We start from the raw sequence: 104464 nt of genomic DNA on the forward strand, positions 1-104464 counted from the left end.
CCCCCCCCCCCCCCCCCCCCCCCCCCCCCCCCCCGATGCTGAGCTATCTAATGACCTCCTGTACCAAGTTGCGTTTATTGCGGATACACTCCGGCCATTAACTGACAAAGGCATTAGTTAACCATACCGCCACATTCCCCGGGACACTCAAACAGCTTTGATCAGGAGACTTGGATTGACCACTTTTACCGGCCGTTCAGGCAATAAACCACTTAAAGGTACTGGGCGTTTCACGGTTGGTTTGATGCCGGCGGTTTTCGTGTGGTTGTGGAGCACCGGCTTTATCGGCGCAAAGTACGGGCTACCGTACGCCGAACCTTTCACATTGTTGTTATACCGAATGCTCTCCACTTTGGTCGTGCTGGGCCTGATTGCGTGGTGGCTAAAACCAAGATGGCCATCAGTAAGCGGCATGGCACACACAGCGATTACTGGTTTGCTGGTACATGGGCTGTATCTGGGCGGCGTGTTCTATGCGATTGACGATGGTATGCCTGCGGGTGTTGTTTCCATTATTGTCGGCCTGCAACCTTTGGTGACTGCGGCAGTGGCCGTTGTTGTCCTGCGGGAAGCCATCACCCTTCGTCAGTGGTCAGGGTTGGTGCTGGGACTGATCGGCGTCAGTTTGGTTGTTTTGGAGAAAATGGGGGAGACGAGCCAGGTTTCAGGCTTTCCAGTCTGGGCATTGCTTTGGGCTTTGATCGCCCTTGCAGGCATTTCGTTCGGTACGGTGTATCAAAAGCGTTTTTGCCAGGGCGTCGATTTGGTGCCGGGTGCCTTTATTCAGTACTGCGCGGCATCGGCCCTTTTTGCATTGGGCGCTTTCGCGTTCGAATCGCGCGAGGTGTCGTGGAACCTGCAGCTCATACTGGCAACAGGCTGGCTGGTCCTGGGCTTATCCGTGGGCGCCATTCTTCTTCTGATGCAATTGATTCGCCGTGGCGCTGCGTCCAACGTTGCGAGTTTGTTTTATCTCGTGCCACCGGTTACCGCCTTGCAGGCCTATTTTCTGTTCGATGAGCGACTGGGGGGGCTCGCACTATGCGGAGGCCTGCTAGCGGTTTTGGGCGTGGCGCTGGTCGTTATTAAGAAAAACAACTAATCACACAACCGAGCTATAAATTCGTAGCCAATATCCACGCACCCACGCCTGCGAGCGTGAGGCCGCCAAAGACTTCAGCCCAATGGCCGAGCAGGGAACCGATGGTCCGTCCCAGCAGAACACCCATGGTCACCATCAGAGTGGTCGCTGCACCGATCAAGCCGGCCGCAAGCCAGATGTTTACGTTGATGAACGCAAGGCCAACACCCACAGCCAAGGCATCAATACTGGTGCCAACTGCGGTCAGGCACACTTTTAATGGAGAGTGGCTGGTGGGTTTTTCGAGGTCTTCAGAACCTGGCTTCAGGCCTTCATAAATCATGTGAGCGCCTAAACCCACGAGCAAGAAGAACGCAATCCAATGGGCCCAAGCTTCAACATAACTGGAGGCAGTGCGACCAATCAGCCAGCCTATAAGTGGCGTGATTGCTTCGATAGTTCCAAAAATCAGACCCATGCGCAGGGCGTCAAAGAATCGCGGATTTCTGAGGGTCGCTCCTTTACCAATAGCAGCGGCAAAGGCATCGGTGGACATGGCAAATGCGAGTAACAGAAGGGCTACTGGATTCATTACTTCACTCCGGCCGGGCTTGTTGAGTCCACGATATAGCCACACGCCCGACCAAAGGCATGGGTATATCGATGGTCTCGCCAACCGAAGTGGTGTCCGCACCATGGCATGTGGCCAAGTATGTTGATGCGAACTCTTCCGAGGAACGGAAGCAGGCTACTCCCCAAAGAGGAGAGTAATCTACCAATGTGTTATTCCGATATCAATCGATAAAAATTCTGAAACCTTTCCCTTGGAACTGCATCTGTTTAATTGCCACATTGATTAATCGCGAAAGGGGAATGGCTATGAAAACGTTACTGATCGGTTTGTTGGGCATGAGCCTGGCGGCGGGCGTGCTGGCTCATGATGAAAGCAAACTTGCGCAAATGCCTCCGGAAGAACCGTACGTGCAGGTGAGCGATGTGTTACCGCTGCCTGAATTTCTGCCGGGCCTTGGGACTCTCTTCGTTTATCCGGATACCTTGCCCGCCGGCCCATTCTTAAGCTACGACCGTGATGGGAAGCTGTCTGCTACGGTTTATATGACACCTCTTGAGGAGCTGAAAAACGGCGTTGCTTACGACGACTTGGCGGTTGGATCTCATGAGGTAACGGCTGTCGATATCTACTACAACGGTGGGCATCCGGGAGTCGAAAGCCCACACGCGCACGTTGTGCTCTTCCACGACAAGGGGGCCAAAGACCGTTTGGCGAAATAGGCACTGCAACTGGCGGATCATACTATGAACTGTTCAAGGCGCAGATTGCTGAGGTTGTCGGGCTCGCTCCTACTTTTAAGCTGTGTAGTGAACGAGGTTCATGGTGATAACGATGTCGTTATCACCATGAAAGGCACACCACGGGGTGAAAGAGTTTGGTTTGAGCCGAAAGGTGTTGCAATAGAGCCGGGCACAACCGTTGTTTTCATTAATCGGGATTCGGGTAATTCCCACACGGTTACTGCCTATCACCCTGAAATTCTTGATCGTGTTCGACGGATTCCAAAGGCAGCTAAACCATTTGATAGCGGCTATTTACTTCCTGGCCAGACGTTTAGCCTAACTCTGACCGCTCCTGGCGTGTATGACTATTACTGTGTACCGCATGAGATGGCGGCTATGGTTGGACGAATTATCGTTGGCTCACCAGCATTAGGTGACTGGGATGATTCCGCGTTGGGTGCGGGGGGAGTGAGGGGAGAAGTCAGCGCGCAATTCCCTTCAGTCCGCGATATCTTCAATGCAAGATGACAAAAGGCATGCTTATGAAAAGCCCTGCTGAGTCTTTATCACCTAATACCAGCGTAGACCCGCAAACTTCTGAAGAAGAGCTCGTCAAACTTGCCCAGCGGGGAGAAGAAGTCGCCGTACGAGAGATTATTCGAAGACTGAATCCTCGTCTGTTTCGTATCGCTCGGGGTATTTTGGATAACAGTGCCGAAGCCGAGGAAATCGTCCAGGAAACCTATCTAGTTGCTTTTACCCGAATTGAAGAGTTTCGCGGTGATTCCAAACTCTCGACGTGGATCACCAAAATTGCGTTGAACGCAGCCAAAATGAGATTGCGCAAACGCCATCCAACTCAGGAATATGATTCGGTTTCGGAGCAACTTCACCAGACAGCGTCTGTGATAGCGTTTCCGAGTGCGTCACAGCGATCGCCGGAAAGTGAGCATGGAGTTACGCAGTTTCGAGAGTGGGTGGAATCAGCCGTCTCTGAGTTGCCAAGCAATCTTCGGATTGTGTTTGTTCTCAGGGAAGCAGAAGGCATGGCGATAGCCGACATTGCAGCGGATCTTGGTCTTACCGTTATGACGGTAAAAACGCGCCTTTTCCGTGCCAGGCGACATCTGAAAAGGTTGTTGGAGTCGCATATACAGGGAGGGTTTGAAAACGTGTATTCATTTGACGGCGCTCGTTGCGCTCATATGGCGGATTCTGTGGTTGAGCTGCTCGCCGATGTTTTCCGGACAACACGATCCGAGTGATAAGAACGACGGAGCTGCGCGAAAATCACGGACACCGTTTATTTACGCTAATACTTAATTTAACATAATATACATTATGCGCAATTGTGCGTAAGCCATAACGATGTATATTCAGAAGTCAGTGGTGGCAAATCGTCACCTTATGGCACTTTCCGGATCAACCAGCCAACACACAGCCAAAAGGAACCTTTGCACCCATGCGCTACTTTTCGGTTTTGTTAGTTCTTTTGCTCGCCGGATGCACATCAACCGGTAACGTGCCGCCAACCGGAACCGCATTTACTCTGGATGATTGTCCGCCGTTCATGAACTGCGTGTCGAGTTCGTCCACGGTCGATCGATACGCAATCGAACCCATTCATTTGGCGCAACCCTTGAACCCGTCGTCCTGGGAAGTCATCAAAGCAGAAGCTTTGGCGCTGCCTGGCGCGTCGCTGAACGAAGCACGATTCGGTTATGCGGATATAACCTGCTACAGCGAATTCTTCCATTTTCCGGATTATCTCGAAGTACTCGTTGATGCAGACAAGCAGCGCTTGAATGTCAGGTCGCAATCGCTGCTTGGATTCTATGACATGGGCGTGAATCGGCGCAGGGTTGAAATGCTACGAAGTCAGCTCATAGAGCGAGGCGTGGCGGTTAAATAGCGGCCAGTGTTTGCAAAAGCACGGCGGAAAATGCTGACCAAACAGAGATTCTTTATACGCTGTAACGCGCCTCCAGACGGGCGCTCCAGGAATGTCCAATATTTAGGTGTATTGGACATTTAAAGGAAGTCGAAACCTTATGAGTCATCAGACAATACAAACTCAACCTCATTTGTTACCGGATGCAGAAATTCGTTCCGTTGCGACCGCTGACTGCGACGGAATACCCCGGATCTGTGTGAACTTATTGTTGATATCCTCTCTTTGCGATTCGAAAATGCCGGCGAATAAGCCATCCCTCATACAAAATCTTTCTTCATAGTCGATAAGACGAGACACAAGATTTTGGTTAAGAACCTTGCCTTTGGATAGAAGCATTAATCCGGCGCGGCCATATAAATCTTCCGACAGCGTCATACCGGATCGCAGATTTCTTGCTCCAAGAATCCAAAATGCATTTGTTGGTGGCTCCGTTTTTCCTGCCATTAAGTGATCTACAAAGCGATTCACCAGCTCAGGGTCGTAGAAATGTCCGGCGGCATCACGCAACCACGCAGCACATTCATTCGTGCTCAGAAACAGCCCCTGCTCGTTATCGTACTGAAGTCTGACAAAATCGATTGCGATTCTCAGTATTCGTGCACCAATAGGGATCTCTTTTCCCTTTTTGCCATGCGGCGAGCCCGACCCATCCCAATTTTCATCAAGGTTGCGCAGAATTCTTAAAACGTTATTCGATGCCCCAGTTAGCTTTGCAAGGGCGGCAGAGTGGAACGCTCTCCGTCGTTTTTGGACAAGTCTCAGTTGGGAGCCGCCCTCAGATATCTCAAGCAAAACACCGAGATCATAAAAGCGTGACGAAATTGAAATGGCTTGCCCGATGGACGGATCAATCTTACAACGTTCGCTGATGAAATCAACCAAGCTCACTACCCTTTCCTGATTGGCGGCCTTCTCCGGATGCTGGTGCTTAAGAATGGCCTGAAGGGTTACGGCATCCGTAGGCTTGCTGAGGCAGAGCTGAGGCGTTCGAGTTGAACGCATATTTTGACTTCTTAAGCGCTCAACACATTGACAGGCTAGCCAGCGCAGCTGGGCACCGGTCAGTGGCTTACTCAACGTTTTTACCGGATTTCCAAACCATTTTCGGTGGACCGTATTATGGGCTCTTGCCAGGAGAGAAACGTAGAAGGTATGGTCTAGTGACTTCCGTAATCTTTCCCACACTTGGTGCGGCAAATGATCGAAGGACTCCAAATCAACAAGCGTGACTATCGCCGCTCGTTCTAGCTCGCCGTCAATAAAAATACTCGGTGATACCGGGTCAATCTCTATGCCGATGGGCTTAAAGGCCTTGGAAATAAGATTTATGAGACTGCTGTCTGAAGAAATAATGCATAAGTGGTTCTTCATAAATACATCCCCCAATCGTCGATACTCTAATAATCCCTGTCCAAAATCGTGCCAGCAATTGAAAGTTCTTTTATTTCAAGCCAGTAAGCTTACTTTTGACAATAAAAAATGTATACGCCTCGGACGTTTTGCGTTATGCAAAGCATTATTGTTACAAGTTAGGCACGGTGGAATGCATAAAGCAGTAAAACGGTCGGCTTGGTTCATATCAAACGGGCCTTGATGATAGGGTTTAACAGGTACGATATAATGCTGCGTTCACCGGTCTTAATATCCACTTCAGCCATCATGCCTGGTTTAATTGGCAATCCTTGACGGACCGTTCCGAGGAACTCCCGGTCGAGACTGACAAGAACTCGATAGAACGACTCCTTCCCCCTGATGGTTTCTTCCTGGATCGAATCAGCACTTATCTTAATCACCTTTCCTTCCACACTGCCGTAAACGGAAAAATCGTAAGCCGTCAGTTTGATGGTTGCCGGCATTCCTGGCGCCAGAAAGGCAACATCTCTGGGCTTGATTCGCGTTTCCACTAAAAGCGTGTCGTCCAACGGCATGATGTCCATGATCAGTTCGCCCTGCCCGATCACGGCACCTGCGGTTGTCACATTGATGGTATTGACTTTGCCCCGCACGGGAGAGGTCACACGGGTTCGCTGCAACTGGTCGGAACGCTGCGCTGCGACTTGGAGTAACCGGCTCAGTTCACCCTTTTTCTGAACCAGCTCGCCATAGGCATCTTCCGAGTAGGATCTTGATACGCCCAGCATTTCTCCTTGCAGGGCTGCTATGTCTCTCTGGACCTGTATCAGTTCGATTTCACTGACCGCCTGAGACTGCCGCAGCGGAGTCAAAAGCTTGAGCTGCTTTACAGCCAGCGCTTTTTTTTCTGCGAACGAATTGAGCATTTCCTTCAATCGCCCCTGACGAGCAAAAAACAACTCTTGCTCGGTTTCCATAAGCGAAGTAGTCAATGAATACTGATCGGGGAAGCTGATCGTTTGAGCACCGGACACTTCGGCCTCAAGACGAGCGATAGCTGCAATGAGCACATGTATCTGCTCTTCTGTTTCCCGGTAGGCGGCAAGATATCGGGTTTCATCCAGCACCATCAGCGTTTGCCCCACGGCAACTTCATCACCTTCGGATACCAGCAGGTGTGACAATAAGCCGCCGTCAAGGCTCTGAATTGACTGCAGGCGCCCGGACGGCACCACTCGACCCTCTCCCCTAGTTACGTCGTCTAATGTGGCCCACCAGGCCCAACCGATGAAGGTAACCACGGTCAAAACACAACACCAAAGGAGCAGTCGCGCCGCCCGCATTTCTCGATCAATTGTGATATTCAACAGCGCCATGACTTTGTTTCTCCGTGTGATTAGGCAGCTTTGGGCCTGGCAACCTGATGAGCGGGTGTATCCATGACTAACTGTCCCTCTTTCAGCACCAACAGCCGATCAGCCAGTTCTAAGAGGGCTCTTTTATGGGTTGAAATAATCAAGGTTTTTTCGGTACTCCAGCGTTTTAGAACGGAAATCACCCGTTTTTCCGTTTCCTGATCGAGAGCGGCCGTTGGCTCGTCCATCAGAACGATCTTGGGATCACTTACAAAAATTCGTGCGATACCAATAAGCTGCCGTTGGCCGCCGAAAACACCCCAGCCCCATGGCACGGCTTTGAATGAATGGCCCCAGGCTGATGGATTCGCAGAGTTTAAGAAGTTCGCCATCCGATAACGGCTTCTGGCTTGGGTTGAGATTGTCTCGGAGCGTTCCGTGGAATAGAGCAACAGTCTGTGGCAGGTAACCGATCTGGTCACATCGATCGATCGGATCAACATGGTGCAGGTTCATGTTGTCGACATGAATCAACCCCTCGGATGGGCTGAGCAAACCCGAAAGGAGTTTAATCAAGGTCGATTTACCCGACCCACTTGCACCCAGTAAAGCAATATTTTCACCGGTTTTCACCGCAAGCTTTTCAACTTTCACGATAGGTGACTGATCTGAGGATGGCGCCCAGGACACCTTCTCTGCGGAAATCGCACCTGACAAATCAGGTGTTTCTATGAACTGCCTGTCTTCTGGCCGCTCCACGGGCGATGCCATCAGATTGTCCAGGCTGGCCAGAGCTGATTTGACATGTTGCCAGCGAGCCAGAAGACCACTGGTCTGTGATAAGGGCGCGATAACCCTGGAAACAAGAATGCTGCAGGCAACGAGCCCACCCACAGACAGATTCCCTGCATAGATTTGATAGACCCCAACAACGATGACCCCAACATAAGCGAACTGCTGTACAGCGGCGGTCCATAGAGCCAGCCACTGGCTTAACCTGCGAACCTTGAACGCAGTATCGGAGAGTTGTTCATGCAGATCCGACCAAAGGCTTTCTAACCAGCGTTCCGCACCGGAGGACTTCACATTTTCAATGCCTGAGAAGGACTCCCACAAAAGGCCATTTTTGTGGGCGCTTTCCCGCAGGCTCTCACCCGCAAGCTTCGACATGTAGGGCTGCAGAATCAGTACGGGAAGAATCAGTAGGATCATTGCTGCCACAGGCACAAGCGCCAGCCCCCCACCAATGAAGGCAATGACAGCAACAAAGAAGCAAACGAATGGCAGATCGTTCAGCACGGCCGTGGTTGCAGATGTGAAAAACTCGCGAACCGACTCAAACTCTCTCAGTTGAGTGACCAGGGTACCCGGCGACGGAGACAGGTTGGCCATTCGGATGCTGAGCGCTCGGGCAAACAGAGAACGTCCAATTTGCCGATCTAAACGCTGCCCCGCAGACTCAAGAAGACCGACCCGCGCGACGCGTATTGTCCATTCCAGAATAATCGCCAACGCGGCCCCAATGGCAAGAACCCATAAGGTATCCAGTGCGCCTGTAGGGACTACCCGATCGTAAACCTGCATGGCGAACAGCGCGACCGCAGCTGCAAGACAGTTAGCGACAACGGCCGCTATTCCCCGTCGCGAAAGACCCGCCATTGCTTCGATAAGGGGTGCCAGAACCAATGACCCTCACTATTTTTTGCAAAGTCGCCAACTCTTGCCTGAGTTCTGAATCGGGGCCGACCAATAATGACTGTTACAGCTCCCAGAGACACAAGCTGTTGTATTGAGATGATCCGGTCAGTACCCGCGACATCGCGCAGCACTGCGCCACCTTTAACCACTTTGGTCAATAACTCCCACCGACCGTCTTTTCGCCTGACAAACCAGGGTCCACGTTCTGCCTGCAGCGACTCTAACTCTAACTCTAATGTGTCCGACGAAACTTCAAATCCGTGGCTTGTTAGTGCGCGGATAATTCGATCACCGGCGTTCAGCGAAACGTCGTCATTCAGCCCCAATTTGCGTTGGGACAGGACTCGACCGTGTAGCGCACAAAACTGGGCAACGAGGGGTAGTATCCGATCTTCAGGCAAGACATTTTGATTGTTCATGATCGTCCCCCGTTTGTTCCAGACAGTTTCGCCGTCAGCAGCCCAAGTACTGATGACAGCCTGAGGGTTAACCTCTGTTGTTCATATTTAAGATCGATTGCTGAAAGCTCGGCGTTCAGCCGCTCCCCTTCGGCGCCAATAAGATCAGACATATCCCGCCGCCCGATCCGAAACTGTTGGGTGTAGAGTTCCATGGTTGCCCGTGATGCTTGCACCTGTCGGTCGATAAGAGGCCTCCGGTTAGTCTGCAGGCGAATGGAGTTGGTGAGGCGTTGCACTGTGCGGCGGACATTCGAAAGTTCGCGGTCGCGCTGTCTGATTGCGGTGGTCAACGCATGTTCGGCTGCTTTGGGCCGTCGGAAAGCAGCCAGGCCCTGGAAAATAGGAGTTTCAATCCGAAGTGCAATGCGCTGGTCAGTGTTGGAGCCAAATCGGTCTTCGGTTCGCTCAGCAATCGCATCCACTGAGAGCGTGGGGCGCCACTCCGAGGTTGCCAGCGTCTTCTCTGGTTCCGCTTTTGCAATGCCTAGTTCGGCGTCTTGAACCGGTGGAGCCAGTGGCATTAACGGGGAAAGGCTGGCCATGCTCAAGCCATCAACAAACCATTGGTCAAAACCAGGAAGGTCACGAAGATGGTTAAGGTTTACCGGCTGTCCGATGCGTTCCTGTACCTGATCTGACGCCTCCCCAATGGCACTTTCAGCAAGTGTTAATTCAATCTGGGCGCCGGCAATGGCCGCCGACACCCGGCTTAGCTCGCCTCGATCTATGACGTTGCCAACCCTGAGAGCGGTCAGGCGCTCAATTTCCCGCAGGCGTTGCAAGTGTGCTTGAAGGACTTCCTTCCGATTGCCGGATGATGACCAATCAAGAATTAACTCAATGAGTTCCTTAGCCTCCTCTTCTTGAACATGCAGGTACTCCAGCTCGATCAGACTGGCTTCAATTTTGGCCAGTTCGATTTTTCCTGAGGTCGTACCCCAGTCGTACACTTTCTGCGAAACTCGAAACTGTTGCCGGGATTCAGATGCTGAGGCCTGCTCAACGTAGCCATTCAAGGTCGGCCAGCGACCGTCACGGGCGATGTCTACTTCAACGTTTTGCTGTCGCAACCTGGATTGCACTGCCTGAAGGCGGGGTGATTGCCTCAGCGTTTTCTCCACCAACTCATTTACTTCGAGCTGCTCAAAAGCCGAAACACTACTACTTGTGGCCAATAAGCCACCGCACACGCAACTGATAAAAATCCGCTTCATACCTGGCCCCTGAGATGATGGCGGCGATTCATTCAACGGCCATCAATCCATGTTTCTTATGGAAACTGTTTCATTAGTAACCAGGACAACGCGAAACTTGTGCCATCTTTTGCACTTTAAAATACGCCATTGAAAACAGCGATCTATGGTTTTTTTTGGTGAGTTTTGCAAAATGGGAAAGGGGGCACTTGCATTTTGCAAAATAAAAAGCGACTGCAGGGCAGTCGCCAAACGATCTCGCCAAGGTTCAGCGATGTGAGTGAGCGAATGTTTAAATGATGACGTTTGTTCCCTCATCAACCAGAACGGTGGCTACACCGAAGTCATAGACGTTGAAGACGGCTCCATCCGCTTCAACGGTCTCTTGAGTACCACCTTCAAGAACATTATCGCCTCCGTCACCCTCCTGTAAGCCTTCTGGTGGGCTCAATAGATTCGCGCCGGCAAGCTCCATCACGGATGACGTTGCGCCGGCATCCAAATCGTCCACCGCGGTGATGGTGGTTGAGTTCAGTACTTCAGCTTGTGCGACGGAGTCCAATAGCGAGAGGTCCTGCTCGAAGGTCACCGTTGCCAGCAGCTCATTAACCTCAAAATTATCAAGCGTACCGCCGTCGGCAGAGGTAATGGTCAACACAGAGCTCGGCTCTACCAGGCCTACCACTCCCGGATCGTTTATGACACTCACCTGCAGACCCAGTTCGTCAGCCAAATCAGAGGAATACTTCAGGCTCGGAACCGATCCCAGGCTCGCGGTGTCGATGGTGGCAATCAGCTCATAGGCAACGGTGACTGTTTGCAGGTTGTTGTCCCGGTCGGAGGCATTTAAGCCCTGTGCCGAAAAATCGACAAGGTTAAGCGCTGAGACGCCGACAAGACCCAAAAGGGCACCTTCGCCTTGCTGAACGTCTGGCGCGGAATTGCCGTCGGTCGTTTGTGCCGGAGTATTGGATTGGTCAAATCGAATATTCACGGTTTCGGAATCCCCATCACCATCGGCTACTTTGATCTGAAGATCTGTGAAACCACCATTTAAAACCGTGTTCTTATCTGCCTGATCAACCACGAGCTGACCACTGGCCAGTAACGACTGGATAACGTCCGCATCAGAAAGGGCCGAGTCGACGAGATTCACGCCCGCAAAGGTAATCTCCTGATCCGTTTGGGCGGGCTGATAGCCGCCGGCATAATGACCGGTTGAACTGATGCTAAGAACCGTATCAGTTCCGGTAAACTCAAAGTGGAGGTAATTGGTCAGATTGCCTACACTGCTGCCAATTGCACCCGCGCCCTGGAGTAAATCTGCAAGATCGATCATGTCGCCGCCATTGGCGAGGGACAGGTCGGTGTAATCAATGACTGTATCCTCAGACGGCGCTCCCGGTGTTGCTGCATCGCCCTCCTCCCAGCGGAACACGTCAGTTCCGGCGCCGCCGCTCAAGGAATCATTGCCCTGCCCTCCAATGACCGTATCATTGCCCTCGCCGCCTTCGAGGGTATCCAGGCCCAGCCCACCCCGTAGAATGTCAGAGCCGGCCCCACCCTGCAGCACATCGTTGCCCGCATGACCATAAAGACGATCATCCAGTGATTCCTGCTGGTCTCCCGTCAGGGTATCGTCATCAGACCCACCCTCCTGAATGGTTGAAGCAGGACTGGTGTCGACTAACTCAAGATTGAGTAAGCTGGCATCAAGCAACCCGGTATTCGACACGCTGCCGCTGGCACCGTCAGCATCTATTGCTGTCAGCGTGACTGTCGATGACAAACCCAATGAAAGCAGGCCGGGATCAAAAGTCACAGTTCCGAGGACTTCATTGATCTTCAAAAGATCCAACTCACCCCCATTTGGCGCCGTGAAGGTGATCGAAGCGTCACTGCTCAGAAAGCCGGTGTTGGAAGTGGTAACAACGGACACGCCCAGCTCACTCGCAAGAGGCTGGGACGCCGAGAAAGCGAGCCCGGTCGTAACGCCTGTTGTCTCATAAATGTAGGTGACGGGTACTAGGTTGTTATCTGCATCATCTACCGAGGCTGCCTGATCAGCGCTCAGGTCGATCAAACCGACAACCTCGCCACCGAGCAGTCCGGGGCTCACACCGCTGGCTGTGGAAGCGGTTGGTGCGTTGTTCGGCTCCGCTGAAATTCGGGAATTCCCCGTTGCCGTATACTCGAAATCACCAGTCAGTAAATTGACGTTCACGGTTTCACCAGTCCAGGCGAGTGCCTCAAGCTCATTGGTGGATGCATCAAAGGAGTAACTTTCAACACTCTGTGAAACTCCCGTTGGTGCAGCAACTGTGTTTGTATCGGCATCGTACTGCCAGGTCAGCCCTCCCAGACTGACAGCTTCCACGGCGCCACCGTCCTCGCCGAATGAGCCAGTGGCCCCAAGGACGTTGCCAGTAGTCGTGGTGGGTAACGGGGTTACGTCAATGTACAGAGAGTTCGACTCAACCACGGGGACGTCATCCAGAATCGAAACCGTCAGAGTACCCTCTGCTTGTGACTGGCCATCAGAAACGGTAATGCCGGCAGCCAGTTCCACATCATCAGCCACATTGGCAACCGGGTGATCAAGCGGCTGGGTCAGCGTTACCGTGTAGTTCCCTGTGTCATCGATGGTGATTCGAATAACTTCGCCTTTGGTATTGCTGCCTATCAGCTCATTCGTGCCTGTCCCCTCCCAGTTAACCGATTCGCCCTCAGACAAAAACTCCTGGTCTGGAGCGACTAAGGTTACGCTGGTCGGATCGCCGTCGAGGTCGCCCAGATCAACAGTGCCAGAGGTTTGAGTGGTTCCACCGCTGAGGTTATCCTCAAGCACAGACGCTTGTTGGTTCTCAACGAAGATGCCTCCGATCCTCCAAAGCTGATCGGTCTCCCCACTGGCACCGGTATTCCCCGCCGCATTCGTTTGCCTGGCTTGAACCGTTCCTGCCGGATAATCTCCGTCGGGCAACAAGAATTTGGCACCCGTTCCTGGGGACCAAGTGGCACCGCCATCCGTGCTGTATTCCCAGGTCGCGCCAGATTCAATACCTGACACCGTTACCAGGCCCTCATTGGTCGCGCCATCCGTTGAACTGATACCTGTGTCAGTTTGAATGGCAAGCGAAGGTGCAATTGGTGCACTGCTGTCCAATGTAAGGGGTATTGGTGCAGAGGCTGCACTCTCATTACCCGCCGCATCGGTATAGGTGACGGCAAGCTCTACGGTGCCTTCGGGCAAATTGGAGTCTGGCGTGACTGACCAGGAACCGTCTTCTGAAATCGTGGCGGACCCCAACACATTGCCAAAGGTATCGTATAGCGTGACTTCATCACCGGGTGCGCCACCGGACCCCGTAAGTGTGGGAGTCGTATTTGAAGTATTGCCATCGCCTTGCGCTCCGGTATCCGACGCTGAATCAAGACCGGGCGCAGAAGCCGGAGCGTCGGGTGCGGTGCTATCTACTATTACGGTCAACGGTGCCGAAGCAATGCTCTCGTTACCCGCCTCGTCGGTATAGGTGACGCTGAGCTCTGTGGTGCTTTCAGGCAAATTGGAGTCCGGCGTGACGGACCAAGAACCGTCTTCTGCAACCGTAGCGGAACCCAACACATTGCCAGCGCCATCGGTTAGCGTAACCTTATCACCAGGAGTTCCATCGGTAGCCGTTAGGGTCGGTGTGGTATTGGAGGTAATGCCATCTCCGGATGTTCCGGTATCTGAGACCGAATCAAGGACCGGTTCAGAGGTTGGAGCGTCGGGCACGGTGCTGTCCACGGTTACAGTTAACGGTGCCGATGCAGCGCTCTCGTTGCCTGCTTCGTCGGTGTAGGTGACGGTGAGCTCTGTGGTGCCTTCGGGTAAATTGGAATCTGGCGTCACCGACCAGGAGCCATCCTCGGCAACGGTGCCCGAGCCCAAGACATTGCCGGAGGCATCGTAAAAAGTAACGGTGTCTCCCGCCGTGCCGCCTTCACTGTTAAACGGCGGGGTTGTATCCGATGTGATGTTATCACCGATAACACCACTGTCAGCCTCGGGATCAATCACCGGCGCTTTAGAGGGGGCACGAGGTGCGGTTCCTTCGGCCTCGTTTAATCCCGAGTCCGGTTGCTCATCAGAAGGCGCTTCGCTACCCGAATTAGAGTCGGAAATTTCCTCAGCATCGCTTGAATCCGATCCAACCGTTGACGCAGTCGAAGCGTCTGAATTAGACGCAAAAACGATGCCGCCGATTGCTGCTGCGGCGCCTAAAAAGCCTACCCCACTTCCAAGTGCCCCCGTAGCAGACGCAGAGCCTGCCACAGCAGCAGCTGAAATGTCCGTGGAGGCCAGGGGAACCAGGTCAATCGGGACAAATCCTGAAGATTGAGCCGGATAAGCCATCAGGTCCATCAATGCACCCGTTTCGGGATTGTAGAATTGAACCTCTACTGACTCGACCGCGTAGAAATTCTCAAGCCTCAGGATTTCACCATCAACCTGCAATAGGAGGTCACTGCCTTCCCGGATTGGGCCTGTCAGCGACTCGGGGGTTGTGTGGAGGATGACCTTAGGCGTGTTTGAAAGATCGATAGATCCGCCGACCGCGGTCTGCACGGATGCTGCTTCAGCATTGCCGGTTAAAGATGTTGAAAATTTGATGGGCATTGGAGAGGCTCCTGAAGCTTGATTTCTTTTATATAAGCAGCTTCTGGGCCAAACCGGTAATTATTTATTATCCTTAAAAAAAACAATGATGTAGAGATGTATTCGGAGGCCATTTAGTGCTATTTGCATTTTGCTTCGCCAAAAATAAGAATCGTCGCAATCTGCGAGTCGAAAGGCCTTTACCAGCCCTCCCCCTCAGTTGGAGGAACAGAATACCAATCATCCGACGCTGTGCTCGGCAGATTTACCCAGAACGGTCCCGAAAAAGTTCCGAGTATATTGTCCTCTGGATTATTTGGGTCAGACACCGAATCAGCTGCCTTGAGAATAAGGGGGCTGGAACAGGATATGTCTCCGGCCAGAGGGGCCAAGGTCGCGTTGATGTTTTGCTGTGCGGCTGGGAACGCGGCAAGATCCAGTTGCGAGACGAGCTCTTCCAGAACGATGTAGACAACACCATTCACGACTTCATCTTCGTTCAGGTTACTGCCAATCGGACAGCAAATTTTTCCGACGTTAACAGCAGGAATCTGTTGGCCAGTGATAAACAACGCAGTGTTCAGGGTTAAGACGATTGAATCGAGCAAGGCTTCGATTTCCACAGTATAAAGGGAAAGAATATTGCCTTGCTCTTGTGTCGACGCCGGGCAGTCACAAGCGGCCAATGGGGCATCTATCAAACACCCAGTGAAAGGCGGTGTTTTTACTTCATCATCAAGTTGAGTGCTTTCACAGGGCTCCCCGGAGACAACTTTCTGAGACATCCAACGCGATTGAATCTGGCTGGGTTCAGCTGGGCACATGAACTCTGATTCCCGAAACAGATTACCGGGCAACCCTTGGTCGCCACGGCCTACTGCGTAATTGGGCCCGCCCTGCAGGGCGTTAAAGTAGCTGACGTTACCGGTTCCTGACAGGTCATCCGTTCCTCTACTGCTGGTCAACTCGTCGCTAGTGGTTTTGATGCAGGGTACACCGGTGCAGTTACTACCACTGTAATAAACGGCCTCACGGGAGGTGAATCGATCATCACGTATGCTAATTAAAGTACGAAACGCGGTTTCCTTAGAGCGATCAACCAGAAATATTCTTGGTGCGTCATGTTCATCGTAATCGACCGCTTCCCCGAGAACTCGGCCAGCGGCGTCGGCTACCAAAGTTTCTGAGGACTGTTTAGACACATAATGCTTCACCAGCGCATCACGGATCATGACGATGCCAACAAGCGTGCCAAATCCTAAAATGGAGATAATGATGATGAGTTCGAGGGTAATCACAAAACCACCCTGGCCCCGGAGTTTACTGGAGCGACACGTCCTTCGATGCAGCATGATAACCAGCCCTTTATAGCGTTATATTATATAGTCCAACAGTTCGAATATCTCAGCGAGTTTGACCGCGGCAGGAAAAAGCACAATCACACCGAACATTGGAAGCCCGACTAGGATCAAAGCAAACAGTAAAGTGATACTTTTTTGACTAATGAGCTTTCGGTTCATCTCTTCCTGTTGTTCCCGAAACGCTTCGGCTTGACGGGACAGGTTTTGCGACATTGAAGCACCTGCAGCATGTCCTACTTCAAAGGATGCCGAAAGTCCCTGTAACTGGCGCACCCCCGTCCGCTCGTAGAGGCGGCCCATCGCACGCTGAAAAGACTCGCCGGATTGAATTTCCATGGCAATCAGTTTGAGTTCAACAGCGAGAGGATGGCTTGGTTCAAATCCGTGTTCACCCGCCTGCTGCACCGATCGAAACAGTGAAATACCGGAGCTGAGATACGCGTTGACCAGATCAACAAAAAAACTGAGATTCGCTTGAACGCGCAGTTTTCGGAGTTTTCTACGCTGCAAAAGAAACAAATCGGTGGAGAACAGCGTCACAAGCAGACTTACGGCCATTACCCAACCGGGCAAATCAGCGGATATTTCCGTAAAAACGAGCGCAGAGCCCGCGAAAAGAAAGATCTTGACTGGCCAGTAAATCCAAACGAAGTCGGTTGGCACAAACCCTGCTTGGCGCATTAGCCTTCCCGGATAAAACAAGTACTTAACAGGTTGCTCCTGCTCAAGGTCCAGTTCCGGCCGCAATTCGGATCGGCTCAAAACAAACACGCCAATTAGTGCGATGGCACAGACCAGAGCAAGAAAAATATCGATACCAACAGAACTCACCATGACTTGCTCCTTAATATCGCGCGCGTCCACAATAAACCAAACACTTGCAGAAATATGGCGAGATAAAGAATGATCGGCCCAACGGGGTGTGTTGTGATGGGAGCCAGCCACTCCGGCTCCTGACTTTGGAAGAATGGGATTAACAGGTACGGAAAGACGGCTGCGAAGATGAGTGCGTACTTGGCTCCGGAAAGTTGTCCTCGAGCCTGCACAAAAAAGGTCTTTCGTTCTCGCAGAACTCTCGCCAGAGCCCTTAGCAAGGCGTCGAAATCAGCCCCGCCGTGCCAACGGGAACGAAGCAAATTCACGAAAAGACGAACACCCTCGGAACGATATCGATCCAAGAGCCGTGCCGTCGCACCTTCTATTGAATCACCAAGTTTGAGCCTCAAAACCAGGTTACTGATTTCGGCCTTAACTTGCGGAGATGAGCCCTGAGAGCCTGCTTCAATAGCCTTAAGCGCAGTCACGCCGCTAGCAGACAGTGATGCGGACAGGTCCAACGCGTCAATCAGTTGCCATTCAAATTCTTGAGCTCGCCACGCCACCAGATCTTTCAGGCCGTAGAATGCGAGCGGGAAAAAGGTTAAACCCGCTGCAATACTGAACCCGACTTCTTCTTCAAACAGGGTTAAAAACAGCAAGCTGATGGTTACCGCGACCAGACACAAGCCAGCCGCAAAAACAAAAGGTTCCAATCGGACGCCCAGTATTCTTAGATAGCGTGTCAACGTGGAGTCTTTGTCTTCTATCAGTGCCCGTAACGCGCCATCAGAACTCACAGCCTCGTTCCTAAAAACAAGCTGAGCAAAGCGCAGCGCAGAAGCCACCAAAACCACAACCGCCAGTCCAACTCCCGCCCACTCCAACATTGTCAGTCCTCCAGGCCTTGCCACAAATCAAGAAGACGCTCAGTAACCGGTAGGCCTTCGCACAAGACGTTGTCAGCAAACCACGGTCTCCTCAAACACGAAAACGCAGCACTGCCCTGTCGCGTGCGCTCCCACCTGAACAGTTCGTTTAATTGCCGATCACTCTCACCAGCTAACAGCTCTACCATACTCAGTACTCTTCGCGATCCTGAGGCGTCTCGACCTACATGGACGATCATGCCAACGGCCGCATCTACCATGTCTCTGATTGCCTGCCGCGGAGCCTGGGTTTCGGATAGTAAGGCCAGCGTTTCCATGCGTTTCAGCGCCTGCTCTGGATTGTTGGCATGAATGGTCGAAAGACTCCCATCATGACCAATGTTCATGGCCTGAAGCATGTCGAAAACCTCTTCTCCCCGAACTTCACCGACGATGATCCGGTCCGCTCTCATTCTGAGGGCGTGCTTTAGCAAAGAACGAAGGTCATGCTTACCTTTCCCTTCGCTGTTCTCTTGTCGACCCTCAAGCGATATGACGTGATGGTGACGAAGCGCTAGTTCAGCAGAATCTTCAATCGTCACAATCCGTTCAGAGTCAGGAATAAATTCCGATACCGCATTCAACAAGGTGGTTTTTCCAGCCCCGGCACCGCCTGCGAAAACAATATTCATCCGGCTTCGGACAGCCAATCTAAGAGTCTCTGACATGGCTTCGGATAGCATCCCATTGGCGACCAGATCATTAAGGCTGGCATGGGATTGCCTGAAGCGCCGGATACTTACAACGGTGCCCACCGGGCTAAGAGGAGGAATAATGGCATGCAAACGACTCCCATCGGGCAACCTTGCGTCGACGGCCGGGTTAGATGAGTCGAGGTGTTTGCCGTGGCTGCCGACAAAACGGTCAACAAATCGCCTCAGGTGTCCCTCGTCGTCAAACTGAACGGTGGACTGTTCAAGCCGACCATCTCTGTCGACCCAAACGCTTGATGGCCCATTGACCAAGATATCGGTAATCGTGGGGTCATCCATGAGAGGCTGCAGTGGGCCCATTCCGGACACCTCGCTGACTACCCCATTGGCGAGGGCTTCTCGCTCATCTTCGGTCAGCCTGAGTCCAACCTGATTCGATACCACACTGATCAATGCCTGTACTCTTGCCGTCACCTCACTTGCGTTCTGAACGTCCAAAGGATCGGAATCCAAAGACGTAATCAAACGTTTGTGAATATGTTGCCTGGCTTTGGCAAGAACGGGCGCTTGTTTCTCATCCAGTCGCTCCATCTCAAATGCCTCCCAGGAATTTAGCAAGCTCAAGGCACGTCGGGTTGTGCGTCAGCCCTAGAATCCGGCCTTCAGGCAAGCCAAAACGTCTGTTGATTGTATACGCTCTGGCGTATTGCTCGCAGGCGGCCGATTCGTTTTTAGCTAACTCATGAAGCAATCCTCGATGATAGGCGACGCGCCAAGCGGGCGCGCCGAGTTGCTCGGCGGCAGACAAAGCGGAAAAGCCCTGTGCCGTTTGATGATTAAGATAGAAGACCGCTGCCAGCGTTTCGTGAATTCCCGGGTGCATTGGATTCATACGTTTCTGAGCTTCCAGTAGAGCCTGTGCTCGGCGCGTGTTGCCCTCTTCCATGGCCAGCTGAGCCGCCAGTATCGCGGCTTCAGGCCTGGGGCGACTTTGCTTGAGCAGGAGGTCCAGATAGTACTGGGCTTCGCGATTTTTTTGCCTTGCGTGGTAAGAAACTGCAAGCGCGAGCTGCAGCCGTTCATAGTCAGGAAAAAGGGTGTACAGCTGGGTCAGTCTTTGTAAAACACCCTCGCACCCGTTGAACGGCGACTGGGGGTCTTTGCGGCAATACTCGCCCGCTTTAATGTTCGCGAGCTCAAGCTCAACTAGCCTGGTGACTTCCTGTTCCGGGTCTTCAACTTCAGAAATGAAAGCCTGTTGAGAAGCGCAACCTGTAAGAAAAAACGTCAACAGTAATGTAAATTTGAAATTGATCATCGTGTACCCCATTTATCGGTCTGGGTCAGCGAAAGGAGGTGGCCCGCCATATCGGCAGTTGAGGGGAAGGCCCAAAGGTGAACATGTTCGTCCGGTGTCCGAACTAGATTTGGTGTAACAACAATGACAATCTCTCGGCTCTGCTCGTTCTCGGATGTGGCCTCAGCCAGTTTCCCCAGCATCGGCACGTCTCTGACGCCTGGCGTGAAATCGTTCTGGCCGGACTGGGTCTGGTAAACTAAACCACCGAGCACCAGCGGCTGACCGTCTTTGAGGCGGGCGCTGGTGCGGATGCTGCGCGTGTTAAAAGCGGTTGAGTTAAGCGAGGCACCGGTGCTGGAAGTAATCTCGGCGGTCAGCGTGGTGTCAGGCATTGAAATGGTTGGATTGAGATCAAGCGTGATGTTGTCCGCTTCATCAACCATGGCTTTTACACTCAAATTGATGCCGAATGCCTTAAATGAGGTACCACTGAAAACACCTGGTGTATTCGTGCCAATTTCATCGCCACTCTTCAGGCCTGTTGGTGCAAACGCCGTTGGCACAGGAACTTCCCCGCCCACATTAAAGACCGCTGATTCGCCAGCCAGAACCATAAGTGTGGGGCGCGACAGAGTTCGGGAAATGCCTTCCTTCTCCATTAGGGAGAACAGAAGATCAAAGACCAGATCGTCCCCACCAATCTGAAGGTTATTGGTCAAGGTCCCGCCCAAAACCTGTAGAGCGTTTTCCACCGTTGAGCTCTGCGGAGGCATGAAAGAGAGTCCGCCTAATGAGAAGAGCCCCTGGTCAGCGTATCCATCAGTCAGCAAGGAAAGGTCCGGACGCCATTCTCTCATACGGGATCGATTAATCTCGTGGATCTGCACCGACACTCTTATTTGGGGAAGGTCTCGGACCTCAATCACTGACAACAGGCGACCACCGCCCAGCGACAGCAATTTTGAGCGGGCCACATTGACTCGGATGCCATTTTCATTTTTACCGCCAGATCCCCCGTCAAAGCCCGACCCAAATCCACCGCTTTGAGTACTGGCTGCACCGCGAGCACCCAGCAGCCCGCCTGACTCATTGGTAACTGGTACCACGGAATTTTCTGAGTCACCACGCCCACCGATCAGTCTCGAAACGATATTGAGAACCCTCGTCAGAGTCACCTGGTCTCGCACTTCGCCCTCAAGAATGAAGGTGTCTGCCAGATCGTCCGCGACATCGCCGCGTACAACCCGCCGAATACGCACATCACCACCTCCCAACGGCGCTACCGCTGCCATCACTTTCCGCTCAAGCGTTTGCGGTAGCGTATCCACCTGAATCAAATTGATAACGGCTACCCGGGCTTGGCTGAGATCGCTGTTTGCATTCAGCCGAAACGCGTCTGGCGATGACTGTTGCGCCGTGGCAAGCAGGTCTAGCGGCGAACGCGCTGTTAGCTGCGGGCCCGAAATGTTACCGCGGCTGTTCGGTCGGCCAGGCTTCTGTGCACCCAAATAGTGTCGGGCAGCTACTTCGGCAGCCAGTTTGTACTGAACATTTGGCACCCTGCCTCTCAACACCAATGCTGGACGGTCCGGAGCCACGTCAACGCGAATATTTTCATGGATATCGGATAACGCAGCCCTGAGTACAGACATGTCCTCACTAACACCGAATAACAGAGTTTGGCTTGAGCCGTCCTCGTACCAGACCATCAAAGTGGTTCGCCCAACACTCTTGGCCAACATTAAGAGTTCCCGTCCGCCGAGTACCTCAACCTCAATAATGGAATCCTGTCCCACCGCAATGCGTTTGATATCGCGGTCAAATACCAACCGCGAGTGGGTCCATTGAACCAACTCCCTCTGTTCGGATGTATGCTTACCGGTCGAAGTCTCAAGGTACTCAAGGTTGGCCAGAGCTGCCGCTGGGCAAAACAATAAGCAGCCAGCCGCAACCAGCACATTCAGGATTTTCATTGCTGCAACTCCTCATCAGTGCCTGATATCGAGAGATCCCAAGATGGTTTACAGGGGGGTTCTCTCTTATTTGGGGCCGTAGGAATAAACGTAACCAACTCGACCCGGCGATTAAGGTACCGCGACCGCACGCTGTCCAGAACCATTAAAGGGCTGGTTTCGCCAACTCCGAAATGTTGAATGCGGTTTTCTGGGAAACCTTGAGCGACTAACGCAGCTTGGACTGATTCGGATCGTCTTTCCGAAAGTGCCTGGTTAAAACTTTGGCTACCGTCAGAATTCGTGTGTCCGATAACCAACACGTATGGCATCAAAGGACTACGCATGATTTCTCTCGAAAACCACGTCAGGTCATCTTGTAGAGGTCCTGGAATGTCAGACATGCCTTGATCGAACGTCGATTCACTGACAAATCGGCGATAGGTTCCCAAGTGACCGCTTTCAAGACTGCTCTCGCGAAGCTGCCACCGGCGCTGCTTGGGTGTCGTCTCACCGATGGTGTAAAAGTCCAGTGAGCAGCCACGCTGAAAGAATTGATATCGCTGATGCCTGTCCAAAGTTTCTCGTTCGGAAGGATCGATGTCCGCCGCTATGTAATAACGCGTGGCCAACCCTTTGGCGTTAGCCTCATCCGATGCTTCGAACACGGGATGATCTAACTCACCCCGGTTGGTTGCACAACCGGCGATAATGACTGAAGACAGGAGTAAACCGATGGCCGCTTTCATGGAATGACCTCTATTTGTTATGCATCTAATCCAATAGAGCGAATGCCATGCCAGCTTTGTTGATTATTTTTATCAATAGATACAACAATTTAAAAACAACAAATTCCCGTCTCGCAAAATGCAAAATCTCGTTCGCATTTTGATAAAACTAATTTTTGCATTTCGCAAAAAAAACGACCGCAGAGCGGTCGAAAAGGGGTTGTTTTACTCGGCGAATTACCGGGTCATGGGAACAGCGACCGAACGCTTATGAAGCCCTGCAACTATCTCGATATTTCGGTGGGTGGGCTCAGGATCAATTCGAATTCGCGAGTCAGGCGTTGCGTTCTGGGACCCATGAAGAACAATGGACACCACGTCACTTTGCCGGATATTCGCAAGGGGGTAGACGTATTCAGGGGCAATGGCCACGACCATTGATGCTTTCGAGCCGTTTGACGGTCTGGATGCCAATGATAGGGGGTTGCCGCTGGAGGGCCGCCCCGCCTTTCCGGACATGACACCCACTAATCGGACATTTCTGGCCAAAGTGCGCACACCACTCGGGCTCGTTGCCAACACATCAAAAAGGTCCCCTTTGCGAAGCTGACTGTGCGGAATAGCCCCTTCCTGCGGCCTCATAGTGTAGAGAACCTGTCCTTCAGGAATCTGCTGCGCCAGCCACGAACGTGGAGGCGCGATAATCTCATTGCGACGAAAAATTTCGCCGTGCTTCTTGTCACTAGCGAGCCGTTTCCCTAACAAGTTGGCTGGGTCTTTGACCCCTGCAACCTGTTTGTCCACTCGAACCTTTTGAATCATTGCAGGTTCGATGCTGACTCCGGCAGGCCAATCTCCGGCAATACCAAGAACTTCATGGGTAGTGACTCGCTCAACCTGACGGACCCCCAGTACGCTGGCAAACACCCCGGAAATCATAAACATGGTGATTGCTGCTGTTGTGCTTCCTGTGAGTTTCTTGTTCATGCTGCACCCCCGATGAAACGTGATCTTTTGTGGCCGCGGCTGAAGGCAGCCGCGGCCACAGGACTATCTTTTAAGGCGCGCTCACGGTGCCTGTGTTAGCCGCGGCCGATGCGCCTAAGCTTGCGGTGGTGCTTCCACCTTCCAGAGGGGTCGCCGCTACGAAAGTGAATTCAACATCGTCACCCGCGTTTGCGTCTGTGGAGTCGCCAAAAACGGAACCTTCTACAGCAGCAGTATTTTCACCGTTAACGATTCCGTTGAAGGCGTAAGTCTGATCCAGATGGCCAATTGCTTCGGAGACATCCTCCATTTCAGCCGTCAGCGCGTCTCTCATCGTGACCATGCCCGCGACCAACCCAATGACCAGCACCGTGGAAAGAAGGACCAACTCAGTCGTCAGAACAAATCCACCTTGCTTTGAAACCAATTTGCTAGCTTGAATGTTTTTCATTTTTTATACCTCGAAGGTGATCAACTCTATTACTTATGTGTGATATTTGGCTCACAAATCATATGTATCAGGATGCGTGCCAACTTACTTTAATGGTTTATAAACAACAACTTACCAGTTTATCTTGATACCTACAGAAGAAATAAAAAGTTTTTTTGAATCATCGATTTGCAAATTGCGAACCCATTTGCGGACTATTTAGAGGGTAGCCTCACCAATGCAGAGATGAGTTTTCGATACGAAAAAAAGGGGGCATCCCTGATGCCCCCTCAGATTGCTGACAAACCCTCGCCAGCACGGCGGGGGTTTGTTGTAATTGGGGCATCGACTTTTAAGAGGCTGCCCCATGCTCAAAGAGCCGTCCCCGCAACAACACGAACTCGAGATGGTTAGTCTCGAATCGCTGGTCCCTGACAACCACCTTCTTCGCAAGATTGATCAGTACATCGATTTTGAATTCATCCGTGATCGGGTTCGGCATTTGTACTGCTCGAACAATGGTCGGCCGGCGCTGGATCCGGTGGTGCTGTTCAAGATGCTGTTTCTGGGCTATCTGTTCGGCATTCGCAGTGAGCGGCAGCTGGTGCGGGAGATACAAGTCAACGTGGCGTATCGCTGGTTCTTGCGATTCAACCTGACTGACAAGATTCCAGATGCTTCCACCCTGAGCCAGAACCGCCGGCGGCGGTTCCAGGACAGCAGTATCTATCAGGACATCTTCGATGAGATCGTGCTTCAGGCGATGGGCTATGACCTGGTTGGTGGCGAAGTGCTTTATACCGACAGCACGCATCTCAAGGCGAACGCCAACAAGAACAAGTACGATCTGAAACAGGCGGAGGAGAAGGTGGCGGCCTACCTGGGCAGCCTGGAAGACGCCATCGAAGGTGATCGCAAAGCTCAGGGGAAAAAGCCCCTGAAAACGAAGCTGTCTGAGCAGCCACCCAAGATCAAAGACACCAAGATCAGCCGCACCGATCCGGACAGTGGTTACATGGTTCGGGAAGGCAAGCCCAAAGGCTTCTTCTACCTGGATCACCGAACCGTCGATGGCCGCAACGCCATCATCACCGACAGTTATGCCACGCCGGCCAACCTGCATGACAGCCGTCCCTATCTCGATCGGCTGGATCGCCAACGTGAGCGCTTTGGCTTCGATGTCTGGGGCGTTGGACTGGATGCGGGCTACTCACCGCCGGCATCTGTAAGGGGCTGGAAGAGCGGGGTATCTATGGGGTCATGGGCTACCGGCGACCGAACAAGCCCAAGGGCTATCTCCCAAAGCGGGCCTTCACTTACGATCCCGAGACCAACAGCTATCGCTGTCCGCAAGGCCAGCAACTGATCTACGCTACCACCAATCGCCTGGGCTACCGGGAGTACAAATCCAACCCCACGCACTGCAAAGATTGCCCGCTGCTGAGTCAATGCACGCGTAGCGCCAACCACGTCAAAGTACTGACCCGGCATGTCTGGCAGGACAGCAAAGACCGAACGGACAGTTATCGGTTAACCCCCTGGGGCAAGGCGCTCTATAAACGACGACAGGAAACCGTGGAACGATCGTTCGCCGATGCCAAGCAGTTGCATGGTCATCGCTACGCTCGCCTACGAGGGCTCTCGAAAGTGCGCGAGCAGTGCCTGTTGGCCGCTGTAGCCCAGAACATGAAGAAGATCGCGCAGATCCTGGCGCGTCTTTTATGGCTCAAATCCCTTGGTATGACTGGGTTAAAGAGGCGAATCCGGGAATGGGCTCGGAAACTGTCCTATCTGGCGTATTGGCAATCCGGTCGGGACTATTGGGCTCAATCCATCACCAACTGAATTGAACAGCGCCCAAACGCAACGAACCCCGGAAAAACCGGGGTTCGTGAGCAATCTGACGGGGCATCCCTGATGCCCCCTTCTCTCAACAAACTATGTACCCCCCGACTACCCCACCAACCGCCCATCCTGGAAAAAAGTTACAAACTCACCGCTGGGCACAGGCCGGCCAGTAAAGAACCCCTGCACTGAGTCACAACCCAGTTCAGCAAGTTTGTTGAGCTGCTCTTCGGTTTCTACCCCTTCGGCTATCACATGAAGGTTCACATCATGACCAACAGTAATGATGGCTCTAGCTATCGCTTCAGCTGTTGAATCAGAGGTTATCGACTGGACAAAACTTCGATCAATTTTCAAACAGTCTGCAGGTAAGTCTTTCAAATAGCTCAGCGAAGAATAGCCGGTTCCAAAATCGTCGATAGCGACTTTAATGCCCATAGCGCGTAAATCGTTTAAATTTTTGAAGGCTTTGCCGACTCCATCAACCATGATGCTCTCGGTAACTTCGAGCTCGACGAGCTCCGGCGGGATTCTTCGCTGCTGAATACCGGCTCCTAATTCCTCAACGATGGTTCTGGTATTCAGGTGGATGCCGGATATATTTATAGAAATGGGTACCATTTCAAATCCATCGTCTCGCCACGCCGCTAATTGGCCGAACACTTTTTCAATGACCAGATGACTGAGCGAGATGATGAGCCCTGATTTCTCTGCGACAGGGATGAACCGCGCCGGAGACACGTAGCCCAGCTCTGCATTGTTCCATCGAATCAGCGCTTCCATTCCAATGAGCGATAAGTTCGATAAATTAAATTTGGGTTGGTAGGCCATCTCAAGGACGCCATCGGCAATGTCCCTTCTTAGAAGGCGCTCCAATTCAATATCCTGTCTAGCTTTTGCTCTGAGTTCAGCATTGTATCGGTGAATCCTATGCCCATTCGACGAACCGAAATCCGAATAGATGGCATAAGCCGTAGCACTCAAAAGACCATCCGCCGTAGACGAGGCCTCGATCGTATCAGCGATTCCAACAGCCCAATCGATACTGCAAATATGGTCACCAATTTCGACGATTGTCGATAACCGGCGGAGCAACAGGTTCGAAAGATCTTCAATAAAGCCGAGATCGTCAATGGCGGACAAAACGACCACAAAATCGGATTCAGATAATCTCGCAATCAACTGCTCAGGTCGCTTTGCCTCTGGAGCAAGCGTGCTGAGGTAACTGGCCAGCCCGATCTCCAGACGTTCTACGATGACCTGAGCAATGGTGATCATGCCTTCCCGGCCGATCGTCGGCTCAAATCTGCGTATATCTGAAGCGGAAAAACGCAGAATCGCGGTTTGAAGGTGAGACTTCCGGTTTTCCTGAAGACGTTGGTTGAGCTCAAAGAAAAGCTGCTTCTCATTACCAAAACCGGTTGCTGGGTCTTTAAACGTCAAATCATAGGTTTGCTGTTCGCAATTGAACGAATCACTTTGGTCTTGCAAGAGACACAACCACTCTCCCTCTGCCCCCCGAACGAACCGACCTTGGACCGTATGGCACTCATTACCCTCGAGGTGCTCAACGATGAAGCTTTCGCATTCTCCCGTTTTATGAGCGCGCATCCATGCTGCAAGTATCAGTTCTGCACTGTCTTCTCGGAGAGATTTCAAAAAGTGATTTCCGACAATCATATGTGATCGGAATCCGATAGGCATCCGCGCGATCTGGTGACATCCCTGTATGATCCCATCACCGTCCAAAAGCAGCATGGTTTCAGACGAGGTTTTTAGCATGGACGATATCTGATGACTGCGGTTTTTTAGGTGCCGCTTAACGGTTCCCGCGCCAATAAGCGACTCGAGACGCTGGGAAATAAGGCGCCAGTTCAAAGGCTTGACAACGAAGTCTGTTGCGCCGCATTCAAAAGCGGCATCGATCGAGGCGTCGTCATCTTGCCCAGTTACCATAATGATTGGGACAGGTTCACCATTGAGTTTGTCACGCATCTTCCGGCAAGTTTCAAAACCATCCATCCCCGGCATACGCGCGTCCAGAAGAATGGCATCAAACTTATGAGAATCCATCCAGCTCAGTGCGGTGTAGCCGTCGGAAGCTTCGGTAACCCCGTACCCTTTTTTCGTCAGGGCGAGGCGAGAAACCATGCGAACTGCGAGATCATCATCCACAACCAACAAACGATGACGTTCTGGCAAGTCAATGGGTAAAGAGAAATCGTTTGAAGTTGTGTCCGTGTCCATGAGAATCTCCGCGTCATGATGTATTGACAAAGATTCTGCACTTCCTGTGCCAATTAAATACCAACTAATTTACAATAAGTTAGAAGCACAGGTGTACACGATGAACAATCATTTGCAAAATGCATCTCAAATTAACGTTTTTCCCCCAGCTCTTTATCCCACTGCTGTTTTTTGCGGTAGATCGTAGAGGCGCTGATCTCCAGAAAAGCTGCAGCTTTTGGAACATTGCCGTCGCATAGTTCGATGGTTTCCTCGATTATGCGCTTTTCCTGAATCCAGAGTGGTAAGATTTCTTCTGAGACGGAGGTTCTGTCCTGAGTGTCTTCACTCCTTTGCTTGTCCCTCCAATTTGATAGCGAACTTCTGTTGCCCCGTTCCGCCACGCTATATTCCGAAGCCGCGTTTTTCCTTGCTGGCACGGAAGGCGAAAGGTTTGGCAGCATCGACATCTCGATAATGTCGCCGTCGTTGAGAACTACAATATTACGGATCACGTTACTCAGTTCGCGAACGTTACCCGGCCAACTATATTGCAAGAAAAAGTTTTCGACTGCATCGCTGAAGCCTTGAAACGTTTTATTCTCATACTGTGCGTATTGCTCCAGCAGCTCCTGCGCAATAAGCATGATATCGCTTCCTCGTTCCCGAAGTGCCGGCATATGGATGGGTATTACATGCAGCCGGTAGTAGAGGTCTTCACGAAAACGCCCCTCCTGGACCTCAAGCAGCGGATCCCGATTAGTTGCACAAATAAACCGGATATCAACCTTGACCTCTTTACTGCTTCCGACCGGCGTAAAAGTGCCAGATTGGATAAGCCTCAGAAGCTTGCTTTGGAGATCCAATGGCATTTCACCAATTTCATCAAGAAATAATGTTCCTCCTGAGGCCCGCAGTGCTGCGCCATCGCGTGCAGAAGATGCACCCGTGAATGCGCCTTTCACGTGGCCAAAAATTTCACTTTCGATAAGTTCACGCGGAATAGCCGCACAGTTCAACGCAATAAAAGGCGACGCTGCTCGCGGACTTTCCGCGTGCAGCGCCTCTGAGCAAAGCTCTTTTCCGGTGCCGCTTTCGCCGGTAATAAAAACCGAAGCATTACTCTTGCCAGCGCTTTCAACGATCCGATAGACGTTCTGCATAGGCAAAGAAGCCCCGATCATTTGATAAAACTCATCACGTCGGTAGACCTTTTCATACTGCTGAACAACTTCTTCCAATTTCTGTTTTTTGAGTATATTGCTAAGCGTTACCGCCAATCGGGCCTTATCGAAAGGTTTGGAAATAAAATCGCTGGCGCCGCGATGCATGGCGTCGACAACCATATCCACGGAACCATGCGCAGTAATCACGATGACCGGTAGCAAGGGTCGGTCATTCTTAACCTTGTCCAGGATGTTAAGCCCGCTCATGTCGGGTAATCGGACGTCTGTAATCAAGACGTCGAAATCATGGTTCGCTAAATGCTCAAGGGCTTCTGCCCCAGTATGGGCTACCCTCACAGCATAATCACTTTGGAGGTAGCTTTGATACACCATGGCGTTTGACGGGCTGTCTTCGATCAAAAGCACACTTGGACGGTGTTCACCTGGCATAAAACGTTCCTTTGCTAAACGGAAGGATCAGAGGTTATGGAAGATGATGGAAGACTCTCACGGTACTCAGAGTATGCTACCAACGTCTGTTCCGCCACACGTTGAAGACGAGCCACTGCATCAGTATCTAAAGTGGCACTCGACTGGCTGGCCAGGTCCTCGAGATTTTGAGCGATGGCCTGAAGTTTTAATCCCCCAAACGTCCCAGCGCAACTTTTCAGAGCGTGGGCTTGTTCCCTAACTTCCATATCATCTTTGTTTTTCACAGCCTCATTGATGCCCTCGGTGCGCTTCTTGATCTCGTTGATAAACACTGAGATCATCATTGGCAAGCTTTCGGCGGAAGTATCTTTAATCAGCTGCCCCAGTACTGCCCGGGATAGGACCTCTAATTCCTGATCATTGCTATCGTCTTCAATCTTCATTTCCGGCTTCTCCTCTTTCGCTTCAACCAGACAGTGCTCGATTGTCCGCTGGAGCCGATCAATATCAAAGGGTTTGCTGACAAAACCGTTCATTCCACCTTCAAGGCAACGTTCGATTTCTGATTTCTCAGCGTTGGCGGTTAGTGCAATGATCGGTGTGTTTGCATTTCTTCCCGAGGAACTCCGTATTGCCAAGGTTGCCTCGAGGCCATTCAGGATCGGCATCCTCATGTCCATTAGAATGACTGCGTATACGGTTTCTTCGGCACGTTCAACGGCTTCACGGCCGTTACTGGCTTTATCAACCAGGTAACCTCGGTTCTTCAAAAGCTCCGAACCGATAACGAGATTGGCGTCTACGTCGTCTACGAGCAGGATCCTAGGTTTTAACGGAGGATCAAGGAACCCGTTATCGCCATCGAGCTCAATGGAAGCGTTTGATTCAACCCCGGAGCCGCTTGTGGGTTCCTGCTCAGACTGGGGAAGATCGAAAGGGATTTCGACGCTGAACGTAGATCCGGCTCCCACCTCACTTTCCACAGTGATAAACCCACTCATTCCCAAAACAAGCCGTTTTGCAATCGCGAGGCCAAGCCCGGTGCCTCCAAAACCAGAATCTCTGATGGCATCGGTCTGCTCAAACTCAGAGAAAATGGTTTCGGCACATTCAGAGGGAATACCGGGGCCCGTGTCACGGACTCGTATTCGTAGCCGTCCGAAGTCACCCTCTTCGGACCCGGGACCACATTCGGCCGTAATTACGATCTCGCCTACGTCAGTGAATTTGTAGGCGTTATCGAGAAGGATAGTTAAAACCTGACTGAGGTGTTCTTTATCAACGGAGATCATTGGGGGAACAGAGTCTGCTACCTCATAGATGATGCCGACTTCCGGCTTGGTGCCTTTCGCCAGTATGGAATACTGCACGCCTTTGATTAAATCTGATAATGAGCATGCAGACTTAGGGAATTGGATATGTCCGGCTTCAATCTTGGAAAAATCCAGAACCTCGTTGATGACGCTCAACAGAGAATTTCCAGATTCCTTAGCAAGGCCGAGATAATACTGATCAGATTCCCCTAGTTGTCCGCGCTCCTGAATCAACGCAAGTGAGCCCAGAACTGCGTTCATTGGCGAACGAATTTCATGGCTCATGTAAGAAAGAAAGCGAGATTTCGCCTTCGATGCTTCCTCCGCTTCTGCTTTGGCGGTGATAAGCTCTTCTTCGCGTTGTTTACGCTCTGAAATGTCTCGGATGGTGGCGGTAACATACACATCGCAGTCTACTCGAATTGCGGTGAGCGCCAGCTCTACCGGGAAAATCTTACCGCTTTTACGGCATGCTTGGGTTTCGACCCTCCGCCCAATAAGTGGCCCTTCTCCTGTGGCAAGGTAATGGCGCATGCCCTTCTCGTGGGCACCCTTTAAGTCCTCAGGAATAAGGAAATCAGCCATGTGCAGGCCCATAATTTCTTGTTTGCGCCAACCAAAAAGTGCTTCCGCCGACGGGCTGAAATCGATAACTTTTCCATCGCCGGTTATTGTGACGACCGCATCCAAGCTGGAATCCACCAAATTAGATTTAAGGCGTTCCTGCAAGTCCGCCTGACTTTCCAGTTCCTGCTCATGGGTTTTGTCACGTATGATAAGAATGGTTCTGATGCCGTCGCGAGAGCCAAATCTAGATGCATTGATCTCAGCAGAAATCTCTTGATCCTTCGAATTTAACACCCGACATTTATAGCTTCTCAGATTAGACTTACTACCACTCAAAACCCTCTGTACCGTGGCATCATCGCTAACCCTCAAAAAATCAGTCAAACGCCTTCCCATAAGCGATTTTTTATCGACATTAATAAGCCTGAACAATTCCTCGTTAGCAAATACAACCGAACCGTTCGGGTGTAAAACGGCAATGCTGTCCGGTGCGGCACTCAATAAAGATAATGTTTCTCTTTCCTGCTCAATGAGTTTTGTGTTTGATTCACTTAATTTGTCATTCGCAATTTTTAATGCGAATTCACGTTCGGTCAGAGCCGTTGTCATCCTATTGAAAGCAAGAATTGTCTCTGCAATTTCATCACCACCGTGACTGGGGATCGGTTGGATTGACTTGCCCGCATGCAATCCATCACTTGCGTCGCGAAGCAGAAGAATTCTTTTTGTGAGGTAGCCTGCCAGCAGCCATGAGCAGATCGCAACAAGCAAAAGTTCCAAGCCGGCTATCGCATAGAGTCGAGTTTGGGCTTGTGCGGCTAGTGCATAGAGTTCTTTGACCGAAAAACCAATCTTCAGGGTGCCAAGTTCTTGCCCTGCAACTTCCAGCGGATGCACTACGTCGTACACACCATCTGTAACTTGATCTATTCTAACGTCCGGAGCCGAAACGCCAGCTGATTCAATTGAAGAAGATGCCAACGTTTTGCCGTGCCCATTTAGTTCTACATAATCCACACCATCCAGTGCTGCAATTTGTTGCACCTGCTCGTCAATCGTTGCAAGGTCATAATCAATTAGGGAGTCAAGTAAAACGGAGCCAGCGAGAGACACTGTATCTTCGGCCCGCTTTTCGATGTCAGCGTTGCCTAGAGCGTGGATGTAACTTCCTGCTTGCCAGACAAGAAACGTCAGAAAGATAATCTCGATTGCGGCGATCCCAAGAATTGTCTTCCATCTAAACGACATGAACGCTTCCCTTTATTGATTAGTACATTCGCCATTGATTTTAATCGAGTGAAACCCGCTCAATTCCGAGCGATCTTACATCGTCCCAGTCCATATCGGAGGCTTTCTGAAAACCGTTCATTCCAAGTGACTCAAGCAGGTTACGTCCCTCAACAGTGGCTTCCATTCCAATCATAGCCTCTTGTAGCACCTGTAGTGCGTCATCGGAGACTCTTGGGTGGGCCGCAAACGCGTGGCCAGTGTAGCCAGGAGATATCCATAGAATTTCGAGTTTCTTTCGAAAACTATCATCTACCTTATTGTATGTTCGGACTATGCCCCCGCCAGCATCGAATAAGCCCTCCGCCACTGCTCGGTAAACCGAATCATGCGAGTTTACGAAGGTTGCGCTATAACCTGGGGCGTGGCTATCCAAAAAGGCCCGGGTAATGAGCGTTGCCGCGAATGCTCCTGGCGCAGGGAAAGCCAGATTCTTTCCGGCCAATTCTTCAAGCGATTCAATGTTGAGGTCAGCTGAGACGACGATGATCCCATGAATGACATGATTGCGTTGGCGTGCGAGCGATCTGTAGCCAGGACGCTCATTGAACACAGTAAAATGATGCGGGTTCATATAAGCGAAGTCGTATGCGCCATCCGCAAGGCGCTTCTCGAATTCTGGGATGCTTGGGGCCGTAGCAAATCCTAACTTTAAGCCAGTCTTTTCAGACAACAATTTCAGAACCGGGAGCCATTGTTTTGCGAGTTTTTCAGCGGCCTGCTGAGGCACGATGCCGAACCATAATGTTTGCTCATCCACAGTCTGCGCATTACCCAGCTGGGCGCAAGCAAGCAGCAGAATGAAAAATGGTAAACGTGTTTTTATGCGCCACAACTTCATGAGGGAAACTCCTTTTGATTCCATGAAATTTTGCAAGCATTTATCAAACCATTTTTCATGAATCGTTTAGTTTAGGAGATTTAATCAAGCTTTAATCTGAATTACGCTCCTTTTGTCGCATATTGCAAAGCAATATGCATCTTAGATTTAGAAAAGGTGGGAATTTTCTGGCCTAAATCATGAAAGTTATGAAGGTAGGGAAGCTGGCACGAAACTGGCTTTGACGGTTTGAAGATTGGTTCTCTCGCGCACCTTCAAGGTTACTTCGACATGATTGAAGCAGAGCTACCCCAAAACGAAGCGCAACGACTCGAGGCCCTTTTATGTTTAGGTCTACTCGATTCAGCAACCGAGCAACGCTTCGATCACATCGTTGCTCTGGCAAAAGAGCTTTTCGATGTGCCTATCGCGCTGATTTCCCTTGTTGATGAAGATAGACAATGGTTCAAGGCCAAATCTGGAATCCAGCTGGCAGAAACATCAAGAGATATTTCGTTCTGTTCCCACATATTGCACTCAGGGAAGGTTCTTGTCGTGGAGAATGCGTTGGAAGATGAGCGCTTTTACGACAATCCCTTGGTTAACGGTAGCTTGAGTTTAAGATTCTATGCGGGGCACCCGATTCACTCCCCTGAGGGATATGTGCTTGGCAGTTTGTGCTTAATTGATCATGTGCCCCGCGACTTTACAAAAAAAGACCGCACGCTTTTACGCCATCTGGCGGACATGGTTGACAAAGAGATTGTATCCCGCCCTATAACATCAAAATCACTAACCTCCGCCAAAGAAGGCAAATGCAGTGAGCTGTTTCAAAGAGTCAGCAACCTACTTTCCTTGAAGCCGGTTGCGATTGCGTTCGCTGCAACGATTTTCTTTGCTGTTCTGATTCTCGGCAGCCGCAGTCAGCTCGTCACTTTGGAAACAAAACACCTGGAAAAACAGGCAGAGATTGCCGACCAGCTATTTAATGTTCGTGGTCGCTTGGAGACCGAGCTGAATTCACGCCTCCACTTAACTCACGGGCTTGCGGGGTTCGTTAGAGCGGGCCCCCAAAATATTGATCGAGATACCTTTCATTCATTCGCTACCGTGTTAGGTAAAAGCATTTCGGGTATTCGAAGTTTGCAGCTCGCCCCTGGAGGCGTGGTCGACTTTCTTTGGCCTGAAGCCACCAATAGCCCCGCCCTTGGTCACAATCTTCTAAAGGATCCAAAACGCAGAGAGGTTGCACAGAAATCAATCGACATGCGTGAACTATGGATAGCGGGTCCACTGCAATTGATCCAGGGAGGCATTGCCTTGATCGGGCGCCTACCAGTCTTTTTACCCAGTCAGGAAGCTGAGCTCGGTGATCGAGAGAGTTTCTGGGGGTTTGCCACTGTACTGATCGACTTAGATACGCTTTTAAGCATCTCTGAGTTCCATGAGGTTTCAACAAACCTCAATATAGCTATTCGGGGGCGAAACGGGCTTGGGAGCGAAGGGGAAACATTCGTAGGGTCTGAGGCGGTATTCAATGGAGCGTACCAGTCCGCCACTATCTCAATGCCAGCAGGGAGTTGGGAGTTGGGGGTTGCCGTGCCCTCTGCCCCTACGTTCCGTAATATATCGGGAGGCACGTGGCTTTCGCTCATTTGCGGCGCGCTAGCATTGGCCGCATTTATCTACGCTCTAATGCGCCTACCATTCCGTTATTTGCAAGCTGTTGATACGGCGAGACAAGCGCTCGCAAATAGCAACGCCCGCTTCAAAGATGCCATAGAAGCATTACCCGATGGCTTCGCAGTTTATGACGACGATGATCGCCTTGTTCGTTTTAACAAACGTTATCGCGAGTTTTTCTCTCAAGAAAAGCTGCCACTTTCATTGGGATTAACATTTGAGCAGATTCTTGATATCACCATTAACTCTGGGGTTTATCAGCTACCCGATGAGTCAAAAGCGGCTCGCGATGCATTCCGAGAAATGCGTGTGTCTCACCATAGCAATCCAAGTCGAGATGGTTTGGAGCTTGCACTCTCCAATGGTCGCTGGTTGAGAGCGGTCGAGTCCCGAGTTCCTTCAGGTGGCACGGTCATCGCTTACACGGACGTTTCCGAATTAAAGAAAAAAGAACATGAGATTGCATCAGAAAAACTTCGGGCGGAATCGGCAAATGACGCAAAAACTGCTTTTCTTGCAACCGTAAGTCACGAGTTACGGACGCCTCTCAATGCGATTCTCGGGATGTTGAACTTGCTTCAGTTGAGCGGCCGTTTACAGCCGCAAGACCAAGAACACATCGATGTGACCCACGATTCGGCAGAGCACTTATTGAACCTGCTGAATGAACTTCTTGATCTCTCGAAAATGGAAGCCAACAAACTCGAGCTGGAGTGCAACGACTTCAATCTTGCGGCCATTGCTCGCAAAACTCTGAAGCTCAGTGGTAGTAAGGCTAAGCAGAAAGACATTGATCTGGTTGAAAATTTCGCCTCTGAAGCAAACATTATGGTCAGGGGGGATGCCGGTCGTCTTCAACAAATACTTCTAAATCTGTTGTCGAATGGCATTAAATTCACAGATATTGGATCGGTTACTCTCGCCTTATCTGGAGAGAAAGTGTCATCAGGAAAGATCCTGTTCTGCTTCCGTATCGATGATACCGGAATCGGTTTCGCGCCGGACCAAGCAAGCGCCCTGTTTAAACCGTTCTCTCAACTTGACTCTACAGCGTCTCGCAAACATGAGGGCACCGGCCTTGGACTCGTGATATGTAAACGCCTTGTGGAGTTAATGGGGGGTACCATTACCGCACATGGGGAAATTGGGAATGGGGCTTCCTTCGAACTTAGAATTCCGTTTCAAGTAAGCGAAGTTTCAGAAAAACACGAACAGATCGAAGATTCCCTGGTAAGTACCCCTGCCGAGTTATCACATCCGCCCATCAGAGTTTTAATTGCCGAGGATTCGCCCGCAAATCAGATCGTATTCCGAGCAATGTTACAGAACACGGGTTATTACGCGGATGTTGCAGGGAATGGATTGGAAGCTGTCCAGGCGGCTGAAAACTTTGAGTACGACATAATCCTTATGGATATTTTCATGCCTGAAATGGACGGTATTGAGGCAACCAACAAAATTCGTCGATCGGACAAGGCTGGCCGGGTTCCCATTATCGCCCTGACCGCAAATGCTATGCCCGGTGATAGAGACAAATTTCTTGAGTCGGGTATGGACGATTATCTCGCCAAACCACTCAATAAGAACACTCTGATAAAAATGCTAAACAAATGGGGACTGCGAACGCACCGTGAATGAAGACGTTGTCGTTTTCCATGCACCAACTCAAATGAGCGGATCGCAATCCTTAGCCCTTCGAGGGTCACGATGTGTCCTGAAGACGCTCCTGTACGCTTGCCGGCCGTCTACCCAATCACGACGAACAGCTATAATGCGACCACCCACCAACATCAAAAAGCTCCAATGGCTTTAATCGGTAGTATTTCGCTTCGATAGCATCCGTTTGCTCAGCGTAGGGCTGCGTCATCACATCCTGCAATTCTCGAAGCAACGTGTAGTCACCCGCAGCCGCCTGCTGATACGCAGGCACCACGTACCAGTCTTTCAAACTGTACTTGGGATTCACCCGTTTCATCTGGCTGGAGAGCTGGTCTCGCTTATAGGATTCAATAAGCGAATTCCATTTTTCGAGCCACACAGACCAACGTTCGTTTAGAGCTTGGGAATCTGTGGCGTCGGCCTGGCTTGCGTAGAAGCTTTGCTTGAGTGGTTCAATGCTTTTTGGCAACGACGAAAGTTCCCGGAAGAACATGGTGTAATCGACCGGTGTTTTTACCATCAACGTAGCCAGCTCCGAGAATAGATCTGAATCAAAACGTTCAAGACCAAGCTTGGCTGCCCACATCTGTTCCATTTGTTTTTGCATGACCTCTGGGAAATCGCCTTGAATTTCATCCAAATGCTCTAAACAATCAGGATGCCCTTCCAGTAACGGCTGGATAGCGACACAAAACGAATGAAAATTGCGTTCTGCAGCTGCCGGTTGATTCAGAAACGCGAAGTGTTGTCCGCCTCCCGTCCAGGGCTGATAGTGCGGATCGAACACATTGCAGAAGCCAAATGGGCCATAGTCGAGCGTGAAACCACCGGCGGCACAGTTGTCGCTGTTGAAGTTGCCCTGGCAATAGCCAACACGAACCCAGTTTGCAACAAGAGAAGTCAATCGGCTGCGGAACTCACGAGCAAGCAAAACAACCTTGTCGCGAGTAGGCAATGACGGGTTGATCTCGTTGCCGTACTCCCGCTCAATCAGATGTAAGACAAGTTTTTCGAGCTCCTCCATCGCCCGAGGGTGTTCTTGCTTTCGGGCGCGACGACCAAAGAGTTCGAGCTGCCCTACCCGAATAAACGATGGCGCTACACGAGTGGTGATGGCCACGGGCTCGGATACCAGAATGTCAGGATCGACGGAGCGGGAACCCTGCGAATACCAGGGCCGCCGAACGGTCTCGGTTTTAGATACGTACAGACTTAGCGACCTTGAGGTTGGTACGCCAAGCGCGTGCATGTGCTCTTGGGCCAGGAACTCTCTAACGCTTGAGCGCAGAACGGCCCGGCCATCGCCGCCTCGGCAATAGGGTGTACGCCCTCCCCCTTTGAGCTGCATTTCCCAGCGCTGCCCGTTGGTGACTGCCTCCAAGACGGAAATGGCGCGACCGTCGCCATAACCATTCCCGGTCTGAAACGGGCAATTCCGGTAAAATTCATTGCCGTAGATCGACAGCGCGTAGCCACAGGCCCATCCGACATTACGCAGTGGCTCCTGAACCTGTGAAAGATCCCCTGAGAACATCCGTATAAATTCGTCCGACTGCGCCAGACTGTCCACTAACCCAAGTTCTTGAAAAAGCTCTTTGCCGTGAGCAACGTATTCGGGGTGTTCAATCGGCGTGGGCTTAACCGGAACATAGTGCCCAGAGTACACCTGCCGAGGCTCGTGATCGGCACCGTTTTCTCTTCCTTCGGGGTCGCGGTTCAACGAGTCTACAAAGGAATAGTCCGCCAACGGGGCCAAATCGGCGAGCGTTGATACCATTGCGGATGAATCACCGTGGCGTCGCATTGTCATTTAGGCTCCTTGGATAAAAATCGTTGGCGGGAATCTGAGCATTCTACCGCCTCTTCTAACATGAGTATCAACATCCACCAAATTGAGCGCTTCGAGGAAGCTGCGGAATCGCGTCTTCAGTCCTAGAATTTGATTTAAATATATTTTCTAAGTGTCTTTTATTGTTTCGTAATTTTCTGAATAATGGAGTTTAAAGCTTCCGACTTCCTATTGCTTCCACACGAATTCAACCAGGTTCCAGATGCGATCATTCTCAGGCCACCCGCTTTTCGATACTGCCGAAAATCTGGAAGATCAGGGGGATTTCCATCGTCACCCTTCTATACCCGAGTTTTTTAAATCCCTGAGAGTTTCCGAGGAATTGGTGCGTGCAGACTATGAAATCACCCGCCAATTCCTGCTGAAATATTCGGATGTGTCAGGCACCTTCGTTCGCTTCCGCTCCGAGGTGCAGCGCTTCCTGAATTATCTTTGGGTTACTTCAAAACGTAGCTTGGCACAAACCGATTCCGACGTGGTGACGGCGTACTTCAAAACCCTGACCATGCCGCCCAAAAGCTGGATCAGCACGGGAATCTACTCCGCGTTCCAGGAACGTCAGGGGCTACGGTTACCCAACTCGCAGTGGCGTCCTTTTGCGGTGCGGGCCAAGCAGAAAACGTCTGGCGAAGCCGCAAAATACGCGATTACGCAGGCCTCGCTTAATGCCAGCAAGACGGCCCTGCAGACCTTTTTCAAGTATCTGCTGATACAAGACTACATTCAGAAAAACCCGATGATTGGTATGCGCAAGCGCGATCAGAAGGTTCAGACCATCAACGACGTGGATACCGAAACCGATGTGCGAAGGCTGTCGGACATGCAGTGGGCTTATCTGCTGGAATCACTGTTATTAGCCGCCGATGAAAATAAGAAATACGAGCGCCATTTGTTCGTGGTGGTCACCATGAAGTCTTTGTTTTTAAGGGTGAGCGAGCTCGCGCCGAGACAAAGACAGGGTGGCTCCACACGAACGCCAGTGTTTGGCGATTTCAAACGCAAGTTCGTGCAAGGCGAGGAATACTGGGCCTATTACGTGTTCAGTAAAGGCGACAAGGATCGCACGATCACTCTGCCCGATGAGTACCTGCCCTATCTTCGCCGCTGGCGGGAACACCTTGGTTGCTTGACCGCAATGCCGGTGCAGGGAGATAACCACCCTATTCTGCCCTCAGCCAAAGGCGGAGCCTTGAGCAAACGCCAGATCCAGCGAGTGTACGAGCAGGCCATCATGCTGGCCGTCGAAAGATTGGATGCCGAGGGGCGCTCAGAGGAAGCGCGGCAACTCGAAAGCATTCGTACAGAAACGCATTACCTCCGCCACACCGGCGCCAGCCAAGCGATTGAGGCGGGCGCCGACATCCGGCATATCAGCGAAGAGCTCGGGCATGCCAGCGCCGCCTTTACCGAATCGGTTTACGTGAATTCGGATCAGGCGATGCGGCGTTTTGCCGGGAGGAAACGAAGAGTCTAATTCGCTGCCGACTGATGAAAGTTACCTTTCTATCGGTGTGGGAGCTAGAAACGTAGTACGTGCGACAACCCGGCCATCAGGCCCTTCGAAAGAGCTAATTTCAAACGAAACCTCGGTAACTGCGCTCAGGATGCTTGACGGATCGTTTTCCAGAACAACCGGAATCTCCCTTTGTTCGCCAGCGTTAAGCGTCACTCCCTCCGGCCCACGCATGTTGAAACCTTCGGCGCTATAGACCTTAATGAAGGTATGTCTCGTTTCATTGGATTTATTCGTTAAATTAAGCAGGTAGCTGTTTTCGATGAGTCCCTTGCCGTTATAACGGAAGAGCCCCCTGTCCCTCTCGACCTCCAGCGTTAACAGAGGTCGTGTGGCCAAGGCCCACGAAAACAAAACGATCATGGTTACAAGTATAAGAAAGTAAGCGACAAGGCGAGGCCGGAGGATATTCCTGACACCGGTATTCAGCTCGTTGTGACTGGCGTAACGAACCAGTCCTGTTTGGTAGCCCATTTTGTCCATGATCGAATCACACGCGTCGATGCATGCGGCACATCCAATACACTCCATTTGTAGTCCATCACGAATATCGATGCCGGTCGGACACACCTGCACACACATTTCGCAATCTATACAATCACCCAGCCCCTGAGCAGACGGATTGACCTCCCTGGATCGGCTACCGCGAGGGTCGCCTCGGGCAGCATCATACGAGACAACCAACGATTCATTATCAAGCATGGAAGACTGGAAACGACCATAGGGGCACATGTGTAGACATACTTTTTCTCGAAACCAGCCAGCATTGACGTATGTAGCTGCAGTAAAGAAAAACACCCAGAAGAGTGCAGAACCGGAGAGATTAAAGGACAGAAGATCCGGTACTAAATTCCGTATCGGGGTGAAATACCCGACAAAGGTCAGCGCAGTGGCAAGACTAATCAGTAGCCAAAGACAGTGTTTCACCAATCGCCTTAGGACTTTTTCCTGGCTCAATCTTGCTTGGTCAAGTTTCATGCGTTGACGACGGTCACCCTCGGCCAGTTTTTCCGCCCAGAGGAAGATCCACATCCAAACACTTTGCGGGCAGGCGTATCCGCACCAAACTCGACCTGCGACAGTGGTTATGAAAAACAGTCCGAACGCACAGATGATTAGGATGGCAGACAACAACACAAGATCTTCCGGCCAGTAGGTCGCGCTAAATATATGGAATTTTTTGCCTGCGATATCCCATAAAACAGCCTGCCGTTCGCCCCAGTTCAACCAGACGGTTCCAAAATACAAAGCAAACAGAATGGCGCCGCCGCTCATGCGGGTTTTTCGGAATATACCTGAAAAGCTACGTGGGTAAATCTTGTTGGACGGCCGACTTCGCGGAGAACTCGGAGTAACCTGTGTGACCGGGATCAGTCGATTCATTGACCGTTTACCTTCCCAAAAGTTGTATGAAACTGATCGGGAAAGTATGGAGGTTTGATACAAGTAGAGACAGGCACAACTTTTTTAAGTTTTATAGGTACAGCGAACCATCACGGATCTTGAACCAGTTCCAATATGCGCGTCAACGCTCGCGTCCGTTGGTTATCCCATGGGTGTGCAAAACTGATTCTCAGGCAATTGCCGAATCTGTCTGACCCTGAGAAGAGGTTTCCTGGCGTGATGACGATGCCCTCATCCAGCGCTTTAGAATAGATATCGATTGTGTTGATCGCTCCTGGAAATTCGACCCAAACGGCTAGACCACCCTGAGGCGCCGTCGTCCGCACCGCCAGTGGGCAATTAGCCAAATGTTCTAGTAACTGGTCTCTCTGCTTTCGTAAGCGAAAGCGAAGTTTGCGCAGAAAAGCCGCGAAATCGCCTTCTTTGATATACGTTTCGACACCTTGCTGAACAAAACGACTACTTGCGAGCTGCGAGGTAAGCTTCATTTGAAGAATGGCAGAGTGCCACCGCCCCCCGCATACCCAGCCGAGCCTAAGATCTCGTGAAAGTACTTTTGACAGCGAGCTGCAATGAATCACCCGGCCTGAATGATCCAGAGATTTGAGAGTGTCCGGTATGCCAGCCCAGCCCGTTTCGGCGTATATATCATCCTCAATAATGGCGAGGTCGTGCTCCTCAGCGAGTTCGATTAATCGCGTTCGGGCCGCTCTGGGCATGACCGAGCCCCCCGGTGTTGCAAAAGCGGGTTGCACGACGCAAGCACGGACGTTCCATTGATTCAAAATGTCTGAGAGGGCATTTATATCCATGCCTGTTTGCAAGGAGGTTGGCACCTCGATGACCTTTAATTTCAATTGCTCCAGCAATTGAAGAACCCCATAGAAGCCCGGTGATTCTACGGCGACAACATCGCCTTCAGAACAAACCGTAAGCAAGGCCAAAAATATAGATTGCTGGCATCCAGAGGTTATGCAGACTTCTGAAGCATCTCCAGTCCAGCCTCTTTTTGCTAATAGCATGGCAAGCTGATGTCTTAGGCCGGGATCGCCCGCGGGCTCATCATAGTATTGGAAATCGCCTTTCTGACGCCGTAATGCCCGTCCAATTGAACGGTTGAGCTGGACGATGCCTTGGGGCATCTCTCCCGTGTGGAGATTCGGCGTCAGATCAAATGCCGCACTTCTCGTCATAATGTCCCGGAACAGCTCGCTTACGGATACTGGTTTGGGTGATTCAATACATTCCATCCGGCAGGGCGTATCGAATTTCTCTTTCTCATAGGTGACGAAGAATCCGGCGCGCTCCCGGGATTCGATCAATCCTTTGGCTTCCAGCCGTTGCAGTGCGTGCTGAATGGTTATCTTTGCGCAACCGTGCAGGTCGCACAGCGTTCTGATGGACGGTAATCGCTCGCCACATTTCCACCGGCCATCCACGATGCCTTGTTCTATTTCATCTTCCAGCAACTGGTACTTAGGGAGGCTATGGTCCATGGTGTTGGCTCAAAGGTACAACGTCGGGCCATAGTGACATGGACCTTAGCTTGCTGCCAGGTTTAAGGTGAGATCCTGCTACTCCGACAAACGCGATGAGTGAATCACGTTTTGCATTTAGGGAGTGGTTATACGCAATGTCTGGTTGACCGAATCACGAATCTCGCGGTAACGGTCTGGGTCGCGGGCCAAAACTTCAAGATCATCTTCAGGGAACATCTCTGATTTTTTGCGCACAGCACTTTCATCCGCTAAAACCGATGGAAACAATCGCTCCAAGCAGCGCAGCATAACCTCCGGTGAGACCGAGGCCCCTGGCGATGCGCCGAGCAGTGTTGAGTAAGTTCTATCGGTGGAGACAATGATTTCTGTACCCATCTGCAGAGCGCCGTCTTTAATTATTTGCACGCGCTGCCCCGCTTCGATCGGCGCCCAGTCGAATTTATCACCCAGGCCCGGCGCAAACTTTTCAAGCTCGGCGAACATGCTTTTCTTGCCTTTAAAGCTCTCGGATACCAGATACTTCACTAACGGAAAGTGGTCGAGCGTGACGTTCAACAACCCCGGAATGTCGTGCAACCGCAATGAAGATAGGTAATCGAAAAAGCCGCGGCCTTTTTCAAGCACTGGCTTAAAGGAAGCGAAAGGCCCAAACAACAGATAATGCTGCCCATCCACCAGGCGTAAATCCAGATGCGGTACAGACATGGGCGGCGCGCCCACTTCCGCTTTGCCGTAGGTTTTCGCGCGATATTGCTCGGCTTGCTCCGGTGTGATCGGTGCCTGCAGGAAACGCCCACCTACAGGAAAGCCGGTGAACCGACTACGAAACGGCAACAAGCTCTTCTTGAGAATGGGGAAAGCACCACCGCCCGCTCCTACAAACAGCACATCCGCTTTATGCTGAACAGGCCCCGCATCGTTTTGGGCCTCAATTAGCCACTGACCCGCCGGGCTTCTGTGCACCCGCCTGACATGGGTGCCAAACTCGATTTGAACACCTAGCTCACGCACCGCGTAAGCCGCCATTTGTTCGGTAAGCGCGCCAAAATTAACGTCAGTTCCGGTCTCAATGGCTGTCGCAGCCATTTTCTCGTCCCGAGAGCGCCCTTCCATGGTGAAAGGAATCCAACTTTTGATTTCATCGAAGTCTTCAGAATACTTCATGTGCTCAAAGAAATGGTGACCAGACATCTCTTTGAAGCGTAGTCTCAACATGCTGATCGACGGCTCGGAAACGATGGTGCAATGCTTGGTGGGGTTGATGAACGATGAAGGGTCTTCGATGGCTCCTTTACGAACAAGGTAAGCCCAGAACTGTTTGGCCACATTGAATTGAGCGTGAATCTTTAGTGCTTTCTCGACGGAGATAACCTCTTCGTCAACCGGGGTGTAATTCAGCTCGCAGTTAGCCTCGTGGCCGGTCCCCGCGTTGTTGAATGCCCAGGAGTTGCCCGCTCCCGGACCATCCAGACGCTCAAGAATCGTCACTTCAAGATTGGGAACCATCTCTTTTGCCAGCACCGCAAGGGTGGTCCCCATAATGCCGGCACCGATGATGATCAGGTTCATAGATTCCACTCGCTTCCGATGAGTTTACACGACTGATTTTTCAGCCCTTACCTCAAAAGTAGCACGGAACCCGTGAGCGTGCCGGTGCACCGAGATCACACCGGCAGCTTAACCCATTTACCGGGCCCGACGCCGCTCGGCATCGCGGCGTGCGTCCTCTAGAAACGAATCCACAGTTTCACCGGGCAAAAGTAATTGCTTTTCGATCATCCGGTCTCGCCAATCTGACTCCACAAAGATACAGCGGTATTCATTGGGAAACTCGGCGTAGAGCTGCTTGAAATAGTCCCTGGCTTTACCTTTGTTCGGGTGTTTCCGGCGCGATTCCAGGACCGCCATATTGTACAGCGCCCCGGCACGGACATTGTCAGGCAGCGAATGGTCGTTATAAATAGTATCCAAACGTTCAATCACTTCATTTACACCGGTTAAACGGTGTTCTTTGATGATCTTGATGGCAGGCTCCATAATGCGGTCTTCGCCATGCTGACAGGGCGAGTTGGCGTGATCTTGCTGGTATTGATCGACAGCCCGTTCTACATCGTGCTTGTATTTTTGATCCTGTTTCTGCTCGTACACGTATCCCGTGCCCACTGTTGTAGCGATGGTTCCGGGCATACATCCGGCGAGCATTAATGTGCAAACTGCACCAACCGCAGCAAGCTTGGTTTTCGTGTATGTCAGGCGAACTCTCATCATGTCATCCCGGGTGATGGTTGAGGTGGACTTACATTTCGTTACACGTGACGTTATCTATATTCAAGTTCAAGTACCGTGAGCCCGGTATAAAAACATGCAATTAACGAGGAGATTTACATGGGCATTACTCAGGCCTACGCGGCACAATCAGAAGATTCCGGATTGGCCCCTTACAACTTCGAGCGCCGCGCTCTTCGTGACGACGATGTCGCCATCGAGATTGATTACTGTGGGGTATGCCACAGCGATGTTCACGTGGTCGAAAACGATTGGGGCGGTTCGCAGTATCCGGTGGTCCCCGGCCACGAGATTATTGGCCGAGTGACGGCCGTAGGCTCCGCTGTAACCAACTATAAAAGCGGTGATCTGGTGGGGGTTGGCTGCATGGTGGACAGCTGCCGTAGCTGTTCCGCCTGTGATTCCGGGCTTGAGCAGTATTGCGATGAAGGCATGACCGCAACCTACGGCGGCATAGATCGTCACGACGGTTCGGTCACCATGGGCGGTTATTCCGACAACATTGTTGTCAGTGAACGCTTTGTAGTGCGGGTCCCTGAAAATCTCGATCCGGCCAGCGCAGCGCCCCTGCTGTGTGCCGGCATTACCACCTATTCGCCACTGAAACACTACAACGTCAGGAAAGGCCATAAGGTGGGCGTTGTTGGTATGGGGGGGCTCGGCCACATGGGTGTCAAATTTGCAAAAGCACTCGGAGCTGAAGTGACGCTGTTCACCCGGTCTGAAAGCAAAGTCGCCGAAGCCAAAAAACAAGGTGCCGACCACGTGGTGGTTTCAACCGATCGCAGCCAGATGAAAGCGGTTTCAAATTCGTTCGATTTCTTGCTCGACACGATTCCCGTTGCCCACGACCTGAATCCGTACCTGAAGTGCCTGAAACACGATGGCACCCACATTCTTGTGGGGCTTCTTTCCGCCATTGAGCCGCCGGTGAACGCTGGACTGTTGCTGCTAAAACGGCGGGTGATTGCCGGATCTTTAATCGGCGGAATGCCGGAAACCCAGGAGGTTCTGGATTTTTGTGCGGAGCACGACATCAGCTGCGATGTGGAGATGCTGGATATTCGCAATATTAACGATGCCTACGTGCGCATGAAGAAAGGCGATGTGAAATACCGCTTTGTGATTGACATGAACACCCTGAAATCGGGCTGAGACGAACCGCTAATAACCATTCCGGTGGCGCAAGGTTAGCATGAGGTCATTAATGATCGCATTTGACCTTGGACGCCACCCATGACTTACGCACGCATCGCCGGAACCGGCTCGTACTTGCCGGACAACGTTGTCACCAACCTTGATCTGGAAAAGAAGGTAGACACTTCCGACCAGTGGATTCGCGAACGTACCGGTATTGAACAACGTTACATTGCTCTGCCCGGCCAAACGACCGTCGATTTGGCGGAACAGGCTGCCTTGCGTGCGATTGAAGCGTCTGGCATCGATGTGTCGGAAATCGACCTCATCGTTTTCGCCACCACCACCCCCGACAAGGTCTTTCCCAGCTGCGCGTGCATTCTGCAAGCGCGATTGGGGCTTCATGGCTGTCCGGCGTTTGATATTCAAGCGGTCTGTAGCGGGTTTGTGTATGCGTTGGCGACGGCAGAAAAATTCATACGGTCTGGTAGCAGCAAAAAGGCATTGGTGATTGGCGCCGAGGTGTTTTCCCGCATTCTCAACTGGGAAGACCGAACCACCTGCGTACTATTCGGTGATGGTGCCGGCGCGGTCGTACTCGAAGCCAGCGAAGAAACCGGTATCCTCTCCACTCACCTGCACGCTGATGGTCGGTATGAAACCTTGCTGCACGTACCCTGTGGCGTTGCCAACGATTTTGACGCCGTGAAGGCCGGTCAGGCGTTTGTCGAGATGAAAGGCAACGAGGTGTTCAAGATGGCAGTGAACACGCTGGGCAAGATTGTTGATGAAACCCTTGACGCCAATCAGATGCAAAAGTCCGACATAGACTGGCTCGTACCCCATCAGGCTAACCTTAGAATCATCTCTGCCACAGCGAAAAAACTGAATATGTCGATGGATCAAGTGGTGGTCACGGTAAACCGCCATGGCAACACATCAGCCGCCTCGATCCCGCTGGCGCTGGACGAAGCGGTACGTGATGGGCGCATCAAGCGCGGTGAAGTTGTACTACTGGAGGCCTTCGGAGGCGGTTTTACGTGGGGTTCTGCGCTACTTCGCTTTTAATTTGCATATTCGAAATAGTAATTTGAATAGTCTCTTAAAGTCTTTTTAGTTCTTAGCAAGCTTTGTTAAATTGCTCCTCAGATTCAACTAATAGGTTTTGAGGAGCTTTACATGAAGACCTTTTTCAAAGGCATCGCACTTGGCGCTGCCCTACTTTCTGCTCAGCCAGCTCTTTCCGCTGATCGGGAGCTTCTCAACACCTCCTATGACATTGCCCGCGAACTGTTCGCCGCCTACAACGTCGAGTTCCAGAAACACTGGCAAGAAAAAACAGGCGAGACCGTTGAGATAAAGCAATCTCACGCCGGTTCTTCCAAGCAGGCTCAAGCCATTATCCAAGGTCTGAAAGCCGATGTTGCCACCTTCAACCAGGTAACAGACATCGACATTCTGCACACTCGGGGCCGTTTGATTCCTGAGAACTGGGCAGAGCGCCTACCGAACAACAGCTCGCCTTACTACTCCACCATGGCGTTTTTGGTGCGCAAAGGTAACCCCAAGAACATCGAAAACTGGGACGACCTGATTCGCGAAGACGTTTCTCTGGTTATGCCCAACCCGAAAACCTCGGGTAACGGCCGCTATACTTATCTTGCCGCTTTAGGTTTTGCGCAGGACCAGTTCGGCGACGACCAGGACAAAATTGATGATTTCCTCGCTTCGTTGCTAGGCCAGGTCCGTGTCTTCGACAGCGGCGGCCGTGGCGCGACCACCACCTTTGTTGAGCGGGGTATCGGTGATGCGTTGCTGACCTTCGAATCCGAAGTGCTGAACATTGCGGATCGTCTGGAAGGTGAGTACGAAGTTGTCACCCCGAAAGTCAGCTTCCTGGCTGAGTTCCCGGTTACCTGGATTGACGATTACACCAAGCAAAACGGTACCGAAGAGCTGGCAAAAGAGTACCTGAGTCACCTTTACTCGGAAGATGCCCAGCGCCTGCTGGCCAGCTTCAACTATCGGGTTCAGAACGAAACGGTTTTGAAGGAGAACGCTGACCGCTTCCGTGATCTCAAGCTGAAGTCTATCGATGAAATTGCCGGAGGCTGGGAAAAGGCTATGAAAGCCCACTTCGCCAGCGGCGGCAAGCTCGACCAGCTCCAGCGTCGGCGGTAAGAGCCTCTAATGTCTGTATCCGCTCAAACAAGCGTCGCCCCAGTGCGGCGCTTTTCCGGTCGTAGCAAGCGAGTCCTGCCCGGATTCGGGTTAAGCCTGGGCATTTCCCTGTTCTTTGTCAGTCTGGTTTTGCTGCTGCCTCTCACCGGGCTGGTGGTGGAAACGTCTGGCATGACCTGGGACCAGTTCGTGTTCACCATCACCGACCCTCGGGTAATCGAATCCTACAAAGTAACGGCATGGACAGCCTTGGCCGCCTCGTTGTTTAACGGCGTATTCGGGCTGTTGCTCGCTTGGGTTTTGGTACGCTACGAGTTCCCCGGAAAGCGGTTGATTGATGCGGTTGTGGATCTTCCCTTTGCGTTGCCGACTGCGGTAGCAGGGATCACTTTGGCAACCCTGTTTGCCCAAAATGGTTGGTACGGCCAGTGGCTCGATAAGCTGGGTGTCGAAGTGGCGTTCACGCCCATCGGCATCGTGGTTGCGATGGCGTTTACAAGCATTCCGTTTGTTGTACGTACCGTTCAGCCAGTACTTGAAGAGCTCTCGCCCGCAGATGAAGAAGCGGCGGTAAGCCTGGGTGCGTCAGATGGCCGGGTGTTCCGTAAAGTGATATTTCCTTCATTGTGGCCCGCTCTGGTTACCGGCGTTGCACTGTCATTTACCCGAAGTCTCGGTGAATTTGGCGCGATTATTTTCATTGCTGGTAACACGCCCTACGTTAGCGAAGTAACCAGCCTGATGATCTTCATCCGTCTGCAGGAATACGACTACGCCGCAGCCAGCGCAATCGCCTCCATGGTGCTATTGGTGTCGCTGATCTTATTATTTGCGATCAACGTTTGGCAGAGCCGTTTCTTACGCCGATTGGAGGGACGTTAGATGTCGCTCCATAGAAATCGGGTCGGCGATCAGCCGTGGGTACGCCGAACTCTGATCGGTTTGGCCATGCTGCTAACCGCCATCTTTCTGGTCATACCTGTGGTGGTGATCTTTACCCAGGCGCTCAGCGCTGGGTGGAGCACCCTTGCAGGCAATATCATGGATGAGTACACCCTGCACGCAATTGGGTTGACCTTGTTCGTGGCTTTGCTGACCGTTCCCCTAAACCTGATTTTCGGCACGGCACTGGCCTGGTCAGTTACGCGGTTCAAGTTCCCCGGCCGCAAGTTACTGATCACGTTGATCGACATCCCGTTTGCTGTATCCCCCGTTGTAGCGGGCCTTCTTTATCTGTTGCTGTATGGCCGAAACGGCTGGCTTGGTGGCTGGCTCAGTACCCACGACATTCAGCTCATGTTCGCCTGGCCCGGCATTGTCATGGTCACGGTGTTTGTGACCTGCCCGTTTGTCGCAAGAGAGCTGATACCACTCATGCAGCAGCAAGGTAGCGAAGAAGAGGAAGCGGGCGTGGTGCTGGGCGCGTCGGGCTGGCGCATATTCCGGAAAATCACGCTACCGAATATCAAGTGGGCGCTTATCTACGGGGTAATCCTCACCAACGCCCGTGCGGTCGGCGAGTTTGGCGCGGTATCGGTGGTCTCTGGTAACGTTCGTGGTCAAACCAATACCCTGCCGTTGCACGTTGAACTGCTGTATCAGGATTACAACATCGTCGGGGCATTCGCGAGCGCCTCGCTACTCGCGGCCATTGCGATTCTTACGCTGGTCGCCAAAGCCTTCGTCGAATGGCGACAGGCTAAATCCGAACATTCCGCGCCGGAAACAAGAGGTGTCTGACATGAGCATCACCATCCAGAACATCAACAAAACCTTCGGGAAATTCCAGGCGCTAAACAATGTGTCTCTCGATATTCCCGAAGGCAAATTAACCGCCCTACTCGGCCCTTCCGGCTCGGGTAAAACCACGCTGTTGCGGATTATTGCCGGCTTGGAATCGTCCGATGCAGGTAAAATTCTGTTCGGTGGTGAAGATGTCAGCCACCTACACGTTCGGAACCGTAACATCGGTTTTGTGTTTCAACATTACGCTCTGTTTCGCCACCTCACGGTTGCGCAGAACATCGCGTTCGGGCTGGAATCCCTTCCCCGCAAAGAGCGCCCGTCCAAACAAGACATTGCGCAGCGCGTTGATAAACTGTTGGAGATGATCCAGCTACCACAACTGGCGGATCGCTATCCATCCCAGTTGTCCGGTGGCCAGAAGCAACGGGTTGCTTTAGCCCGCGCCCTGGCCACACAGCCTCGCATTCTGCTACTCGACGAGCCCTTTGGCGCACTGGATGCCAAAGTCCGAAAAGATCTGCGCCGCTGGCTGCGTGCATTGCACGACGAGTATCACTTCACCAGTATTTTCGTGACTCACGATCAGGAAGAGGCGCTGGAACTGTCCGATCAAGTGGTCGTCATGAGTCAGGGCAAAGTTGAACAAGTCGATAGCCCGGCCCAACTGTACGCTCGCCCGGACAGCCGTTTCGTATTCGATTTCCTTGGGCATGTAAACGTGCTTTCTGGCGTGGTGAAAAGCCAGAAGCTGGTTCAGGGCGATGCCTGGGTATCATTACCAGGAACCCGGGGAGACCAAGAAGCCCAGCTTTACCTGCGGCCCCACGAAGTGCAATTGTCACGCTCACCCAGCACCCATGCGCGTCTGCCCTTACGCATTCAATCGATCAGTCTGATTGGATCCGAAGTCCGTCTGGAACTGGCCCCGGAAGGCTGGGAAAGCTCAGAACTATGGGAAACCGGCATGAGCCACGGTGAATTTGCACAGCAAAATCCTACCCGCGGTGAACTCTGGTATGCCGTGCCAAGCGTAGGTCATCTGTTCGAAGCGAATAGCCATCAACCGCGAACGGTTGACTGGAACTTCCAGGATGCGGCGAACGCCAGCAGCATGTAACTCCTTGGTTGCAGAGCACTGTTGGCTTAATAGGCCCCGAGACCTTTAAACTGGCTCGGGGCTTTTTGTTGTTCGCGTAGAGCGCTATAGTCGGTTATCAAAATAATAATTAGGTAGTAAGCATGACCCGGCGTGAACAGCAAAAACCCTCCATCATTATTGTGGGTACCGGCTTTGGCGGGATTGGCATGGCCATCCAACTGCTAAAAGCGGGTTATACCGACCTCACCGTGCTAGAGAAAGCTTCGAAAGCGGGCGGCACCTGGCGCGAAAACACCTATCCCGGTGCAGCATGCGACGTGCAATCCCATCTGTATTCGTATTCTTTCGAACCAAAGCATGACTGGAGTCGTAAATTCGCACCGCAACCGGAAATTCTGGGTTACATCGAGCATTGTATTGCTCGGTATGAATTACAGCCGTACATACGCTTCAATACAGCTGTAACCGGTGCAAGCTTTGATGAATCAGAGAATTCGTGGACGGTCACGACCGAGAGCGGCGACACCTATACCGCCAATGTGTTAATTACGGCGACGGGACAACTCAACAGGCCCGCAATGCCAGCTATTCCCGGTTTAGACCGTTTCCAGGGCCGCACCTTCCATTCCGCTACCTGGGATCACGATTTCGATATGTCTGGTAAGCGCGTTGCCGTGATCGGCACGGGCGCGAGCGCTATTCAGTTTGTTCCGGAAATTGTTCCCGACGTATCGAAACTGGATCTGTACCAGCGGTCGGCAGCCTGGGTTGTACCCAAATCCGATCGACCGTTTACCCCATTAGAGCAGACCTTGTTTAAAAAGCTGCCAATCTGGGATCGTCTATACCGAGCGCTGATCTACACAAAGAATGAATCCAGGGCTCTGGCCTTCACCCGGTTCAGAAAGTTCTTGGACCTTGTCGCGCGTCAAGCCATCAAGGAAGCAAAAACCCATGTTAAAGATCCTGCCAAGCTTGAACGCATAGTGCCGGACTATCAGATCGGGTGTAAACGTATTTTGATTTCCAACGACTGGTATCCGGCAATCAATCAGCCCCACCTCGATTTGATTAGCGAAGGTATATCCCATATTGATGACACCGGTATCGTGACAACCAGCGGCCAGCACAGGCCTGCGGATGCCATCATCTTTGCGACCGGGTTCCGTGCCACCGAATACTTGTCCCCAATTACCATCACCGGGCGGGATGGGTTATTGCTTGACGATGCCTGGTCCGATGGCGCTAAAGCGTTCAAAGGCATTACGGTCAACGGTTTTCCGAACCTGTTCATGCTCTATGGCCCGAACACGAATTTGGCCCACAACTCCATTGTCTATATGCTCGAATCTCAATTCAGGTACGTCATCAGCGCGTTGGAGGCTTTGGCAAAGTATCCGGATTCAGCCATGGATGTAAGGGAAGATCGCCAAACTCGCTCTTGTTCGGTAGTTCAGGAAGGTTTAAGCGGCTCAGTATGGGACTCGGGGTGCCATTCCTGGTATCTAGACGAACAAGGGCGAAACACCGCCCTTTGGCCAGGTTTTACGTTTAGCTACCGATTTTCAACCCGCTCAGTCGATAGTGCGGACTATCGGTTTTTATCTCCAGGCTCAAATAACTGACTAAGGTTTGATCATGAAGTTTCGCGTTGATACGTTCACCCTGCTTCTTTTAGGTGCAATTGTTTTAGCGTCTTTTCTACCGGTGACCGGCAACGCAGCCGATGCGCTTACCACTCTGGGTACCTGGGCGGTGGCGTTGCTGTTTTTTTTGCATGGCGCAGCGTTATCCCGCCAACAGATCATCGATGGCGCAACCCATTGGCGCCTGCATATTCTGATTACCGCGTTGACCTTCGTTTTCTTCCCCCTGGTGGTTTTGCCCATTAATGGCCTGAGTAACATCGTACCGGAATGGATGCCAAAAGATCTTGGCTTGGGGTTCCTTTATCTTGGGGTATTGCCCTCTGCGGTCTCCTCTTCTATTGCGTATACGGCGATGGCTAAAGGTAACGTCCCGGCCGCTATTTGCAGCGCAGCGGCATCTAATGTGTTCGGCATGATGCTGACGCCCTTTCTGCTGCTTTTATTGGTGTCTACCTCTGGGGATGGCAATTTCTCAATCGCGGAGGCTCTGAAAGACATTGTGCTCCAGCTTTTGTTGCCGTTCGCAGTGGGCCATGCCATGCGGCCTTGGTTGGGCGGATTTCTTGGGCGGAATGAGTCTCTTATGTCCCGATACGATCAATGCGTTATCTGGATTATCGTGTACTCTGCCTTTTCTCATTCCGTGGTTAGCGGCCTGTGGCAGAATCTTCCGGTGCAAGCCATCGTGTTGGCAATTATATTGTGCTTCGCGCTGCTGGGCTTGTTCATGCTGGCGGCGACGTTGATGGTAAGGAAGTTTGGTTTCAGTCTTGAAGACGAAGCCGCAGTGGTGTTCTGCGGCTCCAAGAAAAGTTTGGCGTCTGGCTTGCCGATGGCCAAGGTGCTGTTCTCGGGGCACCCTGGGTTCGGGATGATCGTGTTGCCGATCATGTGCTACAACCAGATTCAGGTAATCGTAGGCGCCATTTTGGCACAGAAGTACCGGGAAAAGATTGAGCAGGCCTCAGCCGCCAACGCCCATGCCGCCGAAAATCATGGTTAGGATTACTAATCCGATAATCCAGCCTATTACCGCTGGCCAGAAATTGGCCGTCTGGGAGAGAGGTTCAACGTCATTCTGTGGGTCGTTTTCTTCGGATTCCTGCGACTGTTGAGCCTGCTCCTGCTCGATAATCGCCTCCTGTACGCTGAACCACTCAAACCATTCGCCCAAAAAACGGGCCACAGGCTGCGGCAACGAACCGTTCTCTGCCATTGGGCGAATCCACGGTTCCAGTTGTTGCCCGATTTCGCGGCGCAGGGGCAATTGATCGGCTGGCGGCTCGCACAGAATGGCTTTCCAGATTCCGGCATCCTGCTGGCGGCCTGAATCGTTCATCAGCGCTTTAATCTGGATAACAACCTCCCGGACTACTTGCGCCTGATGAGCATCCAGTTGGCTGATCTCTTCAGCACGGGGCTCGGGTGACGAAACCGGCTTTGCCACGGCTTCCTCCCCCGCTGCCTCGCGAAAGGCGTCGTCCAATTTGCGAGCTTCTTCAGCGGACGCAAACTTCATCTGGCGTTCATAAGCCTGACGAATCGCTTCGCGGTCACCCGTCGGCTCAATACCCAGAATCTCCCAGCAGCTCATACGGTAATCACTCCAAATATGTCGTCTCTGTAAACTTTCTAGAGACAAATGGTTTTGGTTCTCCTAGGATTAGAGAACAAATGCAACTAAAACTATGCTGAAACGCCAATTATAGAACGACTCCGATGCCTGATACGAATTGCATGTTCTATCCCCCAAGACTGGCGACAAGGCAAACGCGTCTCGTCGTTATCGGTGGACTGTTGAGCACCTTGGGCCTGATAACCACGTTTTCGGCAAACGCAGCAGATGCAGAACCGGCCTTCGACCGGGCACTGTTTGCCTATGACAGCGATATTCCAGAAGTATTGACGACAACAAGGTTAAGGCAGCCTAAAACCCGGGTACCCGGCAGTACAACCGTGATCACCGGCGACCAGATCCGTGATCTGGGGATCGTTAATTTGTACGAAGTGTTTCGCCTGGTACCGGGTATGGTTGTTAATTTCGTGGGTAGCCACCAACCTGTTGTAACCTACCACGGAACGGTGCATTACGAGCAGCGGCGTATGCAGGTTCTGGTAGATGGGCGAACGGCACACCGTGCCACGCTGTCGGATATGGACTGGGAAACCATGCCGGTTCCTCTGGAGCTTATCGAACGTATCGAAGTAGCTCGAGGCCCTAATTCAGCGGCCTATGGCATCAATGCGTTTCTTGGCACAATCAATATCATCACCCGTGATCCAGAAGATACGGCGGGCACTGAGCTGAGCTTCAGCCACGGTAGCCGGGATCATCTTAGAGCGTTCGGCTCGGTTGGCGGCGCAGGCCGGGATCTGGACTGGCGTCTGTCCTACGAAAAACGGAAGTTTGGCGGCTTTGACTACCAGATCAAGGGCGGCGAAGAGGCTCCCTTCAATGATGGCCATAATATTAATTTCTTTTCCTACGATGGGCGCTTTAAATTAAACCCCGATCTTAATATCGAGTTGATGACTGGGGTCATCGATGGGGTCAAAAACCAGGATCGCGGGAAAAGCGGAGTCCTGGAGCCGGTAGACCACCCCGACATTGATGTTCGTGACTATTACATCAAGTCACAACTTAACTACAGCACTTCCGAACACCATTTTTTCCATTTTCTCGTAAGCGTCTCCAATTTCAAACGCCAGGAACGGTATGGGGTTGAGCTCGGCGGAGCCGCCGCTGACTGTCTCCGCAACACTGGCGGCCCAACCTTATACGAAGAAGACGCCAGTGGCGATGCGCCGTGTCAGGCACGGACTGAAGGCGAGACGCTTTTGGAGGCTCAGATTAACGGCGATTACGAAGACACCCGTTTAGAGGTGGAGTTTCAGGATACGCTGCTGTTTACCGATAATCTCAAACTGGTATCCGGTGCTGGGTTTCGAAAAGACACGTTGCGCTCCGAAACCTATTTCAACGGCCGGGTACACGATTATAAGTCCCGTTTTTTCGGCAATTTAGAGTACACGCCTTGGTCTTGGCTGACCCTGAACGCCGGCGGAAACTGGGAGCGCTCGAGTACCACCGACGAAGATTACTTCTCCCCTCGTTTGGCGACGAATTTTATTATCAATCAGCACCATGCACTTAGATTCGTGTATTCGGAGGCGGTGCGCACACCGGACAGTTTTGAGCAAAACCCCCGGACGGGTTTTACGCTGACGAATGTAAGGCCCGCCCAGTATGCTGACCTTGAAGGCAGGCGGATCACCATCGAAGATGCTGCCCACAGCCCCTTCCAATTAACCCTGGGCGAAGAACTTGAAGAAGAGCGTATTACCTCACATGAAATCAGTTACTTTGGTCAGTTCCCCCTTGAAACCGCCATCCTGTCTGTCGAAGTTCGTGGCTTTAAGGATGAAATGCGGGACATGGTGAGCGGTGTCATACAGCTTGTTAACTGGACGCTAGGGAACAACGTAGCCGTCGATCAGAAGGGCTTTGAAGTTGAAACGACCCTCGAATTCCCGGGCACAGCGTTACGCGCCAGCTATGGCTACCTTGACCAGGACACGCGATATACAGGACCCCCTATTCTTGACGAATCCGGCAACGTGGATACGCGCGAACAAGACTACCAAGCGGGGCTTTTAACCCGTATGTCGGTAAGGCACTCTGGCAGCCTGAGCGTTATCCAGGAACTGCCTTCTGAGTTTAAAGTTTCGTCCGCGTTCTATTGGGCAGATGAATTCCTCAGAACCAACAATCAGTTTGAGCGGCTCGACCTTCGGTTGGCTAAAAGCTTTCTCCAACCGAACTACACGGCTGAAGTTGCATTCACCGTGCAACACTATCTGAACCGTGAGCATGAGCTGAGTTCCGACAACAACATTGAGGATCACAACCAGTTCTTCATCGAAGCAGGTGTCAGGTTTTGAAGCCAGGGAAGATCGGGTTTTTGTCGGTCGTGATGGTTGCTGTCTTCCTGATCTGGCCGATGACCACGCTCGCCCAATCAAAAAGCGAAACCGCTCAAACTGTCTACTTTGTCAGCTCCGGAAATCTCACATTAGACAAATATTTCACTGACCTGGTTAGCGAGAATTTAGGCCCGGAATTCAAACTCAAGCCGCTACCCAAACGTCTTCCTCCGGCAAAAAGAAATCATCCGATTATTACCATGGGACCGAAGGCTTTCGAACGCACCTATCGCAACACCCCGGATGCAGTGGTCGTCGGCACTTTTGTTGACCGGGAGTTCATGGACAAATACGCCACTGAACAAAACCCCCACATCAGCGCCATTTATTACGACGTTCCTTTGTTGCGACAAGCACTGACCGGCAAAGTCATCCTGCCTCAGGCTGATAAAGTAGCGATATTAGCGAGCTATGTGAATCGCGATTCTTACGACGAACTCATCGAGCAATTACCTGCCTACGGGCTCGAAGGCAAGGTCTTTGTCGTTACCGATAAAGACCAGCTGATTCCAACCGTCATCAGGGCGCTCAGTTATGGCGATTTCATTCTGGGAACCTCCGACCATGACATATACCACCCACGAAATATCAAACACATTCTTCTTACCGCTTATCGCCGTAACAAAATTTTAATCGGGCCCAGCCAGGCTTTCGTTAAAGCCGGAGCCATTGCATCCAGCTACGCGCCATTCAGTTCCATAGCCGAGAAGACGGCGCAATACATTCTTTATTATCGTGAGAACGCAAACTTTCCCGCCGCTGCCTACCCGGATAGCTATAAGGTAGACCTGAACGAGCAAGTAGCTCGCTCGCTTAATATCCCGCTGCCGGAACGCCCTCACGTTTCAGAAGCAGTAAATGAGTTGCTGAAGAACAACTCTCGGGGATCAATCCAATGACTGACCGACAACGGACGGGCTCCCAATCCACGCTTTCTCGTCGCCTATTGCTACTGGGCGTTCTGCCCGCAGTCCTCATGTTTGCGGTTCTTGTTTTCTATTTCACCTCGGTTCGGCTTGATGATGCTCGCGATAATATGGCGCGTAGTAGTCAGGTTCTGGCCGATAACCTGGCGCCAATACTTGAATACGCCATTGTTTCCGGTAACGACGTTGCGCTTCGGCAAATACTCGACAACGCGTTGCAGCATAGCGACGCCAACTGGATCAGGGTATTAGACGTGGTTGATAAAGAAATTGGCTACGCTGGAAAGGAGGAACGGCCGTCTGATTTCACTGCTTCAAGGTTTACGGTTTACGAAGCCGAGGTGTTTCAGGAGCCTTTGTCATTTAGCGAAGGGGACGGTAGCGCATGGTTCAGATCCGGCTGGGAATCAGGAACGGGCATCCTGCGTGTAGGTACGGTTCAGGTGGGCGTCAAAGCAGAAGTACTGGAGCGGCAACTTCGTGAAATTTGGTGGTCATCAATGCTGGTGGGCGGTGGCATGTTGCTGCTCACCGTTGTGTTGGTACACCTGTATCTCGGTAATCTGCTCAGGCCCATGCATAAACTCGGACACCGTGTCGGAAAATTGATTGAAGGTAATTATCAGGTGGAGCCGGTTTCAAGCAAAGGCTCTGTGAAGGAAATCGTCAACCTTCAGAATCAGCTCAATCAGTTGGCCGAGCATCTGGAGCATCTGAGGACGACGCGTGATGAGATGCTTGCAGCATCCGAATCCGAACGCAGCAGTGCAGAGCATGCCAGCCGGGTTAAATCCGAGTTTCTGACCACCATGAGCCATGAACTTAACACGCCCTTGAAAGGCGTCATCGGGTTGATGAGTCACATCGAGAATGAACCACTAACGCCTGCCCAGGCCGATAAGGTAAACACGGCTAAAAAATCCGTTGAGGATTTATTAACGGTTATTTCCGACATGCTGGATTATGCCCATCTTGACAGTGGCACGCTGGCGGTCGATTCCAAACCGTTTGATCTCCGGCAACTGCTATCCAATTGCGTCGCATCATACCGTTTCGCCGCCGAGCAACAGGAATTATCACTGGAGCTTATCTGTTTAGGGGATTGGCCCGAGGCGCCCGTCGTCATTGGCGATGCGCCGAGGGTTCGGCAGGTGTTGAGCGGATTGCTCGATAACTCTCTTGAACTCACCACAAACGGTTTTATAACGGTCCTCGCAACCTGGGTAACGGTCAACGCCGGCCATGCAACGTTAAGTTGCACGGTACGGGATTCCAGTTCGAGCATGGGGGACGCGGGTAATCTGCACAATCCCCTCACCCACTCCAGATACGGCGGACCAGGAATCAACTTGTCCCTGGTCCAGAGGCTAATCGAGTTAATGGGCGGACATGTCCACATTGAGCTGGACCTAGGCCAGGGCAACTCGTTTCGGTTCGAGATTCCTTTCGATCTGCCAGTTAACTGACAGGCTGGCGCATGGTGACGAACTCTTCTGCAGAGGTCGGGTGAATGCCCAGCGTAGCGTCAAACTGTGCTTTTGTTGCCCCCGCTTTGATGGCAACACCCAAACCTTGGGTAATTTCCCCTGCGTCTGCTCCCACCATATGCGCGCCCAGAACTTTGTCGGTCTGATCATCCACAACGAGTTTCATCAGGCACCGTTCGTCCCGGCCGCTCAAGGTATATTTCATCGGGCGGAAGTCTGACCGGTAAATTCGCAACCGGTAACCGGCTTCAACCGCTTCCTGCTCGGTCAGGCCCACTGTCCCGATATTGGGTTGACAGAACACGGCTGTCGGAATGGCGCTGTAATCCATGTCACCCTTGCCATCGCCAAACAGGCGCCGGCTGAGCACCATGGCCTGCGCCAACGCAACTGGCGTAAGTTGAGGCGTGCCAATCACATCGCCAAGTGCAGAAATAGACGGAACACAGGTGCGGAAATGGTCGTCAACAACAATATTTCCGTACTTGTTCAGCTCGACTCCGACCTTTTCTAGCCCCAAGCCGTCAACAAGAGCACGGCGACCGGTTGCGGCCATAACGAGGCCCGTCTCAAGGCTGCTGCCATCGCTCAAATTCACTTTGTAGAGTGCATCATGCGGCTCGACAGAATCGATGGTCACGTTGAAGCGCAAGTCTATCCCTTTTTTGCGCATTTCCTGCTCGGTGAATCGACGAATATCGTCGTCAAAGCCCCGCAGAAACAAATCCCCGCGATACAGCAAGGTGGTTTCCACGCCAAGCCCCGCCAGAATGCCCGCAAATTCAACGGCTATGTAACCGCCACCCCATACCACGGCGTGACGCGGCAATTGCGGGAGGTAAAACATTTCATTTGAGGTTAGCAAGTGTTCTTTTCCCGGAATGTCCGGTATGACCGGCCAGCTCCCTGTCGCAACAGTGATGTGCTTGCTGGTGTATTGCTTATCGCCTACTGCAACCGTTTCGGGATCCACAATGCTCGCCGTGCCTTCGATGATCGTGACACCGGCATTTTCCAGCATCCGACCGTAGATGCCGTTAAGGCGCTCAATCTCGGCGTTTTTATTGGCAACCAATGTCGGCCAGTCAAAACTCACGTCCTCGGATGGGATATTCCAGCCGTAACCTTGTGCGTCATCCAATTCATCCCTTACGTGGGCACCGTAAACAAACAGCTTTTTAGGCACGCAACCGACGTTTACGCAGGTTCCACCCAGATACCGGGACTCAACAACAGCAACCCTGGCTCCCTTTTGAGCAGACATTCTGGCAAGGCGGACGCCACCAGAACCGGCACCAATAATAATCAGGTCAAAATCGTGGGAACTAGACACTCTGTCTCCTGTAAATCGTGTAAACAACCAATTGATCAGATGGCGAGAGTCAGCCGAACGGATACAATCCCGGGTTCGTTACCTCTGTCCATTGCGGCTTGATCGATCAGAACCCCATGCTCGGCGTGTAAACGCTCCAACCAGGCAGCAACATCGGCATAGGGTACATCCTCCATCCAAACCCGGATGGCGTTGCTACCAGACGGCTCAAAACGCTGAAGAGAGAGGCTCGCCTCGCCGGCGGACCGAGTTACCAATGCCATCAATGCCCTGCCATCTGCGGGCCGATCTGCCGCCCCGTTGGCTGAGCCACCCGAACCCGCATTGCCAAGCCGCTGAATGGTGCTTTCGTTAGCCTGCATCCACGCTAGCAGTTCACTGGCGTTCTCACGGTTGGCTTCGGCATTGTTGCGGTAATCGGAAACCGGACGCCAAATAGCAAAATACAGAACTGCAATCGCCAAGGCTATAAGCAGAGCTGTCAAAGCCTGACGGTCTCTTTGCGGTAATTGGTCGTATCGAGCAATCAGCTTTTCGATGGCGGGTTGATCTTTTAGGCGCTGAAACATGGGTTACCCTCCTGAAACCGTCAAACGACCACGAGCACCGCTCGATTCGTTAACGACAGAGCCAATCTGTGCCTGTAGGCCTTCATCAGCCAACCCATTGCGCAAGCGACTTAGGCGATCATAGCTGTCAGCCCGAACATCAACGACCAGCTCACCGCGATTGCGGTTGTAATTGATCGAATTGAACGTCACAGCTCCGGCACCGGCCAAGCGGCCGTATTGATCTCCGGTAAATTTCATCAGCGTGATAAAATCCACATAGGCACCTTGGGCCCCTGCGACACGTAACTGCCCTTCAATCACCCGGCGAACATTTCCGGCATGGGTCCGCCGGTCCGAGGGAAATGCCTGCCTGTATATCGCCATAGCCTGCGATTTCAGCTCATCCGCTTGCTGCTTGTGGTACATCCCCATTCCGATATCAAGGCCGAGCTGTATGACAAACCAAAGTGATGCAACGGCAATCAGGGGCTTCCAGGGTTTTAACGGGCTGGAACCGGAAATTTTGACGGAAAACGCCCCCTGGCACAGATTGACGGGATCGCAAAGATGCTGATGGTGAGACCATGCGAGCAGTTCGATCACCGAAAACTCGAGAGGTTTCTGCTGAACGTTCACTCGGCCTGTTGTGCCCGCGAGTTCGTTTATCAGCGCTTGCTGGCGTTCTAACTCCGTTTCGAGGCCGTACAGCTGCACCGGGATTTCGGTAACCACCTCCTCCGATGAAGGGGCGGCCATGGTCATAGCATACAGTGGCAGGTTATCGGCCTGCATTCTTAACCATTCGCCCCGCTGGCTTTGCATTAAAACAAAGTCGTCATCCAGACACATCATCCACCCTGACTCAGGCGCGGGTAAAAGCGCGGCGTCGGGGTAAATTGCTTCCAGCCGAACCTGTTCCCAACCCGAAAACAGCTTTTGCCATCGCTCCATTTGGCGGGTGTCTATCGCTGCCACGCGATAACCTTCATCTGACTGTTTCCCGAGCGCCAAATGAACCGTCTCGATGTCCTGTGCAATCTGCTCTTCGACCGCGAACGGGAGTGCTTGATGAACGAAGCGACTTTGCTTGGCAGGAATGTCGGCGACGCAAAAGGCGGCTTCGTCGCCCGGTATCAAACCAATGAGCAAAACCTTATCCAGTGCGTTCTGCGCCAGTGTCTGTTCGATCACACTTTTGGGGTCGGCACTGCCCCGTGCTTGCGCGTCGCCACTGGCATCGTGCAACACCCAGCTGTATAGCTGGGCGTCCGGGCTCTGCTCCGGGTCAGCAAAGGGCGACAATGGCCGCACATAGAGACGATAAGACATGGTTATCCTTCTGAGAAAGTATAAGGTTCCTTGGAGATCCTGTTCTTTTGGCCGGTATCCCTGTGAACCGTTCGGACCTCACCTTCCGGATTACGAAACACCGTGCTGACCATATTTACGACACGATTATCGTAAGTAATCCGTGAAACAACTTCAAAAAACCGGGTTTGCAGCGTCAAGCCGTTTCGCTTCAACCCCAGCCCCGAGAATTCGGGTAGAGCCAGAAAGTCCTGAAGATCCTCGAACCGCTCCTCTTCCCTCTTGGCGATGATTGCTTCTGCCTCAGCGTCGTTAAGCTCGCTGTGAAGAGACATCAGCACCGGCGCAGTAGCGCTGTTAACGTTGATACCAATGCCACTCACCGGCAGCGCCGTTACATGAGGGCGGAGCGCGACATAGATTTCTTCTGTCATACCCTCAATCAATCTTAGTTCAGTAACCGAGACAAATGGCTGGTTTGCGGCTCTGAAACCGGGATCGGCCATTAAATACTGACCATCTTCAGCGCCATAGGCGCTTGCAGTCTGATCGTTGGCATCGATCCAGTCGATCAGTGTGTCTACATTCAAACCGTTGATGCCCAGCGCCATTAACAGGCGGGATACCCGGTCTTTGGTCAGTGGGTCCACTGCACCGCTTTCGGTGATCAGATCGTTGAGATTGATACGGCCACCGAGATCGTCAATTTGAACTTCAACAACACCGTTTTCATCAAGGGGTAAAACCGCCGCGTGCATGGCCCAGAATTCGTCCGGGCTATCCACCATGGTGCCGTCTTCTTTATCTTCTTCGAAGTCGCGGATGAGTATTCTCTTGGCAAATTCCTCAGCTCCCAAGGCTATACTGTGGCCCTGCTGCTGCGCCAGATAGTGCCCGGCCTTATAAATCCGCAAGCTTTGTTGTTTGGTCATCCCTGTGGCAAGCAGAACCACCAACGCCATGGCCAGTAACACCATAATCAGTGCGACACCGGACTGACGGTTTCCTCGAATGGGCCTTAACGCGTTCATGCCCCGCCACCCGTCGCGTTTTCACCGGAATCTTCTGCCGCCCCGTCTGGCTCGGTTTCTTCCTGTTGATTTACCACGGCCTGCGCTTGGTCCCGGGAGAAATCCGGCAAGGTAAACAGCCGGGTAATGTCTCCGAACCGTTCGTGCTCAAGCGTCACTTCTAACCCTGCCGGCAGTGTGATGACCGGCCTCTGGCCCGGTGTCATTGCCGCCAAGGCCTGATCGGTTGGCCAGTTATCGTGCCATTTGCCGTCTTCATCTAAAAACCGGATCTCGAGCGTTTTCACATCTTCCAGCAGTAATATGTCCCGACTGTCTTCATCCTGACCTTGATCTATAACCGGCCAGTAACGCCGCCGAAGCTCGGTGCCGGTGTACTCCCATCCCGCACGCTGCAATCCGCTTCGACGCAATCCCAATGGGTTGCGCCAGCCCTGGCGTGTAAGCAGCAGTTCGAAGGCATCGTCGCGGGAGGTAAGTGAAGGCTTAAAATCACCGTAGACATCTCTGGCGGATCGGTTCACAACCTGAGTGATATCCCGTTCCAGTAAAAGCATGGCCTTTTGCAACCCGTCAAACTCCTCCGCCAAGGCATTCACCCGATCCCTGGAATTGACCACACTACTAACCACTTGCCAGACCCCCAGGCCAATAATGGCGGTGATGGTGACGGCGATGAGCATTTCCATCAGCGTGAAACCCGATTGTGCCCTTGTGCCCCCAGTCGGTTGCATCATTTCGCCCCCAAGAAAGCGGACAATGAGTGCACAGGGTTAGGCTCATCCATGTCACCTAGGTACTTCGCGACCGTGACCTCGACCCGTCTCATCGACGGATCTGCAGTGCCTTGAACAACGGTAGTCACTTGCCAGCGATACGCACCGAAATCGGTATCGGTAGAGTTTTCGGAGGTGCCGGGAAGCGTCTCCTGAAGACGCAGTTCATTAATACGGTTTTCCGCAATCCAGCCTGCAAGCGTTTTGTCTCGGACACGTTCAAAACTGGATATATATTGGCTGCCTACCTCTGCAGCGGTGGTCGCTATGAGGCTGAAAACAAGCAGTGCAACGAGCACCTCAAGTAACGTGAAGCCCCCCTGCTGCTTTATCATTGTTCGTCACCTGAGCCAGGCTGGCGCCACTCAAGTGGAGAAACGCCGTCTGAGGCAAGGATATGAACCAGGTCGCTGTCGCTTGCAAGGGTAAACTCGATTTCGAACGGTGTGCTTTCTCCGCTTGAGAAAAACACAATCGTGGGGCGCAGCTTGTCTTCCGAAGAGCTCAGTCGAGGGGCATCACTTTCTACGAATTGCGTGAGCGACAGCCATTCGGGCAAGGTTCGTTGATGGAACAGACGCTCGCCGGAGGGTTTCCACTCACCGGACTCATCCTGAAATGCGACGAATTGATAGCCGTCTTCTTCCAGCAACAACCCTAGTTCCAGATTATTGAGAACCGCTTGTTCCGATGCAGTCTGCATGAGCAGGTAAAGTTCGCGGACGTGGCTTTCCAGCTCACGCTGCTGGGAGCTGCCGCCCATGCTGAAGACGGCAAGCGAAGCCAGCAGCCCGACAATGATCAGGACAACCAGAATCTCGATCAGCGTAAAGCCGGAATGAGCTGCCCTGCGGTTCACAATCAATTACTGCTCGGTATTCCAAACGCTGATGTCGGCGGCATCGCCATCGCCGCCTTCCTGACCGTCAGATCCGAATGAATACAGGTCGTAAGGGCCTTCCGTGCCGGGGCTAACGTACTGGTATTCATTGTTCCAAGGATCTTCCGGTACCGCCTTCAGGTAACCGTCAGGGTTCCAGTTGCGAGGCTCCGGGCTACCGCTGGGTTTGCGCACCAGCGCTTCCAGCCCTTGCTGGGTGGATGGATAATGGCTGTTGTCCAGCCGGTACAGATCAAGCGCATTGGCGATGTTGCTCAACTGAGTCTCGGCAACGGTTACTTTCGCCTGATCGCTTCGGCCCATGATGTTCGGCGCTACGATGGCGACCAGCAGGCCCAGTATGACCATCACCACCATGATCTCGATCAGGGTGAAGCCCTTTGCAGCAGCGAATTTACGGTTCAGATTGTTGCTCATAATGTCACTCGTCATTTGCTCTTGGTTCTTGGTGTTAAAACGTTCGGAACGCCTGATGCCTTGTGGGTTCTCGTTAACCCACCAGGTTGCTCATGTTCAGAATCGGCAGCATGATAGCCAGGACGATGATCAGCACAACCACGCCCATGATCAGCAGCATCATCGGTTCGAACAGGCCAACGATGGCTGCGATCTTCGATTGCAAGGTATTTTCCTGCATTCGTGCCGTGCGCTCCAGCATGCTATCCAGTTCACCGCTGGATTCGCCGCTGGCAATCATGTGCAGCATCATCGGCGGGAAATAACCGGTTTGATCCAAAGCGCGGTGGAGCGAACCGCCCTCACTCACCTTTCGAGCTGCTTCACGTAGTTCTTGCCGAAGAAAATCGTTCGATAATACTTCACCGGCAATGCGCATGGCCTCCACCAATGGCACACCACTGGTGGTAAGAATGCTCAGGGTGCTGGCGTATCGGGCCGTATTGACTCCTCGAACCATACCTGAAAACAACGGCAAATGAAGCAGTTGCTTATGAAACTTCAACCGAAATCCAGGTTTGGTTAGCGCGATCCGGAAACCGATGATCCCCAGCACCAACAGTATTAGAAGATAGAGACCGAAATCACCCAAAAAATCCGACACAGCCAACATGGCCATGGTCAGTCCAGGCAAATCCTGCCCTTGTTTGAGGAAGACTTCGATGATGTCCGGTACCACGTAGGTCAACAGGAACACAACAATAGAGATGGCAACGACGCTGAGGATGATCGGATAAATCGCGGCAAGCTGGATTTTCTGTCGGGCTTCCTGCCGGCTCTCTGTGTAATCCGCCAATCGGTTCAGAACAAGATCAAGGTGCCCTGCATGCTCACCCGCAGCAACGGTCGAACGATAGAGCCGCGGAAATGCTTTGGGAAACTCCCCAAAACTGTCTGCCAGCGTGTAACCTTCCATCACCTTTGCACGAATGGCAATTAACATGCCCCGGATTCGGGGTTTAGCGGTTTGCTGGGCGGTCGCACTCAAAGCTTGTTCGATGGGAATGCCCGACTGAATCAGCGTCGCCAATTGGCGGGTAACCAACGCCAGGTCGGCGGCGGATAAGGAGCCGCGACTACTCAACGGGTTACTTCGAGCTTGCTTCTCGACCGCAGGTTCCACCGACAAAGGTGTAAGCCCTTTTTCCCGCAATTGCTGGCGAACCGCCCTTGCTGCGTCTGCCTCTACAACGCCCTGTTTTTGCTTACCCCTCGGGTCCAGCGCTTTGTACTCGTATGCTGGCATGGGTTATTTGCTCCGGTGGGTAACGCGCAATACTTCTTCTACAGTGGTAACGCCATCAAGAATTTTCTGCACACCGTCCGCGTGAATACTGGGGCTGAGCTTGCGGGCTTCGTGTTCCAACTCCAGCTCGCCTGCCCGCTTGTGAATCTGCGCGCCTAATGCCTCGGTAACTTCCACCACCTCATAGATACCTACCCTGCCGCGATAGCCCAACTGGTTGCAGTGTTCGCAACCTTTCGCCCGGAAAATAGTAGGTGGGTTGGCGGGGTCTTGCTGCAAGAATTCACAGTGTTCTTCCGTCGGAATGTAAGGTTCACGGCATTGGTCACACAACACCCGCACCAAACGCTGGGCGACAATTCCCACCAAACTGGACGATATGAGGAATGGCTCGATACCCATGTCCATCAAGCGGGTAATCGCCCCCACGGCGGTATTGGTGTGCAACGTGGACAGCACCAAGTGACCGGTCAAACTCGCCTGTACCGCGATCTCTGCCGTCTCAAGGTCACGAATTTCACCAATCATAACCACATCAGGGTCTTGGCGAAGAATGGCCCGCAAACCTCGTGCGAAGGTCATATCAACTTTCTGGTTTACCTGGGTCTGGCCAATGCCCGGCAAGTTGTATTCGATGGGATCTTCAACCGTGAGTATGTTCCGGCTGCGGTCGTTGATTTCCTGCAGGCCGGCGTACAACGAGGTTGACTTACCGGAACCGGTGGGCCCGGTGACCAGCAAAATCCCGTAGGGCCGGTGAATCAATTTGCGCAATGTTTTCAGATCGTTTTCGCCCATCCCCAGCGATTCAAGGCGAATAGCCCCGGCTTGTTTATCGAGCAATCGCAATACAACACGCTCTCCGCTTGAAGACGGCATGGTAGACACTCGAATATCCACCTCTCTGCCGGCAACTCGCAGAGCAATTCGCCCGTCTTGCGGAATTCGTTTCTCGGCAATATCGAGTTTAGCCATAACCTTGATGCGTGAAACCAGCAGAGGCGCGAGCGCGCGCTTGGGCTGAACGACTTCACGGAGCACGCCATCAATGCGGAAACGAACGACCAGCTGTTTCTCATAGGTTTCGATGTGCACGTCTGAGGCGCTGGTTTTAACGGCTTCGGTCAAGATCGCATTGATCAACCGGATAATCGGAGCGTCGTCTTCTTGCTCGAGCAGATCTTCTGTTTCGGGCACCGAATCGGCCAGCGACGCCAGATCCATATCGTCGCCGATGCCTTCAACCATCTGCATGGCTTCCGCGGAATCGTTTTGATACGCCGCATTCAGTGCTTCATCGAACTGGCTGGGCTCGATGGTGGAAAAACGGGCCCGACCACCACTCACCCGATTGGCTTCGGCAAGCGCAGTGTGAGAAGCGCCCGGGCGAACAAGGATCACCGGTTCGCCTTGTTCGTTCCGGGTAAGAATTACGCCGTTACGCTTGGCAAATGTGAACGGGAGCCTGCCCAGCGGCGCATCTTGCGGCTGCATTTCGGTTTCGGTGATCAACTTTCCCTCGTTAAATCCGTCTGTTCACTGGTTTTTGTTATAGGGCCAGTGTTATCCCAACCTGCCATACTGTTGCATTCAAAAAGGCTACCACAGGAATGGGAACCACTAAACAACTCTGTACACTATACTGCCACTAATTACGTTGAGTCTGATAACCTGTGGGCTTTTTAAGTTCGCACCATTCGTGTTCAGGATTGCCGATGCTAGCCACACCGAAACAGATATCACTTATGCTTACTATTGCAGTTGCGCTGGGCATGATTGGCATTACCGCCTGGCAGGGCTATGAGTTCTGGCAGTCCGAACAACAGGCCTCAAAACCCGTGGCCCGGCAGGCAATGGAGTCTTCCACAAAGCCTGCTGACAACATCCCGGACGTAAAACTCGCCAGCCTATCCATGTTTGGCAGCCCCTCTGCAACCACAGAAGCACCCAGCGCAAACACTGAAAACCTGCCTGAAACCAATCTCCGGCTCTCCCTTCGTGGTGTGTTGGCGGCGGATGGCGAATTCCCGGGGAGCGCCTTGATCGAAGACGACAAGGGCAATACAGAGGCATACCTTGTGGGCAAACCATTGCCCGGTAATGCGACCTTGCGGACCGTATTCCCGAATCGAGTGATTATTGAGCGGCAGGGAAAACTGGAGAACCTGTACTTCCCTGAAGCAGAAAAAAGTACCGGTGTATTCATGGCCGGAGAGGATACAGCCCAGTCCTCCGCAGCACCCACCCCACAAAGACAAGTGCAATCACAACGGCAAGCGCCTGACCCGCAATCCACCAGCCAGCAACAAAGACGAGAAGACATCCGGAAGCGCCTTGAACAATTGCGCCAGCGGCTACGGAACAATAACTGAGGCCCATGATGGATACGGCTGCCACACTCCGCCCCCGCCGTTCCTTTATCTTGCCTTTACTATTAGCAGTAACCTTTGCCAGCGCCCTGGAACTCAGCGATCAACTGATGAGTTATGTCCTCAGGGATTTTGGCCAGGAGGCCCATGAGCGCCTTGAGAACTGGCAGCGGCTGCACGCGCTTGCCGCTAATGCCCCGATCGACCGGCAACTTAAACTGGTCAATTCATTTTTTAATCGTGTTCGCTTCGTCAGTGACATCCGGCATTGGGGTGAGGAGGATTATTGGGCAACCCCTATTGAATTACTGACCACAAACGGCGGAGATTGCGAAGACTTTTCGATTGCAAAGTATCTGACCTTGCGTGCTATGGGCGTTCCCGACGAGCAATTACGGATCGTGTACGTTAAAGCCCTTGAGTTGAACCAGGCCCACATGGTGTTGGCCTGGTATGAAACCCCGGGTGCAGTTCCTCTGGTGCTCGACAACCTGATAAACGAGATTAAGCCTGCTGACCAACGTACTGATTTAGAACCTGTATATAGCTTTAACGGCGACGGCCTTTGGCTGAATCAAGAATCCGGTGGACGTTCACGAATTGGCGACGCCAAAAAGCTCGAGCGCTGGCAGGATCTCAATGACCGGTTAAGCCGCGACCTAACTCCCTGAACCGTCTTTTTACGACAGCTGTCGCAAAATGACAGTCAACTTGTCGCACACCGACACACACCTTTGCCCACCACTCTATAGAATGCCGCTAACTTATAATTCATGGAGTAGGCATACATGCGACGCTGGAATGGTTGGGGCGATGACAAATTCAACTTGGATATCCCGGAGGGCGGCCAGGACTTTCTGGCGGAACGTATCGGGCAAGCCAGCGCGCTGAACGACTGCACGTTGGAGCAGGTTTGTGCCAAGGTGCCCGAATCCCGCTTACCGGGCCTCGACGGTTTGGAACAGCTGATCGACACCAGCGCCGAAACCCGGGTTCGCCATGCCCGTGGTCAGAGCCTTCCAGACTGGCTGGCCATGCGCAGCGGCGAGATTGGAACCTTTCCCGACGGCGTTGCTCTGCCCAACACCAATTCTGACGTTCAACAACTCCTGAAGTACGCCCAGGATAACGACGTCCACCTCATCCCCTACGGCGGCGGCACCAGCGTTGCCGGGCATATCAACCCTGTTGATCAGGGTAAACCTGTACTTACGGTCAGCCTGGCCAATATGAATCGACTGATCGATCTTGATCGTGAAAGCCAGCTGGCTACATTCGGTGCGGGCACCCCTGGCCCTCTTGTGGAATCTCAGTTGCGCGCTCATGGATATACGCTGGGGCACTTCCCGCAATCATTCGAGTTGTCCACGATTGGCGGCTGGGTGGCCTCCCGCTCCAGCGGCCAACAATCGTTGCGATACGGCCGCATCGAACAGCTTTTTGCAGGGGGCCGCATCGAAACGCTTCAGGGCACCCTTGATATCCCAACTATACCAGCTTCAAGCGCCGGCCCCGACATCCGTGAAATGATCCTGGGTTCAGAGGGTCGTCTTGGCCTGATTACGGAAGTCAAAGCGCGCATCACCCGCCTGCCCGAACACGAACGCTTCCATGTTGTGTTTTTTCCGGATTGGGAAAAAGCACGCACAGCGGCCCGCATGCTGGTTCAGAACCGCATTCAGCTGTCGATGCTACGGCTTAGTAACGCGATTGAAACGGAAACCCAGCTGGCATTGGCCGGTCACCCGGGCCTGATCAGCCTTCTGGAAAAGTTCTTGTCGCTGCGCGGTGCAGACGATGGTAAGTGCATGATGACCTTTGGCGTGACAGGTTCGAAAGAGCAAGCGTCGGCGAGCCTCAAGCAAGCTCGCAAAGTCTGCAAGGACTACAGCGGCGTGTATACCGGCACAAAGTTGGGCTCTAAGTGGGCCGAAAAACGCTTCACAATGCCCTACCTTCGAGAAGCACTTTGGCAGATGGGCTACGCCGTAGATACGCTTGAAACAGCCACCGACTGGGAAAATGTTGACAGCCTGCTGGAAAAGATCGAAACCAACCTGCGCACCGGGCTCGCAGATAAGCAGGAGAAATCTCACGTCTTCACGCACTTATCCCATTTTTATGGCCAGGGTTGCTCGATCTACACCACCTATGTGTTTCGCGTTGCGGATACTTACCAGGAAACGCTTGAGCGTTGGAAGCACCTGAAAAACACCACTTCCGAAATCATCGTCCGGAACGGCGGCACCATCAGCCACCAGCATGGCGTAGGCAAAGACCACGCGCCCTTTATGCCGGTAGAAAAAGGTGAGCTGGGCATGCAAGCCATTCGGGCCTTGACCACCAGCTTCGACCCGGAAAAACGCCTGAATCCAACAACGCTAGTGGATTGACAGGAAAATGGCTAAGACGCGGCAGCAAATCCTGGCAGAGCTGGGTGAAAACGCACAATTCGATGTGGTCATTGTTGGTGGCGGCATTACCGGGGCGGGCGCGGCCAGAGAGGCCGCCGGCAGCGGTTTGCGCACGCTTTTGGTCGAACAGAAGGATTTCGCCTGGGGAACATCAAGCCGTTCATCAAAAATGGTGCACGGCGGCCTTCGCTATCTGGGTAGTGGACACATTGGCCTGACTCGCCAAGCCGTGCGGGAACGCCAACGCCTGATGGAAGAAGCACCCGGGTTGGTTGAACCGTTACCGTTTCTGATGCCTCACTTTAAAGGCAAGTTCCCGGGACCGCGTATTTTCCAGATTCTGCTGGCCGTGTATGACAAGCTCGCGGGTGTCCGGACACGCGAAAGGCTCACCCCGGGAGAAACTCTGCAGTGGGTGCCCGGGCTTGTAAACGAGAATCTGATTGCCACCAGTCGGTTCACCGATGCACTCACCGATGATGCCCGCCTGGTGCAACGCTTAATCGCCGAAGCACAGGCAGCAGGCGCTACATGCCTGAACTACGTAGCCGCTACAGCGGTTACCCGAGACCAGAATGGCCATGTAAGCGGTATCGAGCTAACACCCGAAGGCGAACGCAGCATTCACGTTCAAACCAAGCGTGTTATCAATGCCACCGGAGCATGGGCAGACCAATTGCAAAAGCAAGGTCCTCACGATACGCCCCTGCACATCCGTCCGCTACGCGGCAGCCACCTGGTGCTTCCGTGGCCTCGGCTGCCGGTTACCTGTGCGGTTTCGCTGCTGCATCCGCAGGATGGCCGCCCGGTATTTGCCTTTCCCTGGCGTGGCACAACCGTGCTTGGCACCACCGATCTCGATCACAGCCCCGGTTTGAATGTTGAGCCCAGCATCACGGAAACAGAGGTCGCCTATTTGCTGGAGGTCTCATCGAAGCTTTTCCCCGGATCGTCCATCCAAAAACAGGATGTACTGTCGAGCTGGGCAGGTGTGCGCCCCGTTGTGACCAGCGGCGAAGGCAAATCACCTTCCAAAGAAAACCGCGAACATGCGCTGCGGAGCGACAACGGCTTGGTCAGTGTGGCCGGCGGCAAACTCACAACCTTCCGGCAAATTGCCCGGGAATCGTTAATCGCCGCCTTCGATGGCAATGAAACAGTTTTAAGAGACACCCAGGCTCGTGTTTTCACGGCGCCTTCCGGGATCGACAGGCACGAGAATATAAGCAGACTCACCTGGAATCGACTGAAAGGCTTTTACGGTCAAGATCTCGCGTCGATGCTGTCTGAAAAAACCTGCGAACATGTGGATGGCACCCGAACGCTGTGGGCAGAGCTGGAGTGGGCCTGCACCCGTGAGCAGGTTGTTCATCTGGATGATTTGTTGCTTCGCAGAACGCGACTTGGGCTGGTGCTGCCGAAAGGTGCTGAAGCTTTTCTTCCAGCACTTCGGCAACGTTGCCAGCCGTTGCTTGGTTGGAGTGATACGCAGTGGCAGCAGGAAGTTGACCGCTACCTGACGCTGTACCGCCAATCCTACAGCTTGCCAACAACCGGAGGCGCATGAGATGGCAGATGACGCTCTTATTTTAGCCATCGATAATGGCACCCAAAGTGTTCGTGCACTGTTGTTCGACAAACAAGGAAATCTGGTCGGCAAAGGCAAACAGGAGATTGAACCCTACTTCTCCGAACAGCCGGGCTGGGCCGAACAGCACCCGGAGTATTTTTGGCACAATATGGGGTTGGCTTGTCAGGCTCTGTGGCAGAGCACCACCGCCAAGCCAAAGCAGGTTCTGGGCGTAACCGTAACGACTCAGCGTGGTACGGTGATTAATCTCGACAAAAACGGAAAGCCTCTCCGCCCCGCCATCATCTGGCTGGACCAACGACACGCAAAAGTAGACGGTCCAGTAAAGGGTGTTTGGGGTGCCCTGTTCAAACTGATCGGCGCCGAAGAGCCAATCAAACGCTTTCGGGAAAAAACACAAGCCAACTGGATCATACAAAACCAACCCGACATCTGGGCGAAAACCTACAAATACTTATTGCTTTCAGGCTATCTGAACTACCGCCTAACCGGTGAATACCGGGATTCTACCGGTAGCCAGGTGGGCTACCTGCCGTTTGATTACAAGAAACATCGCTGGGCGGGCAAACATGATTTTAAGTGGCAGATCACCCCGATTACCCGCGGCATGTTACCGGAGCTGGTCAAGCCCGGAGAAAAGCTTGGTGAGCTACTTCCGGAAGCCGCCGAACATATGGGGCTGCCAGCAGGCTTGCCCGTTATCGCGGCTGCGTCAGACAAGGCATGCGAGATCCTCGGTTCCGGCGGCCTGTCGCCCGACACCGCGTGCATGAGTTACGGCACAACCGCCACGATCAATACCACTAACCGTAAATACGTCGAGCCAACCCGCCTGATGCCGCCCTACCCCTCTGCACTACCGGGCCATTACTCGTCAGAAGTGATGATCTATCGGGGCTTTTGGATGGTGAGTTGGTTCAAACAGGAATTCGGTTTGCGCGAGCAGCGCATCGCCGAGAAAAAGGGCATCGAAGCCGAAGCGCTGTTCGACGAGCTGGTCAATTCCGTGCCCCCGGGTTCTATGGGGCTGATGCTGCAACCCTACTGGAGCCCTGGTGTGCGCCAGCCGGGGCCCGAAGCCAAAGGTTCCATTATCGGCTTTGGTGATGTGCATACACGCGCCCACATCTATCGAGCAATTCTGGAAGGCTTGGCTTATGCCTTGCGAGAAGGAAAAGAAAGGCTCGCAAAACGGAATGGGAAAGCCATCAAGCGCTTGCGGGTGGCTGGCGGCGGCTCTCAAAGTGACGCTGCCATGCAGCTAACCGCAGATATCTTCGGGCTTCCCGCAGAGCGACCACACACCTACGAAACATCAGGCCTGGGCGCTGCGATCGATGCCTCGGTAGGCTTGGGCTTACACCCTGATTTCAAAACGGCGGTGCGTGCGATGACACGAGTGGGCGACGTTTTTGAACCATCGAACGAAGCCTCCGCCCTATATGAGCAACTGTATTCGGATGTGTATCTGGAAATGTATGACCGTTTACAACCCCTGTACCGGAAGATTCGCAAAATCACCGGATACCCCAAATAAACGGCGTGGCGACCGCTGTGGCGCTATGGGTTATTGCCTATCAAAAAAAACTTTGCAAACTCATCCAGTACGGGTACAGTGCTGATCGTTGGAAAGATTTAGCAAAGCATTCATCAATAAGACGTATCCTGTTGTCATCAGTAGTGCATCGTCCTGTTTTTGATCACGCAAGTTTTTTGTTTCCGCACAACCCGCTGATCTAACACTACAAAGTCGATTAGACAGCCATTAAAATGATTGAGTTCAGGATTAAAGATATGTCTACTGTTACCGGTACTGTTAAGTTTTTCAACGAATCCAAAGGTTTTGGTTTTATTACTCGCGAAGGCGGCCCTGACGTTTTCGTTCACTACAGCGCCATCCAAGGCGGCGGATTCAAGACTCTGGCAGAAGGCCAGCAGGTTGAGTTCACCGTAACTCAGGGCCAGAAAGGTCCTCAGGCGGAAAACGTAGTAGGTCTGTAATTTACAGCCCTCTAGCGTTTTAAAAAGGCAGCTTCGGCTGCCTTTTTGCGTATATGGCTTATAATCCCCCTTCCCTCTCGACATACTCCGACCAGCGCAACCACAGCAGAAACTATCGGATAACATAACCCCATGAAGATACCTAAGCGATTACAGCCCCTTGTCGATGACGGTATGGTAGACGAAGTGCTGTATCAGTTAATGAGCGGGAAAGAGGCTCAAGTTTTCGTGGTGCGTTGCGGTGATAGCGTGCGCTGCGCAAAAGTTTACAAAGAGGCGAAGAAGCGTAGCTTCAAACAAGCGGTTCAATATCAGGAAGGCCGAAAAGTACGAAACAGCCGCCGGGCTCGGGCGATGAGCAAGAAGACCCGTTACGGCCAGAGAGAGCAGGAAGATGCGTGGCTCAACGCGGAAGTTGATGCCCTCTACCGTCTTGCGCAAGCCGGGGTACGAGTGCCGGAGCCTTTCGGCTTCGTTGACGGTGTACTTCTGATGGAAATGATCGCCGATGAAGACGGAAAAGCGGCTCCGCGATTAGACAATGTGGTACTAACACCGGAGCAAGCTAAGGTTTACCATAGCCAGGTTATATCCGATGTGGTTCGTATGTTGTGCGCAGGATTGATCCATGGCGACTTGTCCGAATTTAACGTTCTTGTCGATCCGGAAGGCCCGGTCATCATCGACTTACCCCAAGCGGTTAATGCCTCGGGAAACAATAACGCCGAGCGAATGCTAGAGCGCGATATCGACAACATGCGCCGCTATTTCGGGCGCTTTGCTCCCGAACTGTTAAATACCGACTATGGTAAAGAAATCTGGGCGCTTTATGAGGCGGGAGACCTTCACCCGCACACCGAACTTACCGGTTGTTTTGAACACAATACCCAAGCAGCGGATGTAAATGAACTCATCGAGATCATCGAATCCGCGAAGGAAGAAGAACGAGATCGCCAGGAACGTCTGCAAGCGGCGGAAGCCGGTACTGATTAAAGGAACACTATGTTTTTAGACCGCTTTTACTCTATCGAGAATGAACGCATTATCATCACAGCGCGTCAGGCGAGCCTCTTTGCCAAGGAAGTAGCCGAAGACTTCAATCCAATCCACGATGTGGATGCACGCCGCTTCTGCGTGCCGGGCGATCTTCTGTTTGCCATCGTGTTGTCACGGTTTGGCCTGTCCAGCTCTATGACCTTCAAATTTCAGAACCTGCTGGGCGCTGAGGTGCCACTGGAATTTCGTGAAAGCGCAGATGGTACGATAGAAGCATGCGATGAGGCGGGAAAAGTCTACATTGAAGTGAGCCGCAGCGGCGAGCAAACCCACGATGAAAACGCCATCGAAGAATTTATCCGCTGCTACGTTTCAACATCCGGCAAAAACTTTCCTCACACACTGAAACCTCTGATGGAGTCTCACGGTGTGATGTTCAATCCGGATCGCCCGATGGTGATGTACCAAAGCATGAGCCTTACGCTCAAGCAGCTGGACACCTCTAATCCGGACTTGCAGTTGAGCAACACCAAACTGGAAGCGGCTGGCAAACGCGGTAACGTGACGCTGGATTACGATCTGCTGTCGCACGGTCAACCTGTGGGTGAAGTTTCCAAACACATCATGCTTGGCGGCCTTCGGGAATATTGCCCGCAGGCTATGGAGCAGGTTATTGAAGAGTTTTATCGCCTGAAAGCGAAGGGTACGGGCGCTTAAACAGCCTTTCCACATGAAGTTATCCCGTATTGTCAGCAATCAAAACGGCGTGAGTCGAAAACGCGCTAACGCCTTGATTGCCACCGGGCGCGTGGCTATAAACGGTCATCTATGCCGGGATGCCCAGCAAGACGTCAGCGAGTTTTGCGCGGTCACCGTCGATGGAAAAACCATTCAGCAAGCCCGGCCTTCTCGCTACCTCATGCTCAATAAACCTGCGGGCTATTTGAGCGCAACCATCGACGATACCCATCCAACCGTACTTGAGCTGATTGCCCCCAATCTTCATGACGATCTGCATATAGGGGGTCGCCTGGACCGGGCCAGCACTGGCCTACTGATTCTGACGAACGATGGCAACTGGTCTCGCCGGCTAACGGAACCGGTCGTCAAAATTCCAAAAGTGTATCGCGTAACCACTGAACACCCGATCACGGAAGAGGCACACCGGCGCTTTGCAGAAGGTATCTGGTTTGAATACGAGCAACTCACTACAACGCCCGCGCAGATCGAAAACATTCACGAGCGGGAAGCCCGGGTAACCATTTACGAAGGCCGCTACCATCAGGTGAAGCGCATGTTTCATGCCGTTGGCAACAGAGTCACCTCGCTGCATCGAGAGCAAATGGGCAAGATTCAACTCTGCGACACGCTACCTCCCGGCCAGTACCGCCCTCTCACGGCCGAAGAAATTGCATCGGTTTGAAATCCGCCGAACTCACGGTTCGCGCTCAAAGGTATGAAGACAAACATCAACCGTGAGGGACAATGAATCGAGGGCGGCCGCCCTTTCCCTGCCCTCCTGACTGGCTCTGTATAAATGAGGGGTCATCGCAAGCAAGTCCGCAATGGGCTCCGCGCCGGCAAGGTGCATGGGAAACCGTATGTCTTCGCTCGCTATCCGCTGGAAACCTTCAGGGGCTTCGGCAATCTTCTTTGATTCCGCACGAACCTCTGGATAAATAATTTCCCTTAATTCCCGTAAATGATCCTGCCCGCTGTCCACCTGGATCAATCGGCCACCCGGCCGAAGTACCCGGGCAAATTCCGCATACACCGGAAAACCGAAGAGGCAAAGCACCCGATCCAGAGAGCCGGGAAGAACCGGAAGGTTGGCGTTGCTGCCCACGACCCAGCTAGCTCGCCGATCTTGCCGGGCGCCCGACAAAACCGCCCATTTGGAGATATCGAGCCCCAGCAAAGACAAATCAACACCGTCGGCCGCCAACCCAAGCTGCCTGAGATAATATCCCTCGCCACACCCCGCATCGAGACAGCGTAAGGTAGATTCAGCGGGCACATCTTTTAAGGTTGCGTTCGCTACCGCATCCGCAATCGGCTGATACAGGCCGGTTTCAAGGAATCGTTGACGGGCAGCAACCATTGCCTTGCTGTCTCCAGGATCCTTGGAGCGTTTTTTCTGCACGGGCAGCAAATGCACGTACCCTTGCCTTGCAATATCGAAGCTGTGGCCGTTCTCACACCGCCAGCTCTTCCCTTCGCGGCAAAGAGACATGCCATCCAGCGGGCACGCAAGGCTTTCGAACGGTAGAACACTCATGAAGGATTCCTGAATCTAACAAAGAAATTAACGTTGGCCGTCACGGTCATCGTCGGCCATTAGCTGTTCATTGACGAAGATTTGATTCTTGCCCCTGCGCTTGGCTTCGTACATGGCCTTATCCGCTGTTTGCATGACACCCTCTACGGTTAAGCCTGCGCCTCTTGCGATTGCAATTCCGATACTTACGCCCACACGGGCGACACCTAGAGGCAGCACTACTGGCTGCGATACGGCATGAAGAACCTTTTCAGCAACCACGATTGCGTTTTGGGTAGACGATACTTCGGGTAGCAGTACAATGAATTCATCGCCACCCATCCGCACTACGGTATCCGTCTCACGTACATTCCGCTCAAGACGTTCTGCAATTTCTCTCAGCAAGATGTCTCCGGCATCATGACCGTAGGTGTCATTGACCTCTTTGAAGTGATCGAGATCAAGGAACATCAGTCCGAAGTGGCGTGAGTGCCGGCCTGACAGCGCGATGGCCAACTGCATGCGATCTTCAAGAACGCGACGGTTTGGAAGGCCTGTTAAGCTATCCTGGAAGGCCAGGCTATGAATGGTTTCCTGGTATTCCTTGATCTCCGAAAAATCCTGAAAGGAGATAACCACACCCTCCTCACCGGTGTCGCTGGTAAGCGGCGCTGCATTGAGGATGACCGGTATGGTCGAATCGTCTTTGCGCCGAAACTCCTCGTCTTTGCTTCGATAAAGCTGGCGGGTTTTCATGACGTCCATGACGGAACAATTGGGGTCGCCTTGTTCATGAACGTGGAATACCTCGTGCCCTTGTTTATGAACCAGGTCGCGGGCGTCCCACCCCAATATGCGCTCCGCCTCTGGATTCATGTACGTCAGCACACCGTGTTTATCCATGACAATCAAGCCATCACCCAAGACGCTGGAGATTTTCCAGAAACGCTTGGATTGTCGCTCATTTTCTCGGCGAAGCTCACGCCTTTTGTGAATCAGAAAGTGGGTATAGAAAGAAATGACAAGCGTCAGGAACACGCCAATGATGTAGAAGCCTATAACCCAGGAGTGGCTCATCAATGCCGAAGATGGCAGCGCGGCGCTTGGAATGAATGAAACCGTTTTCCAGGTGTACTGTTCTGCTTCGGCACCGCCGCTGGACGACTTGAGCGGATGGACGGTTTCGTACACAAAAAGCCCATTGTTTGTTTCTATCCAGCCATGATCACCCTCCATGATGTCCGAAAGAGCTTCGGGGTACTCCCGGGCAAAAGACGAGGGCAAACCGAACATAAAGGCCCACTCGTCATTTTGGTCGGGCCCTGCAAGAATGTGCCCTTCAGCGTCCAGAAGATAAGCGGGATAGGAGCCGGCCATACCGGTATCAAAGGTGTCCAGAAGCGTTTGACCTTTCATGTTCAGAATGACCAAACCCTGATTGCCGGTTGCTCCATCCACAATCCGGGTACCGAAACGGATCATCGGCGTGTAAGGAACTTCAACCTGGCCCTCTTCAACATTCAGATCCAGCGGCGACACATAGACGTCGCCCTCGGCAAGAGCCGCTGTTTCGATGACGTAGTAGCGCCCACCTTTGTGCTGCAACGTATCGTCATACTTTTTGAGAACCCGCCGACCACTTTTGTCTAACCGCACCAATTCCAAACCGTCGTCATCCAGAAAGCGAAGCTGGCTGTAGGTGGGCTTTTGCCCCAACTGGGCCTTGAACACCAGCTGGAGCGCCTCTTCCCACTCGGCATTCCTGAATCGGTTAAAGCGAACGGTTGCAGGTAAGTTCGCAATCGCCAACAAGTCGCTGGCAGTGTATTCAAATACTTGCTCCAGTAACCCGGCGGTCATCCTGGCTTTTGCCTGCTCTGCAACCTTCAAGTCGTCGGTTTGCAGAGCCGCTTGATACCGCAATGCACCGTACACAGCCAGAGTGAATACCAATACGCAAACCAACCCAGTAATGAGGGCTGACTTCACAAATCCTTTTTCGTTCCAAGAGATGACTGTCATGCGTATTCATACAACCTAAGCGAGGGGAGCAATAACGTAATTATGGGGCATAATGCCTGAATGTACCTGATTTAACGATAAAAACGCCGGATCGACCGGCGTTATCGATAACCGCGAATGATGTACTGGGCTACAAGGGCGGCAGAGAGGTCCCTTCGGGCACCCTCACCTCGAAGCCTGATTTCACGCTTTTGGTCTCGCCTGCCGCGATTTCACGATCCCAAACCAAAACGCCCTTCTTGTCGTCATAGTCACGTTGTACCGGTTCGCTGATTTCCAGCGGCTTGACCGTCAACACATCCTGCTCGGAAACAGGCAGTCGGTCAAAGATCCGAACCTGAACCGGTTTGTCATGATGATTTGTGATGTCAAATCGATTTTGGCGGCGCTGCACGTTCTCGCTTTTCCAAATACCTTCCTCACCGGTTCGTTCCAGCTCGTTAACCACTTTGATTCGAACCGCTTGATCAACACCAAACCCCAGATCAACCGTTTCACCATCGGCGAGCTCACCGATGTGGGTTTGGCCGACACTTTGCCCATCCCGGTATAGCGTGGCAAGCCCGGCCGGTATGGGAACATTCCCGTTGAACTCTCCTTTTGCGTGAATATAGCCGGTCTGGTCAAGCACAGGTGCCGCCCATACCGCTACCTCAACCGGCAATACGTGGTCAGCCACCTTAAAACGATGCCCTGATGCACCACTTGGTACCTGAACCTTCCCGGCCAATCGATAACTTTGCGTAAACGTGCTGGCTCGCTCGACTGTTACGGAATCAGCCATTGCCGACCCAGCCTGCATCTCCGCCACCGGGGCGCGCATCTTGGCTTGGTAACGCTCTTTGCCGGGGCTTACAATCCAGGGATACACGTTTGGCATCGACGTGCCCCTGCGAGCGTTTGCCGTGGCAAGCTGGAGTTGTACATCGTTCCAGTCTGATCCCGTTGTCTGGTGGACAACGGCCATGTGCTCTAATGTAAGCGCCCCACCAGAATCCGCCTCGGTGTTCAGGCGCGCATTGTATTCGCTCCGCCAGCTGGCCTCCGAGGTCTGAAACCGGAGTTCGACTTGCACGGCGCCGCTTTCGGGTGCCTGATAGTGAATCGTTACGTTTTTGGTGGCTTTGGCTCTTTGTGTGGTCTGGGCGAGCTCCCGTGTAAGGCGGTCTTTCAACGCAATATCGTCCTGCATGCTGACGCGCGTTTGGCGGATTTCCTTAAGAGCGGCCAGAGTTGTGTCTTTCAAAGCTATCGCCAGATCGCTTAGTTCTGATGCGGTCAATTCGTGCGGCGATTGAGCAGCATGATCCATCAGCTTGACTTGCTGTTCCCAGGCGCTGATGAGGTCCTTTTGCTCCTGAATGCGCAGGGTCACTTCCGATAATTCTTTCCGGATTCGGCGGGTTTCCTCGGCAACGAATTCCTCGCGCTCTGCTCGGGTTATCTGAACTTGCTGCAGCGTTGCATCCGGCATACCGTCGAGCATCACCTGCAATGATTGGTCCTGCAGACTTAACGGAAGGCCTTTGATTTCGATCGTGCCGGTTCCTGCACGAATTTGCTCGGTCTCGTTCCACGTGAGTTCGGCATGAGAAGGATACAGCGTTGCCGCCGTAATGCTCGCCAACGCGGTCATCGGCAAGGTGGAAATCGACATTGCTAATGCCAGCAAGCCAGGCTTGTTCATAGGAAAGTCCTTGTATTCGCAGCCAGTTGAAACAGAGGCAACCTTCAGTACAACGAAGTGTGCGCTCCGGCCAGGAAGTATTTGCGATGCAAGGAAGAATAGCAGAACGGGCTTTATGATGAGGTTAAAAAAGCGGATTTCAGGTTGCGAATGAGAAATCTTTCAACCACTTAAGGGACGAACCTAAAACGCTTTGGTGGTGCTTTTCTGGTTTGGTTGAGGTGTTAACCTGCCTGATCTCGCGGCATAGAAGAAGGCAGTTGGCCGCGGCATTAAGAGCGTCTCTACGGGATGTCAGACGGGCGTTCAACGCACATCTTTTCGACGCCGGTACAGCGCGAGCTAACGGCATCAACTGTACGGGCTTGGGTTTTCCTGTCGCAGAAAACAGTGCATCCAACCACTTTTGATCCTGAGCCGGGGACTCCGAAAATACCGGATAGCCGGTTAACAGGCGGGATACTCTCTGGGCAACATAGGCCGCTGGCTCTCCTCGCTCACAACACTCTTGCCGGGCTAACCCGCGACGTGTTGCTTCATCACTCCACCCTACCCAGCTCTCTACGCTGTCAGGATTAATGAGTGTCGAAAAGGACTGAGATCCGTCCACATGACACCAGGCTATCTCAACCGGGTAACTGTCATCACCGATACCACTTGCTTCTATATCGAGTATGTACATTGTTGCATCCCTACCCTGAAAAAAAGGCCCCGGCCATACTTGAGTCAACCGGGGCCCATTTCACCCTGTCACGCTATTAGCGAACGCCTGCGCGACGCAACGCTGCCGGGGTGTATTCACGTGAGCTACGCTCAACACCGTAGGCGTACGGGTCGCTCTCTTCGTTGGTCATACCCATTACCAGGTAGCGACCAGACAGAAGGTCATACAGAGTTTCAAAGGCGTATGCCGGAATGCGGGCGTCATACACCTGCATGGCATGAGCTTCCGCTACGCGCCACAGATTGTCGCGGCCGTCATAGTGGTCAACCACGGCGATCTGCCAGGTATCTTCGTCAATGTAGAAGTCACGCTTCTTGTACACATGACGCTCACCGTCTTTCAAAGTGGCGGTCACATGCCATACACGGTGCAGCTCGTAGCGAGCCAGCTCTTGATTGACATGGCCTGGCTTGATGATGTCTTTGTAGCTCAGATCTTCACTCGCCATACGGTAGGAGTTGTAAGGGATGTAAAGCTCTTTGCGGCCCTTAAGCTCCCAGTTGTACTTATCCGGCGCACCGTTATACAGGTCGAGGTTATCGGACGTACGCTGACCATCAGCCGCTGTACCCGGACCGTCGTAGGCGACACTCGGAGCACGACGAACACGACGCTGGCCTGAGTTGTACAACCATGCACGACGAGGTTCTTTAACCTGGTTGATCGTTTCATGAACCAGCAACACGTTACCCGCCAAGCGAGATGGAGCTGTGATGGTCTGCTTGAAGTAGAACATCACGTTAGCGTCTTCCGACGGATCGTAGTCCTTCAACTGAACTCGCTCGGTGAACGATTCTGTGAACTTGACCGCACTGAAATCACCGTTGGGCTGCGGAGTGACCTGCGCAACGTTACGGGTCACTGAGCCGCCGCGATAGCGAGTGATGTGGTTGAAGATTGCCTCAAGACCGTTCTTGGGAATCGGGAAAGGAATGGCCGTCTGATAATTACTGAGGCCGTTGCCACTCTCGATGAGCGAGACGTTGGTGGCATTTTCTTTCGTTTTAGCCTGAACGACTTCCGGATAGGCACCCGTTCGACGGGTTTCGTATACCGGAATGAAATAGCTGTCGTACGTTTTGATCATCGCGACCTGACCAGGCGTCAGTTTGTCGGCATATTGATCGACATTGGATTGATCAATACGGAACAACTCTTTGTCGTTCGGGAACGGGTCAACGTAACGGCCATCGTCTTTGTAGGCTGCCGGCGGGGTTACCAAACCACCGTCCCAAGCCGGGATGGCATCGCCATTGCCAGCTTTGATCGCGCCCATCGGGGTCAACGTATCACCCAGCTTGGCTGCTTCATCCTGAGACACGGCGGCAGAAGCCGAGCCTCCAGCCAACATAGCGCTGGCTACAGCACTGTATAAGAATGTTCGTATCATTTTCATGGGTAAGGTCTCCTTGAGTTCCCGGGTATTAAAATGCGTAAGAGATTGAAGCGGCCACGAAATCGCGGTCGTTGGTTTCGTTAAAGTCGCCACCGAAATAGTTGGTGTAACTGATGGAAGCCTTATAGGCATTCTGATAGGTAGCATCCAAGCCAAGCCCTACGGTCTTGTTCCCTTCTTTGAAGTTACCGCCTGGGTCCGGTGCGTAGCCCTTCACGTCATGAGAGAAATACAACTTGGGACGCAGGTTCACACCAGCAAAAGCACTTGGGTAGTCCCAGACAAACAAGGTGCGGTAGCCCCAGGAAAAGTCCGTGGTAAACCCGTCATTGGTGCAGTTGGTCGCATTGATGTTCAGGCGTTTCTCACTGTCTGTGCCCTGGCTACAGAAGTCGCCAGAGAAACTTGGGCCATCCAGCGGTACGGGGCCGACACCAAACATGCCGGAGCGGCCGTAACGGGCCTCGGACAAGTCAGGCAGGTCGTGTACGTAGGTAGCTCCCAGTTCAGCAATAATGATGAAGCGGTCTGCCCCCATGATCTGGTCGATAAAATGAATCAGCGTTGTTTGCGCTTGCGACACGCCATATCGGTCATAGCCATCTACGGCTTTGCCTGCGTAGTTGCCGCCCTTGGCCTGCTCACGCTGTTCCAGCTTACTGATCACCTGACCATCCGGGCCGCGCTGCTGCAGACCGCCGTAGATCAGCTCAAAGGTATTCCACTGAATGGGCATGTTCGGGCGGTAGCTGTACTCCGCACCCAGAGACGTACCGGTGGGCAGCGTGGTGTTGAAGCTCACGCCGAACAGATCGATGCCCTTTGGATAGTCGATAAAGTAGCTCGGGAAACGCGAGTCCTCCTTGGTGTCGTCACGCATCTGGCTGCCTTCAGGCGAAGCCGGGTTGTTCACCACACCGCTGATGTACGGCAGGCGGCTGTGATAACGGGTGTAGTAGAAGCCCACGTCGGCCTCTAGCTCGGTAACATACCAACGGACCGCTGCGCCGAACTGATCCTTATCACCGGGCTCTTTGTCACCAATTCGGGGCGCAATGAAGCCCTCTTCAAACGCCTGTCTGTCTGGAACCTGGCCTGCCAGCAGTACCGGGCCACATCCATCGGCCGCTACGTCGGCAGTCGAAAAGAACGTGCCGCAGTCATCAATCCGGAACGGTTCCCAGTCGGTCTGAACAAACGCCTCGAGTGTGACCTCAGGCGTCAAACCAACCGAGGTGTACAGCATTTCTACCGGCAGAAGCACGTCTTTCAATTCAGCACCCGGCGCACGAAACGCGGGCACATCGATTGGGTTGATCGCGTTTATACCGCCCAGGATAAAGGTACTTTCACCCCAGTTGACCACTTGACGACCGTAGCGAACCGCAACCGGAACATCTCCGACTTGCCAGTCCGTAAAGATATAGGCGTCGAGCAGGTCAATACCGGAGGCGTTGTCTTTCGCTTCGGAGTTCAGCTCACGCTGTTGACCGACCGGATCCACAGCGCGCTCGTTATCTTTAAGCTCGAAATCGTAGTAGTAGCTGGCCCGTCCGAGGAAGCCGACACGAGTCAGTACATCGCTGTCGGGCACGTAGTCCAGAAACAGCTCACTGCGGCCACGAAGAATGGTCGAGTACGGATCGCCTTTTTTGAAGTTGAGGTTACCGTCATCGAAGTTGTTGGAAGACGCACCGGTGTCGCTGTAAGCAAATTCGGGGCCCAGGTTACCTTGCGAGATCAGATCAGGATCCTGATCTTCCAAACGGTAAGCTGTACCTGCGGTCAGCGTGGTGCTGAACGACGCATCAATCTCGTAGAAGCTGAAATCAAAAGCGGCTGCGGTGGGCGCAAGGCACGCGATCTGGGTCGTCAGCGCTAGCTGAATAGACCTCGCTAAAATGGACTTTTTTATTGTCATTGCAATTACTCCGCACATTTTTTGGCGCAAGCGCTCCCGCCAAGCGGGAAACACGCCATGGTTATCGTTGTCGTTGTGAGAGGTTTTGAGCGCCGCCGGGTGTGGCGGCGCTACTAATTCGATGCCCCGTTTTATCCGCCCAGGGGAACACCTATGATGTCGCCAATTCCGCCTTCATCGCCTCCGTCATCTGGGTTGGAAGGCTGGTCAGAATCTTTACCCGAATCGGTTTGTCCCTCGCAGTCGGTTTCTTCAACACTCTGTACGACGCAGCCGTTTGTTACGGATACCGTTGCCGTTGTCGTCGCTGTTGCTGAGGTGAACAGCTCCAACATCTGTGCGGTCATTTCGGTAAAGACGGCGCTTGAGGAATACGCTTCTGCACTCTTCGTTCCTGCAGATATCGGATTACCGTGGGCACCTTCGGTGTAGCGTGTAATGACCGGGAAGGTATTGTTGTTCACCTTGATAGCATCCGCACCCATCGCTTTTGCGAGTGGATCCGTACCTGCCAAAGGCATGTTTTCGCCTTTTATAACGAAGCCGGTTTCCGCAATTGTGGTTTCAAGCGGTGGTAGAGCAGCCTGCTCATCGGCAGCGTTCGGAATCGTGTTGTCGGTTGGGCGCTCAGGATCGTCTGCGACACCCGCTATCTCGGTCAGGAGCACCGGCTGGTTTTTGTAGAACGGTGCGAACGCGGTTGGATCAACCGAATCCAACAACGACTGGAACACGTTGAAGTAAATGTTCAGCTCGGTACGGCCTTGTGCCAGCAAGCCATCGGATGCGTCATCCAACCCTGGCAACACTCGGGGTGCGACCGACTGCGAGTTCTCGACCAAGCGCGTGAAATTACCGCCGGTATTAAAGAACACGGAAGCCTGGATGCGGTTCAACTCGGTATTGTTGCCTTCGTCGATTGCCACGTTAGTAAGGTGAGGCACTGCCGCGCCGCCCATACCACTGAGTGAGTGGGTCATGAAATAGACACGGCTGGTGTCGATATTCAAACCGTTTGAGCAGTCAGGAGTGCTTGAGCAAGCATTGATGGCGTCTTCGATGTTCTGCAACGATGCGTTCACGTTGAGGAGATCAAGCGCGCTCTGACGCATGTTGTCGCGGGTGTTGGCGTAGTTCGCAAAATTGAGGAACAGATCACCGGAACCGGGCTCTTCAAGGCTCGCAGCTGGTACAGCATTCAATTCCGCGTCAGCTGCAAACCCGAAGTGACGTTCAGTGGCGTCTGCCGATGCGCCTGCCTGAGTCGAAATGGGGCTCAAACCTACAGCGCCACCGTTCTCGGTAAAAATACCGTGCAACGGCTGGTCAATACCAATGGTCACAAAGCAATCGTCAGCTGCACTAGAGATACAGGTCAGACCTGCGGCCGTCGCCATCGGCAGGATGGCCGAGCGGTCCTGAGTGGCAGCGTGCTGATAGATGATCACCGGGAAACCGTTTGCAGGCACTGCTGATGTCGTTGACGGAGCGGCGACCACAATCGGCACCGTGGTGTCAGCTGTTTTCGCTGCAAACGGGAACCGGTAACTGATGCGATCAGACGGAGCCTGCTCAAGTGAGGTGTCAGCGCTAAAGTCCGCTGGTGCCCAGCTATTGTTCTTCAGTACTGAACCATCACCATCAACCGGCAACGATTGGAAATACGGCAGAGTGATCTCACCCTCGTAAACACGAATATTTATCGGCGTTATACCGGTGGGATCTTGCTCCAAAGCAGGATTAACATCACCACCGGTGCGCTGACTGAAAACACTCACGGTTCTTGCCTTGGGCGTGTCGAGCAGTGCTTCCGCAGCGCTCGCCATAGCCTGCGCTTCGGCAGAGATATCTATATTGTCGTCACTCGCTTTGGCGGCGGCCGCCTGTATCGCATGAGCTAAACGGCGATCGCTCTCGGCGTTCACGATTACGTCACCATAGGCAACAGCGACACCTTGGGCATTTGCCGCTTCCAGAATTGCGGCCAACTCCGCGTCATAAAATTGACTGCTCGACGTGGTCAGGCTGGAATAAAGTGATGCGTTCAGGCTTTGCTCTGCCTGTGTAGCGTCCGCCAGAGCCTGGCCACTGAGGTTATAAAAACCGTCAAATAGCTTTTGCAGCTCGGTCTTACGCTGCTCGATGGTCAGCATTTCTTTGTAGTAAGTAACCGGAGCGGCGTTGGCCAACAGCACATCATCCACGGCCGTGGTGGTGATCATGGTGGCGTAAGGAATGTCGGCAAAGGTCGCTGCAAATTGTGCTGACGCTTCGTGCTCGCGCTTGAAGTCAAAATAATCGGCCGCCAGCTTGCGTGCCGGCAACATAGCATCCCGGAACGGCTGATACAGCGCATTGGACAGCACGCGATCAGGGTCAGCAACGCTCTGATAAGTCACGGAGCCAACCAGGGGCTTGCCCTCGGCATCGACAATAGAGTCACTCAGCGCCAGTACATACTGTGTTTTTTCATCAAGTGGGGTCAGCGGCAGGATGCGAATCAGGTTATTGGCGCCACCGTCGATATCGAGCATCTCAACGCGGAGTTTTTCTGCGCGAAGTTCAGCAAAGATGGCTTCCGCGCCCGCAGTATCGCCCGCTTCTTGCAACCGCAGCGCCTGGCGGTACTGTGCGGCCGTTGTCAGTCCCGGAGCTTCGCCGTCAACTGTCTTCAGTGGATCGCCACCGGCATAATCAACCGGAATCAGGAAAACGTTCTGATTCGGGTTCGGGATGGTTTTACCGTCTTCGGTCAAAACAAATTCGTTCGCATCCAGAGTTTGCCCTGCATCCAGGCTGGCACTGATCTTCACGTCAATGGGGGCGAGAACAGAAGCACCATCAAGGAAACCAATACCCTGAGTAACCGGGTTTGCCGGGTCCGTCCCGTTCAGCATGGTTCCGTCATCAACGTCGCTCAGGTAAAAAAGTGCGTCGCTAGGAATAACGAATTCTGTGTTCAGAGGAGCAAATAAAGGGTGGGTGCCTCGCTCTATGCTGGGTCCGCCGTTAACTTTGTAATCCGGGCTTGCGTTCTTATTGGTTTGACCACCGCTGTCCAAGCAGCCAGTGAGTCCCAGTGAAGCCGTAGATATAGCGGCAATTAAGGCATTGCGGATGAACATAGTTTTTATACCTCGGGGTTTCTTGTAATTCGGCGTCTTATGCGCCTTTAGTAGCCCCCACGTTGGTCTAATGCCAAAGGTTCCCAATTTTTCAAGTTTTTCTAATCAGGAATAGCCGAAACTACGGTTAACCCATTGAATACCTGCACAAAACTTACCAAAAAAAATTTAACTATCCGGATACCAACAAACCGCCCAGACTGGTAACATAGGTTCAGAACTAAAATAACCACTGCCCTGTTGTCATTTCCAACGGCGCATCACCGAGGTACCCGATTGGCCCTGCTTCCATTTCGCCAGTCCAAATCCAAGCGTTTCGAACGTCTTGTCCAGCCGCATCTGAAAGCCATGTACGCCTTCGCGTATCGTTTGACCGGAAGGCAGCATGATGCGGAAGACCTGGTTCAGGATGTAGTGGTAAAGCTTTATTCGAAATTGGACGAACTCGAGACCATCGATCAGTTACGGCCTTGGCTAAACCGGGTGCTATACCGCCAGTTTGTTGATTCGATTCGCAAACGCCCGGCAGGCCGAGAGGTTAATGCCAGCGTGATGGACGACACCGAATCGGCAACTTCGTATTTGGACACACTGCCAAGTGATTCCGCTGACCCGATCAGCGGCCTGACAGAAGCTTCAAACAACGTCGCGCTGACAAAAGCTCTGAACCAACTGACCCCAGACCAACGCACACTCATACTGCTTCATGATGTTGATGATTGGCGGCAAGACGATATTGCAGAGGTTCTGGAGGTGGCTGTTGGCACGATAAAATCGCGATTACATCGTACCCGGGCTGCGCTTCGAAAATTTTTACAAGCAGAACTGGAACCTTTTGAAGGTGGGCAACGTGAGCTTCAGTAAGGTGGACAAAATGAACTGCGAAACTTTTATTACCAACATAGACATTGAAGCCAACTGCAACCTTACGGCCGAGATGAAGCAACACGCAGAGGCCTGCCCTGAATGCGCACGGGCTCTGCGTGCAGCGCAGGAGCTTCAGTCAGGCATGCAAAGCATGGCGATACCGGAACCTTCCCGTGATTTTGAAGCCCGGGTGCTTGCAGCGGCAACGGGGGGCGACTCAAAAACCGGCAACCGGAACTGGCATATTCCTGCCTGGAGTGGCGCTATTGCAGCTGCGTTGGTGGTTGGTGTATTTATCGGTGGTGAGCTTTCTGCACCAGCCCCAGAGAGCGCTCCTGTGATAGCCCAGGAATCGGTTTCTTCAAGCGAAGTGGCTGCTACATCGCCTAAGCAGCAAACGGTTAAACTGGCGTTCAATTCTCACGACGCGGTTGAAAATGTCACACTTACGTTGGAGCTGCCTCCGAATATGGAGCTGGCCCCCTTCCCCGGCCGACACCGTGTGAGCTGGAAGGTGGATCTCAAGCCGGGAGACAACTTGCTGGCGCTTCCGCTGAATGTACTTTTCCCGGGCGCAGGAACGCTGGTTGCGCATCTTGATGATGGCAACAAAAGGAAAACTTTCCGTGCGGACATCGGCAAGACAAAGGAGCCGTCAACATGATGACCAAGCTAAACCCACTCATTTATGCAGCCGTTGCACTGAGCCTCGCGCTAGGTTCCGGAGCAGCCCTCGCTGAGCCAGATCTGGACGTGACCATGCGAATGGTGCTGGACGACGAATCGCTGGACGATTCATTTGTTCAGGAGATGGAACTCCCCGATTCCGTCAACGAGCTTACGCTTGGCGATTCGTTTGAAGCACTGGAGATCGATGATCTTAGGAACGAAGCACGTGAAACGCAGGAGTCTCTTGCGGCCGAAGCGCGGGAAACACGAGATGCGCTCGAACTGGAACTACCCGAAGAACAGCCTTCTGAATTACCTGAACTTGAACTAACGGAACCGGAGTTGCCCGACACCGAGCTGCCTACGGACAATCTTCCGGATCCGGGTTTGGAATTACCTATCGATACGCCAGTAGAGTTTCCTCAAACAACAACGCCCTGATAATCGCGATCGACCACGCAAATTACTTGCGATCCACAAGCACCTTCTCTTTCTTACTGCTTATACGATAAGCTATCCCTTAATGCGCCCGCACCTTGCCAGTATTAAGGGATCTGCTTTTGTCGTTTCACCTCACTAAATCTCTGTTTTTTGCTCTTGGCCTGAGCCTGTGCTCCGTGGCTGCAGCAAGCAACCTTGCAGATGGCAAGCGGGATTTTCGTTCTGGCGTGCAAGCTTTTCAGCAAGGCGATCTCGCTCAAGCAAGGGCTTTGCTCGAATCCGCCCGGCGTAAAGGCATTCAATCACTCTCCCTGAGCTACAACCTTGGCGTGGTCTACTACAAACTGGCCGAATACGGTCGATCTCGACAAGCGTTTTCCCTGCTTATAGGCACGAAGCAGTCGCCTTTAGCCCATTACAATCTGGGGTTAATTGCGTTGGCAGAAGACGACTCAGCGACGGCAAGACACCATTTCAATCTAGTAGCCAGCAATAGCGCGCAACCCAAACTCTCTAAACTCGCCTACGCTCAGCTCGAAAAGTTGGGTAACACCCAGCCCCGTCCAAAAAGTTGGCAAGCATTCCTCTCATTATCAGCGGGTTATGAAGATAATCTAGGGTTATTTCCAGATACAGCGGCCACCACGCTCGAAGACGGGTTTATTGAATCAATCGGGGCCGCTTCAGGTTACGCATACCAGGCCGGTAAGAATGCGATTAAATGGAAAACGCAGTTCTATACGCGGAATTATTTCGAAGAAAACGATTTCAATACGCACCTCCTGCGTCTTGGCACCGCATGGAATCGGCAGGTAGGTCGCAACAAAATCAGCTTGGGTCTTGAAGGGGATCAACTCTGGTTAGCCGATCAATCCCGGGAGCAAAGAGCTCGGCTGGTCGCGGGCTGGATTACCCCAACCTGCTCTACAACATCGCTGAGTGCAAGGTGCCAGATTAAACTCGAGGCCGAACAAATCTTCGCTGACAAGGCACGATTCGAGGCTTACCAAGGCCAGCATTATCGGCTGGACACTCGTTATCGGGCGAAGCACGGCGACTGGTCAGGTGAAGTGCAGTATCGATTTGATTTTAACGATCGGAAAGATCGAGAAATCGGGGATCAGTTTTTCAGCGTGTCACCCATGATGCACACGCTTGGCTTCAGGCTTTCCTATGTAATTACCCGCGCCTTTACGGTTGGAACCGATGCAAGCTTCCGACAAAGCGATTACACGCAGGCTCATCGATTCAATAACGGCAAAACCAAAAAACGATCAGACCAGCGGGTGGCCTATCATCTCAATGCCCGATACCAGTTTGACCAAACCTTTGCAGTGACTACAAAGCTAGGCCGCCTAAGTAACGAAAGCAATATCGATCGTTACCAGTACGACCGGGAAACCGTCACGCTGGGTGTGAACATTCGCCTATAAACACTGTGACACTGGAATAGTGCCACAGCGTGCCACATCCCATTGCTCGGCCGTCTTGCTTATGGAAGTTTGGCTCTGTTGTGAGGCTTGTCGAAATCAAGCGTCGGCCCTACCGGTACAACCCCCGTCGGGTTTATGGTTCCGTGACTGCGATAGTAGTGATCCTTGATGTGCTGCATATCAACGGTTTCAGCGACTCCCGGCCACTGATAAAGCTCCCGCATGAAATCGGTCAGATTCGGATAATCTGCGATCTGCTTGAGATTACATTTGAAGTGACCGTGATACACCGCATCAAACCGAATCAACGTAGTAAACAAGCGCCAGTCGGCTTCGGTGATCGTGTTACCAACCAGATAACGCCGTGTTACTAAACGCTGCTCAAGCGAATCCAAAGCTTCAAACAAAGGATACACTGCCTGTTCGTAGGCTTCCTGAGTTGTGGCAAAGCCCGCCTTATAGACACCGTTATTTACCTGATCGTAAACCTCAGCGTTCATACTATCGATTTCTTCCCGCAGTTCTTCCGGATAATAATCCCCCGGCTTTGCGCCAATACCGTCGAACGCTGAATTCAGCATCCGGATGATGTCAGCCGACTCGTTGCTGACCAGGCGGTTCTGATGCTTGTCCCACAGCACGGGAACGGTTACCCGGCCTGTGTATTCGGGGTCCGCGGCTGTGTAGATCTGGTGCATGTATTGCGCCTGATGAATTGGGTCTTGCACCACGCCTTTGTCCGGATTAAAGGTCCAACCGTGCTCGCGCATCAGCGGATTGACCACCGACACAGAAATCATCGATTCCAACCCCTTAAGCTTTCGAAATATCAGTGTTCGGTGAGCCCAAGGGCACGCCAGTGATACGTATAAATGATACCGGCCTGCTTCCGCTTTGAACCCTGACTCTCCGGTTGGACCAGCACTGCCATCGGCCGTTACCCAATTGCGAAATTGCGATTCACTTCGGGCAAACCGGCCGTTGTTCGATTTGGTGTCGTACCACTGATCTACCCACTTACCGTCTACAAGCAGTCCCATGTTTTACCTCCTGATCATGTGAAAACAAAGAACGATCCGTCAAAGTTCAATTTCGTTGTGCGATAGAAGTACTATAATTACTGAACCCTGAAGAAAATAGCGGAACAATTTGATACGTACCATCAGGAAAACTGAACCATGATTTCCCCGATCACACTGGATGCCCTACTTACTTTAGATGCCATCGATCGCCGACAGAGCTTTGCCGCTGCCGCCGAAGAACTTTTCCGGGTCCCGTCTGCAATTTCATACACGATCAACAAACTGGAGGACGACCTAGGCGTACCGCTTTTCGATCGCAGTCGTCGAAAAGCCGAGCTAACCCCGGTCGGGCGCCTGGTTTTGGAGCAAGGACGACAGATTCTTAAAGCAACCGATGAATTGACCGCTATGGCCAGGCGGGCCGCTGACGGCTGGGAAGTGGAACTCAGAATTGCTATCGACAGTGTGCTTGATTGCGCCCCTTTCTACAAACTCATTGAAGAATTCCAGCAAATTCAGCCTAAAACTGAAATCATACTGACTGAAGAGGTTCTTGGTGGCGGCTGGGATGCCTTGAGCGACGATCGCTGTGATCTTGTCATTGGTGCTCCGGGCGCGGCGCCAACGACAGGTTTTGGCATTCATTCTTTAGGCTATGTAGATTTCGACTTTGCTGTATCTGCGGGCCATCCACTGACCGACTTACCTCAGCCGATTCCGGTCAGTGCCATTCAAGACTACCCCACCGTAATCGTCGCCGACAGTTCTCGGCATTTACCAGCACGCTCATCCGGGTTGCTTGACGGCCGAAGTCGGATCATCGTCCCAACCATAGACCACAAAATCGATGCCCAGTGCAAAGGTCTTGGTGTTGGCTATTTGCCGCTCCACCGGATTACCGAGCAACTTGCTGATGGCCGGCTTGAAATTCTTGCTCTGGACACACCTCGCCCACCTTCTGAAATTTCCGTTGCCTGGCCCCGCGGAAACACCGGAAAAGGCCTCAAATGGTTTGTCGAACGCTTGAAACAAATGCATTTTGATCCAGTACACGGAGTTATTGCTAAGGCGAAAGACGATTAATATCGTCAAAGCCCTGCAAGCTCTTCATTTTTAACTACACTTGTTGTTCAGATCCCGTCGTCACTCACCGGTCTGAGGCGTGCCTCGCACTGTCATCAGAGCCAGACAGGAGAACTGCAGTGTTTAAAAAGATCTTTGGAGCTGTTGTTGCGTTAGGCATTTTGGCTCTGGCTATTTTTCTATTGATTGCCTGGGAATCTTCCATCAACCCAATCAGCCCTCCCGGTCCTGATGCATTCAGCAAAGAACAGATCAAACGGGGTGAAGTGCTGGCAGGGCTGGGCAACTGTGAAACCTGCCACACCACCGATCCTGCCAAGCCTTTAGCGGGCGGTCGGGCTATGCCAACGCCTTTCGGCACCCTCTATTCCACCAATATTACACCCGATCCGGACAAAGGCATTGGCCAGTGGTCGGAAGAAGCGTTTTCCCGAGCCATGCGGGAAGGCGTATCGCGATCAGGCTCACATCTGTTCCCTGCTTTTCCCTATACACATTTCACGAAATTGTCGGATGACGACATCTCCGATTTGTACGCCTACGTGATGTCACGACAAGCGATTGCGGCCGAACCACCTGAGAATACGCTCGAATTTCCCTACAATATTCGCCTGCTGCTGGCGGGTTGGAAATTGTTATTCTTTGACGAAGGTCGTTTCGAACCCGATGCGGATAAAGGCGATGTATGGAACCGTGGCGCTTATATCGCGGAAGGCGCCGGGCATTGCAGCGCCTGCCACACCCCCCGTAATGCCCTTGGCGCTGAAGATTCCGGGAAAGCGTGGGAAGGCGCCATTATCAATAATTGGTATGCTCCGGCATTAAACGCCAACAACCGCACACCCGCAGGTTGGACGGAAAAAGAAGCCTATGAATACCTTCGCCATGGCGGCTCGCCGTTCCACGGAGTGGCTGTCGGTTCGATGTCGGATGTGGTTCATGACGGATTAAAGTACGCGCCAGACAGCGACCTTAGGGCGTTAGCCGTCTGGCTCAGCGATCTGGCGCAAGCACCTGGCGAGCAGCAAGCTCACGACAGTTCCGCCACCGCTATCCGCACCGCTCAGCAACTCCAAAACCCCTCAACGATGATGGGCGAAGGCGAGCGCCTATTCGCCCATGCCTGCGCTGCCTGTCACTACAACGAACCGAATAACCCGAACACACTGCGACCGGATATGGCATTGAATAGCGCTATCAGCGCGCCCACACCCGTTAACCTCATCCGGGTAACGCTCAATGGCGTATCGCTTAAAGAAGGTATACCCGAGGCGATGATGCCAGGATTCGGCCAGGCTCTGAGCGACCGTCAAATCGCGAGCCTGCTGGCGTATCTCAGGTCCACCCATACTGACCTGCCAGCATGGACAGACTTGGAGCAACAGGTTCGCAACCAGCGCCCCTAACCCCCAGACAACTTGACCATAAACGGAGCAAGTAGAATGGCTACAGAATTCGAACTCAACGGTCAGCCCGTGACCGTTGATATTGAAAACGACACTCCCCTGCTCTGGGCCCTGCGGGATGACCTTGATCTGACCGGTACAAAATACGGATGCGGTATCGGGATGTGCGGGGCGTGTACCGTACTTGTCAACGGACGCGCGATTCGGTCCTGCATAACACCGGTAGAAGCAGTATCTGGTGCATCAATCACGACCATTGAAGGACTACACCCTGACGGACAACACCCGCTGCAAAAGGCTTGGGTTGAAACACAAACGCCCCAATGCGGTTACTGCCAAAGCGGTCAGATCATGCAAGCGGCTGCCATGCTGAAGGATTTCCCTGAACCAACCGACGCTCAGATTAATCAGGCCATGGGCGGAAACCTGTGTCGATGCATGGCGTATGTAAGGATCCGGGAAGCGATCAAGCTGGCAGCACAAGAAATGAAGGAAGCCCGCAGCACGAAGGAACAGGAAACAGGAGCGGCGACCAATGAGTAAGTTCTACCGCTATCTCAATGAGCCAGAAGGCATCAAGACCGCCACCAACCATGAGTCTGACGAACGCCTTCAGGTAAGCCGCCGGGGCTTTCTGATCGGTGCTGCAGGCGCAGGATTTACTCTGGCTTTTTTCCGTACAGGGTTTAGTTTTGCGCAACCTGAAGACGTGGTTAAAGAGGGTTCGTTCGAGCCTACCATCTGGTATCAGATTGAGCCGGACGGGCGCATTATCGTGAACATCGCCGAGGCCGAAATGGGCCAGCATGTGGGCACCGCACTGGCCCGTATCGTTGCTGATGAGCTGGAAGCTGATTGGTCTATGGTTGAGTTAAACCATGTAGACAGCGATCCCAAATGGGGACTGATGGTAACGGGTGGCAGCTGGTCAGTCTGGGAAAATTTCACGCCATTGAGTCAGGCCGGTGCTGCCGGGCGCATGGCCCTCATCGAAGAAGGCGCACGTTTGCTGGGTGTGAAACCCGATCAATGCGAAGCACGCAACAGCCGGGTGCTGGCCGGCAATCAATCGATCAGTTTCGGCGACATTGTCAGCCGCGGAAATCTGAGCCGGACTTACACCGCAGAAGACCTCAAACAGATGCCCATCAAGCCTGCAACCCAGCGCCGCCTGATCGGCCGTGAGTCTCGGGCTTTGGATATACCCGACAAGACGGACGGCGCCAGCCGTTATGGCCTGGACGCGAAAGTGGAAGGCATGGTGTACGGTCGCCCGCTGATTCCCCCCACCCGCTACGGGTCCACCATCAACAATATTGATGACAGCGACGCCAAATCAGTCAAGGGATATCAGCAAACCATCGTATTGGATGATCCCACTGATACCGTCCCCGGCTGGGCCGTTGTCATTGCGGATTCGTTTCACGCCGCCAACAAAGCAGCCAATAAAATTCGGGTCGATTGGGCCGCCGGTGATACCGCAGACGTGAGCGAACAGGACATACTCGATCACGGCGTGAAACTCATCGAGTCTCCAGACAAGGGGTCAATCATGTTCCCGGATGATGGCGTAGATGAAGCCTTCACCGACGCCGCAGAAATCTTTGAGCAGGACTACATTACTCATACCGTTCTGCACGTACAAATGGAGCCGGTGAATGCCCTCGCCTATGAAAAAGATGGCGTTTGGGAAATTCATACCGGCAATCAGTGGCAATCCTTGATCATTCCCGTACTGGCAAAGGCATTGGGAGTAAATGAAGACAAAGTGGTTATGCGCACCTATATGTTGGGCGGTGGCTTCGGGCGCCGACTGAACGGCGATTATGCGGTACCCGCTGCACTCGCGTCCCAAAAGCTGGGCAAACCTGTAAAGCTCGTGTTTACTCGCGAGGACGATATTCGCTTCGACTCGCCCCGCTCCGCCTCGTATCAACGCATGCGTATGGCCTTTGACCGCAATGGCAACCCCGTCGGTATGGAACACCATGCGACAGCGGGCTGGCCAACAGAAGTAATGGCGCCGTTCTTCATGCCAAAAGGGGCGAACGACGTGCCCTATGATCCGTTTTCTATACAGGGTGCGGCACATTGGTATTCCACTGGCCCCCACCGTGTTCGCGCCATATCCAATGATTTGGCGAATGCAACTTTTCGCCCGGGCTGGCTCAGATCCGTCGGTTCCGGCTGGATAAACTTCGCGCTCGAATCCTTTATGGACGAGGCTGCTCGGCACGTCGGCAAAGACCCAATCGAATTCCGCCTGAGCTTGCTCAAAGCGGAAGGCAAGAATGCAGGTGAAGCACCAAACTCGGTAGGTGGTGCATCGCGCCAAGCCAACGTACTGAAACGCGTAAAAGAGCTGTCGGGCTGGGGCGAGGAATTGCCCAAAGATACCGGGCTTGGCGTCGCAACTTCTTACGGGCAGGAGCGCAATATGCCCACTTGGACAGCTTGTGTCGCCAGGGTGCATGTGAACCGGCAAACCGGCCACGTAAAGCTCGAAAAATTAACGCTGGTAACTGATGCAGGCACCGTTGTTCACCCGGATGGAGCTCGTGCACAAGTCGAAGGTGCCGCACTCTGGGGGGCAAGCATGGCGTTACATGAAGGCACACACTATGAGAAGGGCGAACCCAAGGCCAAAAACCTCGACGCTTACACTCCGATGCGAATACGAGACGTACCTGAAATGGAGCTGGAATTCATAGACAGCAAAGAGGTGCCCGTGGGATTGGGCGAGCCGGCAACGACGGTAACCGGACCGGCTATCGCCAATGCAATCCACTCAGCTATCGGCGTGAGAATAAGAGAAATCCCCATTACGCCTGAAGCGGTACGCAACGCTTTAAACGCATAACGATCGTTTACTAACGTGAAAATACTATAATGCGAAGCTCTTCTAAATGGCACCGGATACCCCCTGCTTTTGCACTGGCTTTATGTGTCGGCTTGTTCTCGGCCGGGGGGGCTTTCGCAGAAACGAAAGTGCTGATCAGCAAAGACGTTCCCACCCGAAATTTTGACACCTCGTACCTGAATCAAATATTCGCGATGCAAATTCGCCGCTGGCCGAACGGCTCTCCGATTCAGGTGTTTGTTTTACCAAGCACTGATCCCATACACAGGGAATTTGTGGTCAATCACCTGAAAACCCAGGCTCATCAGATGGATCGTATATGGAATCGCATGCTGTTTACCGGCACAGGCAAACCACCAACAGTCGTCAGCTCCGAACGTGACATGTATCTGAAAATGCGAACTACGCCAGGAGCAATCGGTTACCTTTCGGCAGATTACCCGGTTGAGAACGTGCACGTGCTGGGAGAAAAAGAACAATGAGAAAACATCAATTAAGCCTGCTACTGCTCACGGTTATCACATGCACCCACGCCAGCGCGCACGAACTCCACGAAGACCTGCACGTACACGGGTTTGTGAATCAGGCAGCCTTGTATAGCCCGGACAACCCTTATGCTGGCAACGATGCCAGCAACGGTTCAGTCAAATTCCGAGAGATTGGCCTCAATGGTTATATCGAGCTTAATTCTGGATTGCGATTCGCCGGCCAGATTCTCAGCCGCCAACGGGACGAATTGGATGACGGTGATGTTCGCGTCGATTTCCTCTTAGCGGATTACCTGATTTGGAGCAATCAGTATGCAGCTTTTGGAGTGCGAGCCGGGAGGGTTAAAAACAACATCGGGTTTTACAATTCCATTCGGGACATTCCATCAGCAAGGCCGGGCTACAACGTCCCGGATTCCATCTATTTTGACGCATTCCGCGACCCTCTCCTGTCCACGGACGGGTTGAATTTATACGGTTCAGCACTGGTTTATGACAATCAGCTCACATGGGAAGCCACGATTGGACGCAGAGATATCGATAGTGAAGACTTTGAGTACTTTACGTTTGGTTATCCTCTCGAAGATGGCGACGCAGACGATGTGCCCATCTACCTGCTGAATCTCAATTTTGTTCCTTCTGCTTTGCGCGATCTGCGTCTCGGGGCCAGCTTTGTATCAACAAACATAGACTTTGATACGTCTCTCTCTGTTGCCGAAGCGCAACAACGTATGATGATGTCACCGCCCGGCGACGTACAGGCTAACCGGCACCGATACATTACGGCGGCAGAATTTGAAGCGCTGCTGGCCACCTTCTCTGTTCAATACAGTCTCAAGGATTGGGTGTTCACCTCGGAGTATCTACACCTCGATGCCGAGTTCGAAGGTGAAATTGTCGGTTCACCCGTTGAGAATGGAAAAAAAAGTCACGGATTTTACGTGCAGGCCGAATGGTTGCCCACCCCACGCACAACCTGGCTGATTCGCTATGAAGAACTTAAGTTCGGCGATGGCAAGAGCAGTCTGGAATACAATCCGTATAGAAGCTACGGCAAAGGCTGGACCCTCAGCAGCCGATGGAAGTTTGCTGAAGATTGGTTGCTTATCGGACAGGCTAGTTTTAACGAAGGAACCGCTTGGTTACCCGATTTTAAGGGCATTGAAGACGAACAGATTCAAAAGTACTGGAACTACTATGTCCTGTCATTGAACTATCAATTCTGATCCGCAGGAAGCACGATCATGTTCTTGAGTGTCAAATGGAAAGCGGTAATCTTTCTCAGCCTCGTATTTTTATTGATAACCGGCGCCTGGGTTTCACACCATGTTTATAACACCCTGAAAACCTATGACAATCGCATTGCGGAGAACCATGTAAAGCAGCAGCAGTTACTGATGCAGTTGCTGGATGACAATTTCCTGAGGCTCTCACAGCTATCCCAGCTCATCGCGGAAATTCCAGCCATTCAGAGGGCAAATTTTAAAGAAGCGCCTTCCGCTCTAGCCGCGGCACTCCAGCAGGAATGGAGCCAACTTAACATTAACACCGGCCTGGATTTCATCGGGGTATACGGCACTGATGGCACCCATGTGGCCAGCGGCTACAACCACGAGTTATTTCGAAATACCGAGGCACTCGAGGAAGCCATTTCGGTAGCCATGAGGACAAACAGAGAAAGCACTCCGGATTCCTTTTTGTTCTGTTATACCGGCTGCTCTCAGTTCGTGGTAGAGCCCTTTGTCCTGAACAACGGTGAAGAAGCTCTGATCGTGACCGCCCAGAACATGGCCGACATCATTCTCCGCTTTCACCAAATTTCTGGCCAGGATCTGGCCGTTCTGCTGCCACCGATTACCGAATCCTCCGGCGCGCAAACACGAATACTCGACAACTGGTGGCTCCGGATATGGGCCGCAAGTAACTTTGAACTATCGCTTGCGCAACTTCGCCAGATCGAGAAGCACACACCCTTTTCAGAAATCGCGACCGAAGAGGTCGAGCACAACGGTTCGCGCCTGTTGTTCGATAAGCTCAATCTTGCCGACTACTGGGCCTATGGCGAAAGGCCTGTATTACTGACCGTCAGTAATCATACCGAGCAACACCAGATGCTGATCAATGCTTTGACCTCCAGTGTCGCCATTGGTCTGTTCGTACTGGTCATTTCCGAAATGGTTCTGTTGTTCATCATGCTAACGCCCCTACGGCGCCTCACGGCTGTCGTACAGGCGCTTACTCTGTTACCCAAGCACCAGTATCGCGAGGCACTGACGAAAGTCGCGAAGCGCCAGGTTTACTTTCGAGACGAAGTGACCCAGCTGGAAAGCAGTACCCGTTATGTCATCCGTGAGCTGGAAACCCTGCACCTTGAGGTTGAAGAGAAAAGCCTCTCTCTGGAAGGCCAGGTTGCGATGCTGTCCCGTTCCAGGGCTTTTCTTGAGAGGCTGATCGACAGTTCACATTTGTTCATCGTTACGATGACACCCAGCAGCGAGATTCGTACCAGCAACGGGCGATTCGACAAGGAGTTCAAGCGTCCGCTAAGTAATTTTTCCCGGCTGTTTACAAGCAATGCCGCTGCCGAAGACTATCACCGAAAACTGGACCATCTGCGAAAGGGGGACTGCGAAGTTGTCCAATTCGATGCCGAATTCGTTAACGATCAGGGCGTAACCATCTACTTCGACTGGACATGTTCTATCGTTGAAGACGAGAAAGGTCGGGATACCATTCTGGCCATTGGCATTGATCTTACCCAGCGGAAGCGGGACGAAGAAGCGTTAGAATGGATGGCCAATAACGACCCGCTGACTGGTATCGGCAACCGCAGATGCTTCCAACACGATTTGCATAACCTGCTCGACACCCAAAAAAGCGGCGCTGTCATTTTTATCGACGTTAATCGATTCAAGCAAATTAACGACCTTTATGGCCACTCTGTCGGCGATACGGTATTGATCCAAATTGCCAACACACTAGGTGCCAGCGTGAGGTCCAGCGATTCGATTAGCCGTTTGGCCGGTGATGAATTCACCGTGATTTTGCCAAACATCGATGCTTCTCGACTCAGTCAATTCCTTGAAAAACTGTCTCACAATCTAGCCGGTCACGTTATTTTGGAAGATGAGAACCGCAGCGTTGAATATAACGTGAGCATTGGCGCGGCGCTGCTCCATGAACACGGGACCAACGAGCAAGACCTCATTGTCCACGCTGATATGGCTATGTACCAAGCAAAGAAAAAGGGCAACGGCCATTGGCAAATCTTCGACCCGGACAATAATGATCTGGCAAATTTAAGGCGCGATCATGATTTAACATCGCTATTGAAACTGGCGCTTAAACGGAATGATCTGTTCCAGCTAAATTTTCAACCGATCTACGCCATCGATGAGGCCGCAGTCAGTCATTACGAGGTCTTGCTCCGATTAACTGATACGGAACGACAAGCGGTCTACCCCAGCGACTTCATTCCCGCCGCTGAACGTATGGGGCTTATTCGCCTGGTGGACGAGTGGGTGCTGGACAACGCGCTCGAGAAGCTAGCGACAGACCACCGAAACGGTGCCAGCTATACCTTTTCTATCAACATTTCCGCCCCTACCCTCCAGTCAGCCGATTTCCCGGCGGTTCTGGCAGGGCTGATGAAAAAACACGAGGTAGCGCCCCGATTTATCGTTGTAGAGCTCACTGAAACGGCGTACATCGAGAATTTTCAGATGGTGCTCAGCAACCTTCAGAAGATCAGCGAGGCCGGTGTTTTGGTTGCGTTGGACGATTTCGGCGTTGGATTCTCCTCTTTCAGCTATCTGAAAAAGCTGCCACTGAGCTACGTAAAACTGGACGGCTCTTACATCATTGATCTGGAGAAAAACCCGGACAATCAGGTTTTCGTAGAAAGCCTGACCAATATGGTCAACGCATTCGGCATGAAAACCATCGCTGAATTTGTAGAAGACGCGTCTACCCTGAAAAAACTGCACGAACTCGGCGTAGCCTACGCCCAGGGTTATTACATCGGCAAACCGTTACCGGTTCTCGATGACATGATCACCAAGGAGAACATCAATAGGATTAATACCCAACAGGCACATCGATGAAATGGCCTTGCGTGCCTGCTCTCAGTTTATTGGCGTGAGC

The 104464-nt window shown here is 52.6% G+C and carries 82 protein-coding genes and 1 riboswitch; of the genes, 39 read left to right on the top strand and 43 right to left on the bottom strand.

What is annotated here, in order from left to right:
* Positions 1-244: 244 nt before the first annotated feature.
* The gene (locus tag JAO79_RS15405; protein ID WP_199008196.1) at positions 245-1102 is read left to right on the top strand and encodes a DMT family transporter; all 858 of its coding nucleotides are present in this window, start codon (positions 245-247) and stop codon (positions 1100-1102) included.
* Positions 1103-1115: 13 nt separating this feature from the next.
* Here the strand turns inward: JAO79_RS15405 and JAO79_RS15410 are convergent, their stop codons facing one another.
* Complete coding sequence (locus tag JAO79_RS15410; RefSeq protein ID WP_199008121.1) at positions 1116-1673, bottom strand: manganese efflux pump MntP family protein; 558 nt, start codon at positions 1671-1673, stop codon at positions 1116-1118.
* Between the two features lie 38 nt (positions 1674-1711).
* Positions 1712-1850, bottom strand: a riboswitch (yybP-ykoY riboswitch).
* 110 nt (positions 1851-1960) lie between these two features.
* Between JAO79_RS15410 and JAO79_RS15415 the strand changes: the two genes are divergently transcribed.
* The 4 genes from JAO79_RS15415 to JAO79_RS15430 all read left to right on the top strand — a co-directional run bounded on the left by JAO79_RS15415 (position 1961) and on the right by JAO79_RS15430 (position 4289).
* Positions 1961-2374, top strand: coding sequence for a hypothetical protein (locus JAO79_RS15415; RefSeq protein WP_199008122.1), 414 nt, complete (start codon positions 1961-1963; stop codon positions 2372-2374).
* 87 nt (positions 2375-2461) lie between these two features.
* A complete protein-coding gene (locus JAO79_RS15420; protein WP_199008123.1) occupies positions 2462-2905 on the top strand; it encodes a plastocyanin/azurin family copper-binding protein in 444 nt (147 codons plus the stop codon).
* Between the two features lie 8 nt (positions 2906-2913).
* Positions 2914-3642: an RNA polymerase sigma factor gene (locus tag JAO79_RS15425; protein WP_199008124.1), complete on the top strand. Its 729-nt coding sequence runs from the start codon at positions 2914-2916 to the stop codon at positions 3640-3642.
* Positions 3643-3839: 197 nt separating this feature from the next.
* Complete coding sequence (locus JAO79_RS15430) at positions 3840-4289, top strand: DUF1499 domain-containing protein (protein WP_199008125.1); 450 nt, start codon at positions 3840-3842, stop codon at positions 4287-4289.
* 168 nt (positions 4290-4457) lie between these two features.
* Here JAO79_RS15430 and JAO79_RS15435 read toward each other — a convergent pair whose 3' ends face one another.
* From JAO79_RS15435 to JAO79_RS15505, 15 genes are all read right to left on the bottom strand, one after another.
* Positions 4458-5702, bottom strand: a complete 1245-nt coding sequence (locus JAO79_RS15435) for an HD domain-containing phosphohydrolase (RefSeq protein ID WP_199008126.1) — start codon at positions 5700-5702, stop codon at positions 4458-4460.
* Positions 5703-5905: 203 nt separating this feature from the next.
* On the bottom strand, positions 5906-7060 hold the full coding sequence (locus JAO79_RS15440; protein ID WP_199008127.1) for an HlyD family efflux transporter periplasmic adaptor subunit: 1155 nt from the start codon (positions 7058-7060) through the stop codon (positions 5906-5908).
* 20 nt (positions 7061-7080) lie between these two features.
* Positions 7081-7374 carry an ATP-binding cassette domain-containing protein gene (locus tag JAO79_RS16475; protein WP_199008128.1) on the bottom strand — a complete coding sequence of 98 codons (294 nt, stop codon included), beginning with the start codon at positions 7372-7374 and terminating at the stop codon, positions 7081-7083.
* Positions 7304-8725, bottom strand: a complete 1422-nt coding sequence (locus tag JAO79_RS15450) for an ABC transporter transmembrane domain-containing protein (RefSeq protein WP_199008129.1) — start codon at positions 8723-8725, stop codon at positions 7304-7306. The genes JAO79_RS16475 and JAO79_RS15450 overlap by 71 nt, the downstream gene beginning before the upstream one ends.
* A gap of 427 nt (positions 8726-9152) precedes the next feature.
* Positions 9153-10412, bottom strand: coding sequence for a TolC family protein (locus JAO79_RS15455; protein ID WP_199008130.1), 1260 nt, complete (start codon positions 10410-10412; stop codon positions 9153-9155).
* Between the two features lie 271 nt (positions 10413-10683).
* Positions 10684-15054 (bottom strand): Ig-like domain-containing protein, encoded by a 4371-nt coding sequence (locus JAO79_RS15460; protein WP_199008131.1) that lies wholly within the window; start codon positions 15052-15054, stop codon positions 10684-10686.
* A gap of 179 nt (positions 15055-15233) precedes the next feature.
* Positions 15234-16331, bottom strand: a complete 1098-nt coding sequence (locus JAO79_RS15465) for a hypothetical protein (RefSeq protein WP_199008132.1) — start codon at positions 16329-16331, stop codon at positions 15234-15236.
* A 75-nt stretch (positions 16332-16406) separates the two neighbouring features.
* Positions 16407-17228 carry a type II secretion system F family protein gene (locus tag JAO79_RS15470; protein ID WP_199008133.1) on the bottom strand — a complete coding sequence of 274 codons (822 nt, stop codon included), beginning with the start codon at positions 17226-17228 and terminating at the stop codon, positions 16407-16409.
* Positions 17222-18100, bottom strand: coding sequence for a type II secretion system F family protein (locus JAO79_RS15475; protein WP_199008134.1), 879 nt, complete (start codon positions 18098-18100; stop codon positions 17222-17224). Before JAO79_RS15475 ends, JAO79_RS15470 begins: the two co-directional genes overlap by 7 nt.
* Before the next feature lie 2 nt (positions 18101-18102).
* A complete protein-coding gene (locus tag JAO79_RS15480) occupies positions 18103-19383 on the bottom strand; it encodes a CpaF family protein (RefSeq protein WP_199008135.1) in 1281 nt (426 codons plus the stop codon).
* 1 nt (position 19384) lies between these two features.
* Positions 19385-20110 carry a tetratricopeptide repeat protein gene (locus tag JAO79_RS15485; protein WP_199008136.1) on the bottom strand — a complete coding sequence of 242 codons (726 nt, stop codon included), beginning with the start codon at positions 20108-20110 and terminating at the stop codon, positions 19385-19387.
* Complete coding sequence (locus tag JAO79_RS15490) at positions 20107-22065, bottom strand: pilus assembly protein N-terminal domain-containing protein (RefSeq protein ID WP_199008137.1); 1959 nt, start codon at positions 22063-22065, stop codon at positions 20107-20109. Before JAO79_RS15490 ends, JAO79_RS15485 begins: the two co-directional genes overlap by 4 nt.
* Positions 22062-22793: an OmpA family protein gene (locus JAO79_RS15495; protein ID WP_199008138.1), complete on the bottom strand. Its 732-nt coding sequence runs from the start codon at positions 22791-22793 to the stop codon at positions 22062-22064. The genes JAO79_RS15490 and JAO79_RS15495 overlap by 4 nt, the downstream gene beginning before the upstream one ends.
* Positions 22794-23009: 216 nt before the next feature.
* Positions 23010-23759, bottom strand: a complete 750-nt coding sequence (locus JAO79_RS15500; protein WP_199008139.1) for a hypothetical protein — start codon at positions 23757-23759, stop codon at positions 23010-23012.
* A gap of 70 nt (positions 23760-23829) precedes the next feature.
* Positions 23830-24210 (bottom strand): hypothetical protein, encoded by a 381-nt coding sequence (locus tag JAO79_RS15505; protein ID WP_199008140.1) that lies wholly within the window; start codon positions 24208-24210, stop codon positions 23830-23832.
* A gap of 346 nt (positions 24211-24556) precedes the next feature.
* Here JAO79_RS15505 and JAO79_RS15510 point away from each other — a divergent pair.
* Positions 24557-26034 (top strand): IS1182 family transposase gene (locus JAO79_RS15510; RefSeq protein ID WP_227664733.1). Its coding sequence is split into 2 segments (ribosomal slippage): positions 24557-25400 and positions 25400-26034, totalling 1479 coding nucleotides; the frame shifts between segments, so codons are not numbered across the junction.
* 108 nt (positions 26035-26142) lie between these two features.
* Here the strand turns inward: JAO79_RS15510 and JAO79_RS15515 are convergent.
* The 4 genes from JAO79_RS15515 to JAO79_RS15530 all read right to left on the bottom strand — a co-directional run bounded on the left by JAO79_RS15515 (position 26143) and on the right by JAO79_RS15530 (position 33866).
* A complete protein-coding gene (locus tag JAO79_RS15515; protein ID WP_199008141.1) occupies positions 26143-28281 on the bottom strand; it encodes an EAL domain-containing protein in 2139 nt (712 codons plus the stop codon).
* Between the two features lie 131 nt (positions 28282-28412).
* Entirely contained in the window at positions 28413-29876 is a 1464-nt protein-coding gene (locus JAO79_RS15520) for a sigma-54-dependent transcriptional regulator (protein WP_199008142.1), read from the bottom strand.
* 14 nt (positions 29877-29890) lie between these two features.
* On the bottom strand, positions 29891-32986 hold the full coding sequence (locus JAO79_RS15525) for a PAS domain S-box protein (protein ID WP_199008143.1): 3096 nt from the start codon (positions 32984-32986) through the stop codon (positions 29891-29893).
* Between the two features lie 40 nt (positions 32987-33026).
* A complete protein-coding gene (locus JAO79_RS15530) occupies positions 33027-33866 on the bottom strand; it encodes a phosphate/phosphite/phosphonate ABC transporter substrate-binding protein (protein WP_199008144.1) in 840 nt (279 codons plus the stop codon).
* 270 nt (positions 33867-34136) lie between these two features.
* On the opposite strand from JAO79_RS15530, the gene JAO79_RS15535 reads away from it, so the two are divergent.
* Positions 34137-37166 carry a response regulator gene (locus tag JAO79_RS15535; protein ID WP_199008145.1) on the top strand — a complete coding sequence of 1010 codons (3030 nt, stop codon included), beginning with the start codon at positions 34137-34139 and terminating at the stop codon, positions 37164-37166.
* Positions 37167-37281: 115 nt separating this feature from the next.
* On the opposite strand, the gene JAO79_RS15540 is transcribed toward JAO79_RS15535, so the two are convergent.
* A complete protein-coding gene (locus JAO79_RS15540; protein WP_199008146.1) occupies positions 37282-38997 on the bottom strand; it encodes a protein adenylyltransferase SelO in 1716 nt (571 codons plus the stop codon).
* A gap of 241 nt (positions 38998-39238) precedes the next feature.
* Here JAO79_RS15540 and JAO79_RS15545 point away from each other — a divergent pair, with 241 nt between their 5' ends.
* On the top strand, positions 39239-40510 hold the full coding sequence (locus tag JAO79_RS15545) for a tyrosine-type recombinase/integrase (RefSeq protein ID WP_199008147.1): 1272 nt from the start codon (positions 39239-39241) through the stop codon (positions 40508-40510).
* 21 nt (positions 40511-40531) lie between these two features.
* On the opposite strand, the gene ccoG is transcribed toward JAO79_RS15545, so the two are convergent.
* The 4 genes from ccoG to JAO79_RS15565 all read right to left on the bottom strand — a co-directional run bounded on the left by ccoG (position 40532) and on the right by JAO79_RS15565 (position 45720).
* Entirely contained in the window at positions 40532-41932 is a 1401-nt protein-coding gene (gene ccoG / locus JAO79_RS15550) for a cytochrome c oxidase accessory protein CcoG (protein ID WP_199008148.1), read from the bottom strand.
* 110 nt (positions 41933-42042) lie between these two features.
* On the bottom strand, positions 42043-43449 hold the full coding sequence (locus tag JAO79_RS15555) for a PLP-dependent aminotransferase family protein (protein ID WP_199008149.1): 1407 nt from the start codon (positions 43447-43449) through the stop codon (positions 42043-42045).
* 117 nt (positions 43450-43566) lie between these two features.
* Positions 43567-45021, bottom strand: coding sequence for a malate:quinone oxidoreductase (locus tag JAO79_RS15560; RefSeq protein ID WP_199008150.1), 1455 nt, complete (start codon positions 45019-45021; stop codon positions 43567-43569).
* Between the two features lie 117 nt (positions 45022-45138).
* Positions 45139-45720 (bottom strand): hypothetical protein, encoded by a 582-nt coding sequence (locus JAO79_RS15565; protein ID WP_227664735.1) that lies wholly within the window; start codon positions 45718-45720, stop codon positions 45139-45141.
* A gap of 117 nt (positions 45721-45837) precedes the next feature.
* Between JAO79_RS15565 and JAO79_RS15570 the strand changes: the two genes are divergently transcribed.
* The 8 genes from JAO79_RS15570 to JAO79_RS15605 all read left to right on the top strand — a co-directional run bounded on the left by JAO79_RS15570 (position 45838) and on the right by JAO79_RS15605 (position 54553).
* Positions 45838-46893, top strand: coding sequence for an NAD(P)-dependent alcohol dehydrogenase (locus tag JAO79_RS15570; RefSeq protein ID WP_199008151.1), 1056 nt, complete (start codon positions 45838-45840; stop codon positions 46891-46893).
* 81 nt (positions 46894-46974) lie between these two features.
* Positions 46975-47943 (top strand): beta-ketoacyl-ACP synthase III, encoded by a 969-nt coding sequence (locus tag JAO79_RS15575; RefSeq protein ID WP_199008152.1) that lies wholly within the window; start codon positions 46975-46977, stop codon positions 47941-47943.
* Between the two features lie 111 nt (positions 47944-48054).
* Complete coding sequence (gene cysP, locus JAO79_RS15580) at positions 48055-49056, top strand: thiosulfate ABC transporter substrate-binding protein CysP (RefSeq protein WP_199008153.1); 1002 nt, start codon at positions 48055-48057, stop codon at positions 49054-49056.
* A gap of 9 nt (positions 49057-49065) precedes the next feature.
* On the top strand, positions 49066-49938 hold the full coding sequence (gene cysT / locus JAO79_RS15585) for a sulfate/thiosulfate ABC transporter permease CysT (protein WP_199008154.1): 873 nt from the start codon (positions 49066-49068) through the stop codon (positions 49936-49938).
* On the top strand, positions 49939-50796 hold the full coding sequence (cysW, locus tag JAO79_RS15590; RefSeq protein ID WP_199008155.1) for a sulfate ABC transporter permease subunit CysW: 858 nt from the start codon (positions 49939-49941) through the stop codon (positions 50794-50796).
* A gap of 1 nt (position 50797) precedes the next feature.
* Positions 50798-51919: a sulfate/molybdate ABC transporter ATP-binding protein gene (locus JAO79_RS15595; RefSeq protein ID WP_199008156.1), complete on the top strand. Its 1122-nt coding sequence runs from the start codon at positions 50798-50800 to the stop codon at positions 51917-51919.
* 122 nt (positions 51920-52041) lie between these two features.
* Entirely contained in the window at positions 52042-53526 is a 1485-nt protein-coding gene (locus JAO79_RS15600) for a flavin-containing monooxygenase (protein ID WP_199008157.1), read from the top strand.
* A 13-nt stretch (positions 53527-53539) separates the two neighbouring features.
* A complete protein-coding gene (locus tag JAO79_RS15605) occupies positions 53540-54553 on the top strand; it encodes a bile acid:sodium symporter family protein (RefSeq protein WP_199008158.1) in 1014 nt (337 codons plus the stop codon).
* On the opposite strand, the gene JAO79_RS15610 is transcribed toward JAO79_RS15605, so the two are convergent.
* Complete coding sequence (locus tag JAO79_RS15610; RefSeq protein WP_199008159.1) at positions 54515-55144, bottom strand: J domain-containing protein; 630 nt, start codon at positions 55142-55144, stop codon at positions 54515-54517. The two genes, JAO79_RS15605 and JAO79_RS15610, sit on opposite strands and share 39 nt — an antisense overlap.
* Before the next feature lie 125 nt (positions 55145-55269).
* Here JAO79_RS15610 and JAO79_RS15615 point away from each other — a divergent pair, with 125 nt between their 5' ends.
* Genes JAO79_RS15615 through JAO79_RS15625 form a run of 3 tightly spaced genes read left to right on the top strand, consistent with a single transcriptional unit; the run spans position 55270 to position 59926 of the window.
* A complete protein-coding gene (locus JAO79_RS15615; RefSeq protein ID WP_199008160.1) occupies positions 55270-57492 on the top strand; it encodes a TonB-dependent receptor plug domain-containing protein in 2223 nt (740 codons plus the stop codon).
* A gap of 29 nt (positions 57493-57521) precedes the next feature.
* Entirely contained in the window at positions 57522-58433 is a 912-nt protein-coding gene (locus tag JAO79_RS15620) for an ABC transporter substrate-binding protein (protein WP_413785064.1), read from the top strand.
* Positions 58430-59926 carry a sensor histidine kinase gene (locus tag JAO79_RS15625; RefSeq protein WP_199008162.1) on the top strand — a complete coding sequence of 499 codons (1497 nt, stop codon included), beginning with the start codon at positions 58430-58432 and terminating at the stop codon, positions 59924-59926. Before JAO79_RS15620 ends, JAO79_RS15625 begins: the two co-directional genes overlap by 4 nt.
* Here JAO79_RS15625 and gorA read toward each other — a convergent pair.
* From gorA to gspE, 10 genes are all read right to left on the bottom strand, one after another.
* Positions 59919-61280: a glutathione-disulfide reductase gene (gorA, locus tag JAO79_RS15630; RefSeq protein ID WP_199008163.1), complete on the bottom strand. Its 1362-nt coding sequence runs from the start codon at positions 61278-61280 to the stop codon at positions 59919-59921. The genes JAO79_RS15625 and gorA overlap by 8 nt on opposite strands.
* A gap of 35 nt (positions 61281-61315) precedes the next feature.
* Positions 61316-61849: a type II secretion system protein GspM gene (gspM, locus tag JAO79_RS15635; RefSeq protein ID WP_199008164.1), complete on the bottom strand. Its 534-nt coding sequence runs from the start codon at positions 61847-61849 to the stop codon at positions 61316-61318.
* Positions 61850-61852: 3 nt separating this feature from the next.
* Positions 61853-63160 (bottom strand): type II secretion system protein GspL, encoded by a 1308-nt coding sequence (gene gspL, locus JAO79_RS15640; RefSeq protein ID WP_199008165.1) that lies wholly within the window; start codon positions 63158-63160, stop codon positions 61853-61855.
* Between the two features lie 2 nt (positions 63161-63162).
* Complete coding sequence (gspK, locus tag JAO79_RS15645) at positions 63163-64170, bottom strand: type II secretion system minor pseudopilin GspK (protein ID WP_199008166.1); 1008 nt, start codon at positions 64168-64170, stop codon at positions 63163-63165.
* The gene (gspJ, locus tag JAO79_RS15650; RefSeq protein WP_199008167.1) at positions 64167-64907 is read right to left on the bottom strand and encodes a type II secretion system minor pseudopilin GspJ; all 741 of its coding nucleotides are present in this window, start codon (positions 64905-64907) and stop codon (positions 64167-64169) included. Before gspJ ends, gspK begins: the two co-directional genes overlap by 4 nt.
* Complete coding sequence (gene gspI / locus JAO79_RS15655) at positions 64904-65281, bottom strand: type II secretion system minor pseudopilin GspI (RefSeq protein WP_227664737.1); 378 nt, start codon at positions 65279-65281, stop codon at positions 64904-64906. Before gspI ends, gspJ begins: the two co-directional genes overlap by 4 nt.
* Positions 65278-65805 (bottom strand): type II secretion system minor pseudopilin GspH, encoded by a 528-nt coding sequence (gspH, locus tag JAO79_RS15660; RefSeq protein WP_320158971.1) that lies wholly within the window; start codon positions 65803-65805, stop codon positions 65278-65280. Before gspH ends, gspI begins: the two co-directional genes overlap by 4 nt.
* A gap of 6 nt (positions 65806-65811) precedes the next feature.
* Entirely contained in the window at positions 65812-66264 is a 453-nt protein-coding gene (gene gspG / locus JAO79_RS15665) for a type II secretion system major pseudopilin GspG (RefSeq protein ID WP_199008169.1), read from the bottom strand.
* Between the two features lie 73 nt (positions 66265-66337).
* The gene (gene gspF, locus JAO79_RS15670) at positions 66338-67549 is read right to left on the bottom strand and encodes a type II secretion system inner membrane protein GspF (protein ID WP_199008170.1); all 1212 of its coding nucleotides are present in this window, start codon (positions 67547-67549) and stop codon (positions 66338-66340) included.
* Between the two features lie 3 nt (positions 67550-67552).
* Positions 67553-69043, bottom strand: coding sequence for a type II secretion system ATPase GspE (gene gspE / locus JAO79_RS15675; protein WP_199008199.1), 1491 nt, complete (start codon positions 69041-69043; stop codon positions 67553-67555).
* A gap of 251 nt (positions 69044-69294) precedes the next feature.
* On the opposite strand from gspE, the gene JAO79_RS15680 reads away from it, so the two are divergent.
* The 9 genes from JAO79_RS15680 (at position 69295) to JAO79_RS15720 (ending at position 78343) form a co-directional block, all read left to right on the top strand.
* Positions 69295-69921, top strand: coding sequence for a type II secretion system protein N (locus tag JAO79_RS15680; protein ID WP_227664738.1), 627 nt, complete (start codon positions 69295-69297; stop codon positions 69919-69921).
* Positions 69922-69929: 8 nt separating this feature from the next.
* The gene (locus tag JAO79_RS15685; RefSeq protein ID WP_199008200.1) at positions 69930-70589 is read left to right on the top strand and encodes a transglutaminase-like cysteine peptidase; all 660 of its coding nucleotides are present in this window, start codon (positions 69930-69932) and stop codon (positions 70587-70589) included.
* 117 nt (positions 70590-70706) lie between these two features.
* A complete protein-coding gene (locus JAO79_RS15690) occupies positions 70707-72311 on the top strand; it encodes an FAD-binding oxidoreductase (protein WP_199008172.1) in 1605 nt (534 codons plus the stop codon).
* 7 nt (positions 72312-72318) lie between these two features.
* Positions 72319-73899 carry a glycerol-3-phosphate dehydrogenase/oxidase gene (locus tag JAO79_RS15695; RefSeq protein WP_199008173.1) on the top strand — a complete coding sequence of 527 codons (1581 nt, stop codon included), beginning with the start codon at positions 72319-72321 and terminating at the stop codon, positions 73897-73899.
* A gap of 1 nt (position 73900) precedes the next feature.
* A complete protein-coding gene (locus tag JAO79_RS15700) occupies positions 73901-75460 on the top strand; it encodes an FGGY-family carbohydrate kinase (RefSeq protein WP_199008174.1) in 1560 nt (519 codons plus the stop codon).
* 257 nt (positions 75461-75717) lie between these two features.
* On the top strand, positions 75718-75924 hold the full coding sequence (locus JAO79_RS15705) for a cold-shock protein (protein ID WP_011784828.1): 207 nt from the start codon (positions 75718-75720) through the stop codon (positions 75922-75924).
* A gap of 132 nt (positions 75925-76056) precedes the next feature.
* A complete protein-coding gene (locus tag JAO79_RS15710) occupies positions 76057-76917 on the top strand; it encodes a PA4780 family RIO1-like protein kinase (RefSeq protein WP_199008175.1) in 861 nt (286 codons plus the stop codon).
* A 9-nt stretch (positions 76918-76926) separates the two neighbouring features.
* Complete coding sequence (locus JAO79_RS15715; RefSeq protein ID WP_199008176.1) at positions 76927-77637, top strand: DUF3581 family protein; 711 nt, start codon at positions 76927-76929, stop codon at positions 77635-77637.
* A 13-nt stretch (positions 77638-77650) separates the two neighbouring features.
* Positions 77651-78343, top strand: a complete 693-nt coding sequence (locus JAO79_RS15720; protein ID WP_199008177.1) for a pseudouridine synthase — start codon at positions 77651-77653, stop codon at positions 78341-78343.
* A 12-nt stretch (positions 78344-78355) separates the two neighbouring features.
* On the opposite strand, the gene JAO79_RS15725 is transcribed toward JAO79_RS15720, so the two are convergent.
* The 6 genes from JAO79_RS15725 to JAO79_RS15750 form a co-directional block, all read right to left on the bottom strand.
* Positions 78356-79198, bottom strand: coding sequence for a putative RNA methyltransferase (locus JAO79_RS15725; protein ID WP_199008178.1), 843 nt, complete (start codon positions 79196-79198; stop codon positions 78356-78358).
* Between the two features lie 27 nt (positions 79199-79225).
* Entirely contained in the window at positions 79226-81199 is a 1974-nt protein-coding gene (locus JAO79_RS15730) for a diguanylate cyclase (RefSeq protein WP_199008179.1), read from the bottom strand.
* Positions 81200-81329: 130 nt separating this feature from the next.
* A complete protein-coding gene (locus JAO79_RS15735; protein ID WP_199008180.1) occupies positions 81330-82886 on the bottom strand; it encodes a DUF4139 domain-containing protein in 1557 nt (518 codons plus the stop codon).
* A 758-nt stretch (positions 82887-83644) separates the two neighbouring features.
* Positions 83645-85000 carry a DUF1329 domain-containing protein gene (locus JAO79_RS15740; protein ID WP_413785065.1) on the bottom strand — a complete coding sequence of 452 codons (1356 nt, stop codon included), beginning with the start codon at positions 84998-85000 and terminating at the stop codon, positions 83645-83647.
* 34 nt (positions 85001-85034) lie between these two features.
* Positions 85035-86927 carry a DUF1302 domain-containing protein gene (locus tag JAO79_RS15745; protein ID WP_199008182.1) on the bottom strand — a complete coding sequence of 631 codons (1893 nt, stop codon included), beginning with the start codon at positions 86925-86927 and terminating at the stop codon, positions 85035-85037.
* A gap of 131 nt (positions 86928-87058) precedes the next feature.
* Positions 87059-90052, bottom strand: a complete 2994-nt coding sequence (locus tag JAO79_RS15750) for a hypothetical protein (protein WP_199008183.1) — start codon at positions 90050-90052, stop codon at positions 87059-87061.
* A gap of 276 nt (positions 90053-90328) precedes the next feature.
* Here JAO79_RS15750 and JAO79_RS15755 point away from each other — a divergent pair, with 276 nt between their 5' ends.
* The 4 genes from JAO79_RS15755 (at position 90329) to JAO79_RS15770 (ending at position 93462) form a co-directional block, all read left to right on the top strand.
* The gene (locus JAO79_RS15755) at positions 90329-90916 is read left to right on the top strand and encodes an RNA polymerase sigma factor (protein ID WP_199008184.1); all 588 of its coding nucleotides are present in this window, start codon (positions 90329-90331) and stop codon (positions 90914-90916) included.
* Between the two features lie 10 nt (positions 90917-90926).
* Entirely contained in the window at positions 90927-91583 is a 657-nt protein-coding gene (locus JAO79_RS15760; protein WP_199008185.1) for an anti-sigma factor family protein, read from the top strand.
* Complete coding sequence (locus tag JAO79_RS15765; RefSeq protein WP_199008186.1) at positions 91580-92029, top strand: hypothetical protein; 450 nt, start codon at positions 91580-91582, stop codon at positions 92027-92029. The genes JAO79_RS15760 and JAO79_RS15765 overlap by 4 nt, the downstream gene beginning before the upstream one ends.
* 176 nt (positions 92030-92205) lie before the next feature.
* A complete protein-coding gene (locus JAO79_RS15770; protein ID WP_199008187.1) occupies positions 92206-93462 on the top strand; it encodes a hypothetical protein in 1257 nt (418 codons plus the stop codon).
* Between the two features lie 59 nt (positions 93463-93521).
* Here the strand turns inward: JAO79_RS15770 and JAO79_RS15775 are convergent, their stop codons facing one another.
* A complete protein-coding gene (locus JAO79_RS15775; protein WP_199008188.1) occupies positions 93522-94502 on the bottom strand; it encodes a glutathione S-transferase family protein in 981 nt (326 codons plus the stop codon).
* A 138-nt stretch (positions 94503-94640) separates the two neighbouring features.
* On the opposite strand from JAO79_RS15775, the gene JAO79_RS15780 reads away from it, so the two are divergent.
* The 7 genes from JAO79_RS15780 (at position 94641) to JAO79_RS15810 (ending at position 104424) form a co-directional block, all read left to right on the top strand.
* Positions 94641-95567, top strand: a complete 927-nt coding sequence (locus tag JAO79_RS15780) for a LysR family transcriptional regulator (protein WP_199008189.1) — start codon at positions 94641-94643, stop codon at positions 95565-95567.
* A 119-nt stretch (positions 95568-95686) separates the two neighbouring features.
* Positions 95687-96973, top strand: coding sequence for a c-type cytochrome (locus JAO79_RS15785; RefSeq protein ID WP_199008190.1), 1287 nt, complete (start codon positions 95687-95689; stop codon positions 96971-96973).
* Positions 96974-97009: 36 nt separating this feature from the next.
* Positions 97010-97516: a (2Fe-2S)-binding protein gene (locus tag JAO79_RS15790; protein WP_199008191.1), complete on the top strand. Its 507-nt coding sequence runs from the start codon at positions 97010-97012 to the stop codon at positions 97514-97516.
* Positions 97509-99833, top strand: coding sequence for a xanthine dehydrogenase family protein molybdopterin-binding subunit (locus JAO79_RS15795; protein ID WP_199008192.1), 2325 nt, complete (start codon positions 97509-97511; stop codon positions 99831-99833). Before JAO79_RS15790 ends, JAO79_RS15795 begins: the two co-directional genes overlap by 8 nt.
* Positions 99834-99961: 128 nt before the next feature.
* Positions 99962-100315: a substrate-binding domain-containing protein gene (locus JAO79_RS15800; protein ID WP_199008193.1), complete on the top strand. Its 354-nt coding sequence runs from the start codon at positions 99962-99964 to the stop codon at positions 100313-100315.
* Positions 100316-100410: 95 nt separating this feature from the next.
* Entirely contained in the window at positions 100411-101547 is a 1137-nt protein-coding gene (locus JAO79_RS15805; protein ID WP_199008194.1) for a hypothetical protein, read from the top strand.
* A gap of 18 nt (positions 101548-101565) precedes the next feature.
* Positions 101566-104424 carry an EAL domain-containing protein gene (locus JAO79_RS15810; protein ID WP_199008195.1) on the top strand — a complete coding sequence of 953 codons (2859 nt, stop codon included), beginning with the start codon at positions 101566-101568 and terminating at the stop codon, positions 104422-104424.
* Positions 104425-104464 lie beyond the last annotated feature (40 nt).

The sequence above is a fragment of the Marinobacter litoralis genome, from assembly GCF_016427555.1.
Taxonomy (GTDB): Bacteria; Pseudomonadota; Gammaproteobacteria; order Pseudomonadales; family Oleiphilaceae; genus Marinobacter; species Marinobacter litoralis_A.

Excerpts from the sequence above, each read along its gene's own strand:
- JAO79_RS15605 (WP_199008158.1), top strand. The coding sequence starts at position 53,540 with ATGAAGTTTCGCGTTGATACGTTCACCCTGCTTCTTTTAGGTGCAATT.
- gspJ (WP_199008167.1), bottom strand. The coding sequence starts at position 64,907 with ATGATGCAACCGACTGGGGGCACAAGGGCACAATCGGGTTTCACGCTG.
- gspF (WP_199008170.1), bottom strand. The coding sequence starts at position 67,549 with ATGCCAGCATACGAGTACAAAGCGCTGGACCCGAGGGGTAAGCAAAAA.
- JAO79_RS15470 (WP_199008133.1), bottom strand. The coding sequence starts at position 17,228 with ATGGTGAGTTCTGTTGGTATCGATATTTTTCTTGCTCTGGTCTGTGCC.
- JAO79_RS15795 (WP_199008192.1), top strand. The coding sequence starts at position 97,509 with ATGAGTAAGTTCTACCGCTATCTCAATGAGCCAGAAGGCATCAAGACC.
- JAO79_RS15685 (WP_199008200.1), top strand. The coding sequence starts at position 69,930 with ATGGATACGGCTGCCACACTCCGCCCCCGCCGTTCCTTTATCTTGCCT.
- JAO79_RS15575 (WP_199008152.1), top strand. The coding sequence starts at position 46,975 with ATGACTTACGCACGCATCGCCGGAACCGGCTCGTACTTGCCGGACAAC.
- JAO79_RS15610 (WP_199008159.1), bottom strand. The coding sequence starts at position 55,144 with ATGAGCTGCTGGGAGATTCTGGGTATTGAGCCGACGGGTGACCGCGAA.
- JAO79_RS15715 (WP_199008176.1), top strand. The coding sequence starts at position 76,927 with ATGTTTTTAGACCGCTTTTACTCTATCGAGAATGAACGCATTATCATC.
- JAO79_RS15680 (WP_227664738.1), top strand. The coding sequence starts at position 69,295 with ATGCTTACTATTGCAGTTGCGCTGGGCATGATTGGCATTACCGCCTGG.
- JAO79_RS15790 (WP_199008191.1), top strand. The coding sequence starts at position 97,010 with ATGGCTACAGAATTCGAACTCAACGGTCAGCCCGTGACCGTTGATATT.
- JAO79_RS15745 (WP_199008182.1), bottom strand. The coding sequence starts at position 86,927 with ATGACAATAAAAAAGTCCATTTTAGCGAGGTCTATTCAGCTAGCGCTG.
- JAO79_RS15695 (WP_199008173.1), top strand. The coding sequence starts at position 72,319 with ATGGCTAAGACGCGGCAGCAAATCCTGGCAGAGCTGGGTGAAAACGCA.
- JAO79_RS15525 (WP_199008143.1), bottom strand. The coding sequence starts at position 32,986 with ATGTCGTTTAGATGGAAGACAATTCTTGGGATCGCCGCAATCGAGATT.
- JAO79_RS15455 (WP_199008130.1), bottom strand. The coding sequence starts at position 10,412 with ATGAAGCGGATTTTTATCAGTTGCGTGTGCGGTGGCTTATTGGCCACA.
- JAO79_RS15405 (WP_199008196.1), top strand. The coding sequence starts at position 245 with ATGCCGGCGGTTTTCGTGTGGTTGTGGAGCACCGGCTTTATCGGCGCA.
- JAO79_RS15700 (WP_199008174.1), top strand. The coding sequence starts at position 73,901 with ATGGCAGATGACGCTCTTATTTTAGCCATCGATAATGGCACCCAAAGT.
- JAO79_RS15485 (WP_199008136.1), bottom strand. The coding sequence starts at position 20,110 with ATGATCAATTTCAAATTTACATTACTGTTGACGTTTTTTCTTACAGGT.
- JAO79_RS15540 (WP_199008146.1), bottom strand. The coding sequence starts at position 38,997 with ATGACAATGCGACGCCACGGTGATTCATCCGCAATGGTATCAACGCTC.
- gspE (WP_199008199.1), bottom strand. The coding sequence starts at position 69,043 with ATGCAGCCGCAAGATGCGCCGCTGGGCAGGCTCCCGTTCACATTTGCC.
- JAO79_RS15780 (WP_199008189.1), top strand. The coding sequence starts at position 94,641 with ATGATTTCCCCGATCACACTGGATGCCCTACTTACTTTAGATGCCATC.
- JAO79_RS15615 (WP_199008160.1), top strand. The coding sequence starts at position 55,270 with ATGCCTGATACGAATTGCATGTTCTATCCCCCAAGACTGGCGACAAGG.
- JAO79_RS15480 (WP_199008135.1), bottom strand. The coding sequence starts at position 19,383 with ATGGAGCGACTGGATGAGAAACAAGCGCCCGTTCTTGCCAAAGCCAGG.
- JAO79_RS15505 (WP_199008140.1), bottom strand. The coding sequence starts at position 24,210 with ATGAAAAACATTCAAGCTAGCAAATTGGTTTCAAAGCAAGGTGGATTT.
- JAO79_RS15725 (WP_199008178.1), bottom strand. The coding sequence starts at position 79,198 with ATGAGTGTTCTACCGTTCGAAAGCCTTGCGTGCCCGCTGGATGGCATG.
- JAO79_RS15500 (WP_199008139.1), bottom strand. The coding sequence starts at position 23,759 with ATGAACAAGAAACTCACAGGAAGCACAACAGCAGCAATCACCATGTTT.
- JAO79_RS15810 (WP_199008195.1), top strand. The coding sequence starts at position 101,566 with ATGTTCTTGAGTGTCAAATGGAAAGCGGTAATCTTTCTCAGCCTCGTA.
- JAO79_RS15570 (WP_199008151.1), top strand. The coding sequence starts at position 45,838 with ATGGGCATTACTCAGGCCTACGCGGCACAATCAGAAGATTCCGGATTG.
- JAO79_RS15740 (WP_413785065.1), bottom strand. The coding sequence starts at position 85,000 with ATGATACGAACATTCTTATACAGTGCTGTAGCCAGCGCTATGTTGGCT.
- JAO79_RS15440 (WP_199008127.1), bottom strand. The coding sequence starts at position 7,060 with ATGGCGCTGTTGAATATCACAATTGATCGAGAAATGCGGGCGGCGCGA.
- JAO79_RS15555 (WP_199008149.1), bottom strand. The coding sequence starts at position 43,449 with ATGGACCATAGCCTCCCTAAGTACCAGTTGCTGGAAGATGAAATAGAA.
- JAO79_RS15475 (WP_199008134.1), bottom strand. The coding sequence starts at position 18,100 with ATGTTGGAGTGGGCGGGAGTTGGACTGGCGGTTGTGGTTTTGGTGGCT.
- JAO79_RS15565 (WP_227664735.1), bottom strand. The coding sequence starts at position 45,720 with ATGATGAGAGTTCGCCTGACATACACGAAAACCAAGCTTGCTGCGGTT.
- gspG (WP_199008169.1), bottom strand. The coding sequence starts at position 66,264 with ATGAGCAACAATCTGAACCGTAAATTCGCTGCTGCAAAGGGCTTCACC.
- JAO79_RS15690 (WP_199008172.1), top strand. The coding sequence starts at position 70,707 with ATGCGACGCTGGAATGGTTGGGGCGATGACAAATTCAACTTGGATATC.
- gspI (WP_227664737.1), bottom strand. The coding sequence starts at position 65,281 with ATGATAAAGCAGCAGGGGGGCTTCACGTTACTTGAGGTGCTCGTTGCA.
- JAO79_RS15595 (WP_199008156.1), top strand. The coding sequence starts at position 50,798 with ATGAGCATCACCATCCAGAACATCAACAAAACCTTCGGGAAATTCCAG.
- JAO79_RS15625 (WP_199008162.1), top strand. The coding sequence starts at position 58,430 with ATGACTGACCGACAACGGACGGGCTCCCAATCCACGCTTTCTCGTCGC.
- JAO79_RS15765 (WP_199008186.1), top strand. The coding sequence starts at position 91,580 with ATGATGACCAAGCTAAACCCACTCATTTATGCAGCCGTTGCACTGAGC.
- JAO79_RS15415 (WP_199008122.1), top strand. The coding sequence starts at position 1,961 with ATGAAAACGTTACTGATCGGTTTGTTGGGCATGAGCCTGGCGGCGGGC.
- JAO79_RS15425 (WP_199008124.1), top strand. The coding sequence starts at position 2,914 with ATGCTTATGAAAAGCCCTGCTGAGTCTTTATCACCTAATACCAGCGTA.
- gspL (WP_199008165.1), bottom strand. The coding sequence starts at position 63,160 with ATGTCTTATCGTCTCTATGTGCGGCCATTGTCGCCCTTTGCTGACCCG.
- JAO79_RS15460 (WP_199008131.1), bottom strand. The coding sequence starts at position 15,054 with ATGCCCATCAAATTTTCAACATCTTTAACCGGCAATGCTGAAGCAGCA.
- JAO79_RS15720 (WP_199008177.1), top strand. The coding sequence starts at position 77,651 with ATGAAGTTATCCCGTATTGTCAGCAATCAAAACGGCGTGAGTCGAAAA.
- JAO79_RS15490 (WP_199008137.1), bottom strand. The coding sequence starts at position 22,065 with ATGAAAATCCTGAATGTGCTGGTTGCGGCTGGCTGCTTATTGTTTTGC.
- JAO79_RS15560 (WP_199008150.1), bottom strand. The coding sequence starts at position 45,021 with ATGAACCTGATCATCATCGGTGCCGGCATTATGGGGACCACCCTTGCG.
- JAO79_RS15750 (WP_199008183.1), bottom strand. The coding sequence starts at position 90,052 with ATGTTCATCCGCAATGCCTTAATTGCCGCTATATCTACGGCTTCACTG.
- JAO79_RS15495 (WP_199008138.1), bottom strand. The coding sequence starts at position 22,793 with ATGAAAGCGGCCATCGGTTTACTCCTGTCTTCAGTCATTATCGCCGGT.
- JAO79_RS15520 (WP_199008142.1), bottom strand. The coding sequence starts at position 29,876 with ATGCCAGGTGAACACCGTCCAAGTGTGCTTTTGATCGAAGACAGCCCG.
- cysW (WP_199008155.1), top strand. The coding sequence starts at position 49,939 with ATGTCGCTCCATAGAAATCGGGTCGGCGATCAGCCGTGGGTACGCCGA.
- JAO79_RS15710 (WP_199008175.1), top strand. The coding sequence starts at position 76,057 with ATGAAGATACCTAAGCGATTACAGCCCCTTGTCGATGACGGTATGGTA.
- cysP (WP_199008153.1), top strand. The coding sequence starts at position 48,055 with ATGAAGACCTTTTTCAAAGGCATCGCACTTGGCGCTGCCCTACTTTCT.
- gspK (WP_199008166.1), bottom strand. The coding sequence starts at position 64,170 with ATGAACGCGTTAAGGCCCATTCGAGGAAACCGTCAGTCCGGTGTCGCA.
- JAO79_RS15435 (WP_199008126.1), bottom strand. The coding sequence starts at position 5,702 with ATGAAGAACCACTTATGCATTATTTCTTCAGACAGCAGTCTCATAAAT.
- JAO79_RS15530 (WP_199008144.1), bottom strand. The coding sequence starts at position 33,866 with ATGAAGTTGTGGCGCATAAAAACACGTTTACCATTTTTCATTCTGCTG.
- JAO79_RS15705 (WP_011784828.1), top strand. The coding sequence starts at position 75,718 with ATGTCTACTGTTACCGGTACTGTTAAGTTTTTCAACGAATCCAAAGGT.
- JAO79_RS15730 (WP_199008179.1), bottom strand. The coding sequence starts at position 81,199 with ATGACAGTCATCTCTTGGAACGAAAAAGGATTTGTGAAGTCAGCCCTC.
- JAO79_RS15545 (WP_199008147.1), top strand. The coding sequence starts at position 39,239 with ATGCGATCATTCTCAGGCCACCCGCTTTTCGATACTGCCGAAAATCTG.
- JAO79_RS15535 (WP_199008145.1), top strand. The coding sequence starts at position 34,137 with ATGATTGAAGCAGAGCTACCCCAAAACGAAGCGCAACGACTCGAGGCC.
- JAO79_RS15760 (WP_199008185.1), top strand. The coding sequence starts at position 90,927 with ATGAACTGCGAAACTTTTATTACCAACATAGACATTGAAGCCAACTGC.
- cysT (WP_199008154.1), top strand. The coding sequence starts at position 49,066 with ATGTCTGTATCCGCTCAAACAAGCGTCGCCCCAGTGCGGCGCTTTTCC.
- gspM (WP_199008164.1), bottom strand. The coding sequence starts at position 61,849 with ATGTTTCAGCGCCTAAAAGATCAACCCGCCATCGAAAAGCTGATTGCT.
- JAO79_RS15600 (WP_199008157.1), top strand. The coding sequence starts at position 52,042 with ATGACCCGGCGTGAACAGCAAAAACCCTCCATCATTATTGTGGGTACC.
- JAO79_RS15775 (WP_199008188.1), bottom strand. The coding sequence starts at position 94,502 with ATGGGACTGCTTGTAGACGGTAAGTGGGTAGATCAGTGGTACGACACC.
- ccoG (WP_199008148.1), bottom strand. The coding sequence starts at position 41,932 with ATGAATCGACTGATCCCGGTCACACAGGTTACTCCGAGTTCTCCGCGA.
- JAO79_RS15735 (WP_199008180.1), bottom strand. The coding sequence starts at position 82,886 with ATGAACAAGCCTGGCTTGCTGGCATTAGCAATGTCGATTTCCACCTTG.
- JAO79_RS15430 (WP_199008125.1), top strand. The coding sequence starts at position 3,840 with ATGCGCTACTTTTCGGTTTTGTTAGTTCTTTTGCTCGCCGGATGCACA.
- JAO79_RS15410 (WP_199008121.1), bottom strand. The coding sequence starts at position 1,673 with ATGAATCCAGTAGCCCTTCTGTTACTCGCATTTGCCATGTCCACCGAT.
- JAO79_RS15515 (WP_199008141.1), bottom strand. The coding sequence starts at position 28,281 with ATGGACACGGACACAACTTCAAACGATTTCTCTTTACCCATTGACTTG.